99 protein-coding genes, 1 tRNA gene and 2 riboswitches (1 of these 102 cut by a window edge) are annotated in these 115,343 nt (G+C 62.3%); of the genes, 48 read left to right on the forward strand and 52 right to left on the reverse strand.

The annotated features are described in order from the left end of the window. Positions 1–133 precede the first annotated feature (133 nt). The 4 genes from M3A49_RS18410 to M3A49_RS18425 all read left to right on the forward strand — a co-directional run bounded on the left by M3A49_RS18410 (position 134) and on the right by M3A49_RS18425 (position 6,742). Complete coding sequence (locus tag M3A49_RS18410) at positions 134–1,300, forward strand: flagellin (protein ID WP_266230053.1); 1,167 nt, start codon at positions 134–136, stop codon at positions 1,298–1,300. 145 nt (positions 1,301–1,445) lie between these two features. Further along, a complete protein-coding gene (gene fliD, locus M3A49_RS18415) occupies positions 1,446–3,029 on the forward strand; it encodes a flagellar filament capping protein FliD (protein WP_266230054.1) in 1,584 nt (527 codons plus the stop codon). Positions 3,030–3,052: 23 nt separating this feature from the next. After that, on the forward strand, positions 3,053–3,352 hold the full coding sequence (gene fliT / locus M3A49_RS18420; RefSeq protein ID WP_266230055.1) for a flagellar protein FliT: 300 nt from the start codon (positions 3,053–3,055) through the stop codon (positions 3,350–3,352). Between the two features lie 276 nt (positions 3,353–3,628). After that, entirely contained in the window at positions 3,629–6,742 is a 3,114-nt protein-coding gene (locus M3A49_RS18425) for a tetratricopeptide repeat protein (protein ID WP_266230056.1), read from the forward strand. Positions 6,743–6,898: 156 nt separating this feature from the next. Here the strand turns inward: M3A49_RS18425 and M3A49_RS18430 are convergent, their stop codons facing one another. Further along, the gene (locus M3A49_RS18430) at positions 6,899–8,149 is read right to left on the reverse strand and encodes a hypothetical protein (protein ID WP_266230057.1); all 1,251 of its coding nucleotides are present in this window, start codon (positions 8,147–8,149) and stop codon (positions 6,899–6,901) included. A 380-nt stretch (positions 8,150–8,529) separates the two neighbouring features. On the opposite strand from M3A49_RS18430, the gene M3A49_RS18435 reads away from it, so the two are divergent. The 11 genes from M3A49_RS18435 (at position 8,530) to M3A49_RS18485 (ending at position 18,304) form a co-directional block, all read left to right on the forward strand. Continuing rightward, positions 8,530–9,681 carry a DegT/DnrJ/EryC1/StrS family aminotransferase gene (locus M3A49_RS18435; RefSeq protein ID WP_266230058.1) on the forward strand — a complete coding sequence of 384 codons (1,152 nt, stop codon included), beginning with the start codon at positions 8,530–8,532 and terminating at the stop codon, positions 9,679–9,681. 152 nt (positions 9,682–9,833) lie between these two features. Continuing rightward, entirely contained in the window at positions 9,834–11,384 is a 1,551-nt protein-coding gene (locus M3A49_RS18440) for an amino acid adenylation domain-containing protein (RefSeq protein WP_266230059.1), read from the forward strand. Between the two features lie 26 nt (positions 11,385–11,410). Continuing rightward, positions 11,411–11,647, forward strand: coding sequence for a phosphopantetheine-binding protein (locus M3A49_RS18445; RefSeq protein WP_266230060.1), 237 nt, complete (start codon positions 11,411–11,413; stop codon positions 11,645–11,647). Beyond that, positions 11,644–12,711, forward strand: a complete 1,068-nt coding sequence (locus M3A49_RS18450) for a 3-oxoacyl-ACP synthase III family protein (protein ID WP_266230061.1) — start codon at positions 11,644–11,646, stop codon at positions 12,709–12,711. Before M3A49_RS18445 ends, M3A49_RS18450 begins: the two co-directional genes overlap by 4 nt. Positions 12,712–12,724: 13 nt before the next feature. Then, complete coding sequence (locus tag M3A49_RS18455; RefSeq protein ID WP_266230062.1) at positions 12,725–12,949, forward strand: acyl carrier protein; 225 nt, start codon at positions 12,725–12,727, stop codon at positions 12,947–12,949. An 18-nt stretch (positions 12,950–12,967) separates the two neighbouring features. After that, positions 12,968–13,717, forward strand: a complete 750-nt coding sequence (locus M3A49_RS18460; RefSeq protein WP_266230064.1) for an SDR family NAD(P)-dependent oxidoreductase — start codon at positions 12,968–12,970, stop codon at positions 13,715–13,717. Between the two features lie 11 nt (positions 13,718–13,728). Beyond that, entirely contained in the window at positions 13,729–14,478 is a 750-nt protein-coding gene (locus M3A49_RS18465) for an SDR family NAD(P)-dependent oxidoreductase (protein WP_266230065.1), read from the forward strand. Continuing rightward, positions 14,409–15,149, forward strand: coding sequence for an acetyltransferase (locus tag M3A49_RS18470; protein WP_266230066.1), 741 nt, complete (start codon positions 14,409–14,411; stop codon positions 15,147–15,149). The genes M3A49_RS18465 and M3A49_RS18470 overlap by 70 nt, the downstream gene beginning before the upstream one ends. An 8-nt stretch (positions 15,150–15,157) precedes the next feature. Further along, the gene (locus M3A49_RS18475) at positions 15,158–16,024 is read left to right on the forward strand and encodes an arylamine N-acetyltransferase family protein (RefSeq protein ID WP_266230068.1); all 867 of its coding nucleotides are present in this window, start codon (positions 15,158–15,160) and stop codon (positions 16,022–16,024) included. Between the two features lie 8 nt (positions 16,025–16,032). After that, entirely contained in the window at positions 16,033–16,860 is an 828-nt protein-coding gene (locus M3A49_RS18480) for a phytanoyl-CoA dioxygenase family protein (protein WP_266230069.1), read from the forward strand. Between the two features lie 304 nt (positions 16,861–17,164). Further along, the gene (locus M3A49_RS18485) at positions 17,165–18,304 is read left to right on the forward strand and encodes a tyrosine-type recombinase/integrase (RefSeq protein WP_266230070.1); all 1,140 of its coding nucleotides are present in this window, start codon (positions 17,165–17,167) and stop codon (positions 18,302–18,304) included. Positions 18,305–18,509: 205 nt separating this feature from the next. On the opposite strand, the gene M3A49_RS18490 is transcribed toward M3A49_RS18485, so the two are convergent. From M3A49_RS18490 to M3A49_RS18500, 3 genes are all read right to left on the reverse strand, one after another. After that, complete coding sequence (locus tag M3A49_RS18490) at positions 18,510–20,675, reverse strand: ATP-binding protein (RefSeq protein WP_266230071.1); 2,166 nt, start codon at positions 20,673–20,675, stop codon at positions 18,510–18,512. After that, positions 20,672–22,081 (reverse strand): SIR2 family protein, encoded by a 1,410-nt coding sequence (locus M3A49_RS18495; protein WP_266230072.1) that lies wholly within the window; start codon positions 22,079–22,081, stop codon positions 20,672–20,674. The genes M3A49_RS18490 and M3A49_RS18495 overlap by 4 nt, the downstream gene beginning before the upstream one ends. Before the next feature lie 147 nt (positions 22,082–22,228). Continuing rightward, positions 22,229–23,374 carry a hypothetical protein gene (locus M3A49_RS18500; protein WP_266230074.1) on the reverse strand — a complete coding sequence of 382 codons (1,146 nt, stop codon included), beginning with the start codon at positions 23,372–23,374 and terminating at the stop codon, positions 22,229–22,231. Between the two features lie 323 nt (positions 23,375–23,697). Between M3A49_RS18500 and M3A49_RS18505 the strand changes: the two genes are divergently transcribed. Beyond that, positions 23,698–24,345 (forward strand): Eco29kI family restriction endonuclease, encoded by a 648-nt coding sequence (locus M3A49_RS18505; protein WP_266230076.1) that lies wholly within the window; start codon positions 23,698–23,700, stop codon positions 24,343–24,345. Between the two features lie 101 nt (positions 24,346–24,446). On the opposite strand, the gene M3A49_RS18510 is transcribed toward M3A49_RS18505, so the two are convergent. The 5 genes from M3A49_RS18510 to M3A49_RS18530 all read right to left on the reverse strand — a co-directional run bounded on the left by M3A49_RS18510 (position 24,447) and on the right by M3A49_RS18530 (position 29,162). Beyond that, positions 24,447–24,881: a very short patch repair endonuclease gene (locus M3A49_RS18510; protein WP_266230077.1), complete on the reverse strand. Its 435-nt coding sequence runs from the start codon at positions 24,879–24,881 to the stop codon at positions 24,447–24,449. Between the two features lie 4 nt (positions 24,882–24,885). After that, a complete protein-coding gene (locus tag M3A49_RS18515; protein ID WP_266230079.1) occupies positions 24,886–25,824 on the reverse strand; it encodes an Eco29kI family restriction endonuclease in 939 nt (312 codons plus the stop codon). After that, a complete protein-coding gene (locus tag M3A49_RS18520; protein WP_266230080.1) occupies positions 25,824–27,038 on the reverse strand; it encodes a DNA cytosine methyltransferase in 1,215 nt (404 codons plus the stop codon). Before M3A49_RS18520 ends, M3A49_RS18515 begins: the two co-directional genes overlap by 1 nt. A gap of 499 nt (positions 27,039–27,537) precedes the next feature. Then, the gene (locus tag M3A49_RS18525; RefSeq protein WP_266230081.1) at positions 27,538–28,377 is read right to left on the reverse strand and encodes a hypothetical protein; all 840 of its coding nucleotides are present in this window, start codon (positions 28,375–28,377) and stop codon (positions 27,538–27,540) included. A 26-nt stretch (positions 28,378–28,403) separates the two neighbouring features. Then, complete coding sequence (locus M3A49_RS18530; RefSeq protein WP_266230082.1) at positions 28,404–29,162, reverse strand: HNH endonuclease; 759 nt, start codon at positions 29,160–29,162, stop codon at positions 28,404–28,406. A 287-nt stretch (positions 29,163–29,449) separates the two neighbouring features. On the opposite strand from M3A49_RS18530, the gene M3A49_RS18535 reads away from it, so the two are divergent. The 9 genes from M3A49_RS18535 to M3A49_RS18575 all read left to right on the forward strand — a co-directional run bounded on the left by M3A49_RS18535 (position 29,450) and on the right by M3A49_RS18575 (position 35,250). Beyond that, positions 29,450–29,578: a hypothetical protein gene (locus tag M3A49_RS18535; RefSeq protein ID WP_266230083.1), complete on the forward strand. Its 129-nt coding sequence runs from the start codon at positions 29,450–29,452 to the stop codon at positions 29,576–29,578. Continuing rightward, positions 29,571–30,038 carry a hypothetical protein gene (locus M3A49_RS18540; protein ID WP_266230084.1) on the forward strand — a complete coding sequence of 156 codons (468 nt, stop codon included), beginning with the start codon at positions 29,571–29,573 and terminating at the stop codon, positions 30,036–30,038. Before M3A49_RS18535 ends, M3A49_RS18540 begins: the two co-directional genes overlap by 8 nt. Positions 30,039–30,131: 93 nt before the next feature. After that, a complete protein-coding gene (locus M3A49_RS18545; RefSeq protein WP_266230085.1) occupies positions 30,132–31,097 on the forward strand; it encodes a DUF932 domain-containing protein in 966 nt (321 codons plus the stop codon). A 71-nt stretch (positions 31,098–31,168) separates the two neighbouring features. Then, positions 31,169–32,164: a YqaJ viral recombinase family protein gene (locus tag M3A49_RS18550; RefSeq protein WP_266230086.1), complete on the forward strand. Its 996-nt coding sequence runs from the start codon at positions 31,169–31,171 to the stop codon at positions 32,162–32,164. Between the two features lie 68 nt (positions 32,165–32,232). After that, positions 32,233–33,150: a phage capsid protein gene (locus M3A49_RS18555; protein ID WP_266230087.1), complete on the forward strand. Its 918-nt coding sequence runs from the start codon at positions 32,233–32,235 to the stop codon at positions 33,148–33,150. Then, positions 33,147–34,118, forward strand: coding sequence for a hypothetical protein (locus M3A49_RS18560; RefSeq protein WP_266230088.1), 972 nt, complete (start codon positions 33,147–33,149; stop codon positions 34,116–34,118). Before M3A49_RS18555 ends, M3A49_RS18560 begins: the two co-directional genes overlap by 4 nt. Positions 34,119–34,216: 98 nt before the next feature. Continuing rightward, positions 34,217–34,474 carry a hypothetical protein gene (locus M3A49_RS18565; protein ID WP_266230089.1) on the forward strand — a complete coding sequence of 86 codons (258 nt, stop codon included), beginning with the start codon at positions 34,217–34,219 and terminating at the stop codon, positions 34,472–34,474. A gap of 105 nt (positions 34,475–34,579) precedes the next feature. Further along, on the forward strand, positions 34,580–34,963 hold the full coding sequence (locus tag M3A49_RS18570) for a hypothetical protein (RefSeq protein ID WP_266230090.1): 384 nt from the start codon (positions 34,580–34,582) through the stop codon (positions 34,961–34,963). After that, a complete protein-coding gene (locus M3A49_RS18575) occupies positions 34,960–35,250 on the forward strand; it encodes a hypothetical protein (RefSeq protein ID WP_266230091.1) in 291 nt (96 codons plus the stop codon). The genes M3A49_RS18570 and M3A49_RS18575 overlap by 4 nt, the downstream gene beginning before the upstream one ends. 271 nt (positions 35,251–35,521) lie before the next feature. Here M3A49_RS18575 and M3A49_RS18580 read toward each other — a convergent pair whose 3' ends face one another. Together M3A49_RS18580 and M3A49_RS18585 are read right to left on the reverse strand one after the other, a co-directional pair. Further along, complete coding sequence (locus M3A49_RS18580; RefSeq protein ID WP_266230092.1) at positions 35,522–36,529, reverse strand: alpha/beta hydrolase; 1,008 nt, start codon at positions 36,527–36,529, stop codon at positions 35,522–35,524. 51 nt (positions 36,530–36,580) lie between these two features. Next, positions 36,581–37,150 carry a TetR/AcrR family transcriptional regulator gene (locus tag M3A49_RS18585; RefSeq protein ID WP_266230093.1) on the reverse strand — a complete coding sequence of 190 codons (570 nt, stop codon included), beginning with the start codon at positions 37,148–37,150 and terminating at the stop codon, positions 36,581–36,583. Between the two features lie 288 nt (positions 37,151–37,438). Here M3A49_RS18585 and M3A49_RS18590 point away from each other — a divergent pair, with 288 nt between their 5' ends. Next, positions 37,439–38,419, forward strand: coding sequence for an SIR2 family protein (locus M3A49_RS18590; RefSeq protein WP_266230094.1), 981 nt, complete (start codon positions 37,439–37,441; stop codon positions 38,417–38,419). A 9-nt stretch (positions 38,420–38,428) separates the two neighbouring features. Here the strand turns inward: M3A49_RS18590 and M3A49_RS18595 are convergent, their stop codons facing one another. Next, the gene (locus M3A49_RS18595) at positions 38,429–39,460 is read right to left on the reverse strand and encodes a PIN domain-containing protein (protein ID WP_266230095.1); all 1,032 of its coding nucleotides are present in this window, start codon (positions 39,458–39,460) and stop codon (positions 38,429–38,431) included. A gap of 161 nt (positions 39,461–39,621) precedes the next feature. After that, positions 39,622–39,969 carry a helix-turn-helix domain-containing protein gene (locus M3A49_RS18600; RefSeq protein ID WP_266230096.1) on the reverse strand — a complete coding sequence of 116 codons (348 nt, stop codon included), beginning with the start codon at positions 39,967–39,969 and terminating at the stop codon, positions 39,622–39,624. 101 nt (positions 39,970–40,070) lie between these two features. Here M3A49_RS18600 and M3A49_RS18605 point away from each other — a divergent pair, with 101 nt between their 5' ends. The 6 genes from M3A49_RS18605 (at position 40,071) to M3A49_RS18630 (ending at position 47,894) form a co-directional block, all read left to right on the forward strand. Further along, a complete protein-coding gene (locus M3A49_RS18605) occupies positions 40,071–40,736 on the forward strand; it encodes a hypothetical protein (RefSeq protein ID WP_266230097.1) in 666 nt (221 codons plus the stop codon). 216 nt (positions 40,737–40,952) lie between these two features. Then, on the forward strand, positions 40,953–42,794 hold the full coding sequence (locus M3A49_RS18610) for a cell wall anchor protein (RefSeq protein WP_266230098.1): 1,842 nt from the start codon (positions 40,953–40,955) through the stop codon (positions 42,792–42,794). 286 nt (positions 42,795–43,080) lie between these two features. Next, positions 43,081–43,203, forward strand: a complete 123-nt coding sequence (locus M3A49_RS18615) for a hypothetical protein (RefSeq protein ID WP_266230099.1) — start codon at positions 43,081–43,083, stop codon at positions 43,201–43,203. A gap of 449 nt (positions 43,204–43,652) precedes the next feature. Further along, positions 43,653–46,142 (forward strand): hypothetical protein, encoded by a 2,490-nt coding sequence (locus M3A49_RS18620; protein ID WP_266230100.1) that lies wholly within the window; start codon positions 43,653–43,655, stop codon positions 46,140–46,142. A gap of 147 nt (positions 46,143–46,289) precedes the next feature. After that, on the forward strand, positions 46,290–47,093 hold the full coding sequence (locus M3A49_RS18625; protein ID WP_266230101.1) for a hypothetical protein: 804 nt from the start codon (positions 46,290–46,292) through the stop codon (positions 47,091–47,093). 24 nt (positions 47,094–47,117) lie between these two features. Then, positions 47,118–47,894: an SMODS domain-containing nucleotidyltransferase gene (locus M3A49_RS18630; RefSeq protein WP_266230102.1), complete on the forward strand. Its 777-nt coding sequence runs from the start codon at positions 47,118–47,120 to the stop codon at positions 47,892–47,894. A gap of 133 nt (positions 47,895–48,027) precedes the next feature. On the opposite strand, the gene M3A49_RS18635 is transcribed toward M3A49_RS18630, so the two are convergent. The 3 genes from M3A49_RS18635 to M3A49_RS18645 form a co-directional block, all read right to left on the reverse strand. Then, the gene (locus M3A49_RS18635; protein WP_266230103.1) at positions 48,028–48,792 is read right to left on the reverse strand and encodes a hypothetical protein; all 765 of its coding nucleotides are present in this window, start codon (positions 48,790–48,792) and stop codon (positions 48,028–48,030) included. Between the two features lie 67 nt (positions 48,793–48,859). Next, positions 48,860–49,330, reverse strand: a complete 471-nt coding sequence (locus tag M3A49_RS18640; RefSeq protein ID WP_266230104.1) for a hypothetical protein — start codon at positions 49,328–49,330, stop codon at positions 48,860–48,862. Continuing rightward, entirely contained in the window at positions 49,331–50,644 is a 1,314-nt protein-coding gene (locus tag M3A49_RS18645) for a nucleotidyltransferase (protein WP_266230105.1), read from the reverse strand. It abuts the gene before it with no gap. Between the two features lie 355 nt (positions 50,645–50,999). On the opposite strand from M3A49_RS18645, the gene M3A49_RS18650 reads away from it, so the two are divergent. From M3A49_RS18650 to M3A49_RS18665, 4 genes are all read left to right on the forward strand, one after another. Beyond that, the gene (locus M3A49_RS18650) at positions 51,000–51,323 is read left to right on the forward strand and encodes a helix-turn-helix domain-containing protein (RefSeq protein WP_266230106.1); all 324 of its coding nucleotides are present in this window, start codon (positions 51,000–51,002) and stop codon (positions 51,321–51,323) included. Continuing rightward, positions 51,316–52,185 carry an ImmA/IrrE family metallo-endopeptidase gene (locus M3A49_RS18655; protein WP_266230107.1) on the forward strand — a complete coding sequence of 290 codons (870 nt, stop codon included), beginning with the start codon at positions 51,316–51,318 and terminating at the stop codon, positions 52,183–52,185. The genes M3A49_RS18650 and M3A49_RS18655 overlap by 8 nt, the downstream gene beginning before the upstream one ends. 254 nt (positions 52,186–52,439) lie before the next feature. Further along, positions 52,440–53,096: a hypothetical protein gene (locus M3A49_RS18660; protein ID WP_266230108.1), complete on the forward strand. Its 657-nt coding sequence runs from the start codon at positions 52,440–52,442 to the stop codon at positions 53,094–53,096. Positions 53,097–53,168: 72 nt separating this feature from the next. Next, entirely contained in the window at positions 53,169–53,357 is a 189-nt protein-coding gene (locus tag M3A49_RS18665; protein WP_266230109.1) for a hypothetical protein, read from the forward strand. Positions 53,358–53,734: 377 nt separating this feature from the next. Here M3A49_RS18665 and M3A49_RS18670 read toward each other — a convergent pair whose 3' ends face one another. The 6 genes from M3A49_RS18670 to M3A49_RS18695 all read right to left on the reverse strand — a co-directional run bounded on the left by M3A49_RS18670 (position 53,735) and on the right by M3A49_RS18695 (position 60,659). Next, positions 53,735–54,901 carry a hypothetical protein gene (locus tag M3A49_RS18670; RefSeq protein WP_266230110.1) on the reverse strand — a complete coding sequence of 389 codons (1,167 nt, stop codon included), beginning with the start codon at positions 54,899–54,901 and terminating at the stop codon, positions 53,735–53,737. 1,168 nt (positions 54,902–56,069) lie between these two features. Beyond that, a complete protein-coding gene (locus M3A49_RS18675) occupies positions 56,070–57,761 on the reverse strand; it encodes a DUF3987 domain-containing protein (RefSeq protein ID WP_266230111.1) in 1,692 nt (563 codons plus the stop codon). Continuing rightward, positions 57,748–58,953, reverse strand: a complete 1,206-nt coding sequence (locus tag M3A49_RS18680) for a hypothetical protein (RefSeq protein ID WP_266230112.1) — start codon at positions 58,951–58,953, stop codon at positions 57,748–57,750. The genes M3A49_RS18675 and M3A49_RS18680 overlap by 14 nt, the downstream gene beginning before the upstream one ends. Positions 58,954–58,965: 12 nt before the next feature. Continuing rightward, complete coding sequence (locus M3A49_RS18685; protein ID WP_266230113.1) at positions 58,966–59,256, reverse strand: helix-turn-helix transcriptional regulator; 291 nt, start codon at positions 59,254–59,256, stop codon at positions 58,966–58,968. 163 nt (positions 59,257–59,419) lie between these two features. Continuing rightward, positions 59,420–60,355, reverse strand: coding sequence for a hypothetical protein (locus M3A49_RS18690; protein ID WP_266230114.1), 936 nt, complete (start codon positions 60,353–60,355; stop codon positions 59,420–59,422). Between the two features lie 228 nt (positions 60,356–60,583). Further along, positions 60,584–60,659: transfer RNA gene (locus M3A49_RS18695), tRNA-Arg, on the reverse strand. Positions 60,660–60,973: 314 nt separating this feature from the next. Here M3A49_RS18695 and M3A49_RS18700 point away from each other — a divergent pair. Beyond that, positions 60,974–61,897: a c-type cytochrome gene (locus M3A49_RS18700; RefSeq protein ID WP_266230115.1), complete on the forward strand. Its 924-nt coding sequence runs from the start codon at positions 60,974–60,976 to the stop codon at positions 61,895–61,897. Between the two features lie 93 nt (positions 61,898–61,990). Here M3A49_RS18700 and M3A49_RS18705 read toward each other — a convergent pair whose 3' ends face one another. Continuing rightward, positions 61,991–62,572, reverse strand: a complete 582-nt coding sequence (locus M3A49_RS18705) for a hypothetical protein (RefSeq protein ID WP_266230116.1) — start codon at positions 62,570–62,572, stop codon at positions 61,991–61,993. Positions 62,573–62,656: 84 nt separating this feature from the next. Further along, entirely contained in the window at positions 62,657–64,747 is a 2,091-nt protein-coding gene (locus M3A49_RS18710) for a UvrD-helicase domain-containing protein (RefSeq protein ID WP_254355748.1), read from the reverse strand. A gap of 425 nt (positions 64,748–65,172) precedes the next feature. Here M3A49_RS18710 and iscB point away from each other — a divergent pair, with 425 nt between their 5' ends. The 9 genes from iscB (at position 65,173) to M3A49_RS18755 (ending at position 78,139) form a co-directional block, all read left to right on the forward strand. Beyond that, the gene (gene iscB / locus M3A49_RS18715; RefSeq protein WP_416338974.1) at positions 65,173–66,639 is read left to right on the forward strand and encodes an RNA-guided endonuclease IscB; all 1,467 of its coding nucleotides are present in this window, start codon (positions 65,173–65,175) and stop codon (positions 66,637–66,639) included. A 66-nt stretch (positions 66,640–66,705) separates the two neighbouring features. Beyond that, the gene (locus tag M3A49_RS18720; protein WP_266230117.1) at positions 66,706–67,761 is read left to right on the forward strand and encodes an oxidoreductase; all 1,056 of its coding nucleotides are present in this window, start codon (positions 66,706–66,708) and stop codon (positions 67,759–67,761) included. 179 nt (positions 67,762–67,940) lie between these two features. Next, a complete protein-coding gene (locus M3A49_RS18725) occupies positions 67,941–68,315 on the forward strand; it encodes a hypothetical protein (RefSeq protein ID WP_035512641.1) in 375 nt (124 codons plus the stop codon). 215 nt (positions 68,316–68,530) lie between these two features. Next, positions 68,531–68,641, forward strand: a riboswitch (glycine riboswitch). Positions 68,642–68,698: 57 nt separating this feature from the next. Then, positions 68,699–68,836, forward strand: a riboswitch (glycine riboswitch). 89 nt (positions 68,837–68,925) lie between these two features. Then, positions 68,926–70,044 carry a glycine cleavage system aminomethyltransferase GcvT gene (gene gcvT / locus M3A49_RS18730; RefSeq protein WP_266230119.1) on the forward strand — a complete coding sequence of 373 codons (1,119 nt, stop codon included), beginning with the start codon at positions 68,926–68,928 and terminating at the stop codon, positions 70,042–70,044. Positions 70,045–70,119: 75 nt separating this feature from the next. Next, positions 70,120–70,500: a glycine cleavage system protein GcvH gene (gene gcvH, locus M3A49_RS18735; RefSeq protein WP_028203325.1), complete on the forward strand. Its 381-nt coding sequence runs from the start codon at positions 70,120–70,122 to the stop codon at positions 70,498–70,500. A 72-nt stretch (positions 70,501–70,572) separates the two neighbouring features. Beyond that, complete coding sequence (gcvP, locus tag M3A49_RS18740; protein ID WP_266230121.1) at positions 70,573–73,548, forward strand: aminomethyl-transferring glycine dehydrogenase; 2,976 nt, start codon at positions 70,573–70,575, stop codon at positions 73,546–73,548. A gap of 135 nt (positions 73,549–73,683) precedes the next feature. Further along, positions 73,684–74,862, forward strand: coding sequence for an alginate lyase family protein (locus M3A49_RS18745; protein WP_266230122.1), 1,179 nt, complete (start codon positions 73,684–73,686; stop codon positions 74,860–74,862). Between the two features lie 95 nt (positions 74,863–74,957). Next, on the forward strand, positions 74,958–76,346 hold the full coding sequence (locus tag M3A49_RS18750) for an L-serine ammonia-lyase (RefSeq protein WP_266230123.1): 1,389 nt from the start codon (positions 74,958–74,960) through the stop codon (positions 76,344–76,346). A gap of 74 nt (positions 76,347–76,420) precedes the next feature. Continuing rightward, positions 76,421–78,139 carry a thiamine pyrophosphate-binding protein gene (locus M3A49_RS18755; protein ID WP_266230124.1) on the forward strand — a complete coding sequence of 573 codons (1,719 nt, stop codon included), beginning with the start codon at positions 76,421–76,423 and terminating at the stop codon, positions 78,137–78,139. Positions 78,140–78,263: 124 nt separating this feature from the next. Here M3A49_RS18755 and M3A49_RS18760 read toward each other — a convergent pair whose 3' ends face one another. Both M3A49_RS18760 and putA read right to left on the reverse strand, forming a co-directional pair. Next, entirely contained in the window at positions 78,264–79,412 is a 1,149-nt protein-coding gene (locus tag M3A49_RS18760) for a branched-chain amino acid ABC transporter substrate-binding protein (protein ID WP_254355741.1), read from the reverse strand. A gap of 96 nt (positions 79,413–79,508) precedes the next feature. Next, positions 79,509–83,456 carry a trifunctional transcriptional regulator/proline dehydrogenase/L-glutamate gamma-semialdehyde dehydrogenase gene (putA, locus tag M3A49_RS18765; RefSeq protein WP_266230125.1) on the reverse strand — a complete coding sequence of 1,316 codons (3,948 nt, stop codon included), beginning with the start codon at positions 83,454–83,456 and terminating at the stop codon, positions 79,509–79,511. Between the two features lie 290 nt (positions 83,457–83,746). Between putA and M3A49_RS18770 the strand changes: the two genes are divergently transcribed. Continuing rightward, positions 83,747–83,896 carry a hypothetical protein gene (locus tag M3A49_RS18770; protein ID WP_254355739.1) on the forward strand — a complete coding sequence of 50 codons (150 nt, stop codon included), beginning with the start codon at positions 83,747–83,749 and terminating at the stop codon, positions 83,894–83,896. Between the two features lie 74 nt (positions 83,897–83,970). On the opposite strand, the gene M3A49_RS18775 is transcribed toward M3A49_RS18770, so the two are convergent. Next, positions 83,971–86,226 (reverse strand): primosomal protein N', encoded by a 2,256-nt coding sequence (locus M3A49_RS18775; RefSeq protein WP_266230127.1) that lies wholly within the window; start codon positions 86,224–86,226, stop codon positions 83,971–83,973. A gap of 417 nt (positions 86,227–86,643) precedes the next feature. Then, positions 86,644–87,735, reverse strand: coding sequence for a uroporphyrinogen decarboxylase (gene hemE, locus M3A49_RS18780; protein WP_266230129.1), 1,092 nt, complete (start codon positions 87,733–87,735; stop codon positions 86,644–86,646). A 226-nt stretch (positions 87,736–87,961) separates the two neighbouring features. Here hemE and M3A49_RS18785 point away from each other — a divergent pair, with 226 nt between their 5' ends. Then, entirely contained in the window at positions 87,962–88,774 is an 813-nt protein-coding gene (locus M3A49_RS18785; RefSeq protein WP_266230131.1) for a transporter substrate-binding domain-containing protein, read from the forward strand. A 740-nt stretch (positions 88,775–89,514) separates the two neighbouring features. Here the strand turns inward: M3A49_RS18785 and M3A49_RS18790 are convergent. The 24 genes from M3A49_RS18790 to M3A49_RS18905 all read right to left on the reverse strand — a co-directional run. Continuing rightward, entirely contained in the window at positions 89,515–91,275 is a 1,761-nt protein-coding gene (locus tag M3A49_RS18790; RefSeq protein ID WP_266230133.1) for an AMP-binding protein, read from the reverse strand. A 332-nt stretch (positions 91,276–91,607) separates the two neighbouring features. Then, positions 91,608–92,033 (reverse strand): F0F1 ATP synthase subunit epsilon, encoded by a 426-nt coding sequence (locus tag M3A49_RS18795; RefSeq protein WP_028203314.1) that lies wholly within the window; start codon positions 92,031–92,033, stop codon positions 91,608–91,610. Between the two features lie 133 nt (positions 92,034–92,166). After that, positions 92,167–93,561 carry a F0F1 ATP synthase subunit beta gene (atpD, locus tag M3A49_RS18800; RefSeq protein ID WP_254355734.1) on the reverse strand — a complete coding sequence of 465 codons (1,395 nt, stop codon included), beginning with the start codon at positions 93,559–93,561 and terminating at the stop codon, positions 92,167–92,169. Between the two features lie 80 nt (positions 93,562–93,641). Continuing rightward, positions 93,642–94,523: a F0F1 ATP synthase subunit gamma gene (gene atpG, locus M3A49_RS18805; protein WP_028203312.1), complete on the reverse strand. Its 882-nt coding sequence runs from the start codon at positions 94,521–94,523 to the stop codon at positions 93,642–93,644. Positions 94,524–94,607: 84 nt separating this feature from the next. Next, positions 94,608–96,149, reverse strand: coding sequence for a F0F1 ATP synthase subunit alpha (atpA, locus tag M3A49_RS18810; RefSeq protein WP_028203311.1), 1,542 nt, complete (start codon positions 96,147–96,149; stop codon positions 94,608–94,610). Positions 96,150–96,216: 67 nt separating this feature from the next. Further along, a complete protein-coding gene (locus tag M3A49_RS18815; protein ID WP_028203310.1) occupies positions 96,217–96,756 on the reverse strand; it encodes a F0F1 ATP synthase subunit delta in 540 nt (179 codons plus the stop codon). Between the two features lie 2 nt (positions 96,757–96,758). Next, positions 96,759–97,229 (reverse strand): F0F1 ATP synthase subunit B, encoded by a 471-nt coding sequence (locus M3A49_RS18820; protein WP_028203309.1) that lies wholly within the window; start codon positions 97,227–97,229, stop codon positions 96,759–96,761. Positions 97,230–97,368: 139 nt separating this feature from the next. Then, positions 97,369–97,638: a F0F1 ATP synthase subunit C gene (gene atpE / locus M3A49_RS18825; protein ID WP_028203308.1), complete on the reverse strand. Its 270-nt coding sequence runs from the start codon at positions 97,636–97,638 to the stop codon at positions 97,369–97,371. Between the two features lie 66 nt (positions 97,639–97,704). Next, positions 97,705–98,556 carry a F0F1 ATP synthase subunit A gene (gene atpB / locus M3A49_RS18830; protein WP_035512639.1) on the reverse strand — a complete coding sequence of 284 codons (852 nt, stop codon included), beginning with the start codon at positions 98,554–98,556 and terminating at the stop codon, positions 97,705–97,707. Positions 98,557–98,727: 171 nt separating this feature from the next. Then, the gene (locus tag M3A49_RS18835; RefSeq protein WP_254355732.1) at positions 98,728–99,309 is read right to left on the reverse strand and encodes an ATP synthase subunit I; all 582 of its coding nucleotides are present in this window, start codon (positions 99,307–99,309) and stop codon (positions 98,728–98,730) included. A gap of 296 nt (positions 99,310–99,605) precedes the next feature. Next, positions 99,606–100,754, reverse strand: coding sequence for an SLC13 family permease (locus tag M3A49_RS18840; RefSeq protein ID WP_416338975.1), 1,149 nt, complete (start codon positions 100,752–100,754; stop codon positions 99,606–99,608). A 52-nt stretch (positions 100,755–100,806) separates the two neighbouring features. Beyond that, complete coding sequence (locus M3A49_RS18845; RefSeq protein WP_028203304.1) at positions 100,807–101,694, reverse strand: ParB/RepB/Spo0J family partition protein; 888 nt, start codon at positions 101,692–101,694, stop codon at positions 100,807–100,809. 18 nt (positions 101,695–101,712) lie between these two features. After that, a complete protein-coding gene (locus M3A49_RS18850; RefSeq protein WP_028203303.1) occupies positions 101,713–102,483 on the reverse strand; it encodes a ParA family protein in 771 nt (256 codons plus the stop codon). 97 nt (positions 102,484–102,580) lie between these two features. After that, entirely contained in the window at positions 102,581–103,273 is a 693-nt protein-coding gene (gene rsmG / locus M3A49_RS18855; RefSeq protein WP_266230142.1) for a 16S rRNA (guanine(527)-N(7))-methyltransferase RsmG, read from the reverse strand. Then, positions 103,270–105,237 carry a tRNA uridine-5-carboxymethylaminomethyl(34) synthesis enzyme MnmG gene (gene mnmG / locus M3A49_RS18860; protein WP_266230143.1) on the reverse strand — a complete coding sequence of 656 codons (1,968 nt, stop codon included), beginning with the start codon at positions 105,235–105,237 and terminating at the stop codon, positions 103,270–103,272. The genes rsmG and mnmG overlap by 4 nt, the downstream gene beginning before the upstream one ends. Positions 105,238–105,476: 239 nt before the next feature. Further along, on the reverse strand, positions 105,477–106,226 hold the full coding sequence (locus M3A49_RS18865) for an ABC transporter ATP-binding protein (RefSeq protein WP_266230145.1): 750 nt from the start codon (positions 106,224–106,226) through the stop codon (positions 105,477–105,479). Continuing rightward, positions 106,223–108,010 carry an ABC transporter permease subunit gene (locus tag M3A49_RS18870; protein WP_254355728.1) on the reverse strand — a complete coding sequence of 596 codons (1,788 nt, stop codon included), beginning with the start codon at positions 108,008–108,010 and terminating at the stop codon, positions 106,223–106,225. Before M3A49_RS18870 ends, M3A49_RS18865 begins: the two co-directional genes overlap by 4 nt. Before the next feature lie 4 nt (positions 108,011–108,014). After that, on the reverse strand, positions 108,015–109,070 hold the full coding sequence (locus tag M3A49_RS18875; RefSeq protein WP_028203298.1) for a branched-chain amino acid ABC transporter permease: 1,056 nt from the start codon (positions 109,068–109,070) through the stop codon (positions 108,015–108,017). A 245-nt stretch (positions 109,071–109,315) separates the two neighbouring features. Next, the gene (locus M3A49_RS18880; RefSeq protein ID WP_266230147.1) at positions 109,316–110,485 is read right to left on the reverse strand and encodes an ABC transporter substrate-binding protein; all 1,170 of its coding nucleotides are present in this window, start codon (positions 110,483–110,485) and stop codon (positions 109,316–109,318) included. Between the two features lie 308 nt (positions 110,486–110,793). Further along, the gene (locus M3A49_RS18885) at positions 110,794–111,960 is read right to left on the reverse strand and encodes an ABC transporter substrate-binding protein (protein ID WP_266230148.1); all 1,167 of its coding nucleotides are present in this window, start codon (positions 111,958–111,960) and stop codon (positions 110,794–110,796) included. 196 nt (positions 111,961–112,156) lie between these two features. Continuing rightward, a complete protein-coding gene (locus tag M3A49_RS18890) occupies positions 112,157–112,357 on the reverse strand; it encodes a hypothetical protein (RefSeq protein ID WP_266230149.1) in 201 nt (66 codons plus the stop codon). A 295-nt stretch (positions 112,358–112,652) separates the two neighbouring features. Continuing rightward, the gene (locus M3A49_RS18895) at positions 112,653–113,624 is read right to left on the reverse strand and encodes a branched-chain amino acid ABC transporter permease (protein WP_266230178.1); all 972 of its coding nucleotides are present in this window, start codon (positions 113,622–113,624) and stop codon (positions 112,653–112,655) included. Then, complete coding sequence (locus M3A49_RS18900; protein WP_254355724.1) at positions 113,624–114,508, reverse strand: branched-chain amino acid ABC transporter permease; 885 nt, start codon at positions 114,506–114,508, stop codon at positions 113,624–113,626. Before M3A49_RS18900 ends, M3A49_RS18895 begins: the two co-directional genes overlap by 1 nt. Before the next feature lie 109 nt (positions 114,509–114,617). Then, on the reverse strand, positions 114,618–115,343 hold the 3' portion of the coding sequence (locus tag M3A49_RS18905; RefSeq protein ID WP_254355723.1) for an ABC transporter substrate-binding protein. Its footprint extends 492 nt past the window's final position; 726 of the gene's 1,218 nt are visible here — the last part of the coding sequence; the start codon falls outside the window, past its right edge — the gene reads right to left on this strand; the stop codon is at positions 114,618–114,620.

Consider the following 115,343-nt stretch of genomic DNA (forward strand, 5'->3'; position numbering starts at 1 on the left):
TTGTCGGTGCTTCCCCTCAAGTTTTTTTTACCCACGCCGACAACCTTCACTGAGGCGGCCAGCAATGAAAGATTGCACCCGCCGCGGCCATAGTGGCTTGTAACGGGCTTTCAGCCCGCTTAGGAGAATTTCCATGCTCGGAATTAACAGCAACATCAACTCGCTCGTCGCGCAACAGAACCTGACGGGCTCGGGCAGCGCGCTGTCGCAAGCGATCACGCGCCTGTCGTCGGGTAAGCGCATCAACAGCGCAGCTGACGATGCAGCAGGCCTCGCGATCTCGAACATCATGCAGACCCAGATCAACGGTCTGAATCAGGGCGTGTCGAACTCGAACGATGGCGTTTCGCTGGTTCAAACGGCATCGAGCGGTCTGTCGTCGCTGACGAGCAGCCTGCAACGTATCCGCCAGCTGGCCACGCAAGCGGCCAACGGCTCGATGACCTCCGACGACCGCGCAGCGCTGCAGCAGGAAGTCAACCAGCAAGTTTCGGAAATCAACCGTATCGCTTCGCAAACGACGTACAACGGCATGAACGTGCTGAACGGCACGCTCGGTAACGTGTCGTTCCAGGTTGGCGCGAACGTCGGCCAGACGATCAGCCTGAGCCTGAACCAAAACATGTCGGCAGCTTCGATCGGCAGCGGCGTGCCGCAGGCTGGCCAGACGCTCGGCACGTTCAGCGTGAGCCTGAATTCGGCTGGCGTTGCAGCAACGGGTTCGTCCGCAACCGTTACGTCGATCAACGTGGTCTCGGACGGCAGCGGCGGTTTCAGTTTCACCGACCAGAACAACACGGCACTGAGCAACACGGCTGTCAGCGCCCTGTTCTCGGCTTCCGGCCAAACGATCACCGGCAACGCGATCGTGGGTTCGGGCACGGCGATCACGCTCAGCGACACTGGCCTCGACGCGGCTGTTGGTTCGGCCGGCTCCGCCGCTGCCGACGCAGTGACGGCTCAAGTCAACGCCTACAACGTGCCGACCGACGTTGCTAACGTCAACATCAGCACGGCAAGCGGCGCAAGCATGGCCATGGAGTCGATCGACAACGCGCTGAACACGCTGAACAACCTGCAAGCAACGCTCGGCGCAGCACAGAACCGCTTCACGGCAATCGGCACGACGCAGCAAGCTCAGTCGACCGACCTGTCGACCGCCCAGTCGTCGATCCAGGACGCTAACTTCGCGGAAGAAACGGCGAACCTGAGCAAGGCGCAAGTGCTGCAGCAAGCTGGTATCTCGGTGCTCGCACAAGCGAACTCGCAGCCGCAGCAGATCCTGAAGCTCCTGCAGTAATACGAGCTTCTGTAGCCCAAGTGTTGCGCGCCCGGCCGCCATACCCGTGAGCGCAACGCAAGCCAATCGGGAGGATCGCCTCCCGATTGGCGTTTTCCAGACTTGAACCGATTCACACTGCAACGCCGAAGCACGGAGCCCCTTCATGTCCACCGTATCCAGTTCGACAGCCAGCACGATCGCAAGTAGCGTTGCTGCTACGACCGCAGCGAGCAATGCCGCTTTGCAGCAAGCCGCCCAGTCGATCGTCAGCGGCTCGACCGGCAACTCGTCGATGGACGTGAACTCGCTCGTCACCGCGCTCGTCAATGCCAAGACTGCCGGCCAGGCCGCAACGATCAGCGCCGAGCAGACGCAAGACAACACCGAGATTTCCGCGTACGGCGCGCTTTCCGCCGCGCTCTCCGCACTTCAGGCAGGCCTCTCGCCGCTCTCGGACGGCACGACCCTCAATGCATTCAGCACGACGCTCAGCGGCACCGGCATTACGGCCACCGCAGGCAGCGGCGCGGCAGCCGGGTCCTATTCGATTGACCTGAAGCAGGTGGCGCAGGCTCAGGTGCTCACCTCGACTGGCTACGGCGCAACCACGGCGCTCGTCGGATCGGGGGGCTCCGCCACGATGACGCTGACTGTCAACGGCGCCAGCACCACGATCTCGCTCAACAACTCGAACAGCACGGTTGCAGGCATTGCGTCGGCGATCAACTCGGCCACCAACAACCCGGGCGTGACGGCAACGGTCGTCAACGGCGCCGACGGCGCGCACCTCGTACTGCACTCGACGTCGACCGGTTCGCAGAACGGTATCAGCATCGCGATCAGCGACTCGAATTCCAGCGACGCAGTGAACAAACTGGCCGTGACGACCACGGCGGGTACGGCGATCACGAGCTCGAGCGCGACTTCGGCCAACCTCACCGCCAACCAGTCGACGATCTCCAACACGACCACCTGGACGCAGTCCACGGCCGCACAGGACGCCTATTTCACGATCGACGGCACGGGCGCGACTAGCTCGACGAACACGGTGACCTCCGCGCTTTCCGGCGTCACGCTGAACCTCACCGCATCGGCAGTCGATACGTCGAGCACGGGCAGCGGCGCACAAACGCTCACGGTCGCGCAGAACACGAGCGCGGAATCCAGCGCGATCAACAATTTCGTCACGCTCTACAACACGCTCGTGACGACGATGGCCGCGCTCACGTCGTTCAGCTCGACCTCGACGTCGCAAGGCGTGCTGCTAGGCGACTCGACGCTGAACATGATCCAGAACCAGCTCGCGACGATCGTCGCAACGGGCGTGAAGAGTGGCAGCACGACGACCAGCCTGGCTTCGATCGGCGTCACGCTGAATTCGGACGGATCGCTCTCGGTCGACAGTAGTACGCTGAACACCGCACTGCAGAACAATCAGTCGACCGTGGCCGCGCTGTTCAATTCGGCCAACGGCGTCGCCGCCCAGTTGAACAACAACATCACGAGCTATTCGTCGAGCACGGGCGTCATCACGACGCGTACCAACTCGATCCAGACTGACCTGACGAACCTCTCGACACAGCAGTCGAATCTCGCCGAGTACCAGTCGCAGCTCACCAGCATGTACACCGCGCAGTTCACCGCGCTCAACACGCTGATGGCGACGATGAACAGCAACCAGCAGTACCTCACGCAGCTCTTCGGCGGCACCAACAGCGCAGGCGCGCTGGCCACCAACAAGAGCTAAGCGCATCGCGCAGGAGAGACGACATGGAATTCGCAGCGCCCATCGATCGCATCTGGCAGATCACGAAAGACATCGAGCAGGCGGCGGCCGTCGGCGAATGGGAAAAGGCGGCCGAGCTAGCGAACGAGCGCTCGCCGCTTCTCATGTCGCTCTCCGCGAAGCAAACGGGCGCCGCGCTCGACGTGCTCAAACAGGTTCACGCGGTCGATACACGTGTCGCAGCAGCGGCGGAGTCGGCCCAAAGCATGCTCAGCGCCGAGTATCGTTCCGCCATGCAGGCAACGCGCAATGTGAACCTGTATCAGCGCGTTGCGCAGTTCTGAAGTACGGACTTCGCAGAGCGTGCAGGAATAACAACCAATCATTGCATCCTTCAAGGCGCATTCGCGTATCTCGGCCCGCCTCGTGCGGGCTTTTCTTTTGCGCCCTCATTGCGCACGGCTCAGGCAGCAACGGCCGTCTACCCCGCCCCAACTCCGCACATCGCCCGCACCACCGAATTGGCGGGCGTTTTGACGTCAACTCGGCCATTCGTCCCGAGTGGGCGCGCTCGATAATTCCCCTACTTCTGCTAACTGCGGCGCCAGCACGCCTTCGTCATGACCGCCTTCCCCACTCCGACCGAAATCACCGCGCTCGCCCCCCAAACGCAAATGGGGAACGACATCCAGCTCGTCATGGAAGCCGGGATCGAACATCACCGTAAGCAGGAATACGAAGAAGCCGCGGCGCTCTACGCCATTGTGCTGGAGGCGGATAGCGATCATGTCGACGCCAATTACCACATGGGCGTGCTGTACATGCAAACCGACCGGCCGGCCCAGGCCGTGCCGCATTTCGAAGCCGCGCTCGGCCACACGCCAAATTTCGCGCAGCTCTGGGTCTACTACTTCAACGCCCTCACCGCCAGCAACCAGATCGAAGCCGCGCGGATGGCGCTCGAAACGGCGCGGCAATGCGGCGTTCCCGACGACGCCATCGAAACGTTGAGCGCCCGCCTGCCCGGGCAAAACGCCCCGGCAGCAACCAAAGGCTCACCTAGCAACGAAGCCGCGACTGCGCAAACCCAGGCCACGCCAGTAGACGCGACGCCGGTCGCGCCCGCAGTCCAGGAGGTCGATACGCGCAAGGCAAGTGCGAAGGAACTCCGCGAGTTTGCCGATCTCATCAACAACAAAAAGCTCGACGAAGCGCTGAAGTTTGGCCGCCGCCTGACCGAGCAATACCCGGCGCACGGCGAATGCTGGATCGCGCTCGTGCACATTCTGCAGCGCACGGGCAACTACCCCGAGTCCGTCGGGGCGGCCGAGCGCGCCGCGACGCTTGCGCCAAACAATCTCATCGCGCAGACGATGTTGGCCGACGTGCTGTCTCTCACGCGTCAGCATCTACGAGCCGAAGCGCACTGCCGCCAGGCGCTCGAGCGATTCCCCAAGAGCGCAGCCCTGCATCGCGCACTGGGCACGGCCTTGCAGGCGACGGGACGGCAAATCGATGGCATCGCGCAGGTCCAACGCGCCGTCGAACTCGCACCGGACGACGCGCTCGAACTCGACGCGCTCGGCAATCTGCTGTCCGAGCATGGCCAGTACGACGAAGCGGAAAACGCCTTCCGTCGGGCACTCGCCATCGCACCGATGCAGGCCGCAACGCGCAGCAACCTGCTGTTCTGCCTGATGCACAAGCACGATCTCGATGCGGCAAGCGCATTCGCGGAATTCCGCGAGTTCGCAGAGCGCCAGGAGGCGCCGCTGCGTGCAAGCTGGCCGCCACACACCAACGATCGAAATCCGTCGCGGCAATTGCGGGTCGGCTTCGTCTCGGGGGACTTGCTGAATCACCCGGTCGCGTATTTCTTCCAGTCGGTCGTGGAGCAACTGGCGCGCGACAAGAGCTTGTCGCTACAGATCTATTCGAACTACGTGGTCACGGATGCCTTTACCCAGTTGATCCGGCAACACACGGACGGCTGGCACCTGATCTTCGGCATGAACGACGCCGCGATCGCACAAAAGATCCGCGACGATCGCATCGATATCCTGATCGATCTGTCCGGCCATACCGGCCGCAACCGTCTCGTCGCCTTCGCGCACAAGCCGGCGCCCGTGCAGGTCAGCTGGATCGGCAATCCGGCCACGACCGGTCTCACGGCGATCGACTATTACCTGTCGGACCGTTTCGTTACGCCGCTTGAACAGTTCGCCGACCGGTTCTCCGAAAAGCTCGTGTTCCTGCCGGCGCTCGCGCCGTTCAAGCCGCACCCGAAAGCCCCGGACGTCAACGAATTGCCCGCCCTGAAGAACGGCTACGTGACGTTCGGCAGCTTCAGCCGGCTCGTCAAGATCAGCCCGGAAGTCGTGGCACTCTGGGCACGCGTGCTGCGAGAAGTGCCGAATTCGCGCTTGCTCGTCGGCGCGATTTCGTCGACGGAGCAAATGAACAAGCTGGCCGTGATGTTCGCGCGCGAAGGCGCCGACGTGAACCGCGTCAGCTTTTTGCAGCGCAAGGGTATCGTGGACTATCTGGAACAGCACCATCTGGTCGATGTGTGTCTCGACCCGTTCCCGTTCGCCGGTTCGACCACGACCATGCATGCGCTTTGGATGGGCGTTCCCACCGTCACTCTGCCCCGCGATTCGATGGCGAGCCGCGGCAGCACGGGATGGCTCTCGCACCTCGGGCTCGAGGAGGCATTCGTCGCGCGCGACAAGGACGACTATGTGAACAAGTGCGCGGCGCTCGCCGAAGACATCGAAGCGCTCGCAACGGTACGCCGCGAACTTCGCCAGCACTGCTCGCAGTCGCCCATCGTCAGCGCGAGCACGATTGCCAACGCAGCATCGTGCGCGTTCCGTATCATGTGGCAGCGCTGGTGCGACGGGCTCGCACCCGAGCATTTCGAGGTAGAGGCGCAGCCGGAAGGCGCGCTGCAAGCGCCGGTCGCCGAACTGGCACGTGACGTCGAGCCACGCACGGCTTCAGGTTCCGCGCCGATCGTTGCCATCGGAAAACCGACCGCGCTTCCCGCGGCAAAGAAACCCATTCGCCTCGTCTGCGGCACGCGTAGCAGCCGCGAAGAATTCGCAACCGCTACGGCACTGGGCCGCTCGCTGAACCTGTACGCGCACCTGGCCAACGTCGAGCTTCAATTGTTCGACAGCAACACGCGCGGCTTGCCCAGCATCTACAACGCGGCGATCGACGACGCGAAGCAGAATCCGGCGGTGCTCGTCTTCATCCACGACGACGTCTGGCTCAACGACTTTTTCTGGACCGAGCGCATTCGCGAATCGCTCGTGCGCTTCGACGTGGTGGGCCTTGCCGGCAACCGTCGCCGAATGCCGCGCCAGCCGTCATGGGCCTTCACGCCGGATATGCAGTGGGACGAACGCCAGCATCTGAGCGGGATCGTCGGCCACGGCAAGGGATTTCCGTGCGAAGTGACGAACTTCGGCCCCTCAGGACAGGAATGCAAGCTCCTCGACGGTCTCCTGATGGTTGCGGACAGCGATACGCTGTCGCGCAGCGGCCTGCGCTTCGATGAACAGTTCAAGTTCCACTTCTACGATCTGGACTTTTGCCGCGCGGCCGAACTCAAGGGCCTGAGCATGGGCACCTGGCCGATCGGCGTTGTGCACGAGAGCGGCGGTGCGTTCAGCACGCCGAGCTGGACCGAAGGGTACGAGCAATACCTGCGCAAATACGGCGAGTAAGCGCGCCTTAAAACATCACGCAGGAAACAAGCAAGCCGGGTTTCGTCTAAAGGCGAAACCCGGCTTGGCGTTTACGGCAAGGACACAAAGGGAGGGGCACAAAGCAAAGGGCGCGCCGAAGCGCGCCCTCGATCATCACTGGTTGATTGAAACCGGCTACGTTTGCGCGGCCTCCTGACTTGCGGAGAACTCGGCCAGCGATGTCCCTGCTTCGACAGTGGTCAGCCAATTGATCTCAGCGTGCGCTGAAACCGCCTTGACGACAGCGGCGTACTCTCTCGCGGTCGCCTTCAGGTAACGCAAACGTGGCGTCCACTGCGGCACCTCGGCATCGAGTGTGGTCACGACGACGACCAGATGTTCTTTCGCGCAGGCGACATCGAGACTCTGCAAGGACTGCTGGATTTTCTGCTCGTCGCCTGCCGGATCGAGAATCAGAACGCCAGGCGTCAAAGGCGCCTTTTCCGGCAGCGGGGCCGCTTGCTGGCTGTTAGCCTGCGCAACGTCTGCCGCCTGATTGCTCGCTTGCACCTTGCGAGACGCCGCCTGCGTGCTTTCCACGAAATAAGGGAGTTGCGCCGCAAACACTTCCATCTGCGCCGCGACAATGGGGTGAATGAGGCTCACCGTCGCCTCGGCGCGCAGCAGGCCGTTCCTTTCGCTCGCCATGGCGGAGCCATTGGTGCCGAACAGGAATCGATCGGGCGTCTCCGGCAGTCCGCCCTCGCTCATGTAAATAACGGGACAGCCGCACATCATCGCCTCAGTGCAGACAGCGGACGGCTCGTACGTGTAGAGCGCTTTGCCCGTCTGAAGCTTTGCCGCCAGTTCGGCCAGAGAGACCGGCGTCGACATCGACAGAAGCTCGGTGCCGGCAGGAAATCGCGAAAAGTCGATCTTCTCCAGCGGATACCGATATTGAAAGACAAACGTCTTGTCTCTTACCTTCGCCGGATCGGGCTTGAACAGATTGGGATCGACCACGGGCAGGAACAGATAGTCGATCTCGTCCTTCCCCTTGTCCCCGATGAAATTCTCGGAGTAATAGAAGATCAGGTCGTCCTTCCCCTCGTTCAACTGCTTGCCGGTGAGACGACCAATATTGTTCAGAATGTACCGGACACAAACCTGCGCCCCTAACGGATTGCCGGAGACGATCTCGGGGTACACAACGACTGGAACCAGTCCGCGCTGTCGATGGCTGTTCAGGATCTCCGCCGTCAAGACAGGGGTCTGAAAGGCGGGATTGACCACAGGAGTGCCAACGATATACGCTTCGTGGCCGCGAATGTTCAGCTCATGGCAGAGCGTGTGCAGAACGACGATGCCAGAGGAAGTCTCCCGATACCCAGGCGCGTGGATATAGTAGGGATGCTGTAATGCGTGTTGCGAAGCGCTTGTGGACATAATTCGCGGGAGTACTGTTAAAGGCTGCGTTTCCGGGACGGCAAAGGCGGGATGTCGCCAGTCGGTCGATTCACGGGCGCGCGATATGGCTGCATCCGCAGTTAACGGATTCCCGCGCGCCGTTCTGAAGTGGTGTCCGGCCGCATCCCGATATGGCCGGGACGCCGGGCCCGACGCTACCGTGAGGTTCGCCCGAACGGGCCGCATTCAATCCGCGAAATTAACGTGCATTTTGGCCCTAGCTCGGCCCTTGGTGCGGCGGGCCGCAACGCGATAATCGGTCAACATCGGCCTGGTCCGTTGGCGCTGGCCTCCCGGCCGCGCAGCGGGGGCCAGCGAGCCCCCAAGCGAACAAGACTGCGAGACCCCGACCGCGTACCATGAATGCCAGCCTCTCCGCCGAGTCCCTATCCGATCTCGCGCTTGAACGCATCTACGTCACCCAGCCGCATCTGGCGCCGCTCGAAGAATTTCTGCCTTACCTGCGCGAGATCTGGGACCGCAAGATACTGAGCAACGGCGGACCGTTCCACGAGCAGCTGGAACAGGCGCTGTGCGAGTATCTGGGCGTCGAACATCTCGCCCTGATGTCGAACGGCACGCTCGGACTCGTGACCGCGCTGCAGGCGCACCGCATCGCCGGCGAAGTCATCACCACGCCCTACTCGTTCGTTGCGACGGCGCATTCGCTGCTGTGGAACGGCGTCCAGCCGGTTTTCGTCGACGTCGAGCCCACGACGCTCAATCTCGACCCCACGAAGATCGAAGCGGCCATCACGCCGCAGACCACCGCGATCATGCCCGTGCATTGCTACGGCCATCCATGCGATGTCGCGGCGATCCAGCGCATTGCCGACAACTACAACCTGAAGGTCATCTACGACGCCGCACACGCGTTCGGCGTCGAAACGGCGAGCGGCAGCGTGCTCAAGCACGGCGACCTCTCGGTGATGAGCTTTCACGCGACCAAGGTGTTCAACACCTTCGAAGGCGGCGCGATCGTGTGCCCGGACGCGCGGACCAAGCAGCGCATCGATCACCTGAAGAACTTCGGATTCGTCGACGAAACCACCGTTGTTGCGAGCGGCATCAACGGCAAGATGAGCGAAATCAACGCAGCGTTCGGCCTCGCGCAACTTCGGCATGTCGACGCCGCGCTCGCCCGGCGCCGCGAAATCGACGAGATGTACCGCACGACGCTGAGTCACGTGCCCGGCATTCGCTGCCTGTCCAAGGGGACGGAAACGGTTGCCAACTGCTCGTATTTCCCCGTGCTCGTCGAAGCCGATTTCCCGCTTTCGCGTGACGCACTCTATGAGTATCTGCGCAAGCACGAGATCTATGCGCGCCGCTACTTCTATCCGCTGATCTCCGATTTTCCGATGTACCGCAATCTGCCCTCGGCCAACCGCGCCAACCTGCCGGTTGCCAGCGAAGCCGCGCTCAAGGTGCTGTGCCTACCGATCTATCCGGCCCTGAGCGACATGGACGTCGTGCGCGTCGTCGAAACGATCGCGCACGCCGGGCGCTAACGTCAGACGTGATTCGGCGACTCATCGAAATGCCTTGAATTGACAGGCAAATGCCGGTCTGTTCGCACGATCTTGCCGCCGATGCCAGTGTCAGAATGGCCTCAAACTCGGGACAGCTCCGCGATTGACTTTCAGAAACGTGAATTAGCGCCATGATGATTAATGTTGTCGAATATTTCGAAGCGGGTGCGCTAGCCCAGCATCCGAAAAAAACCGCCATCGTGGATGGCGAGCGCAGCTACACGTTCAGCGAACTGGAAGTTCACGCCAAGGAATTCGCCGCCGCGATCCGCACGCGCCTGAGCACGCCGAATCAACCCGTTGCCGTGTTCCTGCCCAAGTGCGCCGAAACGATCTTCGCCGACCTCGGCATCGTCTACGCCGGCAACTGCTACGCGAATCTCGATGTGAAGCTTCCCGCAGCACGTCTGAAGCTGATTCTCGAGAATCTCGCCGCGCCCCTCGTGGTGACCACGGCTCGCCTCGCCAACACGCTGCGCGACGTCGGTGTGCCCGATACAGCGTTGCTGCTCGTGGAAGACGTGATCGGCGCCGGCCTGCCTTGGGCCGACATCAAGCTCGAGTACCGCCTCGATCACGTCATCGACACGGACCCGCTTTGCATCATCCACACGTCCGGCTCGACGGGCGTACCCAAGGGCGTGGCGCTCAATCACCGCTCCACCATCGATTTCATGGACTGGGCCTTCGCGCGTCTCTCGCTCGATGGCAGCGAAGTCATCGGCAGCCTGTCGCCGCTCTATTTCGATATCTACTCGCTGGAACTGTTCCTTTGCCTCGCCAAGGGCGCCACGCTCACGTTGATTCCCGAGCAGACGGCGGCTTTTCCGGCGACCTTGCTCCAGTATCTGATCGAGCGGTCGGTGAGTTTCATCTTCTGGGTTCCGACGATCATGGTGAACATCGCGAACCAGGATCTGCTCGCGAAACTGCCGCCTGCCGCGTTGAAGAAAGTGTTGTTCGCGGGCGAAGTCTTCCCTACGCGGCCTCTGAACTATTGGCGCAAACATCTGCCGCAGGCCATGTTCGTCAATCTCTACGGCCCCATCGAGGCCACGGTGGATTGCACCTATTTCGTGGTGGACCGCGAACTCGGCGACGACGAAAAGCTGCCCATTGGTTTTCCGTGCCGCAACTCGGACGTCCTCATCCTCACCGACGAGGGCAAGGCTGCGCAGACGAACGAATACGGCGAGCTATGCGTTCGGGGCAGCTCGCTCGCGCTCGGCTACTGGAACAATCCGCAGAAAACGGCTGACGCGTTCACGCTCAATCCGCTGCGCACGCAGTATCCCGAACGCATCTACCGGACCGGCGACCTCGTCTATCGCAACGAACACGGCGAGATCATGTTCGTCGGCCGACGCGACTTCCAGATCAAACATCTCGGCTACCGCATCGAGCTGGGCGAGATCGAGCATGTCGCGTTGCAGGTGGAAGGCATTAGCCAGGCTTGCGTCGTGTACGACGCGCAGCAGAAACAGATCGCGCTGTATTTCGAATCGGCCGACGACATCGCGGCAGGCGTCATTCGCGCGCGGCTCGGCCAGCATCTGCCGAAATACATGCTGCCGACTGTTTGCGAGCGCGTACAGTCGATGCCCCGCAATCCCAATGGCAAGATCGACCGGCTTGCGCTGTCGGCAAAGCGGGCTGCAGAGCAGCAGGCCGTCGACGCATAAATGGCTCATGAACACGGAGTAGAAGTATGTTGAACGCAAAGTTGATTGAATTGCTCGCGAGCGTGCGTCCGGAATCCGATTTCGCACGTTCCAGCGATTTTCTGGATGACGGCCTGCTGGACTCGTTCGACATGCTGGCGTTCGTCTCGACGCTCGATAACGCCTTCGGCATTTCGATCGACGGCCTCGACATCGTGCCGGACCACTTTCGCAACCTGGAATCGATCAGCGCGTTGCTGAGCCGATACGAGGTCACCCAGTGAACCTGCTTTTCGAGAGCAAGCGCATTGCAGCGTTGCTGACGGTCGTACCGGCGAACGAGCAATCGTTCATCGACGACATGAAGGCCTTCGATTTCCCCGAAGCGCGCTCGCGCAAGCTCATGGAAGTGATGGGCTACGACCGCCATCGCCTCGTCTCGCCCGGCACGTGCGTTTCGGATCTCGCCGTATTCGGCTTCGAGCATCTGTTCGACAAGCACGGTCTCGAGCGCGACAGTCTCGATGCGCTGATCCTCGTCACGCAGACGCCGGACTATCTGATGCCGCCGACGAGCAGCATCATCCAGGGCCGTCTCGGCTTGAAGCAGGACATGTTCTGCGTCGACATCAATCAAGGCTGTGCCGGGTTCGTGATCGGACTGATGCAGGCCTTCATGCTGCTCGACCAGAAGCACATCCAGCGCGTCGCGCTAGTGAACGCCGACGTTATCAGCCGCAAGACCTCGCCGCGCGATCGCAACAGCTATCCGCTCGTCGGCGACGCGGCTTCGATCACCGTCGTGGAGAAGGCGTCCGCAGCCGGCACGACCCACGCGAACGTCAAGTTCGACGGCACGCGCCACGGCGCATTGATGATTCCGGCCGGCGGAATGCGCATGCCGTCGTCGGCGGCAACCGCCGAATTGAGCGACGCAGGCGACCACAATTTCCGCGCGCTCGACCATCTGACGATGGAAGGCTCGGACGTGTTCACGTTCGTGCAGACCGAAGTGCCGCCGATGATCGCGTCGCTTTGCGACGATGCGGGTGTGTCCAAAGAGCAGATCGAATGGTTTCTGTTTCATCAGCCGAACCGCTTCATGCTGCAAAAGCTCGCGGACAAAATCGGCATTCCGCATGCGAAAGTGCCGATGAATGTCGTGGAAAAGTACGGCAACAGCAGCGGCGTGACGATACCTATGGCCATCGTCGAGAATCTCTCAGAAGTCCTGAATGACCGCGAAGCCCTTGTGTGCCTCGCCGGTTTCGGCGTGGGGCTGACCTGGGCGTCGATGCTCATGCGTCTTGGCCGCCTGGATGTGTGTGAAATGGTGCAGTACGCGTAACTGGAGTATGCAAATGGAAAAAGCGAAATTTTATGCCGACCTGGCCGAACTGCTGGAAGTCGACGAGATCGATCCGGCGCTGGCGCTGGATCAGTACGACAACTGGGACTCGCTGACCGCGCTGGCGCTGATCGCCATGCTCGACAAGGAGTTTGGCGTGTCGATGACCGCCAAGGGACTCGGCCAGTTTGAAACTGCCGCCGATCTGTACGCCGAACTCGACAAGCTGAAGGCCTGACCAGCCATGTCGCATCCGTTGGGCCTCGCGGGCCACAAGATTCTCGTGACAGGCGCCGCGTCCGGCATCGGGCTGGCGACCGGGCGGCTCTTGCGCTCGCTCGGCGCGTCCGTCGTCGCCGTCGATTATGACGAGAGCCGCCTGGCGCACAACTGGGGCGACGATCCGACCGGTGGCAGCACCAGCCATTGCTTCGACCTCCTCAATACCGAAGGCATTCCCGCCTTCATGAGTGATGTTACAAGCAAGGAAGGCACGCTCTCGGGTCTCGTTCACGCCGCCGGGCTCAGCTCGATCTCGCCGACGCGCCTGCTCACGCCCGCGCGGTATCGCGATGTGTTCAGCGTCAATGCGGAAGCCGCGCTGGCGCTACTGCGCGGCTTCCAGAATCGCAGCGTCTGCCGCGAAACCGGCGGGTCGGTTGTCTTCATCTCGTCCGTGATCGGCCTCGTCGGCTCGGCCGGCGGCAGCGCGTATGCGATGTCGAAAGCGGCGCTGAGCGGACTCGCCAAATCGGCGGCGCTCGAATACGCCCCCCGGAAAATCCGCGTCAACTGCGTCGCGCCGGGGTTCGTCCGGACCGCCATGTACGAGCAGAATTCACGGTTGTGGAGCGACGCCCAGCGCGAACAGATCGAAGCCGCGCATCCGCTGGGGCTCGGCACGCCGGAAGACGTCGCCAACGCTGCGGCATTTCTCGTTGCCGACGCCGCGCGCTGGATCACCGGCACCGTGCTGGTCTGCGACGGCGGGTACACCGCATCGTGAGCGAAGCGTCCATGAATCATGCACTGTGCAGTCTCGTGACCGGCGCATCGTCGGGGATCGGCCGGGCGACGGCCATCCAACTTTCCAGCACGCGCCGCCTCTTGTTGCATGGCCGCGACCGCACACGGCTAGAGGAAACGCGCCGACTGTGCGCGAATCCCGAACACCATCTGCTGTGGGCCGCCGATTTGTCGGCGGTAGACGCAATCGAGGCGAGCTTGACGGATTACCTCGCTTCCCACGGCGTGCGCATCGAAGAGTACGTCCATTGCGCGGGTATGTGGAATATCGGCCCGCTGCGGCTGCTCGAACGCGCGACCGCAAGCGAAGTCATGAACGTGAATTTCATGTCGGCCGTGGAAATTTCGCGCCTGCTCACGAGGCGCAAGATCAACGACAAGGCGCTGCGCAACATCGTCTTCGTCTCGAGCACGGCCAGCCAGTTTGGCGCACGCGGCACGAGCATCTACTGCGCAAGCAAGGGCGCGCTGGACGCCTACATGCGCGCGCTGGCTGTCGAGCTCGCGCCCAACGTTCGCGTGAACTCGGTGCTGCCGGGCGCGATCCGCACGCCCATGACGGAGTCGATGCTCGCGGACCCCGTGCTGCTCGAACGCATGGAAAGCCACTATCCGCTGGGACTCGGGCGCGAGGACGATATCACGCAGGCCGTGGCGTTCCTGCTGTCGGAATGCGCGCGCTGGATCACCGGTCAGCAACTGGTGGTCGACGGCGGCCGCACCATCAACATTTCTGGCTGACGCCCCACACCGCCATCATGGAAACACGCAAGAATCTCGTTATCGTCGGCGCGGGCGATCTTGGCAGGGAAGTGCTCGTCTGGGCCGAACAGGCCATCGCCGCGGGCACGCCGTGGCGCATCAAAGGCTTCCTGGACAGCCGCCAGCACATACTTGGCCCTTACGATTGCGGCGCGCCGCTGCTCGACTCGCCCGAGGAATATCGCCCGGATAGCGACGACGTGTTTCTGTGCGCCATGGGCGACCCCGCAAGCAAACGCAAATACGCTGCACTGACGGAAGCCAAAGGCGCGGTCTTCGCCACGCTGATTCATCCGACCGCGCTCGTCGGCACACGCGTCGAGATCGGTGCAGGTTCCATCGTTTGCCCGTTCACGCAGTTGTCCTGCGACATCCGCATCGGCCGCCACGTGATGGTGGGCACGCACAGCAGCGTGGCGCACAACACGGAAGTCGGAGACTTCAGCCAGATTTCCGGCGGCTGCCAGCTCAATGGCCACGTCAGTGTGGCCGAGAACGTCTTTCTCGGCAGCAGCGCCACCTTGCTGCCGAAATGCCGTGTCGGCGAAGGCGCATATGTCGGCGCGGGCAGCGTGGTCCTGCGGCGCGTCAAGGCGCGCACGAAGGTCTTCGGCAATCCCGCGCTGGCGTTCGGCGAAGTCGAGGCCTGACTCCGGACATGAATTCTCGTTCGCCCTGCTCGACGCTGAGCGACCCGCGCGCCTATCTCGCGCAGCTAGGCTACGACACGCCGCCGCCGCCCACGCTCGACACGCTACGCGCGCTGCAAGAGCGCCACGTTTGCCGATTCCCGTTCGAGAACCTGTCGACACTGCTGCGTTTGCCCGTTCCGATCGACACGCAATCGCTGGAACACAAGATCGTGCACGGCGGCCAGGGCGGCTATTGCTACGAGCTCAATCTGCTTTTTCTCGCGCTGCTGCGAGCGTTGGGGTTCGACGCGCGGGGTGTGACGGGGCGCGTCGTGATGGGCACCCGCGAAACGGCGTGGCCTCCGCGTACGCATCTGCTGATCCTCGTGACGTTCGAAGGGCACGGGGACTACATTGCCGACGTCGGATTCGGACGCATGGTGCCGAGCGTCCCGCTGCGTCTCGTCGCCGACGAGCCGCAAGCCACGCCGCTTGAGTGTTTCAGCCTCGTTGCGGGCAATGGCCAGTATACGCTTCAAGCGAAAATTTCGGGCATCTGGCGCGCGCTTTATGTGTTCGATTTGCAGCGCCAGGAAGAAATCGACTTCGAGATCGGCAACTGGTACATCTCCACGCACCCTACGTCGCCGCTCGCCTTGCAACTGATTGTCGCGCGGCCGGGGGTTGGGCTGCGCAAGAGCCTGATCAACGGCGCCTACGCGGTGCACCACATAGACGGCGCCACCGAGCGGCGGCAGATCGACCGCGCGGGCGAACTGCTCGAACTGCTCGAACATGAGTTCGGCATTCGCGTGCCGCAGTATCCCGCTTTAACCAGCGTACTGGAGCGCCTTCTTTGCCACTCCTCTCAAACAGGCGTTCGATCGCCCTGAATACAGCCATGGCAAACACCCAAAAAGCGATTCCCGCGGGCCTGACCGAACTGGTGAGCCGGGTATCGTCAGAAACGTTCGATCTCGACGTCTATCGCCGGGCGGGCTGCTTCGTCGTGCGCGGCGCGATTCCCGCTGCCGTGGTGCGCGAATGGCAAGCCGAGTGGGATGCGTTCTACCAAACCATTCAGGCCGGACGGGACGTCAACAAGGCCAATCCCGTCGCGCTGGCCGAGCAACCCACTGGCCCGCTCGCCGAGATGTATCGCGAGCCCGCGCTCGTCGACGTCATGCGCACGCTGTTCGGCGAGCACGTCGCGCTCTACAACCATCGTTTCGTCATCAAGGACCGGTTCAGCACCGGCAAGGTGTTTCTGCACCAGGATTCCTGCTATCACCTCGGCAATGTGAACAAGTGCAGTTTCTTCGTCCCGCTGACCCACGCGGACAAAGACAACGGCGCGATGACATTCCATGTGGGCTCGCACCGGCTGGGCTTTCTCGGCGACGCCGGCGAGATCAACCCCGACAGCTTCGAAGTCGAGTGGCCGAAGATCACGCCCGAACTGAGCCCGGGCGACTTCGTTGTCATGAACAGCGCGCTGTGGCACGAGTCCGGGCCCAATACGTCCGGGCGCGACCGTGTCTTGGCGGACACCATCGTTCAACCCGCCGACGACCCCACGGGCGAAGCGCTCATCTGCGGCGAATGGCAAACCGATATTTTCTTTTCTCACCACAACTGCATTCGCTACTTCGCCAATTCGCGCGTGCTGCGCAACATGCGCTACGAGAAGGAACTGGCGTCGCTGCGCGAAGCGGCGCCGGCGGCCTGAGGCGGACGGGCGCGGCCCTTTGGCTTGTCCGTGCGGATTGCCCGCCGGGCGCTAACAGACCTTAAAAATAAAAAAGGCTTGTGCCAGTCGCACAAGCCTCTATTCATTCGCGCAAACAGACTTTGGCGCGCCCGGCTGGGATCGAACCAGCAACCCCTGCCTTCGGAGGGCGGGAAATTCGATCCGCGCCCATCCAGCGACATCCAAAATAATTACTCAAGCCACTGATTTTACTTAAAAATAAGTACATTGCCGTCTGACAAGATCCAGCCTAGAATTTCCGTACAGTTTCCGTACGAATATCATGGCCACCTCTATCATCAGCAAGACCGCACGCGACCGACTGCCCCCGCGCCGGGAACCCTACTTCACTCGGGTTCAATCCGGTCTCTACGTCGGGTTCCGTAAACTAGTCGAGGGCGATGGAACCTGGATTGCTCGTAGACGCAACGAGGCGGGCAAACAGGAATATAAGGCGCTCGGTACCCTCCCGAACTTCGATGACGCGGTGAAAGCTACCCTCGAATGGTTGAAGGCTGTGGACGCCGGGGTGTCCACCAAGACCACGACAGTCAAGGATGCCTGCGAGCACTACGTCAAGCATCTGGGACTGCACAAAGGCGCCTCCAGTAAATCAGACGCCGAAGGTCGCTTCAAACGGCTTATCTACAGCGACAAGATCGGTCGCATTGACCTGTCGAAGCTGCGCACCTCGCACGTGAAGGATTGGCTCGCTGAGCAAATCAGTGAAATCGAAGAGGCCGCCGAGGACGAAGATGACCTCCGGCGCGCCAAGGATTCGGCGAACCGCAACCTCGCTTCGTTGAAAGCAGCGCTGAATCTCGCGCTACATGATCGCCTCGTCGCAACCGACGCAGGATGGAAAACCGTCACGAAGTTCAAAGACGTCGGGCGTCGCCGGCAGTCGTTTCTACCGGCAGAGCAACGAACCGCCCTAATCAATGCCTGCCCGGAAGACATCCGGCAACTTGTCAAATCTATGTTGTTCACCGCAGCTCGCCCGGGCGAGCTCGCACGCGCCTGCGTTAAACATTTCGACCGCCAGCAAGGCACACTCGGCCTTGATGGGAAGACCGGGCATCGCATCGTTTCGCTGTCGTCGGCGGCGATCCGCTTCTTCGAGGAGCAGACCAAGGGCAAGATCGCCAACGCCCCCATCTTCTCAACAGAGTACGGCCAGCCTTGGAACAAGGACTCGTGGAAGAAGCCTTTCAAGGAAGCGGTCAAATCAGCTCAGCTTCCTGCTTCTGCAGTGATGTACTCGCTCCGCCACACGGCGATCAGCGAAATGATTTCGAGCGGCATCGACAGCTTTGAGGTGGCCCGGATGGCCGGGACGTCGACCGAGATGATCGACAAGCATTACGGACATTTGCGCCACGACCGCATGCGAGCGAAGCTCGATGCGATTGACATCATCTAGAACAAACGGACCGAGACCCATACGCCGGAGCTTGCCGGCGTTGGTTATACAACGCCAAGGCACAAGCACGCAGCTCATGGCCGCCGATTCCTGCGGCACTCACGCGCCCCTTGGGGAACTTTCGGCCAGCTCCGTCCCCGAATGCAGCCCCGCCCTAGCTTTGAGCTCAGTCACGCAGAAGCCACGCATAGGGCGGCCAACAACATTAAACCAATCCACTGTTCTCACCATCATCTCCGTCGGCTTCGGAATTACTCCCCGACGGCTCCTCGTCGCCAGTCGCTAAGCCTGACCATTCGCGCGCAATGGTAGCCCAGTCAACCCTTCTTTCAGATGCGCCAGTCCACACATCCCAAAAATCAGGATCATCGGACTGCGGGCGATGCTCGGTCGGAAGCTCGTCCATTTCAACCAACACGGGAATAGGTGTTGCCCAGCCCAACAGAATCGCCTGGCGCGACGGTAGACTGGGCAATTCTCGAAGCAAGCCTCCGACGTTGTCTGGGACAAGACGCCCAACGAGGTCCTGATCGCTATCGTTCACTATGCGATGCAGTAGGAACGTGTTGCACTGCGCAAGGACCGTCGGCGAAAGCTCCGATGGACGCTGAGACGATAGAACCAAACCAAGCCCGAACTTGCGGCCCTCGCGAGCGATGCGCTCAAATACTTCGCGGCACATTTGCGCGGGCGACGCTACGGACGCTTCGTCCTCTCTGCCGCGCCGTACGAAGGTGTGCGCTTCCTCCAGAACAAGTACGGTCGGAAGCGCTTTGCCCTCTGGGTGCTGGCGCCGATAACGCTGCATGGATTCAAAAATGAGCCGTGATAGGACGGCGACGACAACATGGACCACATCCGACGGAACCAAGGATAGGTCGACGATGGCCAGCGGCCCGTTGGCAGCACCATCGTTGCCAACATAATCTTCCAACCAGTCGGTAAAGGTCGTCGGAGGATCACGGGCAATGACCGATCCCAGTCTCTGGTCCGCGAGCATGCTTTTGATCCGGAGGCCAAGCGTGGACACGAAAGCCGCCACATTGCCACCTTGTTCGATCGCCACGCGCTCCAAGTGATCCGCCAAAAGCGTTACGTCGAACGGCCTCGGCGCATCTTCGCTAATGGGCGCAGTACTGGCGAGGTCCGGCAGGGTCTCGGCGACACTAGTAAGTGAGCTCCGAACCGATTCGAGGTCGACTACGGAAAAATCGTTGAAATACTGCCCTGAGCGCCGACCGTCAACAACTCGTTTGGTTAAAGTTGCCGTTTCGCTCAGAGAGGCCTTTACATCCGCATCGGTTACCGATCCGGCGAACTCCTCGACGTCGGCAGCAATCGTCTCTAGAAGTCTCGCGCATTCAAACCGGACTCGCGCGGCGCCGGCGAAGGCCTGCGTGCCCTGGTTCAACAACGCACCCACACGAACTGCGTATGAAACAAGGTATCGACGAACAATGGCTTCCCGCGGCACACCTTCCGTCTGTCCACTTTTAAGCTCCCGAATGCCTTGGAACAGCATGGGCCGTTGCGCACCAGGCTGAGCATGGGCGACGGATGCCCATTCATGCCCGTTCCACATCCATGCAGGAACATCGAGCGGTCGCACCGGCGCCTCGACGGGCGGAACGCGGAACAATCGGTGCTTGTCGCCAAAGTCACGAAAGCCTTTCGCGTACTCGCCATTCGGGTCCAGCACGACAAACCGGCTGTTAGGTTGATCAGTCGCCAAGCCTCGTTTCACGCGCTCCTGCCGAGCGGCATCCAGCGACCATCGGATCAACCCTGCGACTGAGCACGATTTACCACTTCCGGTATTGCCCAGCACCGCCAAATGCCGCCCGAATATTTTGTCGGGGTCAACCATAATGGCCGCGCTGGCGGTCATGGGCGAGGACCCGATCCTGACACGTTTGTCCGAGTCCTTAGCTCCGACTATGGCTTCCACCTGAACCGGTGTGGGCATCAATACCTGATCCCCGACTGACGGGAAGGCGACAACCCCGCGCGACAACTCGTACTTGACCTTGTTCGTGTGCCGATCGCGGACGGTCGTCAAAGTGCCAACGGGCGCAACAGCCATCCGCCGCAGCGGAAAAGGAAGATCGATGAGCCCGAGGTCCCTAGAACCTGGTCCTTTGGGATAGCCGGACCGCTCGACGCCGACCCAGCTTATATAACAAACCGTGGCGCCTGCTTCGTTGGGTACCAGAACGTAACCATTTATCCGTGGAAACGACGCCGGAGTACCCGTGTTCAAGGCCGTTGCTTGCGGCGCTTCCATCTCAAGCACCAGTCGAATTTCGTTTGGCGACACCGACTCAACCGTGCCGACTACCAATCCCGCGAGCTGTTCGATGGGGCTGGTCATAAAGGCACCTCAAAATCATCGCCGCTCGACGATGATGCAGATGCAACGCCGGTTTCGGTCACTGGCGGCGGCGTGCCCGGCAGAGGCGGCGGAGCAGAGCCGGTTCCCCCGCCATCGCTACTACCATTGCTCGCATTCGACGACGCGAAAGGGCGATTCTTGAGCAACTCGGTCATCCGGCTCGTGATGAAGTCGATCGCCGGCTTGGGCAGATAATGCGTGACAAGGTTTTGCAGATGCGCGAAATGCGCCCCAACGAGGAGTGATATTTGCGCGGGTCGGGCCGCGTTGTTATAAAAGGACTGGACCCGGTCAAATGACTCGGGTTTCATCCCGAAAGCGATGATCACTATGTGCGTGGATGGAATGGAGAGCATGTCGAGCAGAACACGGTTCACGTGATCGTCGCCAAAGCCATAACCGTAGATGACCAGCACCGAATTAGCCCGGCATAATGCCGCCGCAAAGTCCCGAAAGAGTTCGGCATAGGGATAGGCCGTCGTTTCTACATCTTTAGCCGGATTCGGATAGATCATCACTGTATCGATCGGCTGCCGAGGTACGTCCGAATGATCTCTGCCGGCGCCGAACGGAATGCCGACGCGGTGCATTTGCTTTGTTCGAGGATCGATGTGCCAGTCAAGGGAGCCGTGAAGCTTCGTTAGCCGGATCACTCCCTCCATGAAACGCGGCTCGCCACGGATGCCGGGCGGGTTGTAGTGCATGTCAACATCAACGCGAGTTGAACGGAAAACGGGATTGAGTGCCCCAACAAACCTGTCGATAATGCGTATCCCGGCTAAATCGCACCCATACTCGATCAGTCGGTCGTAGTTCGTCGTGAATACGTGGAGCCGTTCTCGCGATGCCGATCGACTGGCGAAGCTCAAGAGGAACGATTGAACTACTGACACGCCAGCCTTCCAGTTGTCGTCGCTTGCCTGCGCAATGGCACGTTCGGTGTCCAGTAAGGAGCCAAGGAAGTTCAGCAAAGCAGCGTCCATGCAATCCTGCAAAGCTCGTTGATCGTCGACATCACCGATGACCTTCAAACCGTCGAGTACCATCAGCGCGCTGCGAAACTGATCCTCAATATTTGCATCGCCCCGCCCCATGGACGCCGCAGAATTTTTGGCGTACGCGTCGATCCTGTCGTCATACTTCGAACCGAAAGCAACCGTACCCATGCCAGTTGCCGCAGCCTTCGTTTGATAGCTGACGGCCGCTGTGAAGCCACTGCCGATCAAGAGGTTAAGATGCTCGGACTGAAAAACGGCAGATAGCCAAGGTTCAATGTGCCTGCGGGCGGCCGCCGCGAACTCGTCCAACGCGCCCTCCTCGGTCGGTATCTCACTGAACCACTGTTCATTCGCCCCCACCTTGTATCCATGCAAGTCCCACGGCATACCGTCCCCCTTTCAAAACGATGCGAGCAGGTGAAACCAAAAGATACGATCGGCAATCGGGAAGTTCATACCCTTTCGCGCACTGCATTCAACCATTTTCCATTTGCCACTAGAGCAGGTGTTCTCAGCTGGCGCAGCACCTGTTGGTCAAGCATTTGCGTTTGGATACGACGTCAAGGATGAAACGGCTTCCACGACACGCGCAAGGTGCGCTTCATAGGGCGTATCGATGTTCGAGTTGTTGGTCTTTTGAGCCCAATATTCTCGTTGCTGCGTGTACCAGGATCGCAGATTAGGCGCCGCGTCCCGGATGAATGTCTCGGGGCTTTCCCGGTGAAACGTATGGTTCGTGTAACGATGCGGTTGCGCATAGTACAACGCGTAGTCTTCGCACTGAGGCAGGCAGGCGCGATGCCCATAGTGAAGCGCATAGGGTGCATGAAGGTACGGAAACTCCGGCAAGTTCTCCTCGGCCAGCCACCACACCTCCGCGTCGTTTGCGGACAGCTTTCGGCAGCACACCTCGCACGTTGCGCCCCGTCGTCCTGCGAGGGGCTGGGCAATAGGTTGCAGTATGTTTTTTCGTATGTTTTGTTGGATCGTCGAGAGCTTCTCTGTCCGCGTCTGGCCGTGCGTCTGCCCCAGAAAAAACCACAAGATCCAGGTTGAACTCGCTATCGCTATCGAGCCAATAACGACCATGGCCACGATCGATAGCGGCGAGGCGATCAGCGTTCCGACAAGCTGCAGAACGAATCCTATTGAGAGCGTGATACTGCCTAAGATCGCAAAGAAGTTGAGAACTGGCTCGTACTGTATGTTACGGGTCGCCATGTCATGGATCGGCGGCAACTGCCTAAGCGTCGAAATACGCTCCTGCCTGGCGGTCAGTTGCGCCCCCGCTAGCAATGTACCGCCGATGACCCCGAGCACCATCCCCAGGGTGTTGAACACGGTGGCAAGCGTATTTTGGTAGGCCGCGGAACGGTTACTGGCTTCCATCGTTTCGATCCGCTGCTCCTGCACCCGGTCCGCCTCTTGCGCGCGTCTTACCTGCTTTGCCAATGCGGCCTGCCGGTTTGACATCGCTCTAATCGTCTCCGATTGCGCGCCGAGGGCCGCACGATCGGCGGCTTCCTGGTGTTCTAATGTGTCGGTCTTTTGTAATCGCTCGCCCGGTGGATTCCCCCCCTCCTTAAGGCTCTCAGGTGCTGCGGCTGCCAGCGCTAGGCCACCGCCGAAGATAAGCGCGATAACTACGGCTGCGCGTTCAGCGTGTTTGCGAAAAGGCATCGTGTGTGATCGGCATGTAAAGGAATGGGAGCAACACTGCCATCCGACTCGTCGCGATCTTATTCCTTAATGGAAAGTCTGGGGCCGAGATGGGGATGATGCGCAATCTTTTACGGCGCGATACCGTCAGCGCTCAAATAAAGACGCGGGCAGAAAGCATCGAGCCGCAGTGTACCCAGCATTGGTCAGCCGCAATCGGCACGTCGCCGCTCATCGCAGGGCGGATTCGAACCAAAGCGACTTCAGCCCCGCAGTGGACGTGACCACCTCAAATCAAAGTTCTGGGACAATGCACGGAAATCAATACTCGCCTGGAAGCGTCCTTGAGCACACAAGAACCGTACAATCCGCTCGCCAAATCCAACCTCGGGGAAAGCATCGCCGGAGCGCTGTTACGCACTCCAGCTTACCCGCTAAGCGATACCAAGCGCTTGGCGGGTGCGGGCATCTACGCCCTTTACTATATCGGTGACTTCCCGCCCTACGCCCCCATGAGAGACAGCAATATCGAAGGCCGCTTCGAGAGGGCTATTTATGTTGGCAAAGCCGTTCCGAAAGGTTCTCGCAAGGGTAGTCTTGAACTTGAAACGGCGACGGGAAATGCGCTGCACCGACGCCTTAGCCTGCATAGGCGTTCAATAATGACGGCAAGTAACCTCGAATCGGAAGACTTCCATTATCGGGCGCTAACGGTGGATGATGTCTGGATTTCGCTTGGCGAACGAGTGGCAATCGAGAGATTCCAACCCCTGTGGAACAAAGTCATTGATGGCTTTGGCAACAACAAGCCCGGACAGGGTAGAGAGGGTCAGGTGAAATCGCTATGGGACACGCTTCATCCCGGAAGGAGAAGCGAATTGCCGGATAACCCACTAACCGAAAGCGCGATCAGGCTCCGGATTCAAGACTTCTTTAGCGGCCAACTCCCCGCATCAGAACTGCTGACTGAAGTGGACGAAGACGAGTCATAGAGGCAAGGGTGCCTCCTGCGGACGAGCCATCGAAGCGCTAGAGGGCAAGCTTCGGCGCATTACCAATGCCTAGGTAAGGTGATGCGCAACCCAAGCATAAGCTAGTTACAGTTCCCAAGTCGATCGTACTGCGGCGCTAGCCTAATTCTGCCCACTAGCCCAGCTAGCATTTCGGCCTTTCGAGTTTCACATTCCCAGATTACAAGAACGTTCCAGCCTAATGCCTCCAATTCGGCTGTCTTGCGGGCATCACGCGCTACATTACCCGCCAGTTTCGGCCCCCAGAAGTCCAATCGGGACTTCGGCAGCCGGCTCGCGGGACAGTCCGGGTGGCAATGCCAAAAGCAGCCGTGCACGAACACAACGATACGGCGACTACGAAAGACCAAATCGGGCGCCCCCGGCAAACGCCGGTCATGGAGGCGGTACCGCAAACCAGCCGCATGCATCGCTTTGCGCACCCGCATTTCGGGCTTAGTGTCCCGGGAGCGCACCAAGGCCATCTGGGCGCTACGGGCAGGATCAACGGCACCCATTGCCTTATTCCGATGGAGGCTCGCTGGCAACGCCTATGGCCAAAGTATCCTCATCGTCGATAACTTCTTCCGCCGTCATAGCCGCGTTCTGAGCGAACGAGGCCAGAAATTGCCGGACGATGCGTACACGACTGCGGTAAGGTTGATTGACAGTGAAATGTTCGGTAATGCGCTGTGTTATGACGTCGGGAGACATCTTGTCTTCCAAGGACTCCGCCATTGCCCAAGCACGCCCCGGATGCATGACGTCCCAAGGGGAGCGTTTGTTGGCGCGTGTTTTCGCAGCGTCGCCGTGCTTGCTTATGCCCCAGCATATCCCAACTTCGTTGTTCCAGATCGGTTTAAACGTGCCGATCAGGTGGCGTTCCGCGACCAACTGAGCATTGGTCGCGCAAACCAAACGTCGGCACAGGAAGTCTTCGACTTTCAACGGATGTGCCAATCCGTTCTTGGTGGCATATTCACCCACAGTCTTGATCATACGTCGATGATCCGCAAGACGACCGTATAGCTGGGGCCCTTGCTCGCGCGATGTTCGGGCGTCGGCAGCTTTAGGATCTGCCTTGCCAACATATATCGGCGTCTCCGAGTGTGCGACGGCGGCATACGCGGGATGCTCACCTTTGTAGTAGATCGCGTAGACCCCAGATCCGTACGTTCGAGCGATGCGTGCAAGCGGCACCCTGTCCTGGGCTATCAACGCTAACGCGACCAGGCGTCCGGCCGTCTCTGGATTGGTCGGGTCAAACGATGCTCCGGGATCTTTTATGGGATCAAGATCTGAGCGGGCATTCTCGATCTCGCCCATGATAGCAAGCAGCTCGGCCATGGCCTTATTGGCCGCAGGACGTGTAAGCGTCGGCAACAACCCTTTTAGGACCGCAAGACGCTCCCGCAACTCGTCAATTACCGCCTGTTCAGGGCGATTTGCTTTTTTGACCATCAGGCCGCCGCTTGCTCTTCGTTACCAACGGCAATCGTCCTCGCGATCCACTCGCCCATCGCTGCTGCAAGGGGCGCTGGAACCGCATTACCAAGTTGCCGCATGCTTTCGCTCCAGGAGCGCGGAAATAGATAGGTGTCTGGCAAACCCTGAAGACGCGCGGCTTCACGAGTCGTGAAATACCGTACCGACTGGTCGTCCCGCACCATCATGTTTTCGCCACCCGGAACCCCGTGGTCACCGGCCTTGAGTGCCTTAGCCGGTTGGTCCAACGGGCTGCCGGTATGACCAGGATAAACGCGCGCGCCATCCTGGAATACGTGATTCCGCTCACCATTCGGCTCGCCAAGCCCTGCCAGCGCATCCCGCACCGTGACCCACGGCTTTCCCGCAGGGGGCTCTTCGAGTGACCTAAGGCGTTTCACCAAAGTGCGGTCGATGGTCGGGATCTCGGTATCGGCCGGCCGTTTCAACTCATGCCGACACCAATAGTCACCACTTACCCACTGATCCCAGAGAAGTCGTTCACGCGAATGGGTCGGCACTGGGTGAGCCAGTGTAACGCCAAGGTCCGAGCGAATACCCGCTACGATCACCCGATGTCGCTTTTGAGCAGCACCATAGTCAGCTGCGTTGACCTGCGCCACAAGTACGCTATATGCCGGTGGCATGTTCGACGCCTCTAGCCGCCGCGTGTGGGCAAGGTGATCCTCTTCCGCGCCCCGCACCATCTCCGGATGGTGCAAATGCGCGATGATCCAACGCAGGTAATGCGCAAATGTAGGCCGAACAAGTCCGCGAACGTTCTCAAAAAGAAAAGCACTTGGGCGCGCTTCGCGTACGGCACGGATTGCTTCCGGCCACATGTCCCGCGCATCGTCCTGTCCACGATGCTTTCCGCCGATGGAAAATGGCTGGCACGGGGGGCCACCAGCGACGAGGTCAAGACCCACAAAGCGCTGCCAGTTCACGTCCCGCACATCGCCGGGCTTTTCAATCGGCCATTCGCGCACGTGCTTGATACCGCGCTTGCGATTGTGAATTACCGTTGCAACCGCATCGGTATCCCATTCGACCATGTATTCGTGATGGAAGCCGGCGCGGGAGAGGCCAAGAGCCAAGCCACCGCAGCCGCTGAACAGCTCGACGCTACGCATCATGACCTTCCCCGGTATGTAGATTGAGCGGAAGTTGGCCGCCGTTTGCTTGTTCAATGAGCCTTTCCGCTGCGCGTCGCACAAGCCAAGCGATAGCCACGCCATTTTCCTTCGCGATTCTCTCTAACTCAGCGTACTGCTGCCGATTGAATGTCGTTGTCACACGCACTGCGTCCCGCCCATCTTTCCCCATTACTCCTCCTTCCGCGGCTTTCCGCAGCGATCCGCGGCTATGCCATTTTGCCGTGAAAAGAGGCGTCGTACAAGCTACGAACGGCACTTTGTTCCCAACCGCCTCGCAACGAGCACGAATGATCTGTATATATATACAGTATTTTGAGCAGGCATGTGCGCCCTGTTCGCATCGCTCTCGTCGTGTTGGGTGCCACAGAAAGTGAAAACTGCCAGGTAAGTGAGAAAAACTACTGCCACAGATAGCGAAAAAATCCGATCGCTCGTACAAAGACAGACGCCCGGCATGACCGGGAGTTGTTTTGAGGGGACGTTCGGCGGCACCGCTTCTTTGGCTCGGCGGGCATCGCTTATCGTGTGGACCTTACCCTCGCCTCACTACTGCATCTTCAAGCCGCTGGAGCAGTGCAATCGAGTCCGCAGCGGCAAGCTCGGGAAAATGCGCCGGGCTGAACCGGATATACATCGCCAGGCCGCCTGTGGAAGTAAAGCGTGGCTGAACAATGCGCATGTGCTGTAGAACGTCAAACAGTCCTTCGTCCAGAGTCAGAAACCGGACCCTGAGACGAATGGGAAATTGCCGGGCGACCGCCTTGACCATCGCGACACGCGAGATGGAGTGGACATCGGCGAGCACGTTATGGGTGTTCGGTTCGGTAGGCTTGATGACCTTGCGCGCGGCGTCGCTCCCATACAGGCAGGCGAGGAAGAGCACCACGATTGGGTCATTGGCGGCTAGCCCGGTCAACAGGGCGAGCCGAACGAGTTCGTTTTCGACCCTCGGCCGCTCGCGCCTAGCCACCTTCTGGGCAATGAGCGGAGCTGCCTTGACGAGGAAATTGGCGCGTTCGTCCCACTGGCTCTCCTTCATGCCCGTAAAAAGCCCGGCCACAGAGTCCTTGCGGCCGCGCAGATACGCTGCGTCCGTGCTCGCCTGCCTGAAGAACTGGCCGATCGCACCGGTTTCCGTCTCCAAGCACGCGGCCTTTTCCTCTGTGCTGTCTTCCCCCTTCTTCTCGCCCTCCATAATGGACAGCAGTGGGCTAAGACTGTGCTCCGGCACATCGAGCGTTCGCAGCCACTCAAGGTAGGCTTGCTTTTTCGGATCCGGCTGCGCCCTGCCCGCAATGGCGTGCTTGATGAGCGAGATGACGTTACGGTCAAGTAGGAAGAGAGCTTTGGTCTGCACGTATGCGGAACTCATTGCGAATGCCTCAGATGTGATGGACCTCAGTCATCCAGCGCCCCTTCGCGCGCGATGAACAGATCGCGATGGCGTTTCAGCTGGTCGAGGGACGGGTGGTCGTCCAACTCGAGGGGAAGCGCAGCGAGGCGGCGACCGCGATACTGGGCGTACTCCGTCCATTCCAGTGACCGCGATACGACTACACGCCACTCGGCATCGACCGAGATCAGGTGTAGATCGAACAACGTGTGGATGTCGGCGCGCAGCAAAAGCCCGTTGGAGGTGGCGTAGTTGGTCTCGACCGCATGGGGGACGATGTGCGCCGCCTCGAGCAACGGCTCGACCGTTGAGCCGCTGACGGCACAAGTCGTTCGGTACTTGCTCAGGAGCCGGTCACGGAATTCGTCCTGGCCACGGCGCGTCTTGATGGCGACCAGTTGTCGGTCCTCGCCATCCTGTCCGCCATTGGCGGTACCAGCAGCCGGCGCGTCGAGGCTGGTGACTGACGTCGCTGCTTCACCCACCGGAGCGGCGCCGGCGTGATGTCCGCCGGACGGCTCAGATGTGAAGCGGCGGAAATCCACGTACTGCTGCTTGAGGTTGTAGCCTACTGTCCGCCATCCCGCACGCTGCCAAGCGGCGGCCCAGACATGCGAGTCCGTGTTGCTCCAGAACGGCGGGTGGTCGTAAGCCGAGGGCGGCAGGCGCGTCGGAAGCATCCTGCTGATCTCTTCAAACGTAAGCCGCGTGGTATCGCCCGGCTGGTTGCGCAGATGCGCTTCGAGGGCGTCGTATTTTGCCATGTCGTTAGGGGCTGCACGCTTGGCGCGCCGCATGGTTGATTCCGCAGCGATAGCATAACGGCAAACATTCGACGTATGTTCGGGAGGCCAGCAGTGCTACGGATTTCAGCGATGAACGCAAGCGCGAATGCTAACCCGACTGCGGCGGAGAACCAGCGACCGCATAGATCGCAGCTACTCATCCCGATTCAAAAGGAGAATAAACCTATATCACCGCAGCGAGCCTGGCCATCGCCGTGGCTCGCCGGTGCAACTCTGCATTGGCGTTCCTTTTCCTGGAGCTCGCGATGCTGTATCCCTCTCCACTCGATTATCTCACCGCGTTCGCGCTCGCCTTCGCCGGCGGCGCACTGTGCTCGATCTGCATGTACAAGCAAATCGACAGGGTCCGCAAGGGGGCCAGCGCGCATGCATAGTCGCCCGTCCTTCCTACCCTTCGATGATGACGAACACGCCTGGCTACCGGAACACCCCCACCAGGAGCCCGCCATCGAACCACCGAGCTTTCGGTCCGATATCAACTCTCAGGCGGAGAGCGGGCGCACTCCCTGTCCGCAGTGTCAGTCGGCGCAAACCGAACCGCGCCACACCGCACGGCGCATCGGAGGTGCGGTCGGGGCTGCGGCCGGCGCGACCGGCGCCATCGCACTCGCCCTGTCCGGCGCGGAAACCGGCGCGGCGGTCGGTGTGCTCGCCGGACCTGCCGGTGCCGTGTGCGGAGCCATCGCAGGTGCCGTAATTGCCGGCCTCATCGGCGGCACGGCCGGCTGTGCAACCGGCTCCGTGTTCGGAGAGGTGATCGACGACAAGGTGCTCGACAATTTCCGTTGTCACGCCTGCGGACACACGTTCAGTCGCCACAAAGCATCTACCTGATCGGTAGTTTTTCTCTTCGGCAGTATCCACTTCATTTTTCTCGCATCTGCTCGGCCTCGCGCCGGGCTTTATGCCGTTTACAAGGAGCTATTCATGCATCTCGTTCAATCAATGGCCTATGTCAACGAAATCCCCTGGCATGGCCTCGGCAACCAACTATCACCCCGGCAGCCGATCGAAGTCTGGCAAAAACAGGCGGGTATGGACTGGACAATCGAATCGGCCGAGGTTCGATACGTCGCCGGCGGTGCCAGCAATCTGGGATCGATCCACGCCTTTCCCGAACAGCGCGTGTTATTTCGCTCCGACACGAAAGAACCATTGTCCGTCGTGTCGTCGAGGTATCAGGTCGTGCAACCTCGGGACATTTTGGAGTTTTATCGCGACCTCACAGAAGTCGGCGGCTTCGAACTGGAGACTGCGGGCGTACTTAAGGACGGCAAGAAGCTCTGGGCACTTGCTCGCACGGGTCAGTCCGCCACTCTCAAAGGCAAAGATACCGTCAACGGCTACCTGCTGCTCGCCACTGCATGCGACGGTACGCTGGCTACCACAGCGCAGTTCTGCAGCGTGCGCGTGGTCTGCAACAACACGCTTGCCATCGCGCTCGGCGATAGCGCGGGAGCAATCAAGGTCCCGCATCGATCCCAGTTTGATGCCGCCACTGTAAAGCGGCAACTCGGCATTGCCATCTCGTCGTGGGACGGCTTCATGGTCCGCATGAAGGCACTGGCCGAACGCAAGATCAGTGACTCCGTCGCCGAAAAGTTCTTTCAGCGTGTGCTCACGTACCCGGCGGGCGGACCCGGCACGCCAACGCCCACCACCAACGATCGCGCGATCAAGGCGGTGCAATCGCTGTACGCCGGCGAGGGGATGGGCGCAATGCTCGCTTCGGCATCCGGCACGGCGTGGGGTCTTGTGAACAGCGTCACCGAGTTCGTCGATCACCAGCGCCGTGCCCGCAGCGAAGATCATCGGCGCGATGCCGCGTGGTTCGGTGCGGGTGCCACGCTGAAGCAGCGCGCGTTCGACGAGGCAATGAAGCTGATCGCCTGACCATGTTCTCAACGTCATAGCAGCCCGGCCGGGATGATCCCCGCCGGGCTTCTTCATTTTCGGAGGTAGCAATGTCACATGCTCAACCGGCTGGAAGTGGCAGAAACCGTCCGGCCCTGCGGCTCGTGGAAACGAAATCCCTCTCGCGCGAGGACTGGCTGGAGGTCAGAAAGAACGGGATCGGCGGCTCAGACGCTGCCGCTGCCGTGGGCCTGAATCCGTACATGAGCCCGCTCGAACTGTGGCTCATCAAGACCGGGCGCGATGCAAACCTGCCCCGCCCCAATCCTCAGGACACGAGCGAACCAATTTACTGGGGAGCTTTGCTCGAACCCATCGTGGCGGCGTCCTACACCAAGCAGACCGGCAACAAAGTCAGGCGTGTCAATGCGGTGCTCCAGCATCCAACAATCCCCTTCATGCTCGCCAATGTCGATAGGGAAGTCGTAGGGTGTCGCGACGTGCAATTGCTCGAATGCAAGACCGCTGGCGAATTTGGGGCACGGCTCTGGCGTGACGGTGTGCCCGAGTACGTGCAGCTTCAGGTACAGCACCAGCTCGCGGTCACCGGCAGGCAGGCGGCCGATGTCGCCGTGCTGATTTGCGGCCAGAAGCTCGAAGTGCATCGCGTGGTGCGTGACGATGCGCTGATCGCGCGGCTGATCGAACTGGAAGCAGCGTTCTGGCGATTCGTGGAGACCGACACCCCGCCTCCAGCCGACGGTTCCGATTCAGCGGATCGCGCGCTGCGCAGCCTGTATCCCGGCGCAGGCGGCACGGTTGATTTCACCGATGACCGTCGCCTGTCGTCGGCGTTTTCTGATCTGGTCGCGGTACGAGCCGACATCGAGGCTCGCCAGCATGTCGAGGCGCAATTGAAGCAGAGCATCGCGCAGGCAATGGGCGAAGCCGACCGGGCCGAGTTCGAGACGGGCTCGGTTTCATACAAACGCAGCAAGGACGGCACGGGCGTCGATCTCAAACGCCTGCTCGCCGATCACCCGCACTTCACCACGCAGTACGCGATCACGAAAGCCGGTTCGCGCCGGTTCCTCGTGAACACCTGACTTCCTGCCGTTCCTGCTGCGCCCTTCCTTCAATTCATTTCCACTGTTTACATATACAGGAGAGTTCCATGCTCAAAGGCCTGGCTATCACCCCGCCGATCATCGGGCGGATTTCCATCGGTCGCGTTGTCGAGAAGAACGGCAAGCGGCTGCCCGAGAAGGACGACCAGTTCACCATTACCACACAGGTGCAGGGCCGGGACGGATGGCACTTACATCCTGTCGATGCCGAGTTGAGAAAATCGAATACCGGCAAGCTGCGCACGATTCCCGTCCGTTTTCTCTTCGCTGACCCCGATCTCAATCTGCGTGCCGAATTCTCGTGCTTCGACCGCGAGAGCGGGCGCCCCGTGTGCGTCGGCAATGGCGAGACCTGCCGCCGTGCGGGGAAGGCCGGCGTTGAGGAACTGCCGTGCCCGTCGCCGGATGGGTGCACCTTCGGGCAGGGCGGTGCCTGCAAGCCCTACGGCCGGCTGAACGTGCTGATCGGCGACGAGGACGAGATGGGCTGTTTCATTTTCCGTACCACGTCTTTCAATTCGATACGGACCCTCGCCGCGCGCCTCCACTACTTCGCTGCGGTATCGGGCAACCTGCTGGCCTGCCTGCAGCTGGAACTGAAGCTGCGTGGTAAGTCCACGACGCAGAGCTATCGGAGCGCGATCTATTACGTGGATCTCGGCGTGCGATCCGGCAGCACGCTTGAAGCGGCGATCACGGAAGCCCGCGAGCTGGATGCGCGTCGCCGTGCGGCGGGTTTCGATCAGGCTGCACTCGATGCCGCAGCACGTGCCGGTTTCAGTAACGGCGCATTCGAGGACAGTATCGAGGAAAGCGCGGCCGTCGCCGAAGAGTTTTACCCGCCCGATACCGGTCGCAGCGACAGTCACGGTGACAGTAACGCCGAGTCCGGCGATCCGCCTGCTTCCGGCCTGCGGGGCAAACTCGAACAGCGCGCCGCGTTACTCGGCGGGAAGGCGGCATGATTCTCGTCCGCCCTGCTCTGCTTCTGGCGGTCGTGGCGACGGGAACGGCGATCAGCATGTCCGTGCTCGCTGGCTGGCAACGCGGTGGATGGCTTGCCGAACGGCTGGTGTGGGTCGCGATCGGCGTCGTGCTCGTCGCTGGCGCGCACCTGCTGCCCGCACTTTGCCGGTCGGCCCCGCTGTCCGGGCGCGTGGTCGGTGCCGTGCTATGGCTCGGGTGCATGGGGGCGGCGTCGTATGGGCATGCGACCTTCTTTCTGCTCTCTCAGCTTCACGCAGGGGAACTTCGCGTATCGGCTATTCCAGTCGCCAGTATCCCGCCTCACCGGGAACGGACCGCCGTGATGGCTGACCGGGCATCGGTCATGGCTGCACTGGCGCGTGCAGACGCACGACGTTGTATCCGTGACTGCCCGACATGGCAGGCGCGTCGAACGTCACTCGCAGCCCGACTCGATGCGCTCGACGCCGAAGCCTACGATATCCGCCGGTATCAAACGATCGAAGACGGTAACGCCGAGCGCCGCGTGACTGCGCGTGACGATCCTGTCACGGCACGACTCGCGATGTTCTGCGGAATACCGGAAGCGCGGCTGGATCTGTTCGCAGGCCTAGGCTTCGCGGCCGTACTCGAAGGCGTGGCCTGTCTGCTATGGTGGCTCGCACTGACTCCCCCGACCATAGAGTCGCCCGTTACTGATGGTCACAGGGTAGCGCACGACGTGACTACCGAAACGGCTCCAGTAACGATGCTCGCCCAATCGCACTCGCCGACGACCATCCAGTCAACTGTTCCCCCAGTCGTACAGCCGACCGTCACGCGCCCAGACTCCGACCTCGCAAGGCTACAGCACGACATCGAATCCGGGGCCGTCAAACCAACTGTCGCCGGTATCCGTCGGCACCTCGGCTGCTCCCAGGCCAGGGCTTCTGCCTTGCGCCGACAACTCGCCGACCTCACGGCATAAGCCGGGCGCGTTCTGCGCCCGATCTCTTTTCCATCACGACGCGATCACGCTATCCGGTTCTTCGGAGGCCCGTGCTCGCCCTTTATCTGGAGCAATTCATGCATGAAACGACATTCGTTCATCTGCCGCCACGCCTCTGTCCCGTGACAAAGGGGCTCGGCGTCGTGGCCGGTATCACGGCTCTCAGTTTCGCCGCAGCTTGGGCTTTCGAGCAGTACCGCCAGCGCGAGCTGGTCCGCGTCCTCGCCTCGATGCCCGGTGTCATCAGCCTCTTCCCAACGCTCCGAGCGCACATGGAGGTGCCCAGGCAATTCGGTGTAGGCGTTCCGCTGAAGCCGAGCAACCGTAGACCGTAACTCCCAGACCTGTTCGACCGGCGCACTCCGCCGGGCTTCCCTTCATTTCCCGCGCGCATCCGGCTCGACCGGAGGGGCGTGCACGTCCATTTTCAGGAGACTTCGATGTTCCAAGCTACCCGACTCAAACCGCTGTTCCACCCTGGAAAACTTCTCGTCGCTCCGGCGGCCATCGAAGTATTGCGCTCGAACGGCGTGCCGGTTATCAGCGTTGTGCTCCGCCACATTGCCGGTGACTGGGGCGTTGTGTCCGAAGACGACAAGCGACAGAACGACGTGTCGATCGCCACCGGCCTGCGCCTGATCTCGATCTATCGCCTGCCCGACCAGACACGAGTTCTAGTCATCACGGAGTGGAATCGCGCGCATACGACGATCGAACGGCTCGATGACGTCGTGCTCAGTAGGGACTCACGTCCGACTCAACCGGCGAACCGTCACTATCCTGCCTGGCCGAAGGCCGACTACGTACAGGAGGGCCGCGCATGAGCTACACGAATGGCCCGCGTTTTCCGATGGGGCGACCTGTCATCACTCCCGCAGCTCAGGCCGCGCTCGATGCGGCTGGCATCGAAGGTTTGCTGCTACTCGCTCGGCACATTCACGGTGACTGGGGTGATGTAAGCGTAGAGGATCTTGCCTCGAACGAACTCGCCTTGCTGACAGGAAAGCGATTGCTGTCGAGCTACAACCTGCCGAACGGGACTGGGAAGGTGTGGATCATCACGGAGGCTGATCGCGCAGCTACGACTATCCTGCTTCCCGACGAGTACTGATCGAACACCTAGGTGTTTGGGCGAACCTAGCATGCTGTATTCGACTGGGTTCGACCCTTCAGCGACATCCGCTGTCCTGAACTCGTCGCATCAAAGCGGTCAGTCGGACCTGTAAAGAGCCGCCCGAAGGGGGGGCTCCGGAGGAGGGACACATAGGCAGACGACCGTTTGGTCGATTGAGGGTGAGCGTCCAGCCGTCCCACTTTAACCGGCGATCAGTCGCTCGGATGCTTGATCTCGTCGGTAGCATCACCCGTGTCATAGAACATCCCTAAGACAGATGTTTGTGGAGGAAGGCGGCGACGTTCTTTACCGCATAGTCGATCTGCGCCGGTTGATCGTAATAGTCGAAATGGGTGCCGTCCCCCCACGCCAATTCCTTCACTGCCCCCAGGAGCGAGTAGAACTTCTTGGCCTGCTCAGGGAAGGCGCATCCGCCAGAGTGAACCATGATCGTCGGAACTTCGATGGCCAGCGCCTTGCTCATCGGGTCGAAATCCAACCAGGGCCCGTGCGACATCACGGCGAACTCGTTCTTCCACTCTGGGACGCCGCCGCGCGCCTTGTTGAAGTAGTAGTCGTAGTTTCCCTTCGGGTTGTAATTCAGGGCGCTCGGATCATTCACGCTGTAGGTCGGCACCGTCACCTGCTCTCCGCTCCGCTCGAATCTCAGCTTCGCCTCCGCTCCCGCCGCGCGACGCCGCGCAATTTCCGCCGTGCCGACAAGACGTTCGTTTAACTCGGGGTCTGGCAGGAATGCAGCGATCGTCGCAAATGCCTTGACGCGCGGATCGTCTGCGACAAGGTAAGCGCCGCTTCCGGCCGATGTGCACACGCCGACCATCCCGACAGCCTTCGTATAAGGCAAGGCCGTTAGATACGAGACGGCGGCTTTCAGATCGCTCAACTTGGCGGCGGGAGACTCCAATTGCCGAGGCTGCCCTTCGCTCTCGCCATAGTGACTGTAGTCGATCGCAAGCGCCACGAACCCGTTCTCCGCGAGCTTGCGCCCGTAAGCGCCCGCCATCTGCTCTTTAACTGAACTGAGAGAGCCCGCCACGACGACCGCCGGGTAGCGGCCGCTCTCGTTGAAGTTCTCGGGCTCGAACAGGTTTCCCGCCAGTGTCAAGCCATCTCGCTTGAAACTCACCTTGCGCATCATCATGCTTCCTTCCAAGTTGTGTGGATTCCGTCCGGCCAGCGACGCGCAGCCCGCGACGAGTCCGGCGCCGCCGAGGGCCACGACCGCGAGAAAGTCGCGTCGGGTTGGTTCATTCATCTTCGTTCCTTCTTGAATTGGGTCGAAGAACGGCGGGTCGCTCGTTAGAAATCAGCCCGTCGCGATGGCGCGCCAGAATGCCGAGAAGCCGTCGGCGCAAGCGGTTTTGGCGAGCTTGGGCTCTGCGGCGATCGAATCGATAGTGGCCTCCGCCATCGCAACCATCAGCGCGCCGACGAATGCCGGCGGCTGCTTGCGCAGCGCCCCCAGCGACCTGGCCTTCATCAACAGGCCGCTGACGACCTGGAAGCTTTCCGCGGCCGACGCCCGCGTCGTGGGGGTGATTCGGTCAGAGACTTTGAGCTTCGCCATCGCCTGGCGCTGCGCTGGATGCGCCAGCCCCCAGCTCACGTAGGCGGACCAAAACTGCTCAAGACTTTCGCGCAGATCCTTAGAGCCCGGCAGGTCCGAATAAGCCAGTCGCAGCTGGCCTTTGAGGTCCAGATACAGCTGGTTGGCCAGCTCGTCCTTGCTCTCAAAGTAGATGAAGATGGTCCCCTCGGCCACGCCGGCTGCCTTCGCGATGCGAGCTGTGGAGGCGGACAGTCCCTCCTCCGCGATCAACCGAGTGGCCGCCTCCAGGATCGTTTGGCGCTTGTCTGCACTGAGAGGGCGGGCCATAAAGAACAATGAGTGAGTGAACGCTCATTATAACGAACGGAGGACATTAGTCAACCGACCGATTGCCGACCAATTGCCGACCGATTGCCGACAGGGTGTCGGTCAGGTGCCGGGGAGTCGACAGTCGCCAAGGGCAGCTGATGGCCGAAGGCAGCCGAAGCCGCCCGCCACGAAAATCCGCGACAAGCCAATTTTTCTTTCGTCCGCCCTTCACCGCGTGAATCATCGGCGATTGCGTTCGCGTTGGAACTGCGTCCAGCCGCATGGGTAGAATGAGCGATCTGAATCGTGCGGGGAAAGCGGGTGGCACATCTACTTTTGCTCGGAGCGGGATTCACCCGCAATTGGGACGGCTGGCTTGCCGGCGAACTAGCCGACGACCTGATTAGCCGCCTTGCAGACAACCGGGATCTCTGCAAACGACTCACCGACAATCCGAACTTCGAAGAGGTACTTGGCGACCTGCAACGCGAGTGGCGTCATCACCGGCAAGCGGCGCAACGCGAGCGGCTAAACCTGATGGAGCGCGCGGTCAGGGCATCCTTCGACGACATGAACGCGATGCTCGCGGATCGACCCGGTCTGGAGTTTCAGGGCAACGGCCCGAACTTCATCCAGCGCAGCATCACCAGCTTTCTGGCTCGCTTCGACGCCATCTTCACGCTCAATCAGGATCTGCTCCTCGAGTTGTTTTATGTGCCCCACGATCCACGCATAAGCGTGCAATACCCCGGCATGGCGCTGCCGCCGAACTTCTGGAATCTTCGCCCAGAGGAAAAGCTCGCGGCGGACTGGCGACCGCGACCGGACGCCGAGTACCGTGTGGAACGTCAAGCCCAGCCAGTCTTCAAGCTGCATGGCTCGGTCAACTGGCGCAGCGAGGACGGCAACGACCTGCTCGTGATGGGTGCACGCAAGGTCGAGGCGATTGCAGGCTCGGCGCTTCTCACGCGATACGCCGACGAGTTCCGCGCACGCCTGCGCGAACGCGGCTCGCGTTTAATGACCATCGGCTACGGCTTTGGCGACGAGCACGTCAATCAGGCGATAGTCGACGCTGCTGAGGCCGACGAGACCTTCGGCATGTTCGTGGTCAATCCAAGCGGGCGCAAGGCGCTCCGACCACGCAATGACACCGGCCAGATCCCGCAACCGCGTCGAGCGATCGAGGACGTCCGCTACATTGGCGGGTCGACACGATCGCTACGCACGACCTTCACGAACGACGAACTCGAACGCGCGAAGCTGGTGCGCTTCTTCGACGCTTGATTGAGACCCCTATGTGTCCAGCATGTCCCATTCGTCCCCGAGAATCCATCGCAACGCCGAGAGCTTGCCGTTGATCATTCCCCACTCGAAGTCGTCCCACGGGCCGAGGCTCTCGATGCCGACCTCGTCTTCGGTCCTCTTCGCGGCAGCGAGTGCGCCTTCCCATACGGTATCGAGCGTCTGGTCTGCCCGATACGGGTTCCGGCTATAGTCCTTCTCCGCGACGACATGATGTTTGCCAGTCTCAATCTCGTGGCGAAGATTCCAGTGGCGGTTGTACCAGACCTGCCGGAACAACAGGTGTTCGGCTTCGAGGATCTCTGGTAGCCGCCGCGCTTCCTGCGAGTAGTTGAACTCGAAGTCGTGTTCGACAAGCAGATCGGGGCAGTAGTCCTTCAGGAATTCAACCATCGATATCCAGTAGGATGACTTCGGCGCATCAAACAGGTGCACGAGGTCGGCGTGCGCCTTCCGAAAGTCGCCGTTTGCATCGCTGAAATCTTTCGTGTTGTGAGTGATGAACGCGCATGACGCGTCCTCGATCGCGCCCGAAACCACATCGACGTACATCTCGACGAGGATGGCGTCTCCCACGCTGTTCTTCGCACGGTGATAGGGAGCCTGCTTCGCGAGCGCACGCTCGGTGACGCGCTGCTTGACCGCGTCGCTGGTTGCGAGCGCGGGAGCGCGGCGTAGAAGCCTGTCGATACGTTCGATCGAACCGCCTACCGCGTCGCCGTCAACGCCGATCTGGTGGTCGACCTCGTTCAGTCCCGCCAGCAGGTCGGCTTTGCGGCCGTCGTCACCAAACTGATTCACGGCCTGCATGACCAGCCGGAAATGCGACTGCAGGCCGCGTCGGGCCTCGTCGATGATGCGGGCCTTGTTCCGGTCGAATTCGTCCAGCACCTGCTGCGGCACGATCAGTTCGATATCGTCGTTCTCGACAAGGTCTTCCAGCGCACTTATAACGGGCTGCTCGCGATAGTCCTTCGCGAGATCGAGCCAGACGCACGTATCAACCAGAAGCCGGATAGCCATGCCGCTCCTCTTTTGACGATGGGGAACCGGAGATTCTACGGAACGGTGGGCGTTATGCAGGCGCGTCGGGGCCAGAGGTCGGGCCGCCGTACCGCCGCTGCCCGCGCGCCGCTGAGCGAGCACCTCCGGTCGTACCTGCGTCAGCAACCAGCTCGATCCCCTCAGCGTCGCGCAAGGCGACCAGCCAGACGTTCAACAATCTCGACCACCATCGCCCGGTCATTGCCGCTGAGCTTCGCCAGAAGCTGGCCGACGTACTTCCCCTGATCACTGCTGCGCGTGCTGGCTCCGGTCAGCAGATCTGCGGCGTCACAGCCGAAGATTTCAGCCAGCTCCACCAGCCGGGCAACGGTCGGCATCACCAAGCCGCGCTCCACGCGCGATACCGCCTCATTGCCGATGCCGAGCATCTCCGCGACCTGCTCCTGCGTCAAGCCGCTCTCCAGCCGATGCTTTGCGATCGCCCGGCCAATCAGGCCGGCCAGCTCATCCAGATCAACCTGCGCCATGTGTTCTCCCATTCAACTTGAATGGTTGAGCACACGACCTTTAAAATTAAGGACTTTTTGAGTTGATATTAAACTTTTTAAGATGAATTGTCGTTATCCGCTTGAACGACACCATCACCTTCTTAACCAGAACCTTACAAATCGAAAAGAGGCATCTCCGCATGAAGAACCACCGCTATCCCCGCATTCCTCATCTCGTCGCCCTCACTGCGCTGACCGCCCTGCTTGCCGCATGCGGCAACAGCGCGCCGAGCGAAAGCGATGCGAAGCAAGCCGTTCAAGCCCAACTGGGTGACTGCAAGTACGTCGAGATGTCCGACTTCAATCGAGTCAACGGTACTCAGGGGAGTGACGATCACCACTACCAGGTCGAAGTGAAATACAGCCTGACGCTCGAAGCTGACGGCGATCAGAAGAACAAGCTGGAAGACTGGGCAAAGAAAACGTCTGAGCGCCAGGATTTGCTCAAGCAGGAAATGCAGATCCGCAAGGATGACGCCGACAGCGGTAAAAGCGCGGCTGACGATTCGGATCTGAAAGACGATGAGCAGAAACAGGCGGCGATATATCAGGAGCTGATCACCAGCTACGGCCCGCGCACGTTCCGATCCGAGTTCGACCAGGCCTGTCCGAACTTCCCAGGCGATGCCGCCCGGGACCTGTTTACCAAGGTCGATGGCCCGGGCTTCAGCGGTAAAAACACGCTCCAGTTCCACTACACGCTGGACATGGCCAAAACCGACAACGGCTGGCAGTTCGATCGCTAACTCCATCGCAACTTCAGGGCCGCCCATGATCCGGCGACCCTTCCTCAGCACGACTCAACCAATAAGGACCATAGAAGAATGAAAATTCGATCCATTACGGGGATTGCACAGCTCGCATTGGGCGCTTCATTGGCATTTTCGCTTGCAGCATGCGGCGGGGGCGGGGGCTCCAGCGCATCAACGTCCAACCAGCCGGTCACTGCCGCCGCGACGTCGATGACCGGCACCGTCGCCATCGGTACCGCGCTGACTGGCGCGACGGTCACCGTGACGGGTGCGAACGGCAAGACGGTTTCGGCTACGTCGGGTGCCAATGGTGCCTACAGCGTTTCTTTGACCGGACTGAGCGCGCCGCTCCTGATCACCGCCGCCGATCCGTCCGGTGTGTCGGGCACGCTGTATTCGGTGGTCGCTAACGTCAACACGGCCAATGGTGCGCCGGTCAATGCGAACGTGACACCGCTGACGACGGCCGTCGCCGCGCTCATGACTCAGTCTGGTAATCCGGCGGATCTGGCGAGTAACGCATCGGCAATCACGTCTTCTGCTATTACCACGGCGGAAACCACCCTCGATGCCGCGATCGCACCGATCCTGTCGGCCAACAGCGTTCCGGCCTCGTTCGATCCCATCGCCACGACCTTCGCTCCGAACCAGACCGGCGCTGATGCCGTGATCGATTCCATCGCCGTCACGCCGTCAGCCTCGGGCGCTGGGCTGCAGATCACAAGTCTTGCCAATCCCAATACGGCAATCCAGCTCAACTCGAGCACGAGAGTATCCACCGCGCTTACGGCTCCCGCCCAGGCCGCGAACTACCTCGCCAGCCTGCAGGCTTCACTCTCCGCCTGCATGTCGAACGTTCAGGGGGGCGCAACCGACACCTCGGACAGCAATTGCACGTCAGCGATCGATGCCAATTACCTGAACAACGGCGTTGGCACGGGCGTCGCCGGCTTCGCCAAGCGTCACACGCTCTTCACCAAAGGCACCGTGCTGACTGGCATCAAGACGGTCGCATTCATCCCGACTGGTACGCTCGCCGGTATCAGCAATCCAGCCGCGCTCGTCTATCTGCTGATGACCGATCCGGATGGCACGCCCGACTTCGGCATGGATTACGTGCAGCTGTTGCCTAACGGCCAATGGGACATCATTGGCAACCAGTTGCAGGACAGCGCCTACATCGCGTCGTTCCTCGGCCGCGTTCAGTACACGGATTCGGCGGATGCCGTCAACGCACACTACGAGTCGGGCCTCGACATCCAGATTCCATCTTCGGTGAAGGTCAACGGTACGGCCACGGGCGTCGGCTCTGCCGTGGTGACTGGACCGGGCCTCCCTGCCAATGGCCTGTGGTTCCAGACCGCTGGTAACGGCACAGGTGCTGGTTATCTCGAAATTCCGACAGGTACCCTCACCGCACCGCTCACAAGTGTTGGCAATCGCGTCAACGGTGGCATGTCCACGACCTACAAGTGGGCGTGGGCACCGATCTCGGGTGGCACGACGTCGTTCTCGCCCAACGGTCTGCCGGAATATGCGTCGTCGTCGCAAAACGTCTCGACGATCTCGAGCTTCGGCGTCTACACGGTCACGCTGTACGACACGACCGGCACCGAGATTCGCTCGGAACAGATCCAGAACATCGCGCGCAACTATGCGGCGGCAGCAGGCGGTACGGTGGCGTGGCAGACACTCGGCAACGACGTAGTCGCGAATTACCTGACGCCGGGTGGTTCCGGTACGCAAAGTGCGCCGGGCACGTTGGCCTCGCTCGATTGGACGACCCCAACCAGTTCGTTCTATCCGAACTTCTGGGCGTCGATCAATTCGATTGGCGTTGCCCAAGCCAGCATCCCGGCCACGACCTACGACGCGACAGTATGGGGGGCGAGTACGGGCAACACCCCGTCGCCGTTTGCGTTCAATACGTCGTTCACCGATGTGCTGACATCGACTGCAACTATGACGGCAGAGCAAGCCGTTCAGGTGCAGCTTGGCTGGCAGGCAGGCGGCGAGTATTACGTCAACACCTGGCAGTACGGCAATCCGTAACGCAATCAAGGGGGTGCGCTTGCTCGGCGCCCTTTCCGTGGGAGGAGCCAATCAAGCGAACTGGCTCCTCTTACTCACGTGCACTCTTCAAAAAAACCGTCACCGTCAAAATCAAACTTGCAGCGACACTTTTGGTTGCGATAATCGGGGGCGAACAACTCGGATGCGTCACGGGCACATGGGCACCGACAATTACTGACCGGTGCATCAAATATTGCATCATGCGTTAGAGAGGCATGAAGACGAAAACTGATGCCGAACACTGGACCAAGCCAAGCAGGCGCACATGAGGAAGATGGTGGTGCAGGCGGTGCCCGGCGGCATGACGCGCGTCGAGGCGGCGCGAACGCATGGCGTGAGCGTGCGCGTGATTGGCTATTGGATGAAACGGCCCGCGAAGAAGGCGTGAGGGCGCTGCGTGGCCGCCGACCGGGAAGGGCGGAGCACGTTGCAAGACATCAAATTGCACGTGGCAACCACCGGGCCCCAGGGGTATCGCGGGAGCCTCTTTTTTTTGCTCGTAATGACGGGCACCAGTCCCTACCGGTAACTTGGAATGTCGAGACAGCTCCGTTCCGGAGCAGACGTTCAATGACCGAGCGGTGTAGTCGCCTCGATTTCACCGATCAATCCAGCGCACCTAGCCCGCAAGCGCCGAGGGATGATACCGTGCACAAGGCACAGTACGCGTCCGATTCCCTGCTGACCGCCATTGCGTGCCAGTGCCTGCCGCTACGACCTCTCCCGCCGCTCATCGACGCGACCGGTGCATAATCGGTATCATCACTGCCTGTATTCAGTGCAAGCTCCACGAGCTTACATAAGGCTCGCTCGACGTAAGTGAATTGCCCCAGAACAATGCGTAACTTATTCGAAACCCAACAGGCGGTTGCAGAGCAGCTGACATCCAGCTCGGAGAAATTCAATTATCTCTGCTCGGTCCTTCGCTCGCTATTTCAGGTGGCGGCAGTGACGGCGCTCGAGATCATCCGGGAGCTGACGCCCGACGCCGTGGACAACGCCGCGCTGGGCGCTTTTGCGAAGCGCTTCAATCAACCCACGGACGGCCTGCCCGTCGAGATCCTCGACGTCGCGACGCCGGCGATCCGGAGCTATGTCGCCCGCGCGTACCACACTGGTTGGTTCGAGCGCGACCCGGCCTACGGCAACACCCTCGCAGCCGAGGCGTTGGCATGGGTCACCTTCCGCAACAAGAAGCCCGCCCATGGCGTGCTGAGCAAGGCCGACATCGATGAGTGGGCACCCAAGCTCTCGGTCCTGCTGCGCCGCAGCTTGAATTGCTTCGGCGAAACGCTGCCGCGCGTCATCGATGCCAACGCCCTCAAGGCCGACATCGGTTCGTCGGAACTGCTGGTAAAGACGCCCCTACTTCGCGGGGGATCGCCCGTAGTGATTTCGGGCGTTGAAACCCGCAAAGGCATATGGAAGCTCGAAGGCCAGACGCTCGCCTGGGACAAGTCGGACTCGTTCACGGTCGATTTGCCCGAAGGTTCGGTCTTCGAGGAGCTTGAGTCGAACTTCCCCAGCAAGTTCAACGTCATCGAACTAGACTTCGGGGGCGGCAGGCACTCGGTCTTTAGCAACGTTCCGGTGCGGCAAACCAGCATTTTTGAGGGCCGGTCCAAAGAGCTGAGCACACTGACCGAATGGATCAATGAGCCAGAGGAATCCAGGTTTTGCCTCATCTTCGGCGACGGGGGCATTGGCAAGACCACATTGGCGCTCGAATTCCTGAACCGCATCCTGGACGGCGATGAAGTCCTGACGGCGAAGCCACCTAGCGTCATCAGCTACTACTCGGCGAAGATGACGCGTTGGACCGATCAGGGCGTGATCCACCTGCGCGGTATCTCCGATGCGATGGAAGACTGCGTTCGGGAACTGCTGTTCTGCCTCTACCCGGTGCTGGCCAAGGATTACTACAAGCTCACGGGGGTAGCGCTGGTTGACCGCGTGGCGGCTGAGTTTGCCGAGCAGGGCTTCAAGCGGGATGACATCCTCCTGGTGCTGGACAACACGGAAACACTGGCAACGTCGCAGGGCGAGGTGGACGACTTCGGCGCTTTTCTAAAGCAGATTGGCAGGCGCCTTGGTCGCGTCCTCATTACGTCAAGGCGAAGGGAATTCGTCGCGTTCGAGCCGCTCCAGATCAGTTCCCTATCAGACGGCGAATGCACGTCACTAATGCGGCGGTTGGCCGACGAATACAACGCCACGGCAATCAAGCAAGCTGGCGAGGCCACTCTGCGTCGTGCGGCAAATCAACTTGCCAACAAGCCGCTGCTCGTCGACACGCTCGTGAAGTATCTGGCTAGATCGCCTGTCGGCATCAACCAAGCGATCGAACAGGTATTCAGGAAAACCAATGATCAACTATTGGAATTTCTATATGACGATGCTTGGCTACGCATCAACGAACTCCAGCAGAACGTCTTTCTGGTCCTCGTGTCCGCGGCAGTTCCCCTCGACAGCCTTTGCGTCGCCGACGCCTGTGCGCTGGTGGGTATTCAGCACGTCGAGTTCCAAAAGGGACTAGATGAGACCTACTTCGCTATGGTCACCGACTATGGGGACCGCTACGACCTGCAGATCGTCGAGCTCGCGGGTCGGTTTTTCCAAAAGCATCTGCAAAAACGCGGCGATGGCGATCGCCGTCGAATCAAGGACTTCGCGCGCAAGGTGGATTCGCAGGCGACGCGGCGATACCGCGTTGACCAGACCTATCGGCAAGACCGGGTCGCGGAGGCATTCCGCAGCCAATTTGCCAAGGCCGCGAAGATTGCGACCGAGCAAGGCGACCTGAGAGCAGCCGAAGAGAACTTCAAGCTGGCGATTGAGGAGGAGCCGATGAATGCAGCGCTTCACGATCGGTTCGCTTGGTTCCTGTTGAACCGGTGCCAGAGGCCGGAGGATGCGCGGCAGCTCGCAGAGCAGGCGGTCAAACTTGACTCGCACAACGCGGATGCGTCATTGACGCTGGCGCTGTGCTGGTACCGGCTCGGCGAGCTTTCAAAGGGTGACGACTCAATCGAAGCGGCGCGAAAGAAGGGTAAGCCGCAGTCGCTATGTCTGCTGCGTATGGCCATCGCTAGGTATCACGCAGTGAAGAAGTCACCCTACGGCAAGGATGCGACGGAGCGGCTGAAGGAAGGCGCTTTCTTTGTCGGCCAGGCGATCAAGTTGATGGACACCAACGACAGCTTCATCGCGAAGAACATGCGCGAAGCGCGCAGGTACGAGGACCTCTTCCTAGACCTTCAGTCCAAGATCAGGTCGCGGGAGGTCGTAGCGGACAACGGGGGCACCATAGCAGCGGCAGCGCGGTGAACCCGAGCTCGCACGAATTCGCTATTCACTACTCAGCTATCTGCGGCAACATTCTGGGATCAATTTGGCATAATCGTAACGATGCTCAGGTTATCGAAGATGAACTCCGCGCAATTCATCGCTCGCCGACACAGATAAAAAAACGCAATGAAATACAAAGTCTTCGATTGGCGAGCCCGTCGGAGTTGGCTGGCAAGCATCGAGCACTACGCCGATGATCTTCTGGGACCATCGATCCGGAACCGGATCGCGCAGGATAGACCGAAATGCTGGTCCGACGACATGTCGTGGTTGCCGGATTCCGAAGACGTCGTCCCCGAATTCATTTCGCGGTTTACGGCCTATTACGGCTACTTCAAAGGCTTTCATGGCTGTCGCCCCCGGACCTTATCCAGCTACTACGAGCAGGGCCTGGTGGGTCAAAACAGTGCGGAACTGTTTGCGACTTTCCGCGAGATTTTTTCCGATGTTCCTCGGGACAAGATTGACCGCGTCGAAGAGCAGTTTTCGGATCGCGGTCTCCGGGAGCGGGGTGCAATCTGGTTTGTCGGCGACGATGCTTCGTTGATCGAAGACTGTGGACACTATGCCATTCAGGGTAGTGAGTTCCTGATGGCGCTGGCCGCAGCACTATGCGATCCAGACGCTGGCGAAGACTACCGATTCCGCCTTCGCCGACATGGGGTTCCGACGATCCTGGAAGTAGACATGCCTGCATCGTTCGTTCCGTCCGAACAGCGGAATGAGGTTGCGAGGATGGTGTTGTCCGCATGGGGACAATCGGTAGCCCGTCGTCCATTGGGTCTCGGAGAAGAGCCATGTTACGTCGTCCGCCGAGATATCCCTCCCGATTGCATCAAGTCGCATTATCATCCGCAACGCATTCGCGATCCTCATCAGGGCTTTCGAACCTACCAGAACCCTGCAGCGACCTGCGACGTGTGTGGATAGCAGCAAGTCGAAGAGGACGACAGAATGTCGGTATTGAGCTTTCTGACGAGTACAGCCACCAACGCGATACTCGCGCCGATCGAACAGGCGTCGATTGACGTCTCGATTGCCAGCCTGCAGTCCCGGATGGCGCAGCATTTTGCGCCCGGGATGATCAAGCAGCACTTTCGCTTCGGATCGTCAACACGGGGCACCATCTTGCCGCGCGCGATGGACGAGCAATCGGATATCGACTACATGATCGTTTTCAATGACGGCAATGCCACACCACAGACGTACCTCAGCCGCCTGAGAACCTTTGTCGAAAAACGGTACCGCTCGTCGGAAATTTACCAATCCAACCCAACCATCGTTCTCGAACTGAATCACATCAAGTTCGACCTTGTGCCCGCGACGACGGCCTGGCTCAGTGGACTGCGAATTCCGAGCGGCCCGGACCGCTGGATAAGCACAGCCCCCAACGATTTCAACGGCGTACTCGAAGCGAAGAACAAGGCAAACAAGTCGCTGATCAAGCCGACCATCCGTTTATTCAAGTACTGGAACGCGGCCAGCGGGTACCCGTTCGAGTCTTTTGCAATAGAGAAATGGGTGTGTGATCTGAGCTTTTGGTGGCAATCCAACCAGAGGGATTACTTCTTTGATGCTGTCGAGAGCCTCAGCACCAGTCGGTCGCAATCGCAAAGAGTGAATGACGAAATCAGCCGTGCAAAGAAGATCATCGCCAACGTCAGACAGTTTGAGAAAAGTGACATGCAGGTGAAGGCAGAGACCGAAATCAGGAAGCTATTCCGACTCTGATCTGTCCGGCAGCCACTGGAACAAAGCGTATGCTCGAAGCGTGACCACGGTTCCCCCTCGTTGCGCCGCGCGCCCCGTCGATCATCACGATACGAGCGTTCGCCAGCCGCGACTCGCTCTCCGGATCGCGCCTTCAAAGCTTGAGGAGCACCTTGATGGAGGTCCACTCCTTCGAAATCAACGGGTTCAATTTATCGAACGTCCCTGACGAAAGCGTGATGCCAGCCGTGGATTTCGCCGCTTCATACGACGTCAACGAATCGAGAGCCATCGCCGCAAACGTCGAGGCAGCGGGGCGAGACTGAAACAGTCGGTACACGTCGTCGTATGTCTTCTCGAATCGCATCCTCAACCACTCGAGTCGCAGCCAGCGGGATACCAACTGCTCGCTGAAGATCACCTGCGACGCCGCCAGAATCACCCCGAGATCGGACTGGCGGTTAATTACACAGATGAGCCAGAGCACTGCATATATGAGAAGCTTGATGCGCTCGACCCGCGCCATCGACAAAGCGATAGTCTTGCTGAAGAGGCTATTCTCGAGCAACTGCGCCGCTAACTTCCTGTTCGGATCGCGTGCATCGTTATTGTAGTAGCCGTCCGTCACTTCATGACTAAGACTGACGCTGAACGCACGACCGAAGAAGTCCTGGCGACGTTTGTCTTCTGCCCGGGGTGTTAGATACAACCGGGAAATCTGACCGAGGACAAACAAGGCAATGGCATCAATCAGAAAACCAACCTGAACCCAATCGTAGATCCTCGGGTACGCGCTCTTGTCGAGCAGTAACGAGGCAACCGACAAGGCCGCACCGCAGTAAAACAACCAGTCCGTCGCGGTATCGGCAAGCTCGACGTCATCGAAGTAGCGTTTTCGTATCGGATCTACGTTGGACATTTTTGTTTAAGGTAAAGCGTTCAATAACACCGGCAAGTCATGTCAAGCTATGCCCGCCTGGAGCGTCTCATGCGGCCGTTCGTCCGATGCCATACCGTCGACGAGGAGCCGACGGTGGATGCTCACCGCCGCCCGTCCATTTTCCCGTCGCCAGCCATTCCTCGAAATACCCCAGCCACTCGACGGCCCACGGAATGTACGTCTCCGACAACTTCATGCCCGTAGACCATTCACGCGCCTTCGGCCACCACAGGCAGAGTTTCGTGCCCAGCCCGTCGTGCAAGTAGGTATGCGGCGGGCGCTTGCCGTTTGCGAGAGCATTCAGGTCGGGCTCCAGTACCAACAGATCCGGCACCTTGCGTCCGGCCTTCAGCCGAAGAAGGCATCGGTATCTGCGCGCATACGGTCCGGGGCAGACAACGAACACGAAGCGCAGCTCCTTGCCGGAACACAAGGTAAATGAACTGTCTGCCAGTTGCAACGACGCGAGATCCAGCGCCCGTGCGGCAAGACGCGGTGGTGGCGGGACGCGGCGCATTCAGTCACCGTAGAAGGTGTGCGGCTTCGATCTGGCGATGACGGAAGATGGGGCCGCGCCGCCGCCCATGATGGCCACGCGCCCTGCTTTCCGGCCCGCTTCCCGTCGCACCCGATCATCCTTGAGAATCTCCGCCTCCGCGCGCTCCCCGAAAACAGCGAGCACGATGCGAACGACGGCATCCAGGCCAGCGTTTGCTTCAATCGCGTCAACGAGCTTGCGCAGGTCCCGACAGATCCGGGCATGCCACTCGTCAAATGCCCCCTGGCGCTCACGTGTATTCATGCTGCTCGCGAGGTTGTCGTAAGGTGACGACGGGTTCTGGAGGTACCAGACTTCCCGGCCACCGAAATCGCGTTCCCGCGTGAAGTACCGCGGCATCGCCTCGACGATATCAAGCAGAAGATCGAGCGGCGTGGAATGGGGTTTCGAAGCCAGATCGACGTACGCCGCCGCTGCGAGCGTAGTGATGAACACGGACGAGGGAGCAAAATCCTCGTGACTGCTCGCCTTCCCGAACGCTACGTTCCGATGCAGTTTGAGCAGCTGGACGAGGCGGCTCAGCAATCGCTCGAAAACCTCGTCGGCCTTCGGAAGGGGGGAAATGGACTTGCGAACGGAGTCGGCCGCGAATGTCAGATGCTCGACGGCAGTGAAGACCGGCGCAATCGCTGCTGCACGCGCAAAGCTGCGGGTCAACCCGCGCGGATTCGTGGGTTCGTACGTCCGCAACTGGCGATCTGGGACACGGCCATGCGTGTCGCCGTACGGCGCCCAGGATAGCGGATCGTCGACAACCGGCGTGATGTCCGCGAACATGCCGCTTGCATATTCAAGCGTGACGCACCGTTCCCAGCGCTTGATCTTCAGACTGTGTGCGCTCGCATATCGTGAAAGGACGGCATGCAGGTGGTTGATCAACAACCCGGGACCACCGTCGCCGCCGTATCTCAACATGGCACGCTGATCAAGCCGGGCGACGAGATCAATGTCGAAGCCCTCACGCGATTCATCCGACGGTCTGAGCAACGTCCCCAGCGCCCTCGAGCCATGGCCATGAATGTTCGTCGTCAGACCGGCGAACTCGTCACTCTCGGCAAGATACTCCGCAGTGCTGATGTAGGAGGACTCGAGCGCCAAAAGTTGCGTCGCCGTGGGCTCGTGCGAGCGCGCGATCGTATCGGCAAGGTGAAAAAACTGCGTCGCGGCACGATGCGAAAAGGTAGGCCGCCGCTGCGGCACCTGCGACTTCGCTCCGCGACCTTCTTCCCTGCCGCCGCCCAAAGGGCTAATAGTCAGTGCTGGTGTACTCATTGCGCCGTCCTCCCGCTCTCGAATTAGCGCTTATGTTTCGCGGGATCGACCAGGGTGTAGGTCTGATGACGCCCGGGAGTAGGCGGCAGCGGACGGCCCCTCACCCCAGTCACTTCGGTGCGAGTCACGTTATTGCGGTACAGCCCGGAGGACGGCGCCGGCGTCCCCGGTTTCAGTGCTTTCGGCATGATGCTCTCCTTCCGCTCAAGAGCTTCGCGCCGAATCCGACCACCGGACACGCACGCGAAAAGGCGTTCGGTCTTCTTGCCTTTTCGGTTCGGAAGTCCGACAATGAAAATACTGGACTTCCGAATGCGCGAAGTCAAGTACTTTTTTTATCGAAATTCCGAACATCATGCCAACTCTAGGCGAAAAGATCCGCACGCTGCGGAAACGGCGAGGGCTCACGCTCGATCAGCTGGCCCTTCAGGTTAGCGCGTCCAAGTCATCGATCTGGGAGCTGGAGAATAAGGAAAAGGCACGCCCGTCGGCCGACAGGATCGCTGCCATCGCGCAAGCCCTCGGTGTCACCTCCACGTATCTGCTGGACGACACGCAGACCGAGCCTTCCAGGAAGGTTGCCGACGAGGCGTTCTTCCGAAAGTATGAACTGCTAGACGAGCCCGTTAAACGGCAGCTCCAGGACATCCTCGAAGTTCTCGACCGAAAACGTGACTGATCAGCTTCTGTCGCCGCAGCGCGAAGCAATGAAGCTGGTGCAGCTCTGGCGGGCTGTACATGGCTCGGCGTTTCCCATCCGGGCCGGCGAACTTGCCGTTGAATGGTCGCGGCAGGTGTCGCCAGATCGACCTATCGGCGAAGTTCTAGCCCAGGATCTCGACGGCTTCGAGGGCGGACTGTTCTGGCTGCCCAAAAGGAAAGAATGGGTGATCCTGCACGCCCCTAACGAAGACGCCCCCGGGCGGGCGAACTTCACGATCGGCCATGAGTTCGGCCATTACGTGCTGCATCGCACGCGCGAGGATGCGTTCCGGTGCTCCCAGAGCGCGACGCTTGGACTGGCGGCAAAGGCCATCGAACGAGAGGCCGATCTGTTCGCCTCGTATCTGCTCATGCCGATCGACGATTTTCGAGAACAGGTAAAGGGAAAGCACATCACCCTTGACGTTCTCGGCGAATGTGCCGCCCGATACGGCGTTTCTTTGACGGCGGCCATTCTGAAGTGGATCGACTTCACCGAGCACTCCGCGATCATCGTTTTCGCTCGCGAAGGCATGCTTCACTGGTGGAAAGGCAGCACGAGCGCGAAGCGGTTCGGCTTCAGCCATCTTCACGAAGGCATGGAGCTGCCCATGCAATCGCTGGTTATGCAGCCGCGCTCGGGGACTTTTGACGTCGACTCCCGTGACGGAATTGAGCATGATTGCGGAATCTGGTTTCCCGATGCAAGAACTCGCGAGATGGTCGTGGTTTCAGATCGTTACGACATGAGCATTTCCCTGCTGATGCTCGATGGCGCGACGTGGGATGCAGGTGACGATGAACTGCTGGCCCCACTCACGGGAACACCCGGCTTCTGAGCGGTGCCTTCGCTACCGTCAGCAATGCCATGATGACCATCCCCGCGACCATCTCATCGTACCGGCATTTCATGGATGCCGCCCACAGACCGTAGCCTCTCACCATCACGCTCTTCTTACCTTGCGGACTGACCACCGCTCGGCTCATCCCACCCTTGATTACCGCTGAATCGCCCAAATCTTCATACGTAAAGCAGACAACGCCGTCACGACGAATGCTTCACGCTGCAGAAGAAGAACTAAACGAGGTCTAAATGGATTCAGCGCAGGACAAGATCACCGGCGAAATCGTCGAAGCCGAACAACTCTGGCTCATCGCCGAGGTCGACAAAGACCGGTACGTTTGCCGCGGATGTCGAATCAAGCTCACGCCTGCCGCTTATCGACCGGAGAATGTGGTCCGGCCATACTTCACTGCGCGCGACGGCGATCACAAGCCGGGGTGCGATGTCGACGGGGAGAAAAAGCTCGTCACCAAGGGCAAGAAGAAACGCCTGAGCACGTCGAAGGAAGGGTTTCCTGCGCCATATCCGTCGAAGCTGGTCCTGCGCGAGCTCCGGGCAATCACGGGCGGACCTGGCGGCGGCGATAATGACGTGACAGGCGGCGGAGGCACCAGACGAACGGGCGACGGCAACAGCGACACATCAACGCCGATCCGTCGACGCGTCGCGAACACGATTCGCCCGATCTGCCGGACCTTCATCAATTTCCCGTACGATCGGGATCTCGAACTGGAAGTGCCAGGCATCGACGCGACGAAATATCTGTCCGTATTCAAGAAGCTGAAATGGGACGAACTGGCTCGCTATCCGGACGCCCGGATCTTCTATGCTGCGATTCGGTGGAGCAAGCCCCTGGAGACTGACGAATTTCTCGAAGTCACCGTTGACGCCGGCGAGCGCGATTAGGAAAAGCGGCTTGCGCGTGGTCACCGTGTTCGCGTCGAATGGGCCGACTGGAGCAAGGCGAAGCGCACATACGTGCGCAATGAGATCGAAGCCGCCCGCAAAGAGGCGATTGCTGCAAAAGACAAAGGCACCAAGGAGAAGGGTTACCTGTTCTTTGCTGGCGAGCAAGACACCGACGACGTGACGCTGTTTCGTGTTACCGATCACCGGCTGATCTGTTGCCTTGTCGACGAAATCACATACCCGACGCTAAGCAAATAGACCAGCTCACGCTCGCAAATAGTCGCAGCTTGGGCGACAGTTCGCTCAACACGACTGGCAGCGTCGCGTCTAATAGCGGCACGACGAATGCGTGTTGCAGCATCGAATCGCACACGAAATCCAGCAGCAGGTCCAGTCGCGCTCAGTCGTGCCGAGCCAATGCGCGACCATCGAAGTCGCCGGATCTGCGCGACGTGACTCTCCAGCTATTCCGCGCGACTCGCATGGATGTGAAATGGCCACCAGGAGCCGATTACAGCCCGCTGACGGCCTTGCGAGCCTGTCGCCCAATCCTCCAGCCGCCCTGCCATTCAAAAATTATTGCAGCCCTATTTATCTGGGCATTCTCTCCTTTCCCCGGCTCCCACGACAAAGACCTACCGCCCCTTCGTCAGCGTCTGCGCTTTGAGCGTGGGCTTGACTCGCACCGCCTGCCCGTCGTCCTTGGTGAAGTAGCCGACGACGTAACCGATAAACGCTGCCACGTGCCCAGCGTTGGCACTGTCGAGCCGGTCAAGCACCCACGGCACATGCGACTCGATGCTGCGACGGTAGCCCTCGTCGTGACAGTCGAACATCATTCCCCGTCCACCCGTCACACGATGCCAGCGATCTCCCAAGCCGAACTTCAGCGCCTGTACGCCCGCATCGGTGAGCCCTCGCGCGTCGATGAGGAAGACACAATGGAAATGATTGGCACCGCTACGGCCACCCTGCTCCAGCTTGCAGACGTGTCCGACCATGCGCTCGAAAAGATGCCTGTCAGCTCCGCGACGATTCCCGAAGAAGCTATCACGATGCGCCATCGCAACAGCCGTATCGATGCGAGCACGCGTCTCAGGCCGCCCAAGGTTCATTGGCAAGCAAGACGGCACCGGCATCCAGATCCCCTCGTTCGACGCTGCCCAGCCACCACGCAGCATTGCATCACTGGCGTCAAACGCGTCCTGCTGATAGTAAAGATCAACACGAATAGGCGTGAGGCCCTTATGTTGACCCGTGAGCTCAGTGAGATAGCGACCCACGGAGTCTGCCTGATCGCGAAGATTCGCTCGCGCGTCCGCCAGCGTCTTCCTTACGCCCCGACGCACCACTTCAGTACGCAAGCACGCGACGAAGTCGTTATAGAGATTCGCAGCCACGGCATTGTCAACGACGCCCGCCTGTACACCATAGCCGAACACCTGGGCAAAGGGATGCGGCATGAAGCAATCGAAGAAGAGTTGCAGATCCGCGCTATACGCGTAGCTTGGCCAGTACAGATCCATCCACTGCCCACACAAAGGCAAGAAGCCCGACAGGCTTCTGTAGCCTGACACACCAATTGGATTACGCACCGCATGCTCTCGCCCGTATTGATGCCTGATGTCGAATGGAATCTGGCTCGTCTCCAGTACGGTGTCGAGAAAGCTCTTCAATTGCTGCATCAGCTCGTGATGCTCGCCGACTTCCCAATACCTCGTGACGCCGGCTGACGTCGATGTCGTTGCTGCCAACCCTGATGCAAGGCTGTGTTCGCTATGCGATTGTTTCCACTGGTTCATCCTGAATCTCCGTTATTGGACATTCAATGGATGGACCTAGTAACTTTTGGCTAGCTGTCACCTTTAGAGGTCTAATGATTCATGTTCTCGATGTCAGATAGCAGGCACTATCAAGCCTCTCGATTCATAGCTCACATGTCTTCGCATGTGAGCGTATATCCTGACTATCTTCAAAACGAGAGGCGTTACTCTCATCACCTTGTCAGTTTGAATACCTCCTTTACTTCTGAACTGCTGATTATCTCCTCTCTCATGTGAGAGGTCATCAACATGATCTTTTTCTACATCACTCTCTAGTGCGCAATGTAAAGTTCATCTTACTGATCTTTTTTATTATGCCGAGGATACTATAGATCCCTTCTTTATTGGATCGATAGTAACAGCAATCTTCCATTTATTAAACCAACAATACTGAGCACGTTCTCTTCTCTATCACATGAATAATACTAAAGACTATCCTACATTAGGAGAGACATCACCAAATACACGAAAGAGGCGATCAAGAGAAGGGCATTTCATCGAATTTATTTGGCATTTTACTGTGAACAGTGCCGAATATCGGCCGCATCCGTGATCCACAGCCTCTTACCGAAACATCCCGAATAGAGACCGCTCAATAGAAGCAAACGCCACTACCTGGAAAGGGATTTTCACCCAGGTCAAAAGCCGTCTTTGGGCCGTAAAAGCCATCTGGCTTTCTTGCTGATGACCGGTCTGCGGTTAGCCTGACATCCGGGATTCGACACCTGCACCGGCGATCCAGCCACTCCGGGTTTCCGATCGCGGCGCGCCAATCAGCGTCGACATATCGGCGCCAGTCGTCAATCGCGGTGAACAGGTTCTCCGGGGCGGCTGATCGGCAAGATTACGCTCTCACGTAGACACAGGAAGGCCCGACTACGCCGCTACATTCGCTACTGTAGCGAATGTAGCGGCGTAGTCGGCCAATAATTACCGCTCCCGAGATGGACGGAACGAGGAGTAGCGACCAGACGGTGATGTGCGAGCGTTGCAGACGGCGAGGTCCGTCAACTCAGCGAGCACGAAAAAAAAGCGCACCGAAAAATACGGATGCGCCCGAATCAAAATCTACTCTACAAATCAACCGTGACGATTGCTCACCGCCATGCTCATTTTCCAGAATCCGCATTCAATGCTTCCCCTGGGTTTATTCCATAAACATACGAATCTTCGAAGCAAGTAAATCGCCCCTGTTTAATACGTCATCCAAGCGCACGCCCTGGGCTTGCACATGTTGATGATGACGGTTATCGGTCGCATCCAATTTAGCGAGATTTTGATTAACGACGAGCGGTGCTGGGGCATGGCTCTGTGGATTCACCGTGACCTGATTCATTTGCGGTGAGAAAAAACTGGCTTGCGCGAATTGCCGCATCATCCACGGCGGATAGAAAACGATCCGACCACCCTTCTTTCCATATGTCGTCGCAATTCGCTGCTGTTGTTCGAGCACGTTGATCGCCATCGCCAGTTTCTCCGGGTCATTGCGAATGCTCGAATAGTTGTTCAAATCGCGCTCCGAATATTGGCCGACCTTTATTTTCGAATACCTCATCGGATTGGCGGCCGCCTGCTGCAACCAGGCAAAGAGCTTTTCTGCCGCTTCGTTCTGGATCTGCAGCTGCGACGGCGCGAAGCTCGAAAATACGCGTTCGAATTCATACGCGTACCACTCGCACAAGGTGATCGCCGCCTTCATTGCTTCGGGCGACACGTCGCCAGTTTCGCCTGAGAAGTGGTGGAACAGTCCGGCGAGTCGCGCCGCCTGCTCCCCGAGCTTCCGGAAAAACGACTTGATATTCTCCGAGAAGGTGCCGCAAATTAGCTGGTTGTGCACAGTCTCCTTGAAGAGTTTCCAGTAGTAACGGGCGCCTTCCGACAGTTGCCGAACCGGACGTGCGTCGGGTGCAGGCACCGCCTGCGCAAGTATTGCGGCAATGCGCTCGTTGAACAGATCGAGCGCCGGTTCGGGCACATCTTCCGTGAGGGTCTGCTGTCCAGGCCAGACGATGCTTTTGGGAAAGGCCGGCAACATTCGCGCAACCAGCCCAGTGCCGAAGGCGTCTTCACCGCGGCTCTTCATGTAGCCCTGGAACTGGTCATCCTGCACCATGACCGATACGCTCAGGCGCGGGTTCGCGGCACGACGGTTGCCACTGACGAGCCCAACCGGCCTGTCTTCCCCGCTCCAGTAGCCGCTGAGCATCGCAGGCTCGCTGAACGTCATGCCGGTGAGCGCGGGCGCACCTTCCGGCGACAGGATAGCGACAGCGCCATTGGCGATCAGCGCTTCACGCAGGCCCTGCGGAGAAATCTCGGCGAAACGCAGCTCACGCGCCGAGGGCTTGACGGGTTGCGTCTTCTCGTGCGCGAGACGTTGCTCCCGGATGACGCGCGACTCCTCCGTTCCCGGCTTCGCGTCGCGGTATTCCTTCGACAACCGACGCTGGTCGTCGCTCCAGATCTTCAGCTCTGCCCGAAAGTCCGGCATGCGGGCGGCAGCGTCTTCTTCGCATTTGCGCTCGAACGCCTTGATGGCGCGCAAAAAGCGCTGCTCCATCAGCGATTTTCCGCCGCTGCTATTGCTGACAGTCAGCAGGAAGAGCGAACACGGCGCCGGCGGAAAGCTCGGGCACTGGACATCGATGAAATTCTGGCAGGCGAGCGACACCGAGGCGAGCGCCGCGTGCGCGGCGAGCTCGACCGGCACGCGCAGGTTTGCGCTAACTTCGAACACCGCGTTTCTGATGAGATCCGGCAGGGCGTCGGCGGGATAGAGCCCCTGAGTGTTGGAAAACTGGTAAAGGGCGGGGGAACGTTCGAATTCAACGATTGGCATATTGCCCCCGTCCTGCTTGCGTTGCTGCCTGCATTGCGTGGGTACCGAAACGCTCGCCATACAGACGGTTCAGCCTGCCCGCCGTTGGCTGACGGCAGCGTAGCAGCTTGCGGATCGATTCCTGCGTCGGAACGAGCGTGCCAGCGAGAACAGCGTTACGGATTTTTTCCAGCCGTCGTTCGTCCGCGACGGTGTCCGTGCTGGCACCGTTCGTTGCGACAGTCTCTTCGGTAGCCCTCACGACTGTGGACCGCTCACCCTCTTTTGCCGCGTGGTCGACGATCGGAAATTCGCTCTGCAGCGCGACCGCACCTCCCGTGGCCATGACCGACTCGCAGTCGGTCATGGCCACCGTCTCACGACCGGATACGACCACCGCGCGACCGCCCGCGCTGGACACCAGCAGCCAGCCCAAGATGGCAGAGCCTTCGAGCACGACTGCGCAAGCAAACGCGAATATCAATTCCAAGCGGCTCCCGGACGTGCGCAGCCAGGACGCGACCACCGACGCGACCGGATCCGCGCGCACGCTAGCCTGCAGCGCCTGGTCACGGTCGGCCTGTTCGACGCGCCGGTCTTCGTCGGCTTCGCGACGCCTCGCCTCGTCCGCTTCCGTGTCCAGCGCGGCGAGTCGGGCCGCCAGCGTCTGTCGGCGCGCAGTCAGTGCCGGGCAATCGCCCTCGCAGCGACGCGCGTCCGCACGAGCGAGCTCAGCCGTAACCTTCTCGACGTCCAAGGCAATCTGCGTGCGCGTCCGCCCCGCCTGCATGACGGCGCCCGGCGGTGCAGCGCCCTGCGTAATTGACGCCGCCCGCTCATCGCCGGCGTGACGCTCGGACAGCATGAAGAACGAAACCTGCCCGTAGAGAACGACCGCTACACCGATCCACCAGATGGCGAACGCGCAGATTCGCGCAGTGACGCCGAGCAGGCGCCAGCCGCCCGGCAGCAAGTGCACGTACAGCACCGCGATACAGCACAGGGTGACATTCATCGCGCGCTCCGCAGGCTGACTGCCGCGTTGCCAGCCCGCAAAGGACGCGATTGCGAGCGACGCCGCAGTGGCCAGCAGCGCGCACACCAACGAAAATGCCACCATCCGGTCGAACTTGAACTGGCGAGCCTTGCCAGCGTCAGTTGCAACAGTCGGCCCGATGGACGTCGGCAGCACGAGATCGCTATTCGTATTCATGGCATCCGCTCCTTACGCCGCGCCGCGCAGCTGGGCGCGAGCCTCGATCCACGCGTTGACCTCCGACTCCAGGAAGCCAATCGAACGCGCAGTGAGCTTGATTTTTTTCGGAAACGTCTGATCACTCGCCATGAGGGTGTACAGCGTCGCACGGGAGAGCTTAGTGCGCTCGATGAGATCCTTGAGGCGGAGGATGCGCAATGCGCCGTCCAGCTGGCGGACCATTTGAGTTGCGCCAGCGGACGGTGATTGGCAGTGAGGAAAGGACTGCCGCCGTGCGGCATTTTGCGAATCGTCGAACATACCTGTTTCCTTCTAGGTCAAGGCAAACGGGTATATCCAGCCCCGCTCACCGGTTACGGCATACGCCGCGCGATGAGCATCTTGAAATTTCTAGGGGGGTATAAATCAATCCATCGATGTCTGCCCTTGTCCAGCAAGGGGGTTGAAGAACCAGCCTCTAGGCCTATACATCGAGCCACGTCGCCGGTTTCCTCCTTAACTGGACTTTCCTGGGAAGTTGGTGAGCGCCGAGGATCTGATACAGGCGCGGCAAACTGATGCCGTTCATATTCGCAGCCACTTTCGCCGAGTTCGCCAGATAGTCCTCATGCAGCTTCTGCGCTTGCTCCGGAGTCCATGGGGTGCCTGCCTCGTGATCCCGCTGAGCCGTTTGATCTGACAGTTCCTCGTCATCGGAAAGGCCGTCGGCATCTCTATAGGGCAAGTTCAACTGCTCTAGGATATTGATCGCCACGACGCGCGGAAGAAAGTAATAGCCTCGTCCGAGCCGGGTATCAAACGTCTCCACATGACGACCGGCTTGATCAACGATATCTACCAGCCCCTGCGCAAACCTCTCTCCCAGAGCCATCATCTCAGGCCCGTCGCGATCCGGCACCAAGATTGGCTCCCAGCATTGCTCTCCGACAAGCTGAAGGCTGTCCATTTTTTCCCGAAAAGCGGCTAAGAATCGCTCTCGCGCCTCTTTCGACAACGGATATTTCAACGGCGGCAATATATTCAGCAACGCTTCCAGCAACGCATTGTCCTTCTCCAAAAGCGCCACCGGAAAGGAAAGCTCGGACCTCGCGCCCGGAACAGCCAGTGGAAACTGAACCTCGGCGATCAAAGGAGGACAAGGGATTGCGTGCGGCATTGGATCGAAGCGCTCGACTGGAAAATCGAGAGCAGCCTGCTGCATTTCGCGCCCTGGCTCCGATACGGAAACCTTGGGTTTTGCCCTGAAGCTGTAGTCAACCATCTTCGAGCCGGTAATGCATGCCATGCCGATCGCCCCCTCTCCTGGTACCGGATGACGGAATCGCGCGACAGCGCGCGCGAAGTCGTGGCAATCGATCAAGTCACCATCAGGTAGATCAACAACGGTGGCGGTGTGCATCCATTCTCCCAAAACTGAACGTGCGAACCTTGGTAGGTCGGTCGAGCGATCGTAATCTTGAGCTCGCCAGGAAGTCCAGACGGCCTATGATCGTCTACCCGTGTTACGAGCGAGAGATGGAATGCGTAGGGAGGGAAAGGCTTAGATTTCTTGACAGCGGATTTCCGTATATTTTCCGTACGGAGCTGATACGGTGGAAAGAAAAATCGCTGGAAAGCCTGTCAGATATGGCGCGCCCGGCTGGGATCGAACCAGCAACCCCTGCCTTCGGAGGGCAGTACTCTATCCATTGAGCTACGGGCGCGTTGACTTGCTGGCGCCGCCGTCTGCCCGAAGAATACGGGAAAGGCAGCGCCGAAGAGAGACCGAGAGAATAACCGGTTTCGGTTAAACCGTCCACCGCACAGGCTATTAAGGGCCGCATCTCCATCAGGCAACTCAGGCGTAAGCGCGCGCCCCACCGCCAGTCCGCTCCGGGTAAACGCCCGCTGAACTACGTCCGCACACGCCCACCAGCCGGAAAACCTTCCGTCTATAATCGTCGGTGTTTGATCTGCCGCATGGCCATTGCCGTCCTGCTGTACCGCTCACCATAAAACAACGGGAGTCGAGACAAGCATGAGCGAAGCACCCCACGGAGTCCCGATCAAAACGCCCGGCCAGCTGATCGCCGCTGTCATCGCCGGGTTTGCCGTCCCCATCGTCATTATCATTCTGCTCGTCTACTACGTCGACAACACGACGCGCACCGGCGCGGGCACCGACGAGCTCTCCACCCAGCAGGTCGCCGCGCGCATCGCGCCGGTCGCGCAGGTCAACGTGCGCGACGCCAATGCGCCGCGCGTGTACAAGACCGGCGAGCAGGTCTTCCAGGCTGTCTGCTCGGCGTGTCACGCCTCGGGCGCCGCCGGCGCGCCGAAGTTCGGCAACTCGGGCGACTGGGCGCCGCGCATCGCGCAGGGCTTCGACGCGCTCTGGAAAACGGCGCTTTCCGGCAAGGGCGCGATGCCCCCGCGCGGCGGCACGAGCCCCGACGACTACAGCGACTACGAAATCGGCCTCGCCGTCGCCTATATGGCGAACCACGCCGGCGCGAACTTCCAGGATCCGCCCAAGCCCGCGCCAGGCGCGGCCAATACAGCCAATGCGGCTTCGGGCGCGGCAGCCGCTGCACCGGCCTCGGGTGCGTCGGCCGCCGATGCGAACGCCGCCCAGGCGCAAGCTGCCGCAGCCGCGATCGCGGCCATCCCGCAGGCTTCGTCCGCTCCCGCGGCTGGTGGCGGCTCGCAGAGCGCCGACGCCTCGCAGGCGGGCAAGGCGCTCTATCAGCAGGTTTGCCAGGCGTGTCACGCGGCGGGTGTGCTGGGCGCGCCGAAATTCGGCAACAAGGCCGACTGGGCGCCGCGCCTCGGGGTCCCGATGGACACCGTCTACAACTACGCGCTGCACGGCAAGGGCCAGATGCCACCCAAAGGCGGCTCGACCGCCTCAGACGCCGACGTGAAGGCAGCCGTCGACTACATGGTCAGCGCGGCGAAGTAAGCGCCCCACGCGCGCCAAAGCGCGTAACAATCCCCGCCCGTAGGGATACGGCGCGGGGATTTTTGTATCCGTCGATGAAAAAGCGGTCGCGCATCAGCGCACGGGACGCGCAAAATCGCGGGCAAAGGCGAACGAACCCGAAGCGTCCCCGGCCAGCGCGCCGTAACGCGCAGCCAGTTCGGCGGGAGCGAGCCACGGATAGGTCAAGCCCTCTTGCAGGCGCTCGAGCCGCGCACCGTCCGGGTCGTCGATCACGTCCATCCGGGCAATGTGAATGTGGAATGCCGAAACGCGCGGCGCGATGTCGTTCGCATCGAAAGTCCAGCGATAAGCGCCGTGACCGATGCGCAGCGCGCCCACCGCGTCCTCGCGCATTACGACGAGCCAGGGCAGCGCTTCGATCGTGCGCTCGCGCACAACGAGCGCAGCGGCCTCGCAGAGGTACCAGGTGCGGCAACGCGAATAACGCTCTCCAAAATCGCTGACCAGCGTCTTCGCGATCGCTTCCGCGCCGACGCTACGCGCCGGAAACGCGATATTCGGTGTGGCCAGCGAGAACGTCAGTTCCGCATCTGACGCGAATGCTTCGTGAATCCGTGCGGGCTTCGTGTTGTCCTTCGCGTCGATATACGTTTCAAGCGCGTGACGGTAATGCGGGAGCAATGGATCTTCCATCGGCGGCAGCGAGCAGGACAGGGGCGTTCACTCTACTGCCGTCCGCGTCCCAATAAAGCAAACACCCGCTGCACGCCAGGGTCATCACCCCTTCTGCAACAACGCCTTCAAACTCGCCAACCGGTCCTTCGGCGTCATCGGCGCTTCTTCGGCGGTCGGCGGCGGCGCATCGTCCAGGCCCATTTCCGGAATGAAGCGCGACGCCTCGCACACCACCGTCTCGCGCGCCCGCTTGCGCTTCTTGCACCAGTTCAGATGCAGGCTGCGCTGCGCGCGCGTGATCGCCACGTACATGAGGCGCCGCTCTTCCTCGATGCGCCCTTCGTCAATCACGTCGTCTTCCGAGCCGCCGCGGTGCGGCATGATCCCCTCTTCCACGCCCACCAGGAACACGTGCGGATACTCCAGCCCCTTCGAAGCATGCACGGTCGAAAGCCGCACGGCGTCCGGGTCCTCTTCCTTGCCTTCGAGCATCGACATCAGCGCGACGGTCTGGATCAGGCCCATGAGGTTCTTGCCGGTGTCCGCGAGGCCGTCGGCGTTGTCGTAACCGGTGGCCTCGCTGTCTTCGCCGATCTCCTGCTCGGGCTTGGTGCCCTTGCGCTTGAGCCACTCCAGGAATTCGAGCACGTTCTGCCACTTCGACTGCGCCTGGCGCTCGTCGAAGGCGTCGTAGAGATACGCCTCATAGTGAATCGCGTCCATGAGGTCGTCGAGCACGACTGTCGCCGGGTCCTTTTCCGCGCGCTCGGCGAGGCGCTGCATGAAGTCGCAGAACACGCGCATCGGCTCGACCTGACGCGCAGAGAGCCGCGCCTCGATGCCGCCCATGTACACGGCCTCGAACAGCGACACCTTCGCCTGCCCCGCGAACGAGCCGAGCGCTTCGAGCGTGGTGTTGCCCACGCCACGGCGCGGCGTGGTGATCGCGCGGATAAACGCGGGATCGTCGTCGTGATTGGCGATCAGGCGCAGGTAAGCGCAGATGTCCTTGATCTCGGCCTTGTCGAAGAACGACTGGCCGCCCGAGAGCACGTAGGGAATGCGCTCGCGGCGCAGCACCTGTTCGAAGATGCGCGCCTGGAAGTTGCCTCGATACAGAATCGCGTAGTCGCGAAACTGCGCGCGCCGCTCGAACTTGTGCGCCGAAAGCCGGAACACGACCGATTCGGCCTCGTGTTCTTCGTCGTTGCAGGGCGTCACGGTGATGGTGTCGCCCATGCCGTGCTCGGACCAAAGCTTCTTCTCGAACAGCTTCGGATTGTTCGCGATGACGTTGTTCGCCGCCGTGAGAATGCGCACCGTCGAGCGGTAGTTCTGCTCGAGCTTGATGACGTGCAGCTTCGGAAAGTCCTTGCCGAGCTGCGCGAGGTTTTCGAGCGTGGCGCCGCGCCAGCCGTAGATGGCCTGATCGTCGTCGCCCACGGCCGTAAACGCCGCCCGCGGACCCGCCAGCAGTTTCAGCAATTCGTACTGGCAGGCGTTGGTGTCCTGGTACTCGTCGACCAGCAGATAGCGCAGCTTGTTCTGCCAGCGATCGCGCACCTGCTCGTTCTTCGCGAACAACTCGGCAGGCAGGCGGATCAGGTCGTCGAAGTCCACCGCCTGATAGGCGTGCAGCGTCGCCATGTAGTTGCGGTAGACGATGGCCGCCTGGTGCTCGTCCTCGTTCGAGGCCGTGGCCAGCGCCTCCTCGGGCATCACGAGACCGTTCTTCCAGAGCGAGACGATCGACTGGATCTTGCGGATGAAGCCTTTGTCCGTCGAGCCCACCTGCTCCTGGATCATGGCGAAGCAGTCGTCGGCGTCCATGATCGAGAACTGGGGCTTCAGGCCCAGGTGCTCCGCCTCCTGGCGCAGGATCTGCACGCCCAGCGAGTGGAACGTGCAGACCGTCAGCTGGTTGGTCGGCACCTTGCGGCCTTCCTTGCCGGGCGTGGTGAGCGTCTTGCCTTCGAGCAGCTTGCCCACGCGCTCGCGCATTTCGGCGGCGGCCTTGTTGGTGAAGGTGACGGCGGCGATATGGCGCGGCTCGAAGCCTTTCGCTTCGATGAGGTGCGCGATCTTCTGCGTGATGACACGCGTCTTGCCGCTGCCCGCGCCGGCGAGCACGAGACAGGGACCGTCGAGATAGCGCACCGCTTCGTTTTGGGCGGAATTGAGGCCTGCGGACATCGTTGCTGGATTGGGAAAACGGGTGGTACGGCTGGGAGGCGTGCGGGCGGGGCGCTTGGCCTTTCGTGACGCCGCACGGCGCGAGGCGTGCGTACGTCGCAGCGGCCTCTCACGCGGGAGGTGCGATGTTAACACGCCACAGCGATACGCCGATGGTGCCCCCGATGTTCCTCCTGCCACGGCTCATTCGTCCTCGCCTCGTTCCGCACGTTATGCGTGCCGTGCCACAATAACGGGCTCCCGCCACCCGCACTCGCTGGAAAGAGGAAGCGCTAAGTCAACTACCCCACCCTGAAGGGTGAAGCTTGGGGCGGTAAATCAAGCTCGGGTTGACCAGACCCAGTGCCGCAAGGCGCTACGTTGCGCAGAAGACAGCAGACCCACCGCCGGATGCTTCACCCAGTCCGGCGCTCTGGAAGGGACGGTTGCAGACACGCGACCGGGCAAGCACGAAACGGATCGTCCCCGTCAGCTTCATCGCTGACACCTGCTGCGCAACCTCGTCGAGGGGAGACTTCCCGCTAGGGAAGCGTCACCAGGCCCGTAAGGGCACCGTTTTTACAGGAGCAGCCGTGGCCGTATTTGTGCTGGATCGAAGGGGCAAACCGCTGATGCCGTGCACCGAAAAGCGCGCGAGGCTGTTGCTCGCCCGTGGCAGCGCGCGCGTGCATCGTGTCATGCCTTTCGTGATCCGGCTCACCGACCGCAAGGCTGACGCCTGCGCGCTCCAGCCGCTGCGCCTCAAGCTCGATCCCGGCAGCAAGGTCACCGGCGTTGCGCTCGTGCGCGAGGCGGATGACGGCGTTGCCGTGCTCAACCTCTTCGAGCTGATCCACCGTGGCCGCCAGATCAGCGAAGCGCTGACGGCACGACGGGCATTTCGTCGCCGTCGTCGCGGCGCCAGCCTGCGCTACCGTGCACCGCGCTTTCTCAACCGCAGCAAACCCGAAGGCTGGCTTGCGCCAAGCCTGATGCACCGCGTGCACACCACGATGGCGTGGGTGAACCGCATCCGCCGCTGGGCGCCGGTCGCAGCGCTCTCGTCGGAACTGGTCCGCTTCGACATGCAAGCGCTGGAAAATCCGGAGATCACGGGCACCGGCTATCAGCAGGGCACGCTCGCGGGCTATGAAGTCCGTGAGTATCTTCTCGAGAAGTGGAACCGTACCTGCATCTACTGTGACGCCACGGCCCGCCCGCTGCAAATCGAGCACCTCACGGCGAGGGCGCGTAATGGCAGCAACCGCATCGGCAATTTGGGGCTCGCATGTGGCGACTGCAACCGGGAGAAGGGCTCGCTTGACGTGCGCGAGTACGTCAAGGATCCGAAGCGTCTCGCGCGCATCCTCGCTACCGCCTCGCGTGCGTTGAAAGACGCTGCGGCCGTCAATGCGACGCGCTGGGCGCTCGCCAACGCATTGCGGGCCACCGGGCTGTCGCTCGAGCTCGCTTCAGGTGGGCGCACGAAATTCAACCGGGTCACGCACGACATTCCGAAAACCCACGCCCTCGATGCGCTGTGTGTAGGCCAGATCAACGCGGTCAGCGACTGGCAGCGCCCGTCGCTGACCCTCAAGGCAACCGGGCGCGGAAGCTACCAGCGCACGCGTCTCACGCGCCACGGCTTGCCTCGTGGGTATCTCATACGGAAAAAGCAGGTGCAGGGGTTCCAGACCGGCGACCACGTGCGCGCCGACGTGCCACACGGCAAGAAAGCCGGCGTCTATACCGGTCGCGTTGCGGTTCGCGCGACTGGCTCGTTCAACATCCAGACAGCCTTGGCTGTCGTTCAGGGCATCAGCCATCGCCACTGCAAGCTCATTCAGCGCGGCGACGGCTATGCGTATTCCCTTCAATCCAAGGATAGGTTTCCGACAGGAAGACGCGGGTGATGGGCGTGCTTCGCACGCCGCGCTATCCCGCCCCGGCATGAATGCCGGGGTTTCTCGCGCAATCTGATGACTGCACCGCACCCGCTGCAAATCGGCCTGATGGGCTACGGCTTCGCCGGCCAGACTTTCCACGCCCCCGTGATCGCGCATAGCGGCGCCGCGCAGCTCGCCGCCGTCGCCACGAGCCAGGCCGAACGCGCCCAGGCCGACTATCCCGACGCCGCAATCGTGCCCGACCTCGACGCGCTGCTCTCGATCGACGCCATCGAATGCGTCGTGATCGCCACGCCCAACGATACGCACTACGACCTCGCGCGCCGCACGCTCGAGCGCGGCAAGCACGTGCTGGTCGACAAGCCGGTCACGCTCACTTCTGAGGAAGCGCGTACGCTCGCGGCCATCGCGAAACAGCGCGGCCTCGTGTTCGCGCCGTTCCACAACCGCCGCTGGGACGGCGATTTCCTCACCGTGCGCGAGCTGATCGAGCGCGGCGAACTCGGACGCATCACGCATTACGAATCGCACTTCGACCGCTTCCGCCCGCAAGTGAAGCAGCGCTGGCGCGAAGACGCCACGCGCGGCGGCGGCCTGCTCTACGATCTCGGCCCGCATCTGATCGACCAGACGCTCGCGCTCTTTGGCGCACCCGAGTCGATCACCGCGTTCGTTCACACGCGCCGCGAAAACGCGAGTGCGCCGGATTACGCGCACCTCGTGCTGCGCTACCCGCACCACGACGCCGTGCTGCACGCCAGCGCGCTCGCCGCGTACGCGCCGCGCTTCGCAATTCACGGCACGCGCGGCAGCTATCTGAAGAACGGGCTCGACACCCAGGAAGATCAGCTCAAGGACGGCCTGCGCCCCGGTCAGCCTGGTTTCGGCGCGGGCAACGAGTCGGGCCGCCTGCATGTGCTGCGCGACGACGGCCAGGAAGCCGATCTCGACGTGCCCAACGCCGCGGGCAATTACGCCGATCTGTACCGCGCGCTTGCCGCGGCGATCCGCGAAGACAAGCCGTTCCCGGTGAGCCCGCAGGACGCCATCGACGTCATGACGCTCATCGAACTCGCCATGCAAAGCGCGCAGGAAGGCCGCACGCTGGCGTTCGTGCGCCGGTCCTGAGCGCGCTGGCGCGCGCTTTCGGCTGCGGCGTCGACCTTGCATTGCGCCGACGCCGCTGAAAGGTCCATACAAATGGTTACATCTGGTTGCCGCGGTCGGGTCATCACGCGGCAATCGCCAGACGTTTGTGGACATGCAGGACAAAAAAAGCAGCAACGACAAGACAAAGGAGAGTCTGAATGACCCGCTACACCCACGCTCTACGCCTGATCGCCGCTGGCGCGCTCGTCTCGACCCTCGCCGCGTGCGTGGTCAACCAGCCGGCGTCGCGCCCCGCTCCGCCGCCCCCGCCCGGCCCGAATCCGCACGAAGTCGCCGTCGATCGCCTGCATCAGGTCGACGGCCGCATCGACAACCTGGGCCATCGCATCGACATGCGCGTGAGCCAGGGCTATTACCCGCCGCCCCAGGGCGGCGCGCTCCATCACCGCCTCGACACGATCCGCGGCGAAGCGCACGACATGGCCGCGCAGCACGGCGGCGGCATCTCGCCCGACGAGCAGCGTGTGCTGAACCAGGAACTCGACACGGCCGCTCGCGCCATCGGCGAGTAAGCGGCACGCGCATTGGCCTCCCGGCACGCGCCGCGCACTAGCGGTTCGTGCCGCGCCTTCCGGCCGCAACGAACCGCCCCCGTTTTTCCCCTGCGCGATGGATGGCGCGCTGCCGATCCGCGCAAGCCAATACCAGCAAGCCTCACGCCCCATTGCCCGCGCCGCGCGCAGAATTTTTCCGCATTGACACAGCCCCGAGGCGTCGCGCACAATCGCTGCGCGCGCCGGGAGAGCGCGCCGTTTGCGTTAGCTTGCTTTCGCTAGTGCAACCGGCGCCGCCGAAGGGGCAACCCACAAACTCTCAGGCAAAAGGACCGTGCGCGCCGGACCGCTGATTCGCTGCATTTGCGCATTTTGCGCGAGATGACGCGAAGCGGCACACAGTCCGCAACTCTGGAGAGCGGCAGTAGAACGGGCGGCGGCGGATCGTAACCCCCACGCGTTCAGGCTGCCCACCGAAGGGGCGCGCGCCAACCGCAACAGGGCGCAATCTCTCAGGTACCGAGGACAGAGGGGCCATGCAAGAACCGACCACGGGCATCGTGCCTGCGGCGCTTCCTGCATGGCCTTTTTCGTTTTCGCGCGTATTTTCGCGACCGCCTGAGGCCCCATGACCGAACTCAAACGCACCCCGCTGAACGACACGCACCGCGCGCTGAACGCCCGCATGGTCGACTTTGGCGGCTGGGACATGCCCGTCAACTACGGCTCGCAGATCGACGAGCATCGCGCCGTGCGCACCGACGCCGGCATGTTCGACGTCTCGCACATGTGCGTCGTCGACTTTTCGGGCCCGAAGGCGCGCGAGTTCTTCTCCCGCGCGCTCGCCAACAACGTCGCCAAGCTCACCACGCCGGGCCGCGCTCTCTACTCGTGCATGCTGAACCCCGAAGGCGGCGTGATCGACGACCTGATCGTCTACTTCTTCGCCGACGACCAGTTCCGCACCGTCGTCAACGCCGGCACGGCCGAGAAAGATATCGCCTGGTTCGAGAAGCTCAACGCCGAAGGCGGCTTCGGCCTCACCATCACGCCGCGCCGCGATCTCGCGATCGTCGCCGTGCAGGGCCCGAACGCGCGCGAAAAGGTCTGGCAGGTCGCGCCCTCGTCGCGCAGCGCTACCGAAGTTCTCAAACCCTTCAACGCCGCGAAGGTCGAAGCCACGCCGTTCGGCGAACTGATGATCGCGCGCACGGGCTACACCGGCGAAGACGGCTTCGAAATCGTGGTGCCCGCCGCCGCCGTCTGCGAACTTTGGGACGCCCTGCAGCGCCAGGGCGTGAAGCCCTGTGGCCTCGGCGCGCGCGACACGCTGCGCCTCGAAGCGGGCATGAACCTCTACGGCCAGGACATGGACGACGGCGTCTCGCCGCTCGACGCCGGCCTCGCCTGGACGGTCGACATGAAGGAACCGCGCGACTTCGTCGGCCGCGGCGCGCTGGAGGCGAACGGCTCGCGTTCGGCCTTCGTCGGCCTGATCCTGCAGAAGGAAAACGGCAAGGCCGGCGGCGTGCTGCGCGCGCACCAGAAAGTGCTCACGCCGCACGGCGAAGGCGAGATCACGAGCGGCACGTTTTCGCCGAGCATGCAGGAATCGATCGCCTTCGCGCGCGTGCCGCAGGGCGTGCAGCCGGGCGATATCGTGCAGGTGCAGATCCGTGACAAAGCCCTTCCCGCAAGCGTGGTAAAACTGCCGTTCGTGCGCAACGGCAAGGTGCTCGCCGCCTGATCCGCGAGGATCCTGCTAGCGCGCACGCCCTCCCCTTTTCGAGCAACAAAAACCGAACCACGCACTGGAGCAACCATGAGCATCCCGGCCGATCTGAAATACACCGAATCGCACGAGTGGATCCGCACCGAAGCCGACGGCACGCTGACCATCGGCATCACCGACCACGCGCAGGAAGCGCTCGGCGACATCGTCTTCCTCGAACTGCCCGAAGCGGGCCGCGCGGTCACCGCCGGCGACGCCGTGGCCGTGATCGAGTCGGTCAAGGCCGCCTCGGACATCTACGCGCCGGTCGCAGGCGAAATCATCGAAGCGAACACGTCGCTCGTCGACACGCCCGACCAGGTGAATGGCGCGCCGTACGAGTCGTGGCTCTTCAAGATCAAGCCCGCCGCCGACGCCAAGCTCGACTCGCTGATCGACGCCGCCGCCTACGAAAAGGCGATCGGCGCTTAATTCGCAACCTCGCCTCAACCGCCACGGCGCGGCGGCGCGCTCAGAACGCCGCCCGCGCCCGCAGGAATCCCTATGAAGCTCGAACACCCGGATCGTCTGATGAACTCCCCGCTCTCGCTTGCTGCACTTGAAGCGCACGACGCCTTCGCTGCCCGCCACATCGGCCCCGACACGGCCGACCAGCAGGCGATGCTCGACGCGCTCGGCTTCGCCTCGCGCGCCGCGCTGATCGATGCGGTGATTCCGGCGAAGATCCGCCGCAACGAGACACTGCCACTCGGGCCGTTCTCGCAGCCGCGCTCGGAAGCCGAGGCGCTCGCCGCCCTGCGCGCGCTCGCGGACAAGAATCAGGTGTTCCGCTCGTATATCGGGCAGGGCTACTACGATACGCACACGCCGGCCGTCATCCTGCGCAACGTGCTCGAAAATCCGGCGTGGTACACCGCGTACACGCCGTACCAGCCGGAAATCTCGCAGGGCCGCCTCGAAGCCCTGCTGAACTTCCAGCAGATGATCACCGACTTGACAGGCCTCGCGATCTCGAACGCGTCGCTGCTCGACGAAGCCACCGCCGCCGCCGAAGCCATGACGCTCGTGCAGCGCGTGGGCAAGTCGAAGTCGAACGTGTTCTTCGTCGCCGACGACGTGCTGGCGCAGACCATCGAAGTCGTGAAGACGCGCGCCAAGCCGATCGGCATCGAGGTGAAGGTCGGTCCGGCCGCTGAGGCGGCCGAAGTTGCCAAAACCACAGGCGCCTTCGGCGTGCTGCTGCAATATCCGGGCGTCAACGGCGATGTGCGCGATTACCGCGCACTTGCGCAAGCCGTGCACGCAGCCGGCGGCGCGGTGATCGCCGCCGCCGACCTGCTCGCACTCACCGTCCTCACGCCGCCGGGCGAATGGGGCGCGGACGTAGCCGTGGGCAACTCGCAGCGCTTCGGCGTGCCGATGGGCTTCGGCGGCCCGCACGCCGCCTACCTCGCGGTGAAGGACGAATTCAAGCGCCAGATGCCGGGCCGTCTCGTCGGCGTGACCGTCGACGCGCAAGGCAACCCGGCGCTGCGCCTCGCGCTGCAAACGCGCGAACAGCACATCCGTCGCGAAAAGGCGACCTCGAACGTCTGCACGGCGCAGGCGCTGCTTGCGATCATGGCGAGCATGTACGCCGTCTACCATGGCCCGCAAGGCTTGAAGCGCATTGCGCAGCGCGTGAACCGCGTCGCCGCGATCCTCGCGGCGGGCGCGAAGCAGCTTGGCTACAAGCTCGTGAACGAAGCGTTTTTCGACACGCTCACGTTCGAAGCCGGCCCCCGTACCCAGGCGCTGCACGATGCGGCGCTCGCGCGCGGCATGAACCTGCGCCACGTGAGCGAGACGCGTGTGGGCGTGTCCGTCGACGAAACCACCTCGCGCGCCGATCTGGCCGACCTGCTCGCCGTGTTCGCACAAGCCGCGTTTGCCGGTGAAGCGCCTTCGGTCGACAAACTCGACGCCGAACTCACGCAAAGCGCCGCTTTGACGTTCCCGGCCGCGCTGGTGCGCGATAGCGCATACCTCACGCATCCGGTGTTCAACCGTCACCATTCGGAAACGGAAATGCTGCGCTACCTGCGCAGCCTCTCCGACAAGGACCTCGCGCTCGACCGCTCGATGATCCCGCTCGGCTCGTGCACGATGAAGCTCAATGCGACCTCGGAAATGCTGCCGGTCACGTGGCCCGAGTTCGGCCGCATCCACCCGTTCGCGCCTGCCGAGCAGACGGTTGGCTATCGCGAGATGGTCGATCAGCTCGAACAGATGCTCGTGGCCGCAACGGGCTACGCCGCCGTTTCGCTGCAGCCGAATGCGGGCTCGCAGGGCGAGTACGCGGGCCTGCTCATCATCCAGGCGTACCACGCCTCGCGCGGCGAAGCCGGTCGCAACGTCTGCCTGATTCCCGCTTCGGCGCACGGCACGAACCCCGCATCGGCGCAAATGGCCGGCATGCAGGTCGTGGTCGTAGCGTGCGACGCGCAAGGCAACATCGATCTCGCCGACCTCGAGGCCAAGGCCGGGCAGCATGCGGCGAAGCTCGCGGCGATCATGATCACGTATCCGTCCACGCACGGCGTGTTCGAAGAGAACGTGCGCGAAGTCTGCGAGATCGTGCACGCGGCGGGCGGCCAGGTGTACGTGGACGGCGCGAACATGAACGCCATGGTCGGTCTGGCGGCGCCGGGGCAGTTCGGCGGCGACGTCTCGCACCTGAACCTGCACAAGACCTTCTGCATTCCGCACGGCGGGGGCGGCCCGGGCGTCGGTCCGGTCGCGGTGGGCGCGCACCTCGCGCAATTCCTGCCGAACCAGCTTTCGTCGGGCTACAAGCGCGACGATCACGGCATCGGCGCGGTGAGCGCGGCGCCTTACGGCTCGGCCTCGATCCTGCCGATCTCGTGGATGTACATCGCCATGATGGGCGCGGCCAACCTGACCGCTGCGACCGAAAACGCGATCCTCAACGCCAACTACGTGGCGAACAAGCTCGCGCCGCACTTCCCGGTGCTCTACAGCGGCCCGGGCGGGCTCGTCGCGCACGAGTGCATTCTCGACCTGCGCCCCATCAAGGATGCAAGCGGCATCACCGTGGACGACGTCGCCAAGCGCCTGATGGACTACGGCTTTCACGCCCCGACCATGAGCTTCCCGGTGCCGGGCACGCTGATGGTCGAACCGACCGAGTCGGAGTCGAAGGAGGAACTCGACCGCTTCGTCGACGCGATGGTTGCGATCCGCGAGGAAATCCGCGCTGTGGAAGATGGCCGCGCGGACAAGGAGGACAACCCGCTGCGTCACGCGCCGCACACGGCCGCCGTGGTGGTCGCCGACGACTGGAAGCACGCCTACTCGCGCGAGCAGGCCGCCTACCCGGTCGCATCGCTCGTCGCGCGCAAGTACTGGCCGCCGGTCGGCCGCGCCGACAACGCTTACGGCGACCGCAACCTGTTCTGCTCGTGCGTGCCCATGAGTGAATATTCGGGCGAGCATGCCGACGAAACGGCCGGCGAGTAAGCCGCGCGAAACCGCTGCGTTATCTTCGGGTAATGCAGCGGCGGTCATCCCCCTCACATTTGCCGCCGCAAACCGCTAACATCACACACCTGTCAGCCTTGAATCAGGGAGTCGCGCATGGCGCGGAAGGTGCGAATGGTTCCATTGCGGGACTCGGTGCGGGACTTACCGCATGCCGCAACGCGGAATTCGGTCCGGCAGACCCGGCACGCGCGCGGTGCGCTGCAAAGCCGCCCACAAAGCCTTGCCGCCGCGCTGGCGCTGGCCTGCGCCACCTTCACCGGCACTTTCGCCGGCACGGCCCACGCGGCCATGAACTTCTGCGCGGCACCCGCGCTGCAATCGAGCGAGCGCACCAACTCCGATCCGGGCGTGAAGGCGCTCGTGGCCGAGGTGCTGACGCACGTGAACGACACGCCGCGTCCGCTGCCGCGCCTGCACACCGAGGGCACGCTGCCGCACGAGGGCATCTACGATCAGAGCGTCGAGGCCGCGAAGGAACTGGACCTCATGCGCAACGCCGCGCTCGCGTGGCGCGCGACGAGCGACGAGCGCTTCCTGAAGCTCGTGGACCGCTTTCTGCTTGCGTGGGTCACCACGTACAAGCCGAGCTTCAATCCCATCGACGAAACGCGTTTCGAAGGGCTGATACTCGCCTACGACTTGACCGCGAGCGCGCTGCCCGTGAAAACGCGCAACGCGACCATGCAGTTCCTGAACAGCTTCGCGACCGGCTATATCGCGCAGATCGACGCGCAGCCGCGCCCGCTCAAGGGAAATTTCGCGAACAACTGGCAGAGCCATCGGGTCAAACTGATAGCGATGATCGCGTTCACGCTCGACAACCGCAAGATGATCGCGACGGCGCAGCGGCTTTTCGTGGAGCATCTCGGCGACAACGTCGCGCCCGACGGCTCGACACTCGACTTTTCCGAGCGCGACGCGCTGCACTACGTGACCTACGATTTGCAGCCGCTCGTGACCGCCGCACTCGCCGCGCGCCGCCACAACCGCAACTGGCTGACCGAGCGCGCGGCCAACGGCACCACGCTCGCCAACGCGCTCGACTGGCTCACGCCCTATGCGCTCGGCCAGAAGACGCACGAGGAATTCGTGCATTCGAACGTACCGTTCGACGCGAAGCGGCGCGAAGCGGGCCTGCCGGGCTACACCGGCCAGTGGGACCCGAAAAACGCCGCCGAACTGTTTCATCTCGCGGCGCGACTCGACGGCCGCTTTGCGCCAGTCGCGCTGAAACTCGCGCCCACGCCGCCCGCGTGGCTCGCTGTCTGTCTGCCGTTGCCGGCGCGGTAAAAAGCGCGCGGGTTGCGGCGGCGGCACGGAAATAACGATGCCGCGAATCGCGCCGCATCCCCACCAACCAACGTCAGACAAGCAGGAGCAGTACCATGGCAGTAAGCGTTTTCGATCTCTTCAAAGTCGGCATCGGCCCCTCCAGCTCGCACACGGTCGGGCCGATGCGCGCGGCCCTGATGTTCGCCGAGGGACTCGAGCGCGACGGCCTGCTCGCGAGCACCGCCGCCGTGAAGGTCGAGCTGTACGGCTCGCTCGGCGCCACCGGCAAGGGCCACGGCACCGACCGCGGGGTCATGCTGGGCCTCATGGGCGACGCACCCGACACCGTCGATCCCGATACCATCAGCGAGCGTCTCGAAGCCGTGCGCACCTCGCGCCAGCTCGCGCTGCTCGGCCGCCATCCCATTACGTTCGTTCCGAAGGAGCACGTGGCGTTCTATCGCCAGGCGCTACCCGAACACCCGAACGGCATGAAGCTGCGCGCGCTCGCCGCGAACGGCGATACGCTGCGCGAAAGCACCTACCTCTCGGTGGGCGGCGGCTTCGTCGTCACGGCCGGCGCGCCGAACACGAAGGTGCTCGCCGCCGCGCAGCAATTGCCGAATCCGTTCACCACGGGCGCGGAGATGCTCGCGCTGTGCGCCTCGACGGGCAAGAGCATCGCGCAGCTGATGCTCGAAAACGAGCGCGTCTGGCACAGCGACGAGCAGATCCGCTCAGGTCTCCTGCGCATCTGGAACGTGATGCAGTCGTGTGTGTCGCGCGGTTGCGGCATCAACAATCCCGACGCCGACGGCACGCTGCCCGGCCCCTTCGCCGTGAAGCGCCGCGCGCCGCAACTCTACCGCGCGCTGACCAGCAACCCCGAGCGCGCGCTGCAAGACCCGCTCTCGATGATCGACTGGATCAACCTGTACGCGATCGCCGTGAACGAGGAAAACGCCGCGGGCGGCCGCGTCGTGACCGCGCCGACCAACGGCGCAGCCGGCATCATCCCCGCCGTGCTGCACTACTACGTGCGCTTCACGCCGGGCGCGAACGAACAGGGCGTGATCGACTTCCTGCTCACCGCGGCCGCCATCGGCATTCTCTACAAGCTCAACGCGTCGATTTCGGGCGCCGAAGTGGGCTGCCAGGGCGAAGTGGGCGTGGCCTGCTCGATGGCCGCGGGCGCGCTCGCCGCCGTGCTGGGCGGCACGCCGCTGCAAGTGGAAAACGCCGCCGAAATCGGCATGGAGCACAACCTCGGCCTCACCTGCGACCCCGTGGGCGGCATGGTGCAGATTCCCTGCATCGAACGCAACGCCATGGCTTCGGTGAAAGCCGTGAACGCCGCGCGCATGGCGCTGCGCGGCGACGGCGCGCACTACGTCTCGCTCGACTCCGTCATCAAGACGATGCGCGAGACCGGCGCCGACATGAAGACGAAGTACAAGGAGACCTCGCGCGGCGGCCTCGCGGTGAACATCGTCGAGTGCTGATCGTTTGAAGTGCTGTCGCCTTGCCTGAAGCATCTGAACGCAATCACGTAACGATTGAAGGAGACTTGACCGCCATGCAGCAGCCGAACGCATCCGCCACATCCGAAGCCACCATTACCGGGGCTCGCCTCGTCGTCGATGCACTCGTCGCCAATGGCGTCGAGCGCGTGTTCTGCGTACCGGGCGAGAGCTATCTCGCGGTGCTCGATTCGTTGTCCGACGAAACCGCGAAGATCGAAACCGTGGTGTGCCGTCACGAGGCGGCGGCGGCGAACATGGCGGAAGCGATCGGCAAGCTCACGGGCAGGCCGGGCGTCGCGCTCGTCACGCGCGGGCCAGGCGCCACGCATGCCTCGATTGGCGTGCACACGGCGTTCCAGGACTCCACGCCGATGATCCTCTTGATCGGCCAGGTCGCGCGCGAGCAGATGGACCGCGAGGCGTTCCAGGAAATCGACTATCGACGCATGTTCGGCCAGATGGCGAAGTGGGTCGCGCAGATCGACGACGCACGCCGCGTGTCCGAATACCTGAGCCACGCGTTCCATGTCGCGATGTCGGGACGGCCAGGTCCGGTCGTGCTCGCGCTGCCCGAAGACATGCTGAGCGGCGCGATTCCCGCGTCCGAAGCACAGCCCATCGCGCCGCCCGCGCAACGCGTGCAGGCGTCGCCTTCCGCCGCGCAGATGGAGCGCGTGCGCGAACTGCTCGCGGGAGCGAAGAAGCCGTTCGTGATCGCCGGCGGCCATGGCTGGAACCCAGAGGCATGTGCGGACTTCCAGCGCTTCGTCGAGAACTGGCAATTGCCGGTCGGCCTCGCGTTCCGCTTTCAGGACACGCTCAACAACGAGCACCCGAATTACGCGGGCGACGTAGGTCTCGGCGTGAATCCGGCGCTCGCGAAGCGTATCCGCGAAGCCGACGTGCTGCTCGCACTCGGTCCGCGCCTGGGCGAATCGACGACGGGCGGCTACACGCTCTTCGACATTCCCAAAACGAAGCAAACGCTCATTCACGTGCATCAGGGTGCGGAGGAACTCGGCCGCGTCTACGCAGCCGATCTGCCGATCGTTTCGGGCCTCGCGGAATTCGCGGCGCTGCTAGCAGAACTTCCGGCGCCCGCTCAACCCGCATGGGCCGGCAGCGCCGCTGAAGCGCACGAGGCGTGGCACGCATGGCGCAAGCCGCTGCCGATGCCCGGCGACGTGCAACTCGGCGAAGTCATGCAGCAGCTGCGCGCGCGCCTGCCCGACGACGCGATCGTCACGAACGGCGCGGGCAATTACGCAACGTGGCTGCATCGTCATTTCGCGTATCGCCACTTCCGCTCGCAGCTCGCGCCCACGAGCGGCGCAATGGGCTACGGCGTGCCCGCCGCGATCGCGGCGAAGTCGCTCTACCCCTCGCGCACCGTGGTCGCGCTCGCGGGTGACGGCTGCTTCATGATGGCTTCGTCGGAACTCGCCACGGCGATGCAGTACGGTCTGAATGTCGTGTTCATCGTCGTGAACAACGCGCACTACGGCACGATCCGCATGCATCAGGAGCGCCACTATCCGAACCGCGTGCACGGCACGCAGCTCACGAACCCCGACTTCGCGGCATTTGCGCAGTCGTTCGGCGCGCACGGCGAAGTCGTCACGACCACGGCGCAATTCGCCCCCGCGCTGGAGCGTGCGCTCACGGCAGGCAAGCCCGCGCTGATCGAGATCCGTGTGACGAAGGAAGCGAGCACGCCTGCGGCCACGCTCGAACAGATTCGCGATGCAGGCAGGAAAATGCGCGGAGAATGACTGAAAAGGAATGCTGAACAAGCTCACCTTTTACGCTGGATGAGCAATTGCGAGCGCACAAACAAAAGCCCCACAGATCTTTCGATTCTGCGGGGCTTTTTACTTCAGCCTGAAGCTCAGGCGCTTACTTGCCGCCCACGCTTTGCAGCGTCGTCCACTTGCCGTCGACAACCTTGTACAGCGTGATGCCGCCGTTCTTCAGGTCGCCGCGCGTGTCGTACGCGAGGTCCGACGTCGTGACCGCCTGCATGCTGGTCTTCGCGAGGAACGGCAGGTACTTCGCCGGATCCGTCGAGTTGGCCTTCTTCATCGCGTCGAACATCGCCATTGCGCCGTCGTAGGCGTACGGCGAGTACGTCTGCACGTCTTCGCCGAAGCGCTTCTTGTACTTCGCGACGTAGTCCTTGCCACCCGGCATCTGGTCGAGCGGCAGGCCGGCGAGCGACGCCACCGTACCGTTCGCCGCGTCACCCGCGATCTGCAGGAAGGTCGGCGTGTGCACCATTTCGCCGCCCATCAGCGGGGCCTTGATGCCCAGCGACTTCATCTGCTTGACCATCGGTGCCGCTTGCGAATCCGCGCCGCCGAAATAGACCAGGTCGGGGTTCATCGCCTTCGCCTTCGTCAGGACCGACTTGAAGTCGACGGCCTTGTCGTTGGTGTATTCACGGTCGATGATGTTGCCGCCCGCAGCCTTCGCAGCCTTCGAGAACTCGTCGGCGAGACCCTGGCCGTAAGCCGTGCGGTCGTCGATCACGACGATCTTCTTCATGCCGAGGCTCTTCACTGCGAACGTGCCTGCCACCGAACCCTGCTGCGTGTCCGAGGTCATCATGCGGAACGTCGTCTTGAAGCCTTGCTGCGTGTACTCAGGCGCCGTCGCCATGGCGATCTGCGGGATGCCTGCGTTCGCGTAGATGCGCGAAGCCGGGATCGTCGTGCCCGAGTTGAAGTGACCGAGCATGCCCTTGATGCCGTCGTCGACGAGCTTCTGCGCGACCGTCGTGCCCGTGCGCGGGTCGGCCTGATCGTCGGCCGAGTCGAGCACGAAGTGAACCGGCTTGCCGCCGATCACGGGCTTCGTCGCGTTCATGTCTTCGACTGCGAGCGTGATGCCGTTCTGGAAGTCCTTGCCATAGTGCGCCTGCGCACCCGTCATCGGACCGGCGAAACCGATCTTCACGTCATCGGCTTGTTGTGCGTGCGCAGTCCCCGCCAGCGACAGGGCGGCAACAAGCGTCGCGCCTGCCAGCTGCTTCATCGTGTGTTGCATTGCTTCTCCTTGGTACCAGGTATCAAACGAGCGGCTTCGGTTTCTATGGGCCTTGCCGCTTCCTTGTCTTGAGACGACCGACAGTATCGCTTGTGCTTAACCGATCGTCATCAAATTTGCATTACCGCCTGCTGCTGCCGTATTCACGCTGACCGAACGTTCCGCGAGCAGTCGTTCGAGAGCGTAATCTTCGTCGCCGTTGGCGAGCGCGTGCGCTGCCACGCCCTGCACCGAGACGATCGGGCCAGGACGCTTGGCCACTTCCTTCACGAGTGCGAGCAACTCGTCGCTGTCGCCTTCGAAGAGGACTGCATCGAAGTCGGCATCCGCCGTCTTCTTGATCGCCACGTGCGCCTTCAGTGCCGCCGGCAATGCGCTCACCAGCGCTTCGCCCGCCGCGCCCTGGAACAGCGCGCGGTTGCCCGTTGCGAGCGCAACGGCGAGTTGTGCGCGTGCGCCCGTTGCGGTGGACGACACGCACAGCACCGTGCCGCGCGCCGAAAGCGTGTAGGTGTTGCGCTCGCCCGTCGGGCCCGGCAGAACCGCCGTGGCGCCCGCGAGCACGTATTCGAGGTAGCCGTCGCAGCGTGCCGCGAGCGCGGGCTCGCGCTCGGCGATGAGCCAGTCACGCAGCGTCGTGAGCGCGGACTGTGCCGATTGCGGCGCGCCGTTGTTGCCTTCAGCAGCTTGCGGCGCATCGACGACGAGCACATCGGCGAGCGACTTCGGCAAACCAGCTGGACGCTTCGCTAGCAAGCGCGAAAGATACAGCGCGCCACCCGCCTTCGGACCCGTGCCCGAGAGGCCTTCGCCGCCGAACGGCTGCACGCCCACCACCGCGCCGATCACGTTGCGGTTCACGTAGATGTTGCCCACGTGCGCGCGGCCGATCACGTGCGCGATCGTTTCGTCGATACGCGTGTGAATGCCGAGGGTGAGGCCGTAGCCCGTTGCGCGGATCTGCTCGAGCAGCTTGTCGAGCTGGCTGCGGCGATAGCGCACCACGTGCAGCACCGGGCCGAACACTTCGCGCTTGAGTTCGTCGAGGCTGTCGAGCTCGATGAGCGTGGGCGGCACGAACGTGCCTTGCGCGCAGGTGTCGGGCGTCGGCATCTGCTGGACTTTGCGGCCCTTTTCGCGCATGCCGGCGACGTGCGTATCGATACCGCGCTTCGCGTCGATGTCGATCACGGGGCCGACGTCGGTCGAGAGGCGGTCGGGGTTACCCACCGCGAGTTCCTTCATCGCGCCCGTGAGCATTTCGAGCGTGCGGTCCGCCACGTCGTCCTGCAGGCACAGCACGCGCAGCGCGGAACAGCGCTGGCCGGCCGAGTCGAACGCGCTTTGCAGCACGTCGGCCACGACCTGCTCCGCGAGCGCCGACGAATCGACGATCATCGCGTTCTGGCCGCCGGTCTCGGCGATCAGCGGAATCGGGCGGCCTTCGGAGTCGAGGCGCTCGGACAGCGTCTTGTTGATGAGGCGCGCAACTTCGGTCGAGCCCGTGAACATCACGGCGCGCGTGCGGTGATCGGCGACGAGCGCCGCGCCCACAGTTTCGCCGTTGCCCGGCAGCAGTTGCACCGCGCCCGCCGGCACGCCGGCTTCGCGCAGGATGCGCACGGCTTGCGCGGCGATCAGCGGCGTTTGTTCAGCGGGCTTCGCGAGCACCGTGTTGCCGGCTGCGAGCGCGGCCGCCACCTGGCCCATGAAGATCGCAAGCGGGAAGTTCCACGGGCTGATACACACCACGGGGCCGAGCGGGCGATGCGTGTCGTTCGAGAACTCGTCGCGGATCTGCGTGGAGTAGTAGCGCAGGAAGTCGATCGCTTCGCGGATTTCGGCCACGGCGTTCGCCAGCGACTTGCCCGCTTCGCGCACGATCAGGCCCATCAGCGTATGCATTTGCGCTTCGAGCAGATCGGCGGCGCGTGCGAGGCAATCGGCGCGCGCTTCGACGGGCGTGGCCTGCCAGATCGGCGCGGCGGCCACGGCTTGCGAGAGCGCGGCGCTCACGTGCTCGCTCGTGGCTTCCGCCACGGTCCCGACGAGATCGCGATGATCGGCGGGGTTGCGCACGTCGCGTGCAGCGCTGTCTGCGATATCGCTGTCCGCGAGCATCGGCGCGGCGCGCCACGGATGATGCGCGCTCGCCAGCAGCGCCGACGAAAGCGACGCGAGACGATGCTCGTTCGAGAGATCGAGGCCCATCGAATTGAAGCGCTCGCTGCCGTACAGCTCGCGCGGCAGCGGAATCTTCGCATGCGGCGCGCCGAGCGGCACGACCTTGGCGGCGTCGTCGATGGGGTTCGTGACCAGTTCCGCGACCGGCACGGAGGCATCGGCGATGCGGTTCACGAACGACGTGTTCGCGCCGTTTTCGAGCAGACGCCGCACGAGATACGCGAGCAGCGTTTCATGCGTGCCGACCGGCGCGTAGACGCGGCACGGACGGTTGAGCTTGCCCTGCGAGAGCGGGCCCGTGACCTCTTCGTACAGCGGCTCGCCCATGCCGTGCAGGCACTGGAATTCGTACTGGCCGGGATAGTAGTTCTGGCCCGCGAGGTGATAGATCGCCGAGAGCGTGTACGCGTTGTGCGTGGCGAACTGCGGATACACGGCATCCGGCGCGCCGAGCAGCTTCTTCGCGCAGGCGAGGTACGACACGTCCGTGTAGATCTTGCGCGTGTACACCGGGTAGCCTTCGAGGCCATCCACCTGGGCGCGCTTGATTTCCGTATCCCAGTAGGCGCCCTTCACGAGGCGCACCATGATGCGGTGACGGCTGCGGCGCGCGAGATCGACGATGTAGTCGATCACGAACGGGCAGCGCTTCTGGTAAGCCTGCACCACGAAGCCAATGCCGTTCCAGCCCGCGAGTTCCGGATCGAAGCACAGCGCTTCGAGCAGGTCGAGCGAAAGTTCGAGGCGGTCGGCTTCTTCGGCGTCGATATTGAGGCCGATGTCATAGCGGCGAGCGAGCACGGCGAGTGCGCGCACGCGCGGCAGCAACTCGCCCATCGTGCGTTCCTGCTGCGCGCGCGAGTAGCGCGGGTGTAGTGCGGAAAGCTTGATCGAGATGCCCGGGCCTTCGTAGATGCCGCGGCCGCCGGCGGCCTTGCCGATGGCGTGGATCGCCTGCTCGTACGATGCGTAGTAGCGCTGAGCGTCCGCTTCCGTCGTCGCGGCTTCGCCGAGCATGTCGTACGAGTAGCGGAAACCGCGTGCTTCGAACTTGCGGCTGTTGGCCAGCGCTTCGGAGATGTTCTCGCCCGTGACGAACTGCTCGCCCATCAGGCGCATGGCCATGTCCACGCCCTTGCGGATCAGCGGCTCGCCGCCCTTGCCGATCATGCGCGTGAGCGCCGACGACAGACCGGTTTCGCTGTTCGTCGTGACGAGCTTGCCGGTGATCATGAGGCCCCACGTGGCGGCGTTCACGAACAGCGACGGCGCGTGGCCCACGTGCGATTTCCAGTCGCCCTTGCTGATCTTGTCGCGGATGAGCGCGTCGCGCGTGGCGCGGTCGGGAATGCGCAGCAGCGCTTCGGCGAGGCACATCAGCGCCACGCCTTCCTGGCTGGACAGCGAAAACTCGTGAATCAGCCCTTCCACACCGCCGCCCGTGCCCTTCGCGCGCAGCGTTTCCACGAGCTTCGTGGCGAGCTTCGTCACGTCGCCCGTGAGGTTGGCCGGCAGGCGCCCTTCGCCGATCAGGAACGGCACGCACTCCGGCTCCGGACGGCGGTACGCGGCCGTGATGGCCGCGCGCAGTACCGACTGCGGTTGCACGTTTTGCGCGAATTCGAGGAACGGGTGCGATGCCGCTTCGTCGTCGTCAGCGGTAGCACCTTCGGCGAGATCGGTCGCACCGACATGGCCCTTGAGTTCCGGAGGCAGCTGGCCGTGCTCGATTTTCTCGAGATAGGCAAAGATGGCTTGCTTGATGAGCCAGTGCGGCGTGCGCTCGAGCCGCGTGGCGGCGTCCTTGAGGCGGGAGCGGAGGAGATCGTCGACTTTGACGCCAAGTGTGGTGCTAGCCATGTTTCCTTCGTATGCCGGCAGACCCGCACCGGCGGTGACCAAAAAGTTGGCGAATCGTAACCCTACCAATAAAAAGGTGCAACCACTCTCTCAAAATGGTTGCACCATGGTTGAGGCCTTGTGCAGCCTGGGTTTGCGGCCGATGTCCGCCCACCGGGCCACGCAGGTTGCGCTCGGTATTTTCCCTGGCCCAACAACACGCTGGACAACCCTAATCGATTCCGCGGCCGTGCCGTTATACAAACAGAGCGGGGGTTGTTGATCACAAGAAAGAGCGTAGGGACCGGAAAATGGAAAAGCTGCTGGTAATCGCAGGGATCTGGACGATGTGCGCCATGTGCGCCGTGCTGTTCATGCGCGGCGCGACGGCGCCGGATGAACGCCGCATGAGCTTGAAGCGCGCGGCGCGCAGGGACGTGGCCGATACCGTCGGCCAGTGAGGCAGGAAACGGGAAGTTGATGCCAGGTGGCCCCGCTGTTGCGGCAACGGGGCCAGGCCGGCTGCTGTCCGCTGCTAGATGTCGAGCGGATCGACTTCGAGATTCCAGCGCAGCACGCCGCGCAACGCGCGCAGCGCGGGCTGCCACGCGCGCAGCGTTGCCTGCAGCGCGGCACGCGACTGGCTTTCCACGAGCAGTTGCGCGCGATGCACGTTCATCACCTTCACGATGGTGAGCGGCACCGCGTCGTAGGCCATGACACGCTCGGCGCCCGGAATCGCGGTGAGCGCCGCTGCGGCCTGGGCGAGAAACGCCAACGCCGCCTCCAGCGTGCGCCCTTCGGCGCGCAATAACGCCTGATAGACGAACGGCGGCAGGTGTGCATCGCGCCGCTCCGCGACCTGCGTATTCGCAAACCCCACATAGTCCTGGCGCGCCAGCGCGTGATAGAGCGCGTGGCGCGGATAGCGCGTCTGCACGAGCACCTCGCCGGCCAGTCCGGCGCGCCCCGCCCGCCCGCTCACCTGCATCAACTGCGCGAACAGGCGCTCGCCGGCCCGGAAATCATGTGAAAAGAGCGCATTGTCGGCGTTCAGCACGCCAACGAGCGACACGCGCTGGAAGTCGTGCCCCTTCGCGATCATCTGCGTGCCCACCAGGATGTCGACTTCGCCCGCGTGCACGTCGGAGAAAAGCGCCTGCGCGCTGCCCTTGCGGCGCGTGCTGTCGGCGTCGATGCGCAGCACCCGCGCGCCCGGCACCGCGCTCGCGAGCGCCTCCTCGATGCGTTGCGTGCCGCGCCCCATCGGCGCGATGTCGACGTTGCCGCACTCGGGGCACGAATGCGGAATGCGCGATTCCCAGCCGCAGTGATGGCAGCGCAGCGCGCGCTCGGGCTTGTGCAGCACGACGTACGCGCTGCAGCGCGGGCAGCCCGCCACCCAGCCGCAGGCGTCGCACGCGAGCGTGGGCGCGTAACCGCGACGGTTCAGGAACACGAGGCTCTGCTCGCCGCGCTCGAGACGCGCCTTCATCGCCGCGACCAAAGGCCCCGAGAGCCCTTCGAACGAAGCGCGGCCGCGCCGGCGCTCCTCTTCGAGATCAATCAGCTTGACGGTGGGCAGCACCGCGTCGGCAATCGCGCGGCGCGAGAGCGTGAGGCGCGTGTAGCGGCCCTGCTCGGCCTGCCACCAGCTTTCGAGCGACGGCGTGGCCGAGCCCAGCACGACCGGCACGCCCAGCTGCTTGGCACGCCATACCGCGAGGTCGCGCGCCGAGTAGCGCAGCCCTTCCTGCTGCTTGTAGGCGGGGTCGTGCTCCTCGTCGACCACGAGCATCGCGAGACGCGGCAGCGAGGCCAGCACCGCGAGCCGCGTGCCGAGCACGATGCGTGCGCGGCACGTGTGCGCCGCGAGCCAGTTGCGGGCGCGCTCGCCTTCCGCGAGGCCGCTGTGAAGCGTGACGATGGCCTCGTCGGCGAGCGTGGCCGCGAAGCGCGTGCGAAAGGCCGCCTCGAACTGCGGCGTGAGATTGATTTCCGGGACCAGCACGAGCGCCTGGGCGCCCGGGTCGCGCTCGAGCAGCGCCGCGAGCGCGCGCAGATAGACCTCGGTCTTGCCGCTGCCCGTCACGCCGTGCAACAGGAAGGGCGCGAAGCCGCTCGCCGCGCCGATGGCTTCCACGGCGTCGGCTTGCTCGTCGCTCAGGCGCGGGACTGCCACCACGGCGGTCGTCTCCGCAGCGCTGTTGGCCACGCTTGCGGCCGCGCCGAACTCGATGCTTTCATGCTCGACCCAGCCGGCGTCGCGCCAGGCTTCGAGCGTAGCAATCGCCTTGGGATGCAGCGCGCGGGCCGCGGCTGCGTCGAGCTCGCCGGCATCGGCGAGCGCCTGCGCGAGACGGCGCAGCGCCGGCGCGCGCGCCGGCAAGGCGTCGGGCAGCGCGGCGCGCCCTTGCGGCGACAGACGGTAGCGCTCCTCGGGGGCGAGCAGGCGCGCCCAGCGCAACGGATCGCGCAACGCCTGCGGCAGCGCCGGCAAGGCAACTTCGCCCAGGCCCCGCTGATAGTAGTCGGCGGCAAAGCCAGCCAGCGCGAGCCATTGCGCCGAAAGCGGAGGGCAGGCGGCGCACACCGCGCTCACGTCACGGAGCTTGTTCGCGGGCACGTCGCTGTGAGCGTTCACTTCGCAGATCAGGCCGACCACGTCGCGACGCCCGAACGGCACGCGCACGAGCATGCCGGGCTCGGGCGCACAGTCGAGGCCATAGCGATAGTCGTAGAGCGCATCCAGTGGATGGTCCAGCGCCACGCGCACGTACTGCCCTGTCATGCCTCGCTCCCAGGGAAGTTCCGTACGCCAGCGCACAGACACGCAAACCTAAAGTAATACTTTAGATTTCGCGCTAAGTTTTGGATTCCGCAGAACAATCGCGCCCCCGAATCTGCGCCTGTGGATAACTTTGTTGAGAACTTCTCGAGCGCTGCCTGCGTGCGCCCGCGCGTGGTCGTTATGTGGGATACCGCACAGAGCGCCGTGGAGCGCCGAAAGCCTTGTCTGTCAAGGGTCTGATTGATTCTGCTCAGACCTAAGCGGGCGCCTGCGACAACCTTTCCCTCTTGCGCGCCGCAACGAGGCAAGTGTGCATAAGTCAAGTCTTGACAGGACCGCGATGGCGTCTGGATGGCCTCTTGAGCCCGGTCATACCCTGACGCCCGGAGCCCAGCTTGCTGCGATGCACCAAAAACGTCACGCATCGGTCGCGCGAAGCGCGCGGCTGTGACGATGCACTTCGTCCACGAGTTCGGCCACGCTTTCGGGTGACGTGAACTGCGAAACGCCGTGACCGAGGTTGAACACGTGACCCGGGTGCGCGCCAAAGCTGTCCAGTACCGCGCGCGCCTGCTCGCGAATCGCGGCCGGCGAAGCGAACAGCACCGTGGGGTCGAGATTGCCCTGGAGCGCCACGCGGTCGCCCACGCGCTCGCGCGCGCGGCCGAGGTTGACGGTCCAGTCGAGGCCGACGGCGTCCACGCCCGTATTGGCGATTTCGTCGAGCCAGAGGCCGCCGCCCTTCGTGAACGTGATCACGGGCACGCGCTCGCCATCGTGCTCGCGCTTGAGCTGCGCCACCACCTGCGCGATGTACGCGAGCGAGAAGCGCTGATACGCGCCGTCCGCGAGCGCGCCGCCCCAGGTGTCGAAAATCATCACGGCCTGCGCACCGGCTTCGATCTGCGCGTTCAGATAGGCTGCCACCGCCTGCGCGTTGACTTCGAGAATGCGCTGCATGAGGTCCGGGCGCGCATACAGCATCGACTTCACGGTGCGGAAGTCGTCCGAGCCGCCGCCCTCGACCATGTAGCAGGCGAGTGTCCACGGGCTGCCCGAAAAGCCGATCAGCGGCACACGCTGGCGCCCTTCAGCGTTGGTGAGCGCGCGGCGAATTTCGCGCACGGCGTCGGTCACGTAGCCGAGCGTCGCGTCGATATCCGGCACGGCAAGTCGCGCCACGTCTTCTTCAGTGCGCACGGGGTGCGCGAACTTCGGCCCTTCGCCCGCCTGGAACGAGAGGCCGAGGCCCATCGCGTCCGGAATCGTGAGGATGTCGGAGAACAGGATCGCGGCGTCGAGCGGATAGCGCTCGAGCGGCTGCAGCGTGACCTCGGTCGCGTAATCGGGATTCTTCGCGAGGCCGAGGAAGCTGCCAGCGCGGCTGCGCGTGGCGTTGTACTCGGGCAGATAGCGGCCTGCCTGGCGCATCAGCCAGATCGGCGTGTACTCGGTCGGCTGGCGCAGCAGCGCGCGCAGGAAGGTGTCGTTCAGGAGAGTGTGGGCCACGTGCTGGATGCGCGAAGTCGCGCCAAGGTTCGGAAGCAAGCGGCCATTTTACCGGAGCGTGCGCCGCGCCATGCCGCTGATGGGTGGGATCAAACAGCGCAACGGCACTGAAGTATAGGTCGTTGCCTACCCAGGTAAGTCCGCGCTTATCTGCCGCGTACGCGAGGACTATCATCAGACGGCTTTCCAAAACATTACATCAATCAAAACCAGATCTGGAGACACGATGAAAAAAGCCGTCCTCGGCCTGACGATCGTGAGCGCCGCTTTGCTGAGCGCGTGCGCCACGAGCCAGTCCGCCGGCCCACCCGCCAACGGTGCGCAGGCCGCCACCGCCCATTCGCGCCTCGACGAAATCATCGCGCGCGGCACGCTGCGCGCCTGCACGACCGGCGACTACAAGCCCTACTCCTTCTACCGGCAGGACGGCACGTTCGAAGGCATCGACATCGACATGACCCAGTCGCTTGCGAAGTCGCTGGGCGTGACGGCCGAGTTCGTGAAGACGTCGTGGTCGAACCTCATGAACGACTTCCTGGCGAAATGCGACGTTGCGGTGGGCGGTGTCTCCACGACACTCGAACGCCAGAAGCGCGCGTTCTTTACCGAGGCTTATCAGGTCGACGGCAAGACGCCGATCGTGCGATGTGAAGACGTCAAGAAGTACCAGACTGTTGCGCAGATCAACCAGCCTTCGGTGCGCGTGATCATGAATCCGGGCGGCACGAACGAGCGCTTCGCGAAGCAGTTCTTGCCGCACGCGAATCTCATCATGTATCCGGACAACGTGACGATCTTCAAACAGATCCTCGCGGGCAAAGCCGACGTGATGGTGACCGACGCCTCCGAGACCATGCTGCAGCAGAAGCTCAACCCGGGCCTGTGCTCGGTGCATCCCGACAAGCCCTTTCAATACGGCGAGAAAGCGTGGATGGTGCCGCGCGGCGACGTGGTGTTCCAGCAGTATGTCGATCAGTGGCTGCACCTTGCGCGCGCGAGCGGCGAATATCAGGCAATCTCCGACAAGTGGCTGAAGTGAGGTGTTGAATCGCGCCGCATTGTTATGGCCCTTCGAATTGCTACGATGAGTTGCAGAAGCGGGATGACACGCGGCGCGCAAAGTTTGCATTTCGCGCACATGCGCAATGTCGACGCATTGCGCATGTGCGCAGCCGGTAATTCTGTACGGTGTGCGTCGTGCATAAAAGGCCCATACCGTGGGCCTTCCTTCATGCAATTCGAATCCTCGCGCCCGAGTTGCCGTCAAGGCTGTCAAACAGCCGCGAAAAATAGCGGTAAAAATGACTTGCGCGAAACGCTCAGGATGGCAAAAAGCGCCGCAGAGCCTTATCTGACGGGCGTTACAACCTGAAACACTTTGTTACCGCGAACCTATCTTAATTCGCCCACAATGCCTTCAACGGTTTCAACACGGATGTGGCGCGGTGCCAGTGTGAGCGGACACAAAACACCAGCCGGTCGGCCCTACGCCGAAGCCCTCTCGAGGGGCATCCTTGTTGGAGCCGTGACCGGCGTCGAAGACGTTTCATGACCCGGCTCCTCCTTTGGTCTCCTCGCGCTAACCCCGTAGCGTGTGGTTTTTAGCGGGCTCCAGGCCCGCTTTTTTTTCGCCTGTACGTTTCGTTATTCAACAGGCATCGTTCAACTCCCACTCCCTCCAGCGCCAGCTAATCGTTCGGTTTCCAGACTATTTTTTGCGCGCCCTGAAAAGCTGCCGCAGCGCCATGCATCGCCCGCCGCGGCATGGCATCAAACGTATCAAGCCGTCTTCTGCTCGCTGATCTTGAGTTCATCGATCATGCGCGCGCGCATCACGAACTTCTGCACTTTGCCCGTCACGGTCATCGGCAGTTCGTCGACGAAGCGGATGTACTTCGGGATCTTGTAGTGCGCAATCTGCCCCTGGCAGAACGCCTGAATCTCCTCCGCCGTTGCCGCTTCGCCCGGACGCAGCACGATCCACGCACACACTTCCTCGCCGTACTTCGCATCGGGCACGCCGAACACCTGCGCGGACTGCACCTTCGGATGGCGGAACAGAAACTCCTCGATCTCTCGCGGATAGATGTTCTCGCCGCCGCGGATGAGCATGTCCTTGAGGCGACCAACGATGTTGCAGTAGCCTTCGGCGTCGATCGTCGCGAGATCGCCCGTATGCATCCAGCCATCGACGATCGACTCGGCCGTCTTCTCCGCGTCGCCCCAGTAGCCCTGCATCACCGAATAGCCCTTCGTGCACAGCTCGCCCGTTTCGCCCACCGGCACAGTATTGCCGAGCGCGTCGACGATCTTCACTTCGAGATGCGGCTGAATGCGGCCCACCGTGGTCGTGCGCTTGTCGAGCGGGTCGGTGGTTGAACTCTGGAATGACACCGGGCTCGTTTCCGTCATGCCGTAGGCGATCGTGATTTCGGCGAGATGCATCTTCGAGACCACGCGCTTCATCGTCTCGATCGGGCACGGCGAGCCGGCCATGATGCCCGTGCGCAGCTTCGAAAGATCGAAGCGCGCGAACTCCGGATGATCGAGTTCCGCGATGAACATCGTGGGCACGCCGTGCAATGCCGTGCAGCCCTCTTCCGAGACCGCTTCGAGCGTCGCGCGCGGATCGAAAGCCTCGCCCGGGAACACCATGTTCGCGCCAACGGATACACACGCGAGTACCGCGAGCACCATGCCGAAGCAGTGATAGAGCGGCACCGGAATGCAGAGCGAGTCTTCTTCCGTGAGGCGCATCGCCTGGGCGATGAAACGCCCGTTGTTGAGCACGTTGCGGTGCGTGAGCGTGGCGCCCTTCGGATTGCCGGTCGTGCCGCTCGTGAACTGGATGTTGATGGCCTCGTCGGGCGATAGCGTCGCGTTGATCGCGTCGAGCCACGCCGTGCCGTCGCGGACGATGCGCTCACGGCCCATCTCCACGAGTTCGCTGAAGCAGAGCATGCCGGGCGTGGCCGTGTCGCACATGCGCACGACCGCGCGCAGTTCGGGCAGGCGCGCAGCCTGCAACTGGCCGGGCGTGGCACTCGCAAGCTCGGGGGCGAGCGTCTGCAGCATCTCCAGATACTTCGAGGTCTTGAAGCTCTCCGCGGAGACGATCGCCTTGCAGGCGACCTTGTTCAGCGCGTATTCGAGTTCGGCGAGACGATAGGCGGGATTGATGTTGACGAGCACCGCGCCGATCCGCGCGGTCGCAAACTGGGTGAGCAGCCATTCGACGCGATTGGGCGACCAGATGCCGACGCGATCCCCCTTGACGATGCCTAGCTCGGCGAAGCCGGCTGCGAGCACGCCCACTTCGGCGGCGAACTCGCGCCAGTTCCAGCGGATACCCTGCTCGCGGAACACCACGGCAGGCCGCTCGGGAAACCGGTTCGCGGTCTCCTGCAGGAACGTGCCGAGGGTCGCGTCGCTGAGCGGCACGTCGGTCGTGCCTCGCACGTAGGAAAGCCCGTCTTTCGGCGCGATGAGCGGCTCATGTACACCGGGCGCGGCGCGCGCGCCTGCTGCGTCGATTGCCATGATGGCTGTCTCCTGGGGAGCGTCACTCCCGCGTTTGAAATGAAATTGAAAACCATTGTGCCACCGGCTTTCCCGGGGGCGGCATCAAGTCTTACCCGCAGGGTCTGGGCCAGCTGCGAACGCATGATTTGGCATTACCTTTCCGTAAACGTCAAGTATGTCAGAGCGTTTTTGTCGACCACCGTGGCCCACGGCATTTATGCCGTGTTTTTCAGCGCGATGCCATTGGGCCGTGCCCGCCCAGCGGCGCGCACATGCAAAAAGGGCTCCCCGGTTGGGGAGCCCTTTTTGCTTCGAACGCGGCGCCACAAGGGCGCGCGTACGAGAACCGATTAGTGCTGGTTCATTTTGCGCAGGCGCTGGATCGCCGCGAGCTGCGCGACCGCGTAGGCCAGCTCGGCCTGGGCGGTGGCGTACTCGAGGTTCGAGCCCGCGTTCTGCAGCGTCTCTTCAGCGCGCTTGCGCGCTTCCGTGGCCTTCGCCTCGTCGAGATCCTTGCCGCGGATCGCGGTGTCGGCGAGCACCGTGACGGCGCCCGGCTGCACTTCGAGAATGCCGCCGGCGACGAACACGAACTCTTCACCGCCGTCTTCCGCCACGATGCGCACGGCGCCCGGACGAATACGCGTGATGAGCGGCGTGTGGCCCGGCAGGATGCCCAGCTCGCCCGCCTCGCCCGGAAGCGCGACGAACTTCGCCTGGCCGTCGAAGATGCTCTCTTCGGCGCTGACGACGTCTACCTTGATGGTTGCTGCCATATATGTCGACTCCTGTGTCGATCGGAGTTGGCGCTTTAGCGCTTACTCCGGTCCCATGCACAGCTTGAGTGGGTTGCGAAGGCGATGCGCCTCACGAATGAAGCGCCGCGCCTTGTTGCCTGCAACTCAACCCTTACTGGATCTTCTTGGCCTTTTCGAAGGCTTCGTCGATCGTGCCGACCATGTAAAACGCCTGCTCCGGCAGATGATCGCATTCGCCGCCAACGATCATCTTGAAGCCGCGGATCGTTTCCTTCAGCGGCACGTACTTGCCCGGCGAGCCCGTGAAGACTTCCGCGACGTGGAACGGCTGCGACAGGAAACGCTGGATCTTGCGTGCGCGGGCGACGGTCAGCTTGTCTTCCGGCGACAGTTCGTCCATGCCCAGAATCGCGATGATGTCGCGCAGTTCCTTGTAGCGCTGCAGCGTTTGCTGCACACCGCGCGTGATCGAGTAGTGCTCTTCGCCGATCACGTTCGGGTCGATCTGGCGCGAGGTCGAGTCGAGCGGGTCGACTGCCGGGTAGATACCCAGCGAGGCGATGTCACGCGACAGCACGACGGTTGCGTCCAGGTGGCCGAAGGTCGTAGCCGGCGACGGGTCGGTCAAGTCGTCCGCAGGGACGTACACGGCCTGAACCGAGGTAATCGAGCCCTTCTTGGTCGACGTGATGCGCTCTTGCAGCTTGCCCATTTCTTCAGCCAGCGTCGGCTGATAGCCCACTGCCGACGGCATACGGCCGAGCAGTGCCGACACTTCCGTGCCAGCCAGCGTGAAACGGTAGATGTTGTCGACGAAGAACAGCACATCGAGGCCTTCGTCACGGAAGTGCTCGGCCATCGTCAGACCGGTCAGCGCGACGCGCAGACGGTTGCCCGGCGGCTCGTTCATCTGGCCGTACACCAGCGCGACCTTGTCGAGAACGTTCGAGTCCTTCATTTCGTGGTAGAAGTCGTTGCCCTCACGGGTACGCTCGCCCACGCCGGCGAACACGGAGAAACCACCGTGTTCCTTGGCGATGTTGTTGATGAGCTCCATCATGTTGACGGTCTTGCCCACGCCGGCGCCACCGAACAGACCCACCTTGCCGCCCTTTGCGAACGGGCAGATCAGGTCGATCACCTTGATGCCGGTTTCGAGCAGTTCGGCCGACGGCGACAGGTCTTCGAACGCCGGTGCCTTCTGGTGAATCGCACGCGTCGTTTCGCTCACGATCGGGCCCGCTTCGTCGATCGGGCGGCCCAGCACGTCCATGATGCGGCCCAGAGTGGGCTTGCCAACCGGCACGCGGATGGGGTTACCCGTGTTCTTCACCACGGTGCCGCGGCGCAGACCGTCCGACGCACCCAAACAGATGGTGCGGACAACGCCGTCGCCCAGCTGCTGCTGCACTTCCAGGGTCAGTTCCGACCCTTCGAGAATCAGCGCGTCGTAGATCTTCGGCATGGTCTCGCGCGGGAATTCCACGTCGATCACCGCGCCGATGCACTGTACGATCTTGCCTTCTACCAAAGCAGTTGTACTCATCGATTTTCCTTTAGATACCTGAATTCTTCACTCGCTCACCGGCTCAACACCGGCGCGGTTTCGCAATCGGTTCGCGCTTGTCAGACGGCTGCTGCGCCGCCGACGATTTCCGAAAGTTCCTTCGTAATCGCGGCCTGGCGGCTCTTGTTGTACGAGAGCTGCAGTTCGTTGATCACCGTCTTCGCGTTGTCCGACGCCGCCTTCATCGCCACCATACGGGCCGACTGCTCCGAAGCCATGTTTTCCGCCACGGCCTGATAGACCAGGGCTTCGACATAGCGCACCAGCAGTTCGTCCACGACGGTTTGCGCGTCCGGCTCGTAGATGTAGTCCCACGCCGACTTCGGCGTCGTGCCGTCGTCATTCGCTTCGAGACGCTCGGCCGACAGCGGCAGCAGTTGCTCGATCACAGGCTCCTGCTTCATCGTGTTGACGAAGCGCGTGTACGCGAGGTACACGGCGGAAAGCTTGCCTTCCGAGTACTGGTCGAGCTGCACCTTGATCGCGCCGATCAGCTTTTCGAGGTGCGGCGTGTCGCCGAGTTGCACAACGTTCGAGACGACCTTCGCGCGCAGACGGTTCAGGAAACCGAGGCCCTTGCTGCCGATCGCCGTTGCTTCGATCGACGTGCCGGATGCTTCCAGATCCTTGAACTTCTGCAGCGTCGCGCGCAGCACGTTGGTGTTCATCCCGCCGCACAGACCCTTGTCGGTCGTGACGAGAATCACGCCTGCGACCTTCGCACCGGTGTTTTCCACCATGAACGGGTGGCGGTACTCGGGGTTCGCACGGCTCATGTGCGCAGCGATGTCGCGGACCTTGTCGGCATACGGGCGGGCGGCGCGCATGCGCTCCTGGGCACGGCGCATTTTCGACGCCGCGACCATTTCCATCGCCTTGGTGATCTTGCGCGTGTTTTGCACGCTCTTGATCTTGCCGCGAATTTCCTTCATTCCAGCCATTGCTTGCTCCTTTGTCGACCCGAGTTGGCGCTTTGGCGCTTACTCGGGTCCCAGTCCGTTTATCGTGATTGATTCCCGGACGGATCAGTATGCGCCGGACTTCTTGAAGTCCTTGAGAGCCGCGTGGAGCGCGTTCTCGTCGTCCTTCGACAGGTCCTTCTTGTCCTCGATGCGCGCGACGAGGTCAGCGTGCTTCGACTTCAGGTATTCGCGCAGGCCCTTTTCGAACGGCAGGACGTCCTTGACGTCGATGTCGTCGAGGTAGCCGTTGTTCGCCGAGAACAGCGCAACAGCCAGTTCCCACACTTGCAGCGGCTGGTACTGCGGCTGCTTGAGCAGTTCCGTCACGCGGCGGCCGCGCTCGAGCTGCTTGCGGGTCGCTTCGTCGAGGTCCGATGCGAACTGGGCGAATGCAGCCAGTTCACGGTACTGCGCGAGGTCGGTACGGATACCGCCCGACAGCTTCTTCACGACCTTGGTCTGTGCCGCGCCACCCACACGCGACACCGAAACGCCGGCGTTGATTGCCGGGCGGATGCCTGCGTTGAAGAGGTCGGTTTCCAGGAAGATCTGGCCGTCGGTAATCGAGATCACGTTCGTCGGAACGAATGCGGTCACGTCGCCGGCTTGCGTTTCGATGATCGGCAGTGCGGTCAGCGAACCCGTCTTGCCCTTCACTTCGCCGTTCGTGAACTTCTCGACGTAGTCGGCCGACACGCGCGCTGCGCGCTCGAGCAGACGCGAGTGCAGATAGAACACGTCGCCGGGGTAAGCTTCACGGCCCGGCGGGCGGCGCAGCAGCAGCGAGATCTGACGGTATGCCCAGGCTTGCTTGGTCAGGTCGTCATAGATGATCAGGGCGTCTTGACCGCGGTCGCGGAAGTATTCGCCCATCGTGCAACCGGCGTACGGCGCGAGGTACTGCAGCGCGGCCGATTCCGAAGCCGAAGCGGCAACGACGATCGTGTATTCGATCGCGCCCGTTTCTTCGAGCTTGCGCAGCACGCTCTGGATCGACGAAGCCTTCTGACCGATGGCGACGTAGATACAGATGAGGTCCTTGCCCTTCTGGTTGATGATCGTGTCGACGGCCACTGCGGTCTTGCCGCACTGACGGTCGCCGATGATCAGCTCACGCTGGCCACGGCCGATCGGCACCATCGAGTCGATCGACTTCAGACCCGTTTGCACCGGCTGCGACACGCCTTCACGCCAGATCACGCCCGGAGCGATCTTTTCGATCGCGTCGGTCATCTTGGCGTTGACCGGGCCCTTGCCGTCGATCGGGTTGCCGAGCGGATCGACCACGCGGCCGATCAGTTCGGGGCCAACCGGCACTTCGAGAATGCGGCCCGTCGTCTTGACGATGTCGCCTTCCGAGATGTGCTCGTACTCGCCCAGAATCACCGCGCCGACCGAGTCGCGCTCGAGGTTCAGCGCGAGGCCGAAGGTGTTGCCCGGGAATTCGAGCATTTCGCCCTGCATCACGTCCGACAGGCCGTGGATACGCACGATACCGTCGGTCACGGAGATCACGGTGCCCTGGTTGCGAACGTCTGCGCTCGCTTCAAGGCCCTGGATCCGGCTCTTGATCAGCTCGCTGATCTCAGAGGGATTGAGTTGCATTATTCGCTCCTGATGTTCAATTCTGTTGCGTGCCAGCCGCCGCGCCCGATTTTTGGAATCGAGGCGCTCAGGCGGTCAACGCCGCCTGCATGCTGGCGAGCCGCGCGCGGACCGAGGTATCGAGCACTTCGTCGCCGACCGTGACGCGCACGCCGCCGATCAGCGAGTTGTCGATCTCGACGGTTGGCTTCAGCTTGCATTTGAACTTGCGTTCGAGGCTGGCGACGAGGTCGTTCAACTGGGCGCCTTCGAGCGGGAACGCGCTGACGATCACTGCGTCAGCAGCACCTGCCTTGGCGTTCTTGAGCGCTTCGAACTGCGTCTGGATTTCCGGCAGCAGTGCCAGGCGATGATTCTCGATCAGCATCTGCACGAGGTTCTTCACCTCGGCCGATTCCTTGACCGGCGACTTCACCGCCGCGAGCAGCAGCTCGGCGACCTGGGCATGGCTTACCTTCGGGCTCGTCGCGACCGACTGCACCTCGGGCAAGGCCGCAACCTGTGCCAGCTCCGAAACGAGCGTGGACCAGGCGGCGGTGTCACCAGCTTCGGCCACGCCAAACAATGCTTCTGCGTACGGGCGGGCGATGGTTGCAAGTTCGGCCATGATCAGAGCTCGGCTTTCAGTTGATTCAGCAGTTCGGCGTGGGCCGACTGATCGACTTCGCGCTTCAGGATCTGCTCGGCGCCTTGCACGGCGAGGGCGGCGACTTCAGCGCGCAGTACTTCGCGTGCCTTGACGACCTGCTGGTCGGCGTCGGCCTTCGCCTGGGCGATGATGCGTGCCGCTTCGGCGTGTGCCTGGGCCTTGATTTCCTCTGCGACGGCCAGCGCGCGCTTTTCAGCGTCGGCGATACGGCTTTGACCCTCGTTACGGGCGGTAGCGAGCTCTTCGCCGACGCGCTTGTGCGCCGCTTCGAGTTCCGCCTTGCCCTTTTCCGCAGCGGCGAGGCCGTCTGCGATCTTCTTCGAGCGCTCGTCGAGGGCGTTGATCAACGGCGGCCACACGAACTTCATCGTGAACCACGCGAGGATCAGGAACACGACCATTTGCGCAAACAGGGTTGCGTTGAGATTCACGGTGTTTCCTTAATCGTTGCTATTCCGGGGAATTGAAACGGCAAGGCGCTCATCGGTTGTGAACTCGATCAGCGCCTCGTCTCCCGTTCCGCCATGCGCCCACTACCCGTTATAGGTCAGGCGCAACCTTCCAGGGAACTTAGCCCGCGAGCTTCGAGAGCAGCGGGTTAGCGAACGCGAACAGCATTGCAACACCAACGCCAATCAGGAACGCCGCATCGATCAGACCAGCCAGCAGGAACATCTTCGTCTGCAGCGGGTTCATCAGTTCAGGCTGACGTGCGCACGCTTCGATGTACTTGCCGCCCATCAGGCCGATACCGATACAGGCGCCGATTGCACCCAGGCCGATGATGATGCCGATACCGATGGCCGTGAAACCCTGGATGTTGGCGATGAAAGCTTGCATGATCACTCCTTATTGAGATTTTCTGGAACTGGGGATTTAAAACTGCAAATCTGGTTTGACGAGCACTTAGTGCTTGTCGTGTGCCTGGCCGATGTACACCAGCGTCAGCATCATGAAAATGAACGCCTGCAGCAGAACGATCAGGATGTGGAAGACCGCCCAGACGCTGCCCGCAATCACGTGGCCGATGAAGCCAAGCACCGTCGTGTCCGCGCCGAAGCTCCACAGACCGCCCAGCAGCGCGATCAGCAGGAACAGCAGCTCGCCTGCATACATGTTGCCGAACAACCGCAGGGCGAGCGAAACCGTCTTGGCGACGAACTCGATGATGTTCAGTGCAAGGTTCGGGATCCACAGCAGCGGATGCGCGCCGAACGGGGCCGAGAGCAGCTCGTGTGCGAAGCCGCCAGGACCCTTGATCTTGAGGTTGTAGTAAATCATGAGCACGAACACGCCGAGCGCGATGCCGAACGTGCCGTTGAGGTCGGCGGTCGGAACGATGCGCTGGTGCGGCAGTGCTTCGGACAGACCCAGCCAGCCGATCACGCGGCCCGGCAGGTCAACCGGAATGAAGTCGAGCGAGTTCATGAGCGCGACCCAGATGAACACGGTCAGCGCGAGCGGTGCGATGAATGCGCGGTTGCCATGGACGATGGACTTGGACTGGTCCTCGACCATCTCGACCAGCATTTCGATGGCGCACTGGAAGCGGCCCGGTACGCCCGGGGTCGCCTTGCGCGCGGCGAGGCGCAGGATGAAGATAGTCACGACGCCGCACAGGATCGACCAGAACAACGTGTCGATGTTCCAGACGCTGAAGTCGACGATCGACGTCTGGTGCGAGGTCGCAAAGTTCTGCAAGTGGTGAGCAATGTACTCGGACGGACCCGGTGCGCTCGTTCCTTCGCTAGCTGCCATATCGTTAAAGCCACCCAAATTGTCGAAAATCGTTTTCGGCCGCTCCCGCCGCAATACTGTATTGCGGGAACGCACCGCCGTGGATCGCGTCTTATCTGCTTCGCATTGGCTAGCTAACTTCCACCGTCATCGCTTCGACGCCCTGACTTGAGGCGGCGCGATGTTGGCGGGTCAGCGCCACGCGAGCGCGATCCAGTATGTCTTTAGTGCGATCAGGTACGTGACGAGCAAGGGAATCCATTGCACGTCGTGATACCAGAACGCGATGGCGACGAACATCGCAATCGTCGCCCCCATCTTGAAGGCTTCACCGAGCATCCAGTTAAACACGGTGCCGGCACGACTCAACTGCTTCAGGCGCGCTGCGAACAGCGCACCGGGAAACCAGCAGATCGCTCCGCCCAGGAACGCCGACAACGCAGCACTGCCCGGCGGCTTATAAAACAGCCACCACGCCAACGTTGCAACCAGGGACAAAACCACTTGCGCCGCGACGACACGAAACGGCGTGACGCGCGATGGGCGACTCACCTGCGCGCCGAAGATCTGCTCGGCTTCGGCCCGGGTGAGCGGAACGATGTCGTTGTTATCTTGCTGGCTGGCGTCCAGTTCATCCCAGCGCGCGTTGTGATCAACGTGTCCGGAATTTCTTGCCGCTGCATCCTGCCCCCGGCGGGATGCTCCGACTTCGCCCGGCGGTACATCGGGCCCCTCATGCGCCTGCGGCGCTTCATCTGGCCTCTGACCCACCATCGCTTGATTCCGGAAATTCGCCTCGCACGCGTTTTATTACAGCGCACTTACAGCATCGCCAACCAAATAAATCCGGGCGATTGTAAGCGATAGTTGCAGGCAATTCAAGACTTTAGGCCCTTCAATAACACCTGTGAAATGCGACTTCATGATGCGGGAAACGCGGCGCCGCGAAGGTGTGACCGGTAACTGTAAGGGACGAAGCAAGGAAGAATGGATCGTCAGGAGGACCAGGTAAATATGAGGTCATCTGGCGCGTAATCGGGCTACGCGCCAGGATACGGGGACGGGTGGCGTCAGAACAGATGCAGCAGCAGCGCGCCGCCCAAAAAGGCCACGATCCAGAACGGCACGGCGATCAGGTGAAACAGCAGCCAGACGCCGCGCTGGCCGGATAGACGCACGGCGATGAGATTCGCCAGCGAGCCGATGGCGACCCCGAAGCCCCCCACGCTCACGCCGAACGCGAGCGCACGCCAGTCGTGTGTGAAGCCCGCAAGCACAATGGCGGCCGGAACATTGCTAATGATCTGCGACAGCACCGCGCCGGCGGCAAAAGCGCGCATCGGCGTTTGCAGTGACAGCGACGTCAGCGCGTGATGAATGGCGGGCAGCGCGGCCACGCTGCGCAGGACGATGAACATCAGCACGAAGATCAGCAGCAGCAACCAGTCGATCTTCAGCACGATGCGAATGCGCCAGACCACAAAGCCCGCGGCGACCGCGGCGAGCGCGACGCCTGCGTGGTGTGCATCGGCGAGCAGCACGAACGCGACGAAGAGCAAGGCCGCCACGCTCGCCAGTGCGCGATCGACGCGCTGCGGCGCGGCGTCTTTCGAGAGATCGAGCGGTGTGGCCTTGAAAAGAAACGCGGCGATCACGACAAGCATCGCCATAAGAAACGCGCAAAGCGGAGCGAGCCCCACGACGAAACGTCCGAACGACACCCCGCTCGCCTGCCAGAGAAACAGGTTCTGCGGGTTGCCGAGCGGCGTGAGCACCGAGCCTGCATTCACGGCAAGCGCGATGACGATCACGAGGCGCTTGAGCGGCAGCGGCGTGAGCTTGTGGAGCGACAGCACGAGCGGCACCACGACGAAAAGCGCCACATCGTTGGTCACGATCATCGCCAGCACCGAGGCCAGCGCGACGAGCAGCAGCGCGAGCCCGCGCTCCGAGTGAATGTGGTGGACGAGCTTGTGCGCGAGCCAGGTCAGCAGTCCTGAATATTCGATACCCTTCGTCAGAATGAGCAGGCCCGCGAGGGTCATCACCGTTTGCCAGTCGACCAGTGCGGGCAGCGAGGCGATGGGACGAGGCGCGTAGATCTGCAACGCCACGAACGCCACGACGAGAATTGCGAGCACCGGCTCCGAAACGGCAAATGCGCCGATGCGGCGCAGCAGGTTCAAGGGCTCACGCGCGCCCCGTTCCGATTCGCGCACCGGCTTTATGCGCCGGCGCGCGCGTTGGCCGCGGCGTCCCGCATCAGGCCCATCACGCCGCCGTTTCGCCGCGCAGACGCAGCAGGATGCCGTCGAGCGCGTCGAGGTCGCCGAAGTCGACCGTGAGCTGACCTCGCCCGCGCCGGCCGAGCTTGATCTTCACCGATGCGGCGAGCAGGTCCGACAGCTCCTCTTCGAGGCGGCGCGTGTCGCGCCCGCCGTCGTGCGCGGCCTTCGCCTTCACTGCCGGTGCGGCCTTCGTCGTGGCCGAAACGAGCTTCTCCGTTTCACGCACCGACATCCGCTTGTTGACCACCTGGTTCGCCAGCGTGATCTGCGTGGCGGCGTCCACGGCGAGCAGCGCACGGGCGTGGCCCATGTCGAGATCGCCGGCCAGCAGCATGGTCTGCACGGGCGCTGCGAGGTTGAGCAGACGCAGCAGGTTCGACACCGCGCTGCGCGAGCGTCCCACGGATTCGGCCGCCTGCTCGTGCGTGAAGCTGAACTCGTCGAGCAGGCGCTGGATGCCCTGCGCCTCTTCCAGCGGATTCAGGTCCTCGCGCTGGATGTTCTCGATCAGCGCCATCGCGGCGGCGGCCTGGTCGGGCACGTCCTTCACGAGCACCGGCACTTCGGTCAGGCCGGCGATGTGCGCCGCACGGAAGCGTCGCTCCCCCGCGATGATCTCGTAGCGCCCCGTCGCAATCGGGCGCACGAGAATCGGCTGCATCAGACCCTGTGCGCGAATGCTCGCGGCCAGCTCCTGGAGCGCGCCCTCGTCCATGCGCGTGCGCGGCTGGTACTTGCCGGCCTGCATCTGCGTGAGCGGCAGCGAGTTAGGCGCGCCGTCGATCTTCACCGCCTCGGTGATGTCCGCGCTGCCGCCAAGCAATGCTTCCAGGCCCCGGCCTAGCCCCTTCTTCCGTGCTACTGCATTCATCGTGCTTCCCCAGTCTCGTCAGAGTGCGCGCACGCGCTCGATCATTTCCGCGCCGAACTGCACGTAGGCCTGTGCGCCGCGCGAGGCGCGATCGAACACCACACCCGGCAAGCCGTAGCTGGGTGCTTCAGCAAGCCGGACGTTGCGCGGGATCACGGCGTCGAAGACCTTGTCGCCGAAGTGCTCCTTCAACTGCTCGGAAACCTGCTGCTGCAGGGTGATGCGCGGGTCGAACATCACGCGCAGAAGGCCGATCACCTTCAAGTCGCGATTCATGTTCGCGTGGACCTGCTTGATCGTATTGATGAGATCCGAGAGACCTTCGAGTGCGAAGTATTCGCACTGCATCGGGATCACCACGCCATGGGCGGCGCACAGGCCGTTGAGCGTGAGCAGCGAAAGCGCCGGCGGGCAGTCGATGAGTACGAAGTCGTACTCGGCGTCGACTTCGGCGAGCGCGGCCTTCAGACGCCGCTCGCGCTGCTCGACCGTCACCAGTTCGACCTCGGCGCCAGCCAGCTCGCGGTTGGCCGGCACCACGTCGTAGCCGACCTGTTCCGGCCGCGTGCGCGCGGCGTTCACCGTGACACCGTCGACGAGCACCTCGTACACCGTGTTCTCGCACGCGGCCTTGTCGATGCCGCTGCCCATCGTTGCGTTGCCCTGCGGGTCGAGGTCGATGAGAAGGACACGTTGTCCCTGCGATGCGAGGCTCGCGGCGAGATTGACCGTTGTCGTCGTCTTGCCGACGCCGCCCTTCTGGTTCGCAACGCAGAAGATTTTTGCCATCTTTCGTGTGTCCCTTTTACTACCTTAAGTAGTTTGCTTACGTTATGGCGCGACTGCCTCGCACACCATTCGGCCGATTGGCCATCGCCGGACCGGTTCAGGCCGCCGGTTCAACCGACACTTCGATCAGGTGGCGCGCCGCATCGAGCATCGGCACGCTCAGGCGGATCGCATTCAGCGCCCGCGTGCCCGTCGGCAAGCGCTCGATCTCGTCTTCGGGGTGCACACCCTTCATGGCCCAGATCGCGCCGCCTTCGACAACGAGATGACGGGCCAGTGTAACGAAATCGGCGAGATCCGCGAATGCCCGAGACACGATCAAATCGAATTTTTTCGGTACTTCCATGCCTGGACGCAGCGATTCGACCCGGCCGGTCACCACCGAGAGGTTCGCGAGTGCGAGTTCCGCCTTCGCTTGCGACTGGAACGCCGACTTCTTCTGCACGATATCGTTGAGCGTGACCTGCCAGTCCGGGCGCACGATCGCGAGCACGATGCCGGGCAGGCCGCCGCCGGAGCCGACATCGAGCACCGTTGCGTCGGCGCGCGTCGGCAGATGCGGTACGATCGAAAGCGAGTCGAGAATATGCTGAATCAACATCTGACGCGGATCGCGGATCGCCGTAAGGTTATACACGGCGTTCCACTTCGCGAGTAGCGCGACGTAGTCGAGCAACTGCTCGTGCTGCCGCTCGGTGAGTTCGACGCCCAAGGCCTCTGCGCCCTCTTTCAGCAGACGAGCCAGCGCGTCGCGGTCCGCAATGCCGGGTTGCCTCGAGCGGCCCGTCATTGCGCCACCGGCGTCGAGTCGGTGCCGCTTTCGTCAGCAGCGCCCGAATTCTGGCGACGGCGCCCAAGGCCACGCTTCAGGTGAACCATCAGCAGCGAGATCGCGGCCGGCGTAATGCCCGAAATGCGCGACGCCTGACCGATCGTCTCCGGGCGGAACTGGCTCAGTTTCTGGCGCGCTTCAAACGAAAGGCCACGCACTTCCGCGTAGTCGATGCCTTCCGGCAGACGGGTGTTCTCTTGCGCGCCATTGCGCTCGATCTCGTCGGCTTGACGATCGATATAACCCTGATATTTGATGCCGATTTCGATCTGCTCCTTGATCTGGGCGAGCAGAACCGCGTCATCGGCGAGCGGGGTTTCTGGCGCACAAGCGCCTTCGCGCAGACTGCACACGCCGTCATAGCTCACACCCGGGCGACGCAGCAGGTCCGCGAGGTTGTATTCCCGGTCGATCGACTTACCAAGCAGTGCCGTCGCTTCTTCGGCCGAAAGCGTCTTGGGGTTCACCCACGTCGACTTCAGACGCTCTGTTTCACGTGAAACAGCATCGCGCTTGCGGCAGAACGCGTCCCAACGCACGTCATCAATCACGCCCAGCTCGCGGCCGACCTCCGTCAGGCGCATATCCGCATTGTCTTCGCGCAGGCTCAAGCGGTATTCGGCTCGGCTCGTGAACATGCGATACGGCTCGGAAACGCCCCGCGTCACCAGATCGTCGACCAACACGCCGAGGTACGCCTGATCGCGGCGCGGGCACCATGCGTCCTTGCCCTGCACCTGCAGGCCTGCGTTCATGCCGGCGAGCACGCCTTGTGCTGCCGCCTCTTCATAGCCCGTCGTGCCGTTGATCTGACCCGCAAAAAACAGACCGTTGATCACCTTGGTTTCGAGCGAAGCCTTGAGGCCGCGCGGGTCGAAGTAGTCGTATTCGATTGCGTAACCCGGACGCAGGATATGCGCGTGCTCGAGGCCGCGCATCGAGTGCACGAGTTCGAGCTGCACATCGAACGGCAGGCTCGTGGAGATCCCATTCGGGTAGAACTCGTTCGTCGTCAGGCCTTCCGGTTCGAGGAAGATCTGGTGTGATTCCTTCGAAGCGAAGCGATGAATCTTGTCCTCGATGGACGGGCAATAGCGCGGCCCTACCCCTTCGATCACGCCCGTGTACATTGGCGAGCGGTCGAGACCGCCGCGGATAATGTCGTGGGTGCGCTCGTTAGTGTGCGTGACCCAGCACGGAATCTGACGCGGATGCTGTTCCGCGCGGCCGAGAAACGAGAACACCGGCACCGGATCGAGGTCGCCCGGCTGTTCTTCGAGCACCGAGAAGTCGATCGTGCGGCCGTCGATACGCGGCGGCGTGCCCGTCTTGAGGCGGCCCTGCGGCAGCTTCAGCTCCTTCAGGCGCGACGAGAGGGTCACGGCAGCAGGATCGCCGGCGCGGCCGCCCGTGTAGTTGTTCAGGCCCACGTGGATCTTGCCGTCGAGGAAAGTCCCTGCCGTCAGCACGACTGCACGGCTGCGGAAGCGGATGCCCACCTGCGTGACGGCGCCCACGACGCGGTCGCCTTCGACCATCAGATCTTCCACGGCCTGCTGGAACAGCCACAGATTCGGCTGATTCTCGAGACGGCGGCGGATCGCTGCCTTATAAAGAATGCGGTCGGCCTGCGCGCGCGTCGCCCGAACCGCCGGGCCCTTGGACGAATTGAGGATGCGAAACTGGATCCCGCCCTCGTCCGTTGCGGCGGCCATGGCGCCACCGAGCGCATCGACTTCCTTGACCAGATGGCCCTTGCCAATGCCGCCAATCGACGGATTGCAACTCATCTGGCCGAGCGTTTCGATGTTGTGCGTGAGCAGGAGCGTCTTGACGCCCATGCGGGCGGCGGCGAGCGCAGCCTCGGTTCCGGCGTGACCGCCGCCGACGACGATGACGTCAAACTCTGTGGGATAAAGCATGGCGGGACCTCACGCATGGACGAAAACGACCGCGTGAGCCTTCTCAGAAAAAAGTGGTATGCGCGAATTATAACGGCTTACGGTTTATCGCCGTTCACACCCGAATAATGTGTCGGCCAGAATTAGCGCTTTAGCGCTTACTCTGGCCCCACGCAATGCGCTCCGCGCGGTGCGGCATCGCAAAAAAACGGCGTGTTTCACGTGAAACACGCCGCTCATTTCTACAGCGACAGACGAAGTCAGACGGGTTTCTTCGCCAACCCGAGATACGTTTCAATTACGCGTGGGTTCTGCGCCAACTCCCCCGCCGGTCCTTCGAACGCCAGGTCGCCCGTTTCCAGCACGTAACCGTAGTCGGAAATCTGCAGTGCGGCGCGTGCGTTCTGCTCGATGAGCAGGGTCGCGACGCCGGTTTGCCTCAGCGCGCTAATGATGTGGAAGATTTCCTTCACGATCAGTGGCGCGAGACCGAGGCTCGGCTCGTCCAGCATCAGCAGATCGGGCTTGCCCATCAATGCGCGGCCGACTGCGAGCATCTGGCGCTCGCCGCCTGAGAGCGTGCCAGCCGCCTGCGTCCGGCGTTCCTTCAAGCGCGGAAACAGCGTGAAAACCGGTTCGAGCTGATCGAGGAAATTACGCTCACCGGCGCGCTTGCGGCGGTACGCGCCAAGCACGAGGTTGTCCTCCACCGTCATCGAGGCAAACAGCTCGCGCTTTTCCGGCACGAGGCACATGCCGCGCGCCACGCGCCGCTCGATCGGCAGCGCGCCGATCTCTTCGCCCATATAAGCGATGCGGCCGCTCGCATGCCCTGTCACAGGCAGCGCGCCCATGATGGCGTTGAGCAGCGTGGACTTGCCCGCGCCGTTGGGACCGATCACGGAGACGATCTGACCTGCGCCCACCTTGATCGCCGCTTTGTGCAGCGCCTCGATCTTGCCGTAGCGAACCGCGAGTCCGGACACGTCCAGTACGGGAGTCGTCATCATTCCACCCCGCCCAGATACGCTTCCAGCACAGCCGGATCCTTCTGCACCTCTTCCGGCAAACCTTCTGCGATGCGCGTGCCAAACTCCATCACCACGAGGCGGTCGGTGAGATTCATCACGAAATCCATGTCGTGTTCGACCAGCAGCACGCTCATCCCCTCTTCTCTCAGTTTGCGCAGCAAGGCCGCCAACTGTTGCTTTTCCTGGTAACGCAGGCCCGCCGCAGGCTCGTCGAGCAGCAGCAAGGTCGGATCGCAGCACAGCGCGCGTGCAATCTCCAGGATGCGTTGCTGACCGAGCGCGAGGCTGCCCGCTTCGTCATACATATGCTGTTCGAGGCCCACGCGACGGATCTGCTGCGCCGCCTCGCTCATGAGCCGTCCTTCTTCCGTCGCATTGAGCTTGGCCACGCTGCGGAGCACGCCCGCGTGACCGCGCAGGTGTGCGCCGATGGCGACGTTCTCGAGCACCGTCATCGTCGGCAGCAACTTGACGTGCTGGAACGTGCGCCCGATGCCGCGCGCGACGATTTCACGTGAAGTCAGGCGGTCGATGCGCTCGCCGCGGAATGTGATCTCGCCGCTGGTCGGCTGAAGCACACCGGTCACGAGATTGAAGGTCGTCGACTTGCCCGCACCGTTGGGACCGATCAGGCCGATGATCTGCCCTGCCTTCACGTCGAAGCTGACGTCGTTCACGGCTACGAGGCCGCCGAACTGCTTACGCGCCTTATTCACCGTCAGCAGCATCTCTCCGGTGGCCGGCTTGCTGCGCTGCGGCAAGGCTTCGGCGTGCTCGGGCACATGCGCCTGCGGACCACGCGGGAAGAAGCGCGCCACGAACGGCCAAACGCCACGCCGCGCGTATTGCAGCAGCAGCACCATCAGAATGCCGAACACGATGATCTCGAAGTTGCCGTTCTCGCCAAGCAGCTTCGGCAGCAGCGTTTGCAGCCAGTCCTGCAGCACGGTGAGAATCGCCGCGCCCAGCACCGCGCCCCAGACGTGCGCCACACCGCCCACCACGGCCATGAAGAGATACTCGATGCCGTGATTCAGACCGAACGGCGTCGGGTTCACCGCACGCTGCAAATGCGCGTACAGGAAGCCCGAAACGGCTGCGAGCACGGCCGCATAGACGAAGATCACCACACGCATCCAGCCGGTGTTCACGCCCATCGCCTCGGCCATCATGCCGCCGCCGCGCAGCGCGCGAATCGCCCGGCCCATGCGGCTATTAAGCAGATTTTGAACAGACACCACGGATGCAAGCACCACGACCCAGATCAGGTAGTAGATATGGCGGCCCGATTCGAGGTCGATGCCCAGCACGTTCAGCACGGGAATGCCGTTGATGCCGTCGTACTTGCCAAGCATGTCGAGGTTGCCGAACAGGAAGAACAGCGCGAGGCCCCAGGCGATCGTGCCGAGCGGCAGGAAGTGGCCCGACAGACGCATCGTCACGAGCCCCAGAACGAGCGCCACGAGCCCTGTGATCACCACGCCGACAATCAGTGCGAGCCAGGGCGAAACGCCGTACTGCGTCGTCAGATACGCGGTCGCGTAAGCACCGAGCCCGACGAACGCGGCCTGCCCGAAGCTCGTCATCCCGCCGATGCCGGTGAGCAGTACGAGCCCTATCGCGACGATCGAATACAGGCCGATATAGTTGAGCAGCGTGATCCAGTACTCGGGCACGTGCACCGGATGCGGCAGCACGGGCAACGCGAACATCACCACGAGGAACAGCCAGAAGAAGCGGTTGTGCATGACGAATCGTTTCATCGCGTCACTCCTCTTCCTCTTCGGCGTGCGGCGTCGAGAGCGAGCGCCACAGCAACACCGGGATGATCAGCGTGAACACGATCACTTCCTTGTAAGAGCTCGCCCAGAATGACGAGTAGGACTCCAGCAGGCCCACGAGCACGGAACCTGCCGCAGCCAGCGGATAGCTCACCAGGCCGCCGATAATGGCGCCTACGAAGCCCTTGAGGCCGATCAGAAAGCCCGAGTCGTAGTAGATGGTGGTGAGCGGCGAGACGAGAATCCCGCACAGCGCGCCGAGGCCCGCGGCGAGCGTGAACGCGAGCCGCCCGGCCTGCGTGGTGCCGATGCCGACGAGCCGCGCGCCGAGCCGGTTCACCGAGGTCGCGCGCAGCGCCTTGCCCGAAATCGTGCGATCGAAATAGAGATACAGCGCGACGATCAGCACGGCGGCCGTGCCGATCACCCAGAGGCTTTGGCCCGAGATCGAGAGGCTGCCGATGTTGAACGTGGCGTCGGAGAACGCGTTCGTGCGCGAGCCTTCCGCGCCGAACATCACGAGCCCGAGGCCCACCATCGCGAAGTGCACGGCCACCGCAACGATCAGCAGCAGCAGCGTGGTTGCCTCGGCGATGGGCTCATACGCGAGGCGATAGATGAACGGCCCCATCGGCACCACGATCGCGAGCGTGAGCGCAATCTGGACGAGCATGGGCAGCTGCTGGCTCGCTACGCCGCGCGTCACCGCATAGAGCGCGATGGGAAAGAGCAGATACTTGCCTGCGAGCGTCACGAGCGTGCGCGCCGCATGGCGCCGTCGTTCGGCGTGACGCACGAGCCCGGCGGTCTCGACCACGAAGCACGCCGCGCCAAGCGCGACGAGCAGCCAGCAGGTGGCCGGAAACTTCTGAGACTGCAGCGCGGCGAGCGTGAGCGCGCCATACGAAACGAATTCGCCCTGCGGAATGAAGATCACCCGCGTGACGGAGAACACCAGCACCAGGGCGAGCGCGAGCAGCGCATAGATCGCACCGGTGGTGATGCCGTCCTGCGCGAGGATCGCGGCGATCGATAAATCCATACTCCCCTCTTCCTGAAACCTTCTGGAACCCGGAAAAACAGCGACGTCGAAAAATGGCAATGCGGGCGTGAACCGTCAGCGGCGCGGTTCGGACTTCACGTGTGAAAAGCCGGTGCGCAGCGGCGACGCCGCGCACCGGTCATGCTTGATCTCGCTTGATCTCGATTGTCAGCGGCCAGAATGACGCCGTGACACGCGCGTGGGTTTCACGGGAAAACGCGCGGCGCTTTCCCGTGCGCCGCACGTTATTCGCTCTGCAGCTTCCACTTGTTGTTGACGATCTCGACGATCACGCGCGCGCGCTGGTCGAGGCCGGCATGATCCGTCGCGCTCATGTTGAAGATGCCGTGCGCGCCCGCCACGTCCTGCGAGTTTTCGAGCGCGGCGCGCAGCGCCACGCGGAACGCCTCGGTGCCAGGCTGGCCCGCCTTCAGCGCGACCGGAATCGCGCGCTGGAGCAACTGGCCGGCGTCCCACGCATGACCGCCGAAGGTCGCCACCGTGCCAACGCCATAGGCCTTCTCATAGGCCGTCTTGTAGGCCAGCGCCGACTTCTTCACGGGGTTCGAATCGGGCAACTGGTCGGCCACGAGAATCGGGCCTGCGGGCAGCAGTTCGCCTTCGCAATCCTTGCCGCAGACGCGCAGGAAGTCGTTATTCGCCACGCCGTGCGTCTGATAGACCTTGCCCTTGTAGCCGCGATCCTTGAGCGTGGTCGCAGGCAGCGCCGCGGGCGTGCCCGAGCCGGCAATCAGAATCGCATCGGGGTTCGCCGACATCAGCTTGAGGGCCTGGCCCGTCACCGACGAGTCGGTGCGGTTATAGCGCTCGCTCGCGACGACCTTGAGGTTGTGCTTCGCGGCCGCAGTGTTGAACTCCTTGAGCCAGCTGTCGCCGTAGGCGTCGGTGAAGCCGATGAAGCCCACCGTCTTCACGCCCTGCTTCCCCATGTAGCTCGCGAGCGCGTCGGCCATCAGGCTGTCGTTCTGCGGCGTCTTGAAGGCCCACTGACGCTTCGCGTCGATCGGCTCGACGATCGCGGCGGATGCGGCGAGCGAGATCATCGGCGTCTTGCCCTGCGCGACGACGTCGAGCATGGCGAGCGAGTTCGGCGTGACCGACGAGCCGATGATGGCGTCCACGTGGTCTTCGTCGATCAGCTTGTGCGTGTTCTGCACGGCCTTGCTCGTGTCCGAAGCGTCGTCGAGCACGATGTACTGCACGCTCTTGCCCGCGATCTCCTTGGGCAGCAGCGCGATGGTGTTCTTCTCGGGAATGCCGAGCGACGCGGCCGGCCCCGTTGCCGAGAGCGTCACGCCAATCTTCACCTGCGCGGCGGCTACGCCCGCCGTGCCCATCAGCGCCGCTGCGAGTCCGGCACTAATCGAGCTCAAAACCCACTTCTTCGTTTTCATTGCGCGTCTCCAAACGCTTGGTCTGCGTGTTTTCGATTGATCCTGCGCCGATTACTAGGATGTTCGTAATTCGACGCTGGCCTTTGAGTGTAGTAATCGGGATCGCGCGTGTAATGCATGGTTTTCCCTGCCTGCGGCGCCGCACAAGCCGCCGCGCGTCAGGGTGCGCTCTCCGCTTTATCGACTGCTCTACTGACCTGCTGTACTGCCCTGCTCCCCTGCTGCTGCAAAGCCGTTGCAACGGCAACAAAAAAGGCACCTCAAACGAGCGTGCCTTTTTCGTGTTTCGTGCGTCATTCAACCGGCACTCAATCGCCGGCGAGTTTCCACTTGCCGCCGACGATCTCCACCATCACGCGGGCACGCTGGTCGAGACCCGCGTGGTCCGTCGAACTCATGTTGAAGATGCCGTGCGCGCCAGCCACGTCATGCGAGTTTTCAAGCGCGGCGCGCAGCGCTTCGCGGAAGGCCTTCGAGCCCGGCTGACCGGCTTTCAGCGCGGCCGGAATCGCCTGCTGGAGCAAGAGTCCCGCGTCCCACGCGTGACCGCCGAAAGTGGAGATCGAGCCTGCGCCATCGGCCTTTTCATAAGCGGCTTTATACGCAAGCGCCGATTGCTTCACGGGATTCGAATCAGGCAATTGATCGGCCACGAGCAGCGGCCCGGCGGGCAGCCAGGTGCCGTCGCAGTCCTTGCCGCACACGCGCAGGAAGTCATTGTTGGCCACGCCGTGGGTCTGATAGTACTTGCCCGCGTAGCCGCGCTCCTTGAGCGTTTTCTGCGGCAGCGCGGCCGGCGTGCCCGCGCCCGCGATGAGCACCGCGTCGGGGTGCTGCGAGATCATCTTGAGCACCTGGCCCGTGACCGAGGCATCGTTACGCGCGAAGCGTTCGTTCGCCACGACCTTGATGTTCTGCTTGGCAGCGGCCGCGCTGAATTCCTTGTACCAGCTCTCGCCATAAGCGTCGGCGAAGCCGATGAAGGCCACCGTCTTCACGCCGTGCGCGGCCATATGTTGCGCGATGGCGCCGGCCATCAGCGCGTCGTTCTGCGGCGTCTTGAAGACCCACGAGCGTTTGGCGTCCATCGGCTCGACGATCGAGGCCGCTGCGGCCATCGAGATCATCGGCGTGGACGTTTCCGCTGCCACGTCGATCATGGCGAGCGAGTTGGGCACGACTGTCGAGCCGATCAAGGCGTCGACGTGATCTTCGCTCGTGAGCTTGCGCGCATTCTTCACCGCCTGGGTGGAATCCGTGGCGTCGTCGAGCACGATGTAATCGACTTTCTGGCCTGCGATTTCCTTCGGCAGCAACGCAACCGTGTTCTTTTCCGGAATCCCGAGCGAGGCAGCGGGCCCCGTCGCCGACAGCGTCACACCGATCTTCACATCTGCATACGCCCCGCCGGCCGTCGCCGCGAGCACCCCGGTCGCGACGCAAGCCGCCCCCATCCAACGCAAAACCAACTGCATCTCCACTCCTTCGATATTCGTTTTCTTTATTGCTACGGAATTGTGGCGCACCGCGGCCGATTACCTCATAGCCAAATCGATAATCGGCTGCGGGAAATCAACGCAAAAATGCTGACCGCATGGTCGGTGATTGGCGAGTGTAGCGGCCTGCGTATTCAGATGGCAAGCGCTTTCCATCTGCTTACAGTGAGCAGGATTACGCGCTCGCCTTGCGTAATGCGCAAACGCTTGTGCTGCGGGCAAAGTCCGGCCGCGCGGCCTGATTTGCGTAATTTGGAAAGGGATAATCGGCGCGTACGAAGGTGCGTAAGTCGCATGCCTCGCGGCAGAGAAAAATAATCGGCTCGCCGTTGAAAACAGGCGCGTAGAAATATAAAAAGCGCTGTTGGACTCTCATCCAACAGCGCTTCCTTGTCCGGGCACTTGGTGCCTCAGTTGTCTCCTCGTTCTCCACCTGCAAATTCGGTGCATCAGAACTAAGTGCAACTTTAAACTTCGCCCCCCTCTGCAGCAACTAGCATTTACCCTAGTGGTGCAGTGCGGCACCGAAATGGGGCGAGGCGCCACAGATTTGTCGCTCGGCGGGCCGCTGCGGGATGCCGCAGCGCGACATCTTTGCGCGCGTTACGCCTGCTCGAGCCGGCGGGCGATCATTCTATCGCAGTCCGGAGCAGTGCTGGCACGCCCGGCCGTCACGTGCGCAGGGGTCGTACGCGCGCCACGATCTCGCCGACAATGCCGCGCCGGAACGCCAGCACGCAGGCAATGAAAATGATGCCCGTGACGATCGTTGTGGACTCACCGAGTGAGCGGAACCACTCCACGCCCGTCCCTCTTGCGAGCGCCGTGCCGATGTCGCCCAGCCGGTCCTCCAGCGCGACGATGAGGGTCGCGCCGAGCAGCGGCCCGAACAGCGTGCCCATGCCGCCCACGAGCGTCATGAGGATCACGAGACCGGACATGGTCCAGTACGCGTCGCCGAGCGTTTCGAAGCCGAGCACGAGTACCTTGAGCGCGCCGGCCAGACCCGCGAGCCCCGCCGACAGCACGAACGCGAGCAGCTTGAAGCGGTCGGTGTCGTAGCCGAGCGAAACGGCGCGCGGCTCGTTCTCCTTGATCGCAACGAGCACCTGCCCGAACGGCGAATGCACGATGCGCACGATCAGCATGAACGCGAGCACCATCGCCACGAGCACGACGTAATAGAGCGTGAGATCGGAACCGAGCGAAAGCAGGCCGAACAGGTTGCCGCGCGGCACACCTTGCAGACCGTCTTCGCCATGCGTGAACGGCGCCTGCAGGAACACGAAGTAGACCATCTGCGCGAGCGCGAGCGTGACCATCGAGAAGTAGATGCCCTGCCGGCGAATCGCGAAGATGCCTACCACGAGCCCGAGGACCGTGGCCACCGCCGTGCCCGCGAGCACACCCACCTCGGGCGTGAAATTGAGCGACTGGATCGCGTAGCCCGCCGTATAGCCCGCGCTCGCGAGAAACATCGCGTGGCCGAACGAGAGCAGGCCCGTGTAGCCGATCAGCAGGTTGAACGCCGCGGCGAACAGGGCGAAGCACAGCACCTTCATCACGAAGAGCGGATAGGCGCCGGCGAACGGCGCGACGATCAGCCCGATCAGCAACAAACCATAGAGCGCTTTTCTTTGCATCATCGTTCCTTGCCGAAGAGACCAGCGGGGCGAATCAGCAGCACGATCGCCATGATTACGAACACCACGGTCGCGGAGGCCTCGGGCCAGAACACCCGCGTGAAGCCTTCGATCACGCCGAGCATGAGGCCGGTGAGGATCGAGCCCATGATCGAGCCCATGCCGCCGATCACGACCACGGCGAACACGGTGATGATCATCGGCTGGCCCATGAGCGGCGACACCTGGATCACGGGCGCGGCGAGCACGCCCGCGAACGCCGCGAGCGCGACGCCAAAGCCGTAGGTGAGCGTGATCATGAGCGGCACGTTGATGCCGAACGCTTCGACGAGCTTGGGGTTCTCCGTGCCCGCGCGCAGATACGCGCCAAGGCGTGTCTTTTCTATCACGAACCAGGTCGCGAAACATACGGCAAGCGAAGCCACCACCACCCAGGCGCGATAGTTGGGCAAATACATGAAGCCGAGATTCGTCGCGCCGGCGAGCAGGTCGGGCACGTCATAGGGCTGGCCCGACGAGCCGTAGATCGAGCGGAACACGCCCTCCACCACGAGCGTGAGACCGAAAGTGAGCAGGAGTCCGTACAGATGATCAAGCCGGTAGAGCCAGCGCAGCATGGAGCGCTCGATTACGACGCCGAACAGGCCGACCACGAGTGGTGCGACGACGAGCATCACCCAGTAGGGCAAATCGAAGTACGCGAGCCCCATCCACGTGAGCATCGCGCCCAGCATGAACAACGCGCCGTGGGCGAAGTTGATCACGTTGAGCATGCCGAAGATCACCGCGAGACCGAGGCTCAGGATCGCGTAGAACGAGCCGTTCACGAGCCCGAGTAGCAACTGGCTCAGCATTGCCGGAAGCGGAATGCCAAAAATCGTCATGAAAGCCGCCCATTGACGCATTAACGGATTACGCAATCACGCCGCGCCCGGCGCACCCACCTCGGGGCGCCGGGCGTGGCGTACGACTGCAGCATTTACGCGCTCGCGCTTACTTCCACAGCGCGCACTTGCTCTCCTGCTTCGTCGTATAAGCCTGCTCGCCCGGGATCGTCTGCAGCACCTTGTAGTAGTCCCACGGCTTCTTCGACTCGGACGGCTTCTTCACCTCGACGAGATACATGTCGTGGATCAGCACGCCGTCCTGGCGGATGTAGCCGCCCTTGGTATAGAAGTCGTTGACCTTCGTCTTCTTGAGCTGCTCCATGACCTTGTCGGAATCCGTCGTACCGGCCGCCTGCACCGCCTTCAGATACGTCGTCACCGCCGAATAGTCGGCCGCCTGCAGTTCGGACGGCATCTTCTTCGTCTGGTCGAAGTAGCGCTGCGCCCACTTGCGCGTGTCGTCGTTCTGGTCCCAGTACCAGCCGGTCGTGAGCACGAGGCCCTGCGTGGTGTCGAGCCCGAGGCTGTGCACGTCGGGCAGGAACATCAGCAGCGCCGCGGTCTTCATCGTCTTGTTGATGCCGAATTCCTTTGCGGCCTTGATGGCATTGACCGTGTCGCCGCCCGCGTTCGCGAGGCCGAGGATCTGCGCCTTCGAGGCTTGCGCCTGCAGCAGGAACGACGAGAAGTCCGACGCCGAGAGCGGATGGCGCACTTCGCCGAGCACCTGGCCGCCGTTCGCCTTCACGACGTCCGCGGTGTTCTTCTCGAGCGACTTGCCGAACGCGTAGTCGGCGGTCAGGAAGAACCAGCTCTTGCCGCCCTGCTTGAG

It is taken from the genome of Paraburkholderia sp. CNPSo 3076 (assembly GCF_026343935.1).
Classification (GTDB): domain Bacteria; phylum Pseudomonadota; class Gammaproteobacteria; order Burkholderiales; family Burkholderiaceae; genus Paraburkholderia; species Paraburkholderia nodosa.

Excerpts from the sequence above, each read along its gene's own strand:
- M3A49_RS18410 (WP_266230053.1), top strand. The coding sequence starts at position 134 with ATGCTCGGAATTAACAGCAACATCAACTCGCTCGTCGCGCAACAGAAC.
- fliD (WP_266230054.1), top strand. The coding sequence starts at position 1,446 with ATGTCCACCGTATCCAGTTCGACAGCCAGCACGATCGCAAGTAGCGTT.
- fliT (WP_266230055.1), top strand. The coding sequence starts at position 3,053 with ATGGAATTCGCAGCGCCCATCGATCGCATCTGGCAGATCACGAAAGAC.
- M3A49_RS18425 (WP_266230056.1), top strand. The coding sequence starts at position 3,629 with ATGACCGCCTTCCCCACTCCGACCGAAATCACCGCGCTCGCCCCCCAA.
- M3A49_RS18430 (WP_266230057.1), bottom strand. The coding sequence starts at position 8,149 with ATGTCCACAAGCGCTTCGCAACACGCATTACAGCATCCCTACTATATC.
- M3A49_RS18435 (WP_266230058.1), top strand. The coding sequence starts at position 8,530 with ATGAATGCCAGCCTCTCCGCCGAGTCCCTATCCGATCTCGCGCTTGAA.
- M3A49_RS18440 (WP_266230059.1), top strand. The coding sequence starts at position 9,834 with ATGATGATTAATGTTGTCGAATATTTCGAAGCGGGTGCGCTAGCCCAG.
- M3A49_RS18445 (WP_266230060.1), top strand. The coding sequence starts at position 11,411 with ATGTTGAACGCAAAGTTGATTGAATTGCTCGCGAGCGTGCGTCCGGAA.
- M3A49_RS18455 (WP_266230062.1), top strand. The coding sequence starts at position 12,725 with ATGGAAAAAGCGAAATTTTATGCCGACCTGGCCGAACTGCTGGAAGTC.
- M3A49_RS18465 (WP_266230065.1), top strand. The coding sequence starts at position 13,729 with ATGAATCATGCACTGTGCAGTCTCGTGACCGGCGCATCGTCGGGGATC.
- M3A49_RS18470 (WP_266230066.1), top strand. The coding sequence starts at position 14,409 with ATGCGCGCGCTGGATCACCGGTCAGCAACTGGTGGTCGACGGCGGCCG.
- M3A49_RS18475 (WP_266230068.1), top strand. The coding sequence starts at position 15,158 with ATGAATTCTCGTTCGCCCTGCTCGACGCTGAGCGACCCGCGCGCCTAT.
- M3A49_RS18480 (WP_266230069.1), top strand. The coding sequence starts at position 16,033 with ATGGCAAACACCCAAAAAGCGATTCCCGCGGGCCTGACCGAACTGGTG.
- M3A49_RS18485 (WP_266230070.1), top strand. The coding sequence starts at position 17,165 with ATGGCCACCTCTATCATCAGCAAGACCGCACGCGACCGACTGCCCCCG.
- M3A49_RS18490 (WP_266230071.1), bottom strand. The coding sequence starts at position 20,675 with ATGACCAGCCCCATCGAACAGCTCGCGGGATTGGTAGTCGGCACGGTT.
- M3A49_RS18495 (WP_266230072.1), bottom strand. The coding sequence starts at position 22,081 with ATGCCGTGGGACTTGCATGGATACAAGGTGGGGGCGAATGAACAGTGG.
- M3A49_RS18500 (WP_266230074.1), bottom strand. The coding sequence starts at position 23,374 with ATGCCTTTTCGCAAACACGCTGAACGCGCAGCCGTAGTTATCGCGCTT.
- M3A49_RS18510 (WP_266230077.1), bottom strand. The coding sequence starts at position 24,881 with ATGGGTGCCGTTGATCCTGCCCGTAGCGCCCAGATGGCCTTGGTGCGC.
- M3A49_RS18515 (WP_266230079.1), bottom strand. The coding sequence starts at position 25,824 with ATGGTCAAAAAAGCAAATCGCCCTGAACAGGCGGTAATTGACGAGTTG.
- M3A49_RS18525 (WP_266230081.1), bottom strand. The coding sequence starts at position 28,377 with ATGAGTTCCGCATACGTGCAGACCAAAGCTCTCTTCCTACTTGACCGT.
- M3A49_RS18530 (WP_266230082.1), bottom strand. The coding sequence starts at position 29,162 with ATGGCAAAATACGACGCCCTCGAAGCGCATCTGCGCAACCAGCCGGGC.
- M3A49_RS18535 (WP_266230083.1), top strand. The coding sequence starts at position 29,450 with ATGCTGTATCCCTCTCCACTCGATTATCTCACCGCGTTCGCGCTCGCC.
- M3A49_RS18540 (WP_266230084.1), top strand. The coding sequence starts at position 29,571 with ATGCATAGTCGCCCGTCCTTCCTACCCTTCGATGATGACGAACACGCC.
- M3A49_RS18545 (WP_266230085.1), top strand. The coding sequence starts at position 30,132 with ATGCATCTCGTTCAATCAATGGCCTATGTCAACGAAATCCCCTGGCAT.
- M3A49_RS18550 (WP_266230086.1), top strand. The coding sequence starts at position 31,169 with ATGTCACATGCTCAACCGGCTGGAAGTGGCAGAAACCGTCCGGCCCTG.
- M3A49_RS18555 (WP_266230087.1), top strand. The coding sequence starts at position 32,233 with ATGCTCAAAGGCCTGGCTATCACCCCGCCGATCATCGGGCGGATTTCC.
- M3A49_RS18560 (WP_266230088.1), top strand. The coding sequence starts at position 33,147 with ATGATTCTCGTCCGCCCTGCTCTGCTTCTGGCGGTCGTGGCGACGGGA.
- M3A49_RS18565 (WP_266230089.1), top strand. The coding sequence starts at position 34,217 with ATGCATGAAACGACATTCGTTCATCTGCCGCCACGCCTCTGTCCCGTG.
- M3A49_RS18570 (WP_266230090.1), top strand. The coding sequence starts at position 34,580 with ATGTTCCAAGCTACCCGACTCAAACCGCTGTTCCACCCTGGAAAACTT.
- M3A49_RS18575 (WP_266230091.1), top strand. The coding sequence starts at position 34,960 with ATGAGCTACACGAATGGCCCGCGTTTTCCGATGGGGCGACCTGTCATC.
- M3A49_RS18580 (WP_266230092.1), bottom strand. The coding sequence starts at position 36,529 with ATGAATGAACCAACCCGACGCGACTTTCTCGCGGTCGTGGCCCTCGGC.
- M3A49_RS18585 (WP_266230093.1), bottom strand. The coding sequence starts at position 37,150 with ATGGCCCGCCCTCTCAGTGCAGACAAGCGCCAAACGATCCTGGAGGCG.
- M3A49_RS18595 (WP_266230095.1), bottom strand. The coding sequence starts at position 39,460 with ATGGCTATCCGGCTTCTGGTTGATACGTGCGTCTGGCTCGATCTCGCG.
- M3A49_RS18600 (WP_266230096.1), bottom strand. The coding sequence starts at position 39,969 with ATGGCGCAGGTTGATCTGGATGAGCTGGCCGGCCTGATTGGCCGGGCG.
- M3A49_RS18610 (WP_266230098.1), top strand. The coding sequence starts at position 40,953 with ATGACCGGCACCGTCGCCATCGGTACCGCGCTGACTGGCGCGACGGTC.
- M3A49_RS18615 (WP_266230099.1), top strand. The coding sequence starts at position 43,081 with ATGAGGAAGATGGTGGTGCAGGCGGTGCCCGGCGGCATGACGCGCGTC.
- M3A49_RS18620 (WP_266230100.1), top strand. The coding sequence starts at position 43,653 with ATGCGTAACTTATTCGAAACCCAACAGGCGGTTGCAGAGCAGCTGACA.
- M3A49_RS18625 (WP_266230101.1), top strand. The coding sequence starts at position 46,290 with ATGAAATACAAAGTCTTCGATTGGCGAGCCCGTCGGAGTTGGCTGGCA.
- M3A49_RS18630 (WP_266230102.1), top strand. The coding sequence starts at position 47,118 with ATGTCGGTATTGAGCTTTCTGACGAGTACAGCCACCAACGCGATACTC.
- M3A49_RS18635 (WP_266230103.1), bottom strand. The coding sequence starts at position 48,792 with ATGTCCAACGTAGATCCGATACGAAAACGCTACTTCGATGACGTCGAG.
- M3A49_RS18640 (WP_266230104.1), bottom strand. The coding sequence starts at position 49,330 with ATGCGCCGCGTCCCGCCACCACCGCGTCTTGCCGCACGGGCGCTGGAT.
- M3A49_RS18645 (WP_266230105.1), bottom strand. The coding sequence starts at position 50,644 with ATGAGTACACCAGCACTGACTATTAGCCCTTTGGGCGGCGGCAGGGAA.
- M3A49_RS18650 (WP_266230106.1), top strand. The coding sequence starts at position 51,000 with ATGCCAACTCTAGGCGAAAAGATCCGCACGCTGCGGAAACGGCGAGGG.
- M3A49_RS18660 (WP_266230108.1), top strand. The coding sequence starts at position 52,440 with ATGGATTCAGCGCAGGACAAGATCACCGGCGAAATCGTCGAAGCCGAA.
- M3A49_RS18670 (WP_266230110.1), bottom strand. The coding sequence starts at position 54,901 with ATGAACCAGTGGAAACAATCGCATAGCGAACACAGCCTTGCATCAGGG.
- M3A49_RS18675 (WP_266230111.1), bottom strand. The coding sequence starts at position 57,761 with ATGCCAATCGTTGAATTCGAACGTTCCCCCGCCCTTTACCAGTTTTCC.
- M3A49_RS18680 (WP_266230112.1), bottom strand. The coding sequence starts at position 58,953 with ATGAATACGAATAGCGATCTCGTGCTGCCGACGTCCATCGGGCCGACT.
- M3A49_RS18685 (WP_266230113.1), bottom strand. The coding sequence starts at position 59,256 with ATGTTCGACGATTCGCAAAATGCCGCACGGCGGCAGTCCTTTCCTCAC.
- M3A49_RS18690 (WP_266230114.1), bottom strand. The coding sequence starts at position 60,355 with ATGCACACCGCCACCGTTGTTGATCTACCTGATGGTGACTTGATCGAT.
- M3A49_RS18700 (WP_266230115.1), top strand. The coding sequence starts at position 60,974 with ATGAGCGAAGCACCCCACGGAGTCCCGATCAAAACGCCCGGCCAGCTG.
- M3A49_RS18705 (WP_266230116.1), bottom strand. The coding sequence starts at position 62,572 with ATGGAAGATCCATTGCTCCCGCATTACCGTCACGCGCTTGAAACGTAT.
- M3A49_RS18710 (WP_254355748.1), bottom strand. The coding sequence starts at position 64,747 with ATGTCCGCAGGCCTCAATTCCGCCCAAAACGAAGCGGTGCGCTATCTC.
- M3A49_RS18720 (WP_266230117.1), top strand. The coding sequence starts at position 66,706 with ATGACTGCACCGCACCCGCTGCAAATCGGCCTGATGGGCTACGGCTTC.
- M3A49_RS18725 (WP_035512641.1), top strand. The coding sequence starts at position 67,941 with ATGACCCGCTACACCCACGCTCTACGCCTGATCGCCGCTGGCGCGCTC.
- gcvT (WP_266230119.1), top strand. The coding sequence starts at position 68,926 with ATGACCGAACTCAAACGCACCCCGCTGAACGACACGCACCGCGCGCTG.
- gcvH (WP_028203325.1), top strand. The coding sequence starts at position 70,120 with ATGAGCATCCCGGCCGATCTGAAATACACCGAATCGCACGAGTGGATC.
- gcvP (WP_266230121.1), top strand. The coding sequence starts at position 70,573 with ATGAAGCTCGAACACCCGGATCGTCTGATGAACTCCCCGCTCTCGCTT.
- M3A49_RS18745 (WP_266230122.1), top strand. The coding sequence starts at position 73,684 with ATGGTTCCATTGCGGGACTCGGTGCGGGACTTACCGCATGCCGCAACG.
- M3A49_RS18750 (WP_266230123.1), top strand. The coding sequence starts at position 74,958 with ATGGCAGTAAGCGTTTTCGATCTCTTCAAAGTCGGCATCGGCCCCTCC.
- M3A49_RS18755 (WP_266230124.1), top strand. The coding sequence starts at position 76,421 with ATGCAGCAGCCGAACGCATCCGCCACATCCGAAGCCACCATTACCGGG.
- M3A49_RS18760 (WP_254355741.1), bottom strand. The coding sequence starts at position 79,412 with ATGCAACACACGATGAAGCAGCTGGCAGGCGCGACGCTTGTTGCCGCC.
- putA (WP_266230125.1), bottom strand. The coding sequence starts at position 83,456 with ATGGCTAGCACCACACTTGGCGTCAAAGTCGACGATCTCCTCCGCTCC.
- M3A49_RS18770 (WP_254355739.1), top strand. The coding sequence starts at position 83,747 with ATGGAAAAGCTGCTGGTAATCGCAGGGATCTGGACGATGTGCGCCATG.
- M3A49_RS18775 (WP_266230127.1), bottom strand. The coding sequence starts at position 86,226 with ATGACAGGGCAGTACGTGCGCGTGGCGCTGGACCATCCACTGGATGCG.
- M3A49_RS18785 (WP_266230131.1), top strand. The coding sequence starts at position 87,962 with ATGAAAAAAGCCGTCCTCGGCCTGACGATCGTGAGCGCCGCTTTGCTG.
- M3A49_RS18790 (WP_266230133.1), bottom strand. The coding sequence starts at position 91,275 with ATGGCAATCGACGCAGCAGGCGCGCGCGCCGCGCCCGGTGTACATGAG.
- M3A49_RS18795 (WP_028203314.1), bottom strand. The coding sequence starts at position 92,033 with ATGGCAGCAACCATCAAGGTAGACGTCGTCAGCGCCGAAGAGAGCATC.
- atpD (WP_254355734.1), bottom strand. The coding sequence starts at position 93,561 with ATGAGTACAACTGCTTTGGTAGAAGGCAAGATCGTACAGTGCATCGGC.
- atpG (WP_028203312.1), bottom strand. The coding sequence starts at position 94,523 with ATGGCTGGAATGAAGGAAATTCGCGGCAAGATCAAGAGCGTGCAAAAC.
- atpA (WP_028203311.1), bottom strand. The coding sequence starts at position 96,149 with ATGCAACTCAATCCCTCTGAGATCAGCGAGCTGATCAAGAGCCGGATC.
- M3A49_RS18815 (WP_028203310.1), bottom strand. The coding sequence starts at position 96,756 with ATGGCCGAACTTGCAACCATCGCCCGCCCGTACGCAGAAGCATTGTTT.
- atpE (WP_028203308.1), bottom strand. The coding sequence starts at position 97,638 with ATGCAAGCTTTCATCGCCAACATCCAGGGTTTCACGGCCATCGGTATC.
- atpB (WP_035512639.1), bottom strand. The coding sequence starts at position 98,556 with ATGGCAGCTAGCGAAGGAACGAGCGCACCGGGTCCGTCCGAGTACATT.
- M3A49_RS18835 (WP_254355732.1), bottom strand. The coding sequence starts at position 99,309 with ATGGTGGGTCAGAGGCCAGATGAAGCGCCGCAGGCGCATGAGGGGCCC.
- M3A49_RS18845 (WP_028203304.1), bottom strand. The coding sequence starts at position 101,694 with ATGAATGCAGTAGCACGGAAGAAGGGGCTAGGCCGGGGCCTGGAAGCA.
- M3A49_RS18850 (WP_028203303.1), bottom strand. The coding sequence starts at position 102,483 with ATGGCAAAAATCTTCTGCGTTGCGAACCAGAAGGGCGGCGTCGGCAAG.
- rsmG (WP_266230142.1), bottom strand. The coding sequence starts at position 103,273 with ATGACGGGCCGCTCGAGGCAACCCGGCATTGCGGACCGCGACGCGCTG.
- mnmG (WP_266230143.1), bottom strand. The coding sequence starts at position 105,237 with ATGCTTTATCCCACAGAGTTTGACGTCATCGTCGTCGGCGGCGGTCAC.
- M3A49_RS18865 (WP_266230145.1), bottom strand. The coding sequence starts at position 106,226 with ATGATGACGACTCCCGTACTGGACGTGTCCGGACTCGCGGTTCGCTAC.
- M3A49_RS18870 (WP_254355728.1), bottom strand. The coding sequence starts at position 108,010 with ATGAAACGATTCGTCATGCACAACCGCTTCTTCTGGCTGTTCCTCGTG.
- M3A49_RS18875 (WP_028203298.1), bottom strand. The coding sequence starts at position 109,070 with ATGGATTTATCGATCGCCGCGATCCTCGCGCAGGACGGCATCACCACC.
- M3A49_RS18880 (WP_266230147.1), bottom strand. The coding sequence starts at position 110,485 with ATGAAAACGAAGAAGTGGGTTTTGAGCTCGATTAGTGCCGGACTCGCA.
- M3A49_RS18885 (WP_266230148.1), bottom strand. The coding sequence starts at position 111,960 with ATGCAGTTGGTTTTGCGTTGGATGGGGGCGGCTTGCGTCGCGACCGGG.
- M3A49_RS18890 (WP_266230149.1), bottom strand. The coding sequence starts at position 112,357 with ATGAGAGTCCAACAGCGCTTTTTATATTTCTACGCGCCTGTTTTCAAC.
- M3A49_RS18895 (WP_266230178.1), bottom strand. The coding sequence starts at position 113,624 with ATGCAAAGAAAAGCGCTCTATGGTTTGTTGCTGATCGGGCTGATCGTC.
- M3A49_RS18900 (WP_254355724.1), bottom strand. The coding sequence starts at position 114,508 with ATGACGATTTTTGGCATTCCGCTTCCGGCAATGCTGAGCCAGTTGCTA.